The organism is Planctomycetia bacterium (genome assembly GCA_016795155.1).
Classification (GTDB): Bacteria; Planctomycetota; Planctomycetia; order Gemmatales; family HRBIN36; genus JAEUIE01.
Window position 1 is genome coordinate 1 of the sequence record JAEUIE010000012.1, and the last position, 110,254, is coordinate 110,254.

The 110,254-nt window shown below is 51.1% G+C and carries 93 protein-coding genes, 1 tRNA gene and 1 riboswitch; of the genes, 42 read left to right on the forward strand and 52 right to left on the reverse strand.

Translation table 11 applies throughout. From position 1 onward, the window contains the following. Positions 1-249: 249 nt before the first annotated feature. A complete protein-coding gene (locus JNJ77_05230) occupies positions 250-600 on the reverse strand; it encodes a DUF3467 domain-containing protein (GenBank protein ID MBL8821971.1) in 351 nt (116 codons plus the stop codon). A gap of 240 nt (positions 601-840) precedes the next feature. Between JNJ77_05230 and JNJ77_05235 the strand changes: the two genes are divergently transcribed. The 3 genes from JNJ77_05235 to JNJ77_05245 are packed head-to-tail and all read left to right on the forward strand — an operon-like array spanning position 841 to position 4,028. After that, on the forward strand, positions 841-2,853 hold the full coding sequence (locus JNJ77_05235; GenBank protein ID MBL8821972.1) for an NAD(+) synthase: 2,013 nt from the start codon (positions 841-843) through the stop codon (positions 2,851-2,853). Positions 2,854-2,907: 54 nt separating this feature from the next. Beyond that, complete coding sequence (larE, locus tag JNJ77_05240; protein MBL8821973.1) at positions 2,908-3,747, forward strand: ATP-dependent sacrificial sulfur transferase LarE; 840 nt, start codon at positions 2,908-2,910, stop codon at positions 3,745-3,747. A gap of 2 nt (positions 3,748-3,749) precedes the next feature. After that, the gene (locus JNJ77_05245; GenBank protein MBL8821974.1) at positions 3,750-4,028 is read left to right on the forward strand and encodes a hypothetical protein; all 279 of its coding nucleotides are present in this window, start codon (positions 3,750-3,752) and stop codon (positions 4,026-4,028) included. A 49-nt stretch (positions 4,029-4,077) separates the two neighbouring features. Here JNJ77_05245 and JNJ77_05250 read toward each other — a convergent pair whose 3' ends face one another. The 7 genes from JNJ77_05250 to deoC all read right to left on the reverse strand — a co-directional run bounded on the left by JNJ77_05250 (position 4,078) and on the right by deoC (position 12,266). Beyond that, positions 4,078-7,161: a serine/threonine protein kinase gene (locus JNJ77_05250; GenBank protein ID MBL8821975.1), complete on the reverse strand. Its 3,084-nt coding sequence runs from the start codon at positions 7,159-7,161 to the stop codon at positions 4,078-4,080. 127 nt (positions 7,162-7,288) lie between these two features. Next, positions 7,289-8,734 (reverse strand): MCE family protein, encoded by a 1,446-nt coding sequence (locus JNJ77_05255; protein ID MBL8821976.1) that lies wholly within the window; start codon positions 8,732-8,734, stop codon positions 7,289-7,291. Positions 8,735-8,774: 40 nt separating this feature from the next. Beyond that, positions 8,775-9,647 (reverse strand): ATP-binding cassette domain-containing protein, encoded by an 873-nt coding sequence (locus tag JNJ77_05260; GenBank protein ID MBL8821977.1) that lies wholly within the window; start codon positions 9,645-9,647, stop codon positions 8,775-8,777. A 9-nt stretch (positions 9,648-9,656) separates the two neighbouring features. Further along, positions 9,657-10,481 carry an ABC transporter permease gene (locus JNJ77_05265; GenBank protein ID MBL8821978.1) on the reverse strand — a complete coding sequence of 275 codons (825 nt, stop codon included), beginning with the start codon at positions 10,479-10,481 and terminating at the stop codon, positions 9,657-9,659. 132 nt (positions 10,482-10,613) lie between these two features. After that, positions 10,614-11,333: a tRNA (adenosine(37)-N6)-threonylcarbamoyltransferase complex dimerization subunit type 1 TsaB gene (gene tsaB / locus JNJ77_05270; GenBank protein ID MBL8821979.1), complete on the reverse strand. Its 720-nt coding sequence runs from the start codon at positions 11,331-11,333 to the stop codon at positions 10,614-10,616. Beyond that, positions 11,317-11,556 carry a hypothetical protein gene (locus tag JNJ77_05275; protein ID MBL8821980.1) on the reverse strand — a complete coding sequence of 80 codons (240 nt, stop codon included), beginning with the start codon at positions 11,554-11,556 and terminating at the stop codon, positions 11,317-11,319. The genes tsaB and JNJ77_05275 overlap by 17 nt, the downstream gene beginning before the upstream one ends. Beyond that, positions 11,553-12,266 (reverse strand): deoxyribose-phosphate aldolase, encoded by a 714-nt coding sequence (gene deoC / locus JNJ77_05280; protein MBL8821981.1) that lies wholly within the window; start codon positions 12,264-12,266, stop codon positions 11,553-11,555. Before deoC ends, JNJ77_05275 begins: the two co-directional genes overlap by 4 nt. A 160-nt stretch (positions 12,267-12,426) precedes the next feature. Here deoC and recQ point away from each other — a divergent pair, with 160 nt between their 5' ends. After that, positions 12,427-14,637, forward strand: a complete 2,211-nt coding sequence (recQ, locus tag JNJ77_05285; protein MBL8821982.1) for a DNA helicase RecQ — start codon at positions 12,427-12,429, stop codon at positions 14,635-14,637. A 15-nt stretch (positions 14,638-14,652) separates the two neighbouring features. Here recQ and JNJ77_05290 read toward each other — a convergent pair whose 3' ends face one another. The 3 genes from JNJ77_05290 to JNJ77_05300 form a co-directional block, all read right to left on the reverse strand. Then, complete coding sequence (locus tag JNJ77_05290) at positions 14,653-16,041, reverse strand: sigma-54-dependent Fis family transcriptional regulator (GenBank protein ID MBL8821983.1); 1,389 nt, start codon at positions 16,039-16,041, stop codon at positions 14,653-14,655. Continuing rightward, entirely contained in the window at positions 16,004-17,371 is a 1,368-nt protein-coding gene (locus tag JNJ77_05295) for a two-component sensor histidine kinase (GenBank protein MBL8821984.1), read from the reverse strand. Before JNJ77_05295 ends, JNJ77_05290 begins: the two co-directional genes overlap by 38 nt. A gap of 138 nt (positions 17,372-17,509) precedes the next feature. Then, positions 17,510-18,703, reverse strand: a complete 1,194-nt coding sequence (locus JNJ77_05300) for a hypothetical protein (protein ID MBL8821985.1) — start codon at positions 18,701-18,703, stop codon at positions 17,510-17,512. A gap of 533 nt (positions 18,704-19,236) precedes the next feature. Here JNJ77_05300 and JNJ77_05305 point away from each other — a divergent pair. The 5 genes from JNJ77_05305 (at position 19,237) to JNJ77_05325 (ending at position 24,515) form a co-directional block, all read left to right on the forward strand. Beyond that, positions 19,237-20,562, forward strand: coding sequence for a TolC family protein (locus tag JNJ77_05305; protein ID MBL8821986.1), 1,326 nt, complete (start codon positions 19,237-19,239; stop codon positions 20,560-20,562). Between the two features lie 156 nt (positions 20,563-20,718). After that, positions 20,719-21,630: a PhnD/SsuA/transferrin family substrate-binding protein gene (locus JNJ77_05310; protein MBL8821987.1), complete on the forward strand. Its 912-nt coding sequence runs from the start codon at positions 20,719-20,721 to the stop codon at positions 21,628-21,630. A gap of 276 nt (positions 21,631-21,906) precedes the next feature. Then, the gene (locus JNJ77_05315) at positions 21,907-22,464 is read left to right on the forward strand and encodes a PEP-CTERM sorting domain-containing protein (protein MBL8821988.1); all 558 of its coding nucleotides are present in this window, start codon (positions 21,907-21,909) and stop codon (positions 22,462-22,464) included. A gap of 312 nt (positions 22,465-22,776) precedes the next feature. Beyond that, positions 22,777-23,532 carry a PIG-L family deacetylase gene (locus tag JNJ77_05320; protein MBL8821989.1) on the forward strand — a complete coding sequence of 252 codons (756 nt, stop codon included), beginning with the start codon at positions 22,777-22,779 and terminating at the stop codon, positions 23,530-23,532. 23 nt (positions 23,533-23,555) lie between these two features. Further along, positions 23,556-24,515 carry a glucosamine-6-phosphate isomerase gene (locus tag JNJ77_05325; protein MBL8821990.1) on the forward strand — a complete coding sequence of 320 codons (960 nt, stop codon included), beginning with the start codon at positions 23,556-23,558 and terminating at the stop codon, positions 24,513-24,515. A gap of 38 nt (positions 24,516-24,553) precedes the next feature. On the opposite strand, the gene JNJ77_05330 is transcribed toward JNJ77_05325, so the two are convergent. From JNJ77_05330 to JNJ77_05340, 3 genes are read right to left on the reverse strand one after another with little or no spacing between them, the layout of a single operon-like run. Further along, positions 24,554-24,961 carry an arsenate reductase ArsC gene (locus JNJ77_05330; protein ID MBL8821991.1) on the reverse strand — a complete coding sequence of 136 codons (408 nt, stop codon included), beginning with the start codon at positions 24,959-24,961 and terminating at the stop codon, positions 24,554-24,556. 34 nt (positions 24,962-24,995) lie between these two features. Next, positions 24,996-25,859 carry an arsenite methyltransferase gene (gene arsM, locus JNJ77_05335; protein MBL8821992.1) on the reverse strand — a complete coding sequence of 288 codons (864 nt, stop codon included), beginning with the start codon at positions 25,857-25,859 and terminating at the stop codon, positions 24,996-24,998. Then, on the reverse strand, positions 25,856-26,275 hold the full coding sequence (locus JNJ77_05340) for a helix-turn-helix transcriptional regulator (protein ID MBL8821993.1): 420 nt from the start codon (positions 26,273-26,275) through the stop codon (positions 25,856-25,858). The genes arsM and JNJ77_05340 overlap by 4 nt, the downstream gene beginning before the upstream one ends. A 122-nt stretch (positions 26,276-26,397) precedes the next feature. Here JNJ77_05340 and JNJ77_05345 point away from each other — a divergent pair, with 122 nt between their 5' ends. From JNJ77_05345 to JNJ77_05355, 3 genes are all read left to right on the forward strand, one after another. Continuing rightward, a complete protein-coding gene (locus JNJ77_05345; protein MBL8821994.1) occupies positions 26,398-26,802 on the forward strand; it encodes a hypothetical protein in 405 nt (134 codons plus the stop codon). Between the two features lie 105 nt (positions 26,803-26,907). Beyond that, the gene (locus JNJ77_05350; GenBank protein MBL8821995.1) at positions 26,908-28,218 is read left to right on the forward strand and encodes an HlyC/CorC family transporter; all 1,311 of its coding nucleotides are present in this window, start codon (positions 26,908-26,910) and stop codon (positions 28,216-28,218) included. 29 nt (positions 28,219-28,247) lie between these two features. Then, entirely contained in the window at positions 28,248-28,613 is a 366-nt protein-coding gene (locus tag JNJ77_05355) for a cupin domain-containing protein (GenBank protein MBL8821996.1), read from the forward strand. Here JNJ77_05355 and JNJ77_05360 read toward each other — a convergent pair. The 4 genes from JNJ77_05360 to JNJ77_05375 all read right to left on the reverse strand — a co-directional run bounded on the left by JNJ77_05360 (position 28,582) and on the right by JNJ77_05375 (position 31,449). Beyond that, positions 28,582-29,055, reverse strand: a complete 474-nt coding sequence (locus tag JNJ77_05360; protein ID MBL8821997.1) for a thioesterase domain-containing protein — start codon at positions 29,053-29,055, stop codon at positions 28,582-28,584. The genes JNJ77_05355 and JNJ77_05360 overlap by 32 nt on opposite strands. 153 nt (positions 29,056-29,208) lie before the next feature. Further along, positions 29,209-30,279, reverse strand: a complete 1,071-nt coding sequence (locus tag JNJ77_05365; protein MBL8821998.1) for a protein arginine kinase — start codon at positions 30,277-30,279, stop codon at positions 29,209-29,211. Continuing rightward, complete coding sequence (locus tag JNJ77_05370) at positions 30,276-30,764, reverse strand: UvrB/UvrC motif-containing protein (protein MBL8821999.1); 489 nt, start codon at positions 30,762-30,764, stop codon at positions 30,276-30,278. The genes JNJ77_05365 and JNJ77_05370 overlap by 4 nt, the downstream gene beginning before the upstream one ends. 184 nt (positions 30,765-30,948) lie before the next feature. Continuing rightward, positions 30,949-31,449: a UvrB/UvrC motif-containing protein gene (locus tag JNJ77_05375; GenBank protein MBL8822000.1), complete on the reverse strand. Its 501-nt coding sequence runs from the start codon at positions 31,447-31,449 to the stop codon at positions 30,949-30,951. 172 nt (positions 31,450-31,621) lie between these two features. Here JNJ77_05375 and JNJ77_05380 point away from each other — a divergent pair, with 172 nt between their 5' ends. Together JNJ77_05380 and JNJ77_05385 are read left to right on the forward strand one after the other, a co-directional pair. Next, entirely contained in the window at positions 31,622-33,160 is a 1,539-nt protein-coding gene (locus JNJ77_05380) for a hypothetical protein (GenBank protein ID MBL8822001.1), read from the forward strand. 222 nt (positions 33,161-33,382) lie between these two features. Then, positions 33,383-35,308 carry a serine/threonine protein kinase gene (locus tag JNJ77_05385; protein ID MBL8822002.1) on the forward strand — a complete coding sequence of 642 codons (1,926 nt, stop codon included), beginning with the start codon at positions 33,383-33,385 and terminating at the stop codon, positions 35,306-35,308. Between the two features lie 18 nt (positions 35,309-35,326). Here JNJ77_05385 and JNJ77_05390 read toward each other — a convergent pair. Together JNJ77_05390 and JNJ77_05395 are read right to left on the reverse strand one after the other, a co-directional pair. Further along, positions 35,327-35,410, reverse strand: a tRNA-Leu gene (locus JNJ77_05390). 56 nt (positions 35,411-35,466) lie between these two features. Beyond that, positions 35,467-36,657 (reverse strand): DUF4190 domain-containing protein, encoded by a 1,191-nt coding sequence (locus JNJ77_05395; protein ID MBL8822003.1) that lies wholly within the window; start codon positions 36,655-36,657, stop codon positions 35,467-35,469. Between the two features lie 380 nt (positions 36,658-37,037). Here JNJ77_05395 and JNJ77_05400 point away from each other — a divergent pair, with 380 nt between their 5' ends. Then, positions 37,038-39,545, forward strand: a complete 2,508-nt coding sequence (locus tag JNJ77_05400; GenBank protein ID MBL8822004.1) for a hypothetical protein — start codon at positions 37,038-37,040, stop codon at positions 39,543-39,545. Between the two features lie 12 nt (positions 39,546-39,557). On the opposite strand, the gene JNJ77_05405 is transcribed toward JNJ77_05400, so the two are convergent. Both JNJ77_05405 and JNJ77_05410 read right to left on the reverse strand, forming a co-directional pair. Then, positions 39,558-39,995: a PaaI family thioesterase gene (locus tag JNJ77_05405; GenBank protein ID MBL8822005.1), complete on the reverse strand. Its 438-nt coding sequence runs from the start codon at positions 39,993-39,995 to the stop codon at positions 39,558-39,560. Positions 39,996-40,076: 81 nt separating this feature from the next. Then, entirely contained in the window at positions 40,077-40,565 is a 489-nt protein-coding gene (locus JNJ77_05410) for a hypothetical protein (GenBank protein ID MBL8822006.1), read from the reverse strand. A 329-nt stretch (positions 40,566-40,894) separates the two neighbouring features. Here JNJ77_05410 and JNJ77_05415 point away from each other — a divergent pair, with 329 nt between their 5' ends. Continuing rightward, positions 40,895-41,653: a PEP-CTERM sorting domain-containing protein gene (locus JNJ77_05415; GenBank protein MBL8822007.1), complete on the forward strand. Its 759-nt coding sequence runs from the start codon at positions 40,895-40,897 to the stop codon at positions 41,651-41,653. Between the two features lie 76 nt (positions 41,654-41,729). Here the strand turns inward: JNJ77_05415 and priA are convergent, their stop codons facing one another. Together priA and JNJ77_05425 are read right to left on the reverse strand one after the other, a co-directional pair. Next, a complete protein-coding gene (priA, locus tag JNJ77_05420; protein MBL8822008.1) occupies positions 41,730-44,060 on the reverse strand; it encodes a primosomal protein N' in 2,331 nt (776 codons plus the stop codon). Positions 44,061-44,129: 69 nt separating this feature from the next. Beyond that, complete coding sequence (locus JNJ77_05425; GenBank protein MBL8822009.1) at positions 44,130-44,624, reverse strand: tryptophan-rich sensory protein; 495 nt, start codon at positions 44,622-44,624, stop codon at positions 44,130-44,132. Between the two features lie 206 nt (positions 44,625-44,830). Here JNJ77_05425 and JNJ77_05430 point away from each other — a divergent pair, with 206 nt between their 5' ends. Next, a complete protein-coding gene (locus tag JNJ77_05430) occupies positions 44,831-44,995 on the forward strand; it encodes a Flp family type IVb pilin (GenBank protein ID MBL8822010.1) in 165 nt (54 codons plus the stop codon). A 51-nt stretch (positions 44,996-45,046) separates the two neighbouring features. On the opposite strand, the gene JNJ77_05435 is transcribed toward JNJ77_05430, so the two are convergent. The 3 genes from JNJ77_05435 to JNJ77_05445 are packed head-to-tail and all read right to left on the reverse strand — an operon-like array spanning position 45,047 to position 47,080. Beyond that, complete coding sequence (locus JNJ77_05435) at positions 45,047-45,712, reverse strand: DUF5329 domain-containing protein (GenBank protein ID MBL8822011.1); 666 nt, start codon at positions 45,710-45,712, stop codon at positions 45,047-45,049. A 17-nt stretch (positions 45,713-45,729) separates the two neighbouring features. Continuing rightward, positions 45,730-46,269, reverse strand: a complete 540-nt coding sequence (gene pyrE / locus JNJ77_05440; protein ID MBL8822012.1) for an orotate phosphoribosyltransferase — start codon at positions 46,267-46,269, stop codon at positions 45,730-45,732. Positions 46,270-46,324: 55 nt separating this feature from the next. Then, positions 46,325-47,080 (reverse strand): CPBP family intramembrane metalloprotease, encoded by a 756-nt coding sequence (locus tag JNJ77_05445; protein MBL8822013.1) that lies wholly within the window; start codon positions 47,078-47,080, stop codon positions 46,325-46,327. Positions 47,081-47,282: 202 nt separating this feature from the next. Here JNJ77_05445 and JNJ77_05450 point away from each other — a divergent pair, with 202 nt between their 5' ends. Together JNJ77_05450 and JNJ77_05455 are read left to right on the forward strand one after the other, a co-directional pair. Continuing rightward, positions 47,283-48,128 (forward strand): hypothetical protein, encoded by an 846-nt coding sequence (locus JNJ77_05450; GenBank protein ID MBL8822014.1) that lies wholly within the window; start codon positions 47,283-47,285, stop codon positions 48,126-48,128. 264 nt (positions 48,129-48,392) lie between these two features. Continuing rightward, entirely contained in the window at positions 48,393-49,352 is a 960-nt protein-coding gene (locus JNJ77_05455; GenBank protein MBL8822015.1) for a hypothetical protein, read from the forward strand. A 70-nt stretch (positions 49,353-49,422) separates the two neighbouring features. Here the strand turns inward: JNJ77_05455 and JNJ77_05460 are convergent, their stop codons facing one another. Continuing rightward, a complete protein-coding gene (locus JNJ77_05460; protein MBL8822016.1) occupies positions 49,423-50,421 on the reverse strand; it encodes a hypothetical protein in 999 nt (332 codons plus the stop codon). A 135-nt stretch (positions 50,422-50,556) separates the two neighbouring features. Between JNJ77_05460 and JNJ77_05465 the strand changes: the two genes are divergently transcribed. From JNJ77_05465 to JNJ77_05475, 3 genes are all read left to right on the forward strand, one after another. Further along, on the forward strand, positions 50,557-52,488 hold the full coding sequence (locus JNJ77_05465) for a glycoside hydrolase family 127 protein (protein MBL8822017.1): 1,932 nt from the start codon (positions 50,557-50,559) through the stop codon (positions 52,486-52,488). A gap of 94 nt (positions 52,489-52,582) precedes the next feature. Next, positions 52,583-54,292: a hypothetical protein gene (locus JNJ77_05470; protein ID MBL8822018.1), complete on the forward strand. Its 1,710-nt coding sequence runs from the start codon at positions 52,583-52,585 to the stop codon at positions 54,290-54,292. An 89-nt stretch (positions 54,293-54,381) separates the two neighbouring features. Next, positions 54,382-57,165, forward strand: a complete 2,784-nt coding sequence (locus JNJ77_05475; protein ID MBL8822019.1) for a hypothetical protein — start codon at positions 54,382-54,384, stop codon at positions 57,163-57,165. A gap of 2 nt (positions 57,166-57,167) precedes the next feature. Here the strand turns inward: JNJ77_05475 and JNJ77_05480 are convergent, their stop codons facing one another. From JNJ77_05480 to JNJ77_05505, 6 genes are all read right to left on the reverse strand, one after another. Continuing rightward, positions 57,168-57,380, reverse strand: a complete 213-nt coding sequence (locus tag JNJ77_05480; GenBank protein MBL8822020.1) for a type II toxin-antitoxin system RelE/ParE family toxin — start codon at positions 57,378-57,380, stop codon at positions 57,168-57,170. A gap of 73 nt (positions 57,381-57,453) precedes the next feature. After that, positions 57,454-57,678 carry an addiction module protein gene (locus JNJ77_05485; GenBank protein MBL8822021.1) on the reverse strand — a complete coding sequence of 75 codons (225 nt, stop codon included), beginning with the start codon at positions 57,676-57,678 and terminating at the stop codon, positions 57,454-57,456. Between the two features lie 95 nt (positions 57,679-57,773). Continuing rightward, positions 57,774-59,099, reverse strand: coding sequence for an ATP-dependent protease ATPase subunit HslU (gene hslU, locus JNJ77_05490; GenBank protein MBL8822022.1), 1,326 nt, complete (start codon positions 59,097-59,099; stop codon positions 57,774-57,776). A gap of 96 nt (positions 59,100-59,195) precedes the next feature. After that, positions 59,196-59,729: an ATP-dependent protease subunit HslV gene (gene hslV, locus JNJ77_05495; GenBank protein ID MBL8822023.1), complete on the reverse strand. Its 534-nt coding sequence runs from the start codon at positions 59,727-59,729 to the stop codon at positions 59,196-59,198. A 222-nt stretch (positions 59,730-59,951) separates the two neighbouring features. Continuing rightward, positions 59,952-60,728 carry a hypothetical protein gene (locus JNJ77_05500; GenBank protein ID MBL8822024.1) on the reverse strand — a complete coding sequence of 259 codons (777 nt, stop codon included), beginning with the start codon at positions 60,726-60,728 and terminating at the stop codon, positions 59,952-59,954. Beyond that, positions 60,694-61,605 carry an ABC transporter ATP-binding protein gene (locus tag JNJ77_05505; GenBank protein MBL8822025.1) on the reverse strand — a complete coding sequence of 304 codons (912 nt, stop codon included), beginning with the start codon at positions 61,603-61,605 and terminating at the stop codon, positions 60,694-60,696. Before JNJ77_05505 ends, JNJ77_05500 begins: the two co-directional genes overlap by 35 nt. A gap of 304 nt (positions 61,606-61,909) precedes the next feature. Between JNJ77_05505 and JNJ77_05510 the strand changes: the two genes are divergently transcribed. From JNJ77_05510 to JNJ77_05540, 7 genes are all read left to right on the forward strand, one after another. Next, positions 61,910-65,026: a peptidoglycan DD-metalloendopeptidase family protein gene (locus tag JNJ77_05510; GenBank protein MBL8822026.1), complete on the forward strand. Its 3,117-nt coding sequence runs from the start codon at positions 61,910-61,912 to the stop codon at positions 65,024-65,026. An 81-nt stretch (positions 65,027-65,107) separates the two neighbouring features. Beyond that, entirely contained in the window at positions 65,108-65,902 is a 795-nt protein-coding gene (locus JNJ77_05515; protein ID MBL8822027.1) for a hypothetical protein, read from the forward strand. 145 nt (positions 65,903-66,047) lie between these two features. Next, positions 66,048-66,686 (forward strand): hypothetical protein, encoded by a 639-nt coding sequence (locus JNJ77_05520; protein MBL8822028.1) that lies wholly within the window; start codon positions 66,048-66,050, stop codon positions 66,684-66,686. 44 nt (positions 66,687-66,730) lie between these two features. Continuing rightward, positions 66,731-68,305 (forward strand): PD40 domain-containing protein, encoded by a 1,575-nt coding sequence (locus tag JNJ77_05525; GenBank protein ID MBL8822029.1) that lies wholly within the window; start codon positions 66,731-66,733, stop codon positions 68,303-68,305. Between the two features lie 19 nt (positions 68,306-68,324). Further along, positions 68,325-68,825: a DinB family protein gene (locus tag JNJ77_05530; protein MBL8822030.1), complete on the forward strand. Its 501-nt coding sequence runs from the start codon at positions 68,325-68,327 to the stop codon at positions 68,823-68,825. Between the two features lie 82 nt (positions 68,826-68,907). Next, a complete protein-coding gene (locus tag JNJ77_05535) occupies positions 68,908-70,812 on the forward strand; it encodes a hypothetical protein (protein MBL8822031.1) in 1,905 nt (634 codons plus the stop codon). 6 nt (positions 70,813-70,818) lie between these two features. After that, the gene (locus tag JNJ77_05540; protein MBL8822032.1) at positions 70,819-71,535 is read left to right on the forward strand and encodes a hemolysin III family protein; all 717 of its coding nucleotides are present in this window, start codon (positions 70,819-70,821) and stop codon (positions 71,533-71,535) included. Between the two features lie 12 nt (positions 71,536-71,547). On the opposite strand, the gene JNJ77_05545 is transcribed toward JNJ77_05540, so the two are convergent. The 7 genes from JNJ77_05545 to JNJ77_05575 form a co-directional block, all read right to left on the reverse strand. Continuing rightward, on the reverse strand, positions 71,548-73,569 hold the full coding sequence (locus JNJ77_05545) for a tetratricopeptide repeat protein (GenBank protein MBL8822033.1): 2,022 nt from the start codon (positions 73,567-73,569) through the stop codon (positions 71,548-71,550). A gap of 91 nt (positions 73,570-73,660) precedes the next feature. Continuing rightward, positions 73,661-73,834, reverse strand: a complete 174-nt coding sequence (locus tag JNJ77_05550) for a hypothetical protein (protein MBL8822034.1) — start codon at positions 73,832-73,834, stop codon at positions 73,661-73,663. Positions 73,835-73,933: 99 nt separating this feature from the next. Then, positions 73,934-75,382, reverse strand: a complete 1,449-nt coding sequence (locus tag JNJ77_05555; GenBank protein MBL8822035.1) for a hypothetical protein — start codon at positions 75,380-75,382, stop codon at positions 73,934-73,936. Between the two features lie 42 nt (positions 75,383-75,424). Further along, positions 75,425-76,375, reverse strand: coding sequence for a glycosyltransferase family 2 protein (locus JNJ77_05560; protein ID MBL8822036.1), 951 nt, complete (start codon positions 76,373-76,375; stop codon positions 75,425-75,427). 133 nt (positions 76,376-76,508) lie between these two features. After that, a complete protein-coding gene (locus JNJ77_05565; protein ID MBL8822037.1) occupies positions 76,509-77,567 on the reverse strand; it encodes a hypothetical protein in 1,059 nt (352 codons plus the stop codon). A gap of 70 nt (positions 77,568-77,637) precedes the next feature. Beyond that, a complete protein-coding gene (gene selD, locus JNJ77_05570) occupies positions 77,638-78,630 on the reverse strand; it encodes a selenide, water dikinase SelD (GenBank protein MBL8822038.1) in 993 nt (330 codons plus the stop codon). Between the two features lie 193 nt (positions 78,631-78,823). Next, positions 78,824-80,122, reverse strand: a complete 1,299-nt coding sequence (locus JNJ77_05575; protein MBL8822039.1) for a matrixin family metalloprotease — start codon at positions 80,120-80,122, stop codon at positions 78,824-78,826. Positions 80,123-80,371: 249 nt separating this feature from the next. Beyond that, positions 80,372-80,490, forward strand: a riboswitch (SAM riboswitch). An 84-nt stretch (positions 80,491-80,574) separates the two neighbouring features. Here JNJ77_05575 and JNJ77_05580 point away from each other — a divergent pair. From JNJ77_05580 to JNJ77_05605, 6 genes are all read left to right on the forward strand, one after another. Continuing rightward, positions 80,575-81,861, forward strand: coding sequence for a threonine synthase (locus JNJ77_05580; GenBank protein ID MBL8822040.1), 1,287 nt, complete (start codon positions 80,575-80,577; stop codon positions 81,859-81,861). Between the two features lie 115 nt (positions 81,862-81,976). Then, positions 81,977-82,252 carry a MoaD family protein gene (locus tag JNJ77_05585; protein MBL8822041.1) on the forward strand — a complete coding sequence of 92 codons (276 nt, stop codon included), beginning with the start codon at positions 81,977-81,979 and terminating at the stop codon, positions 82,250-82,252. A gap of 24 nt (positions 82,253-82,276) precedes the next feature. Further along, a complete protein-coding gene (locus JNJ77_05590) occupies positions 82,277-83,284 on the forward strand; it encodes a ThiF family adenylyltransferase (GenBank protein ID MBL8822042.1) in 1,008 nt (335 codons plus the stop codon). Positions 83,285-83,377: 93 nt separating this feature from the next. Continuing rightward, a complete protein-coding gene (locus JNJ77_05595) occupies positions 83,378-84,139 on the forward strand; it encodes a hypothetical protein (protein ID MBL8822043.1) in 762 nt (253 codons plus the stop codon). Between the two features lie 59 nt (positions 84,140-84,198). Next, the gene (locus JNJ77_05600) at positions 84,199-85,344 is read left to right on the forward strand and encodes an aminotransferase class V-fold PLP-dependent enzyme (protein ID MBL8822044.1); all 1,146 of its coding nucleotides are present in this window, start codon (positions 84,199-84,201) and stop codon (positions 85,342-85,344) included. 32 nt (positions 85,345-85,376) lie between these two features. Continuing rightward, positions 85,377-86,297 (forward strand): diacylglycerol kinase family lipid kinase, encoded by a 921-nt coding sequence (locus JNJ77_05605; GenBank protein ID MBL8822045.1) that lies wholly within the window; start codon positions 85,377-85,379, stop codon positions 86,295-86,297. Positions 86,298-86,301: 4 nt separating this feature from the next. On the opposite strand, the gene JNJ77_05610 is transcribed toward JNJ77_05605, so the two are convergent. The 8 genes from JNJ77_05610 to JNJ77_05645 form a co-directional block, all read right to left on the reverse strand. After that, positions 86,302-87,969, reverse strand: coding sequence for a sigma-70 family RNA polymerase sigma factor (locus JNJ77_05610; protein ID MBL8822046.1), 1,668 nt, complete (start codon positions 87,967-87,969; stop codon positions 86,302-86,304). Between the two features lie 156 nt (positions 87,970-88,125). Beyond that, the gene (gltX, locus tag JNJ77_05615; protein ID MBL8822047.1) at positions 88,126-89,688 is read right to left on the reverse strand and encodes a glutamate--tRNA ligase; all 1,563 of its coding nucleotides are present in this window, start codon (positions 89,686-89,688) and stop codon (positions 88,126-88,128) included. Positions 89,689-89,802: 114 nt separating this feature from the next. Further along, the gene (locus JNJ77_05620) at positions 89,803-90,264 is read right to left on the reverse strand and encodes an Rrf2 family transcriptional regulator (protein MBL8822048.1); all 462 of its coding nucleotides are present in this window, start codon (positions 90,262-90,264) and stop codon (positions 89,803-89,805) included. Positions 90,265-90,438: 174 nt separating this feature from the next. Beyond that, positions 90,439-90,729: a hypothetical protein gene (locus tag JNJ77_05625; GenBank protein MBL8822049.1), complete on the reverse strand. Its 291-nt coding sequence runs from the start codon at positions 90,727-90,729 to the stop codon at positions 90,439-90,441. Next, the gene (locus tag JNJ77_05630; GenBank protein MBL8822050.1) at positions 90,722-92,572 is read right to left on the reverse strand and encodes a glycosyltransferase; all 1,851 of its coding nucleotides are present in this window, start codon (positions 92,570-92,572) and stop codon (positions 90,722-90,724) included. Before JNJ77_05630 ends, JNJ77_05625 begins: the two co-directional genes overlap by 8 nt. Continuing rightward, entirely contained in the window at positions 92,566-95,685 is a 3,120-nt protein-coding gene (locus JNJ77_05635) for a glycosyltransferase (GenBank protein MBL8822051.1), read from the reverse strand. Before JNJ77_05635 ends, JNJ77_05630 begins: the two co-directional genes overlap by 7 nt. Positions 95,686-95,719: 34 nt before the next feature. Further along, positions 95,720-97,036, reverse strand: coding sequence for an ABC transporter ATP-binding protein (locus tag JNJ77_05640; GenBank protein ID MBL8822052.1), 1,317 nt, complete (start codon positions 97,034-97,036; stop codon positions 95,720-95,722). 2 nt (positions 97,037-97,038) lie between these two features. Beyond that, positions 97,039-97,875, reverse strand: a complete 837-nt coding sequence (locus JNJ77_05645; protein MBL8822053.1) for an ABC transporter permease — start codon at positions 97,873-97,875, stop codon at positions 97,039-97,041. 164 nt (positions 97,876-98,039) lie between these two features. Between JNJ77_05645 and JNJ77_05650 the strand changes: the two genes are divergently transcribed. After that, positions 98,040-98,621 carry an HYExAFE family protein gene (locus JNJ77_05650; GenBank protein MBL8822054.1) on the forward strand — a complete coding sequence of 194 codons (582 nt, stop codon included), beginning with the start codon at positions 98,040-98,042 and terminating at the stop codon, positions 98,619-98,621. Between the two features lie 22 nt (positions 98,622-98,643). After that, on the forward strand, positions 98,644-99,444 hold the full coding sequence (panB, locus tag JNJ77_05655; protein ID MBL8822055.1) for a 3-methyl-2-oxobutanoate hydroxymethyltransferase: 801 nt from the start codon (positions 98,644-98,646) through the stop codon (positions 99,442-99,444). Positions 99,445-99,450: 6 nt separating this feature from the next. On the opposite strand, the gene JNJ77_05660 is transcribed toward panB, so the two are convergent. The 3 genes from JNJ77_05660 to JNJ77_05670 form a co-directional block, all read right to left on the reverse strand. Continuing rightward, the gene (locus JNJ77_05660; protein MBL8822056.1) at positions 99,451-100,104 is read right to left on the reverse strand and encodes a hypothetical protein; all 654 of its coding nucleotides are present in this window, start codon (positions 100,102-100,104) and stop codon (positions 99,451-99,453) included. 138 nt (positions 100,105-100,242) lie between these two features. After that, a complete protein-coding gene (locus JNJ77_05665; protein MBL8822057.1) occupies positions 100,243-103,761 on the reverse strand; it encodes a PD40 domain-containing protein in 3,519 nt (1,172 codons plus the stop codon). Positions 103,762-103,869: 108 nt separating this feature from the next. Continuing rightward, a complete protein-coding gene (locus JNJ77_05670) occupies positions 103,870-104,763 on the reverse strand; it encodes a YihY/virulence factor BrkB family protein (protein MBL8822058.1) in 894 nt (297 codons plus the stop codon). Between the two features lie 133 nt (positions 104,764-104,896). Between JNJ77_05670 and JNJ77_05675 the strand changes: the two genes are divergently transcribed. The 5 genes from JNJ77_05675 to JNJ77_05695 all read left to right on the forward strand — a co-directional run. Further along, the gene (locus JNJ77_05675; protein ID MBL8822059.1) at positions 104,897-105,385 is read left to right on the forward strand and encodes a transcriptional repressor; all 489 of its coding nucleotides are present in this window, start codon (positions 104,897-104,899) and stop codon (positions 105,383-105,385) included. Between the two features lie 557 nt (positions 105,386-105,942). Then, positions 105,943-106,962 (forward strand): MoxR family ATPase, encoded by a 1,020-nt coding sequence (locus JNJ77_05680; GenBank protein ID MBL8822060.1) that lies wholly within the window; start codon positions 105,943-105,945, stop codon positions 106,960-106,962. Between the two features lie 2 nt (positions 106,963-106,964). After that, positions 106,965-107,855: a DUF58 domain-containing protein gene (locus JNJ77_05685; protein ID MBL8822061.1), complete on the forward strand. Its 891-nt coding sequence runs from the start codon at positions 106,965-106,967 to the stop codon at positions 107,853-107,855. Between the two features lie 3 nt (positions 107,856-107,858). Continuing rightward, positions 107,859-110,042: a BatA domain-containing protein gene (locus tag JNJ77_05690; protein MBL8822062.1), complete on the forward strand. Its 2,184-nt coding sequence runs from the start codon at positions 107,859-107,861 to the stop codon at positions 110,040-110,042. 96 nt (positions 110,043-110,138) lie between these two features. Further along, a partial coding sequence (locus tag JNJ77_05695; protein MBL8822063.1) for an IS5/IS1182 family transposase occupies positions 110,139-110,254 on the forward strand: 116 nt, incomplete at its 3' end.

A 110,254-nucleotide genomic window follows, 5' to 3' on the forward strand; every position in this document is an offset into this window, starting at 1 on the left:
GCAAACGCAAGCCACGCACCAAGGAAGCATGTGATCAACTCTGCGGCCAGTGCCTCGACTGGTTCTCGCCTAATGAATGCGCCAACTACCTCCGACATGCAGGATATGCGCCGCAAGAATGGAACTGAAAATGCTCTAGATTACGTGATTCAGCATTCTGTCAAGGGGTTATGAATAACAGCTTTGAAGATCAATTCGAAAAAAGAACCCACGACATATGTCGTGGGTTTTTCTTATGCGAAAGATAGCTTAACTCGTCGCGCCGCCAGCAGCCGGGCGGGGTCGAACGCGTTTGTTCACATCGATCTCCAGCACGCCGTAGGTGGTTTCATACTGCTGGATGGTAGCGCCCAGAAGCTGGAACAGACGTTTGGCAGTGAAGTAGTTCACCACGATGCGGTGGGTCAGCTTGACCGGTTCACTGGGATTGGGAGCCATCTGGGTGTTAAGGCCGAAGTCAAGAATGAGTTCTTCGGGCATGAAAGTTACGCGAGCAAAGTTCGCGTAAGTTGCAGAAAGGTGGCTGGTATCAGTCGGGTATTCCATGCGAGCTGGTTGCTGACCCTGCGGGTTTCCAGTAGCGGGTGCTTCGGCGCCCATCGAGTATCTCCTGTGTGAGTGTTAGCCTTGAAAATCCTAGCCAGTCGCTTCTCAGAGTGTTCCCTTCCGACGAAGTTCAGCTAGACCGTGTGAGTATAAGTAGCATATTCACAACTGACAACCCTAACCTATCGCGGTTCAGGCGAATTCTAAGGTGTGACAAAAGAGGCGGTGTCGTAAGATACATTTAGCCACACGGTCATTGACCGGGGCAAAATGAAACCATTGGCTTCTCAACACATGCCCTTTTATCACCATGGTCTGTTACGAGTTGCAGTTGCTACGCCCAGGGTAGCAGTGGCTGATCCCAACGCCAACATGGCTCAGATCATCGAGCTGCTCCGCGAGGCCCAGACTGCATCGGTGGCAGTGACTGTCTTCCCCGAACTGTGTATCACCGGTTATACCTGTGGCGACCTGTTTGGGAATGCAACATTACTCAATGCTGCACAAGATGCTTTGAATGAATTGCTTGCCTTCACAGGAACTCAATATCAGGGCGTTGCCATCGTTGGCTTGCCCTGGGCAGTTGATGGCGCACTCTACAACGTGGCGGCGGTGTTGCATCGAGGCAAGCTGCTGGGCGTGGTGCCTAAATCGTACCTGCCCAACTACAAGGAGTTTTACGAACACCGCTGGTTTGGCACGGCATCCAAGGCGCACACGCTGGAGATACCTTTTAAGAACGAAGGGAGCATTCCCTTCGGCCCCGATCTGCTTTTCCGCATTGCCGATGTGCCGGGCTGTGTGCTGGGCGTTGAAATCTGCGAAGACCTCTGGATGCCTGTGCCTCCCAGTTCGCTGCAGGCTGTTCATGGCGCAACGGTATTGTGCAATCTCTCAGCCAGTACGGAAATTGTTGGCAAGATGACCTACCGTAAAAACCTGGTAACACAGCAATCAGGGCGATGCCTGGCGGCTTACCTTTATGCTGCCAGCGGCGTGACGGAATCAACGACCGATGTCATCTTCAGCGGTCATGGCCTGGTTGCTGAAAATGGTTCTCTATTGACTGAATCTACTCGCTTTGAACGGAACAACACGCTCACTATTACCGAGATTGATCTCGACCGCATCAATGGAGACAGGCAACGTCAGCCTAGCTTTTCCGATGCAGCCCACTATGGCTTCACTTCGCCACATCAGTACCGCATAGTTGAACTGCAATTGAAACAGAGCCAGCAGGCTGCATCGGCTAAGCTGTATCGACGCATTGATCCGCATCCCTTTGTGCCTGGCAGCGGGCCAGATCGTGATGAACGTTGTGCGGAGGTGTTTCATCTGCAGACAGCCGGGCTGGCCAAGCGGCTTGAAACCGTGGGAAATGTTCCATTAACTCTCGGTGTTTCCGGCGGGCTAGACTCCACCTTAGCTTTGCTGGTGGCCTGTCAGACGCTCGATCTGCTTCAGCGCGATCGTACACAACTGACCGGCTTCATCATGCCTGGGTTTGGTTCCACTGACAAAACGAAAACGTTGGCGCATCAACTGATTGAACAGATGGGTGTGAAGGTGCGGGAAACCGATATCCGTAGTCTGTGCCTGGAACAGATGAAACAACTGGGGCATGCGCCGTTCGGCATCCAACTTGATGGTTTGGATGTGGCGGCCCTAACCGAGAAATTGAAAGCGGTGCCTCGCGAGAAACGGCACGACCTGGTGTTTGAGAACGTGCAGGCCCGAATGCGTACCAGCATGCTGATGAATGCCGGGTTTGTCATCGGCACAGGCGACTTGTCGGAACTGGCCCTGGGCTGGTGTACTTACAATGGCGACCAGATCAGCATGTATAACCCCAATGTGGGTGTGCCGAAGACACTGGTGCGATATCTCATTCGCTGGGTGGCGGGGCATCATTATGCAGGTAAACCGCTCGAGAAGCTGCTGCACGAGATTGCTGACCAGGTGATTTCGCCGGAACTGTTGCCTACCAGCGGGAAAGCCGACGAGGTGCAATCGACCGAAGCGAGCGTGGGGCCTTACGAATTGCAGGATTTCTACCTGTATCATTTCCTGCGGTTTGGTTTCACTCCGGCGAAGTTGCTCTATCTGAGCAGCCAGGCTGTGTTTGATATGAACTACAGCGAAGCGGAAAGACAACAGTGGCTACGCGTCTTTTTGAAACGGTTCTTCGCCAACCAGTTCAAACGAAGCTGCTTACCTGACGGGCCCAAGATAGGTTCGGTGAGTTTATCGCCAAGAGGCGATTGGCGGATGCCGAGCGATGCGAGTGCGGTGGCGTGGTTGGAGTGAGATTCTATCAAGCCCATGGACTGCAGTCCATGGGCTTGTGCATACAATACCCCCATGACCATCGAAGAGAAACAAGACAAACTGATCAGCATCCTCCGCGAGATGTCGAGCGTGGCGGTGGCGTTCAGTGGCGGCGTGGACAGCGCTGTGGTAGCCCAGGCAGCTAAGCTGGCGCTGGGCGTTAACGCAGTAGCCATCACTGCACATAGCCCCAGTGTGGCTCAGCGTGAGCGTGAGGATGCTGAGCGGATTGCTCAACAGATTGGCATTCGCCATGTCGTTATCGAAACGCAGGAGTTCAGCATCCCGGCTTATCTCGTTAATGATGGCAGCCGATGTTATCACTGCAAGACCGAACTGTATGAACAGGTGTTGAAGCAGGCCCCAGTTCTGAACATTCAACAGGTGGTCAGCGGGGCCAACCTCGATGACCTGGGCGATTATCGCCCGGGTTTGCAGGCTGCCCAGGAACATGGAGTACGCCATCCGTTGCAGGAAGCGGGATGCACCAAGGCCGATGTGCGTGAAATGGCGAAGCACTGGAAGTTGCCCATCTGGGATAAACCTGCTTCGCCTTGCCTGTCGAGCCGACTGGTGCCTGGCCTGCCTGTGACGACGGAACGGTTGCAGCGCATCGAGGCAGCAGAAAGCTATCTACGTTCACTGGGACTGGTTGAATTCCGAGTCAGACTGCATGAAGGGGAACTGGCCCGCATCGAAGTCTCTGCCGAGGATATCGCAACTCTGAGTGAGCCGGCGCATCGGCAAGCTTTGACTGATCACTTGCTGCAACTTGGCTTTCGATTTGTTACACTCGATCTGCAGGGCTTTCGCACCGGCAGCATGAATCAATTGATCACGCTGGAAACCAAACAACGCTTTCAAAGAACCTGACCATGCCAACGCTTACCCCACTCACCAGCAGCGAAGTCCTGAACCAGTTTTATCTCGAAGCCCGTGCTCGGCTGCTGGAAGTAGCAGCCACGTTTGATCGCATCAACCGTGGTGATGGCTTCGATACCAATGATCCACGTTTGGGACTCCTTCGTCAGGCGCTGCATGTGCTGAATCAATCCACGGAACAGACGACGCCAAACCGGGCGGAACAGTTGCAATTGCTCTTCTCGCGGAAGTATGATCCCAACTGGCTGAAAGAGTTTACGCCGACACGGTGAAATCTTCTGCCTACATGAGGAGCGAACAAGACCATTTTTTGAATGAACATTAATTCTTGATCTTGAGGCTATCTTTTTCTGTCTGCCATTTCTTGAGTTCTTCCGGTTTTTTCCATTGCTCATACAAGTAGGTCAGACGGCTGCAAAATGTGGTACGCCATTCTTTGGGTGCTGTACTTGATCTGGTTAAATTCTGATAGCTGTTCAATAAGTGTTTTTCAGCTTCAGAGAACTTGCCATCCTTCGCCATAGTCCAGCCCAACAGGTTTTCAGCAAGGATGATTTGATCATGATTCTCGGGTAGAGATCGTTTGCGGGCTTCCCATAGTGTTTGATATAGCTCGATGGCTTTCGTGAATTGCCTGGTTTCACGTAAGGCTTGTGCCAGGGATTGCATGGTGGAGAGAGTATTAGGGTGATTTGTTCGCAAGTTCTTTTGCCGATATTTCAGGATTTCCTCGAAGTGTGGCAGCGCGCGGGCGTATTGCTTGTTTTTCTGTAATGATCTAGCCAGGTTCTCCAAGAGAGTCATCGTGTCCGTGTGCTCGTTGCCGAACCTCTTCCGGGCCAGTTGCAGTGTTTCTTCATAGAGAACAATTGCCTGGTCGAGTCGACCGGATTTTTCGTAGACTTTTGCTTTGAGATTCATGCAAGCTAGGGTTTCAAGGTGATCGACTCCAAACATGGCTTGCGTGGGTGTTAAAGCATTATCCAAGAGTGTCAATGCCTGATCATATTTTCCTATATCCAGAGAACACTCGGCCAGTTCTTTCATGACAACCAGCGTATTGGCATGATGCGGGCCAAATGTAGCACAGTAATCGGCAAAGAGTTTCTTGGCATGCTGGTAGATGAAATCCGGCTTTCGTTCCTGGACACGATATGCTTTGAGCAGCAACTGGCGAACACCCAGGATGAGTTTAGTATCCCTTTCCTTTTTTGCCTCTGCCGTTTGCAATAGCTGTTCGTAGATGTCAATGGCTTGGGTTATCTGGTTGCGTGCATGATATACAATACCCTGCATCAACCGAATAAACATCGTGCGGCGGTGTTCGGCGCCGAATTGCCTCACAGCAAGCGCGCTGATCTGATCCACATTGTCTTTAATCGTAAGCAGGGTGATGCCTGCCTGGAATAGGGAAAGCGGTTCTACTTTCAGGCTGCCACTGAATGCGGGAAGAGGCTGTTGTCTGCCATCGAGCCTCTGGTCAAACAGCTTGATGGTACGGTCGAGACATTTACCTGGTTGATCCTCCATGGTGTGTGAACTTTGATCCAGCATCATTCTCAGCAGTTGGGCAACCATTTTTCCCACGATACTGATGGAATTGATGTGCTTCCCAGCCTCCGTTTCAAACAGCGCCAGATGTGCCATGAGTTCGAATGTGTCGGGGTGCCCAAACCCCAGACTTTTCTCACTGATTTCAATGGCGGCTTTCAGGTATTCGATGCCTTTGCGATTGTTACCCGTATCGTTGAGCGCAATGGCTATGGTTTGGAGTAATTCTCTCTGAACTTCAGGCTGATGAGGAAACTTCTCATTGATTTTCTGCGGTGAAAATTCCAGTGCTGCTTTTTCCAGCAATTCACGAACGGTAATGTCGTGGCGTACACTCCCTGGCTGCTGGGATGCCAGGGCAGATTGATCCCAGACGCTGGCTTTGCTGATGAGCTGATGGCGGAGAAAATCTCGCACGGCCAAAGCGATGTCGCGCTGTTCTTCCGCCTGCTTTTTGTTTTTTTCAGCAATTATGCGTTGTTCTTCGGTCAGATCTTTGGCAATCATTGCCTGTCGTTCGCGTGTTTTGGCTATCGATTCTGCATCAATAGCACGGTTCATCTGCCAGATGCTGGCTACGAGACCGGTGATCAGCGAAGCCAATACCAGACCAGCAGCAGCAACCTGCACTTTATGGCGTTTGACGAACTTTTTCGCCAGATAACTCTTACTGGGAGGATGAGCCAGTACCGGTTCGCTCTTCAGATATCGCTGGATATCGGCAGCCAGGCTATTGGCAGTATCGTAGCGGCGAGTGCGATCTTTTTCCAGCGCCTTCAAAACAATCCATTCAAGGTCGCCACGAAGTGTTTTTTCCAATTGTGAGGGTTCAGTGTCACGAGTTGCTGCCAGACTGGTCAGATTGTTTGACTGGCTGATCTTGGTAGCCAACCTGGGAGGGTCAACGTCACGCACCTGTCTGTACATATCGTACATCAACATTTGATGTAGTTGATCGCTGCTGAACGGAGTGGATCCAGCCAGCAATTCATAAAGGATAACACCCAGGGAATAAATATCAGTGCGGGTGTCGATGTTGGAATCACCAGCTTCAGCCTGTTCGGGACTCATGTATGCCAGCGTTCCAACGATACCATTGTCGATCAGGGTTCCCTCGGTCAGTTGCTGATCGGTAGCTTTGGCAACGCCGAAGTCGATCACTTTCGCAAGCGGGACGCCATCGATATTGGCGACCAGAATATTGCCGGGCTTAAGGTCGCGGTGAATAATTCCTTTCTGATGTGCATGTTGCACGGCCTGACAGATGGTGATGAATAGTTCTAGTCGACCTTTAACATTCAGCCTTTGCTTATCGCAGAATTGGGTGAGAGGCATGCCCTGCACGAGTTCCATTACGAAATAGGGTTCACCCCACTCGGTGATGCCGCCATCATAGATGCGGGCAATGTTGGGATGATCCATGAGCGCCAGAGCTTGGCGCTCGGCTTCAAAACGGCGGATAACTTGTTGTGGTATATAGCTGGAAGATCGGATGAGTTTGAGTGCCACTTGTCGTTTGACTGGTTCAGTTTGCTCAGCACACCAAACGCTACCCATTCCCCCTTCGCCGATAAGCGCAAGAAGTGTGTAACGGCCAGCCACTACGGAACCAGAGTTGAGCTTCTTTATTTCCCGGTGCTGTACATGGGTGTCCGAGGCGTTCTGCTCGGTTGATCCCGTGTCAATCAGTTGGCTTGGAAAGTCCTGGAGAAGTTTCAATTGCGATTTCACTTGATCAAGCAGTTCAGGCGATGTCCTGCACAATTCTTCGGGAGTGAGCAGATTCCCTGCCACCTTCTGTTCTTCCCAATAGGCAAGAAGCGAAATCACATGCGAAGTTTTCGTGTTAGACAAGGCAACAGTCTCATGGTATAAAATCAGACATGTTGATAAGTTTAATATAATACAGTGAAAAAGTCGCCAGGAATATCAAGGTCGAGAAGTGATACTCCTCGACTCTCAGATTTGAACCTACATAAGCTTACCGCTTGATCCCTGAACTGGGTGCTACAGCGCCGCTGACACCGAGTAGTTCCGGATGCCTGGCGAGTTTGTCTGCGAAGATGGCAAAATCATAGAGGATGCGATCAAGTCGAGATACACTCTTGGTGGCGACGGCTGCAGCTTCGTTTAGAGAATTGTAAAGCTGTGGATCCATCACCAGTCGGCGAATGGTCCCATTGCCCTCAGCAAGCGATCGACTAAAGGTTCCTATGTCAATCACGACCTGGCTGATTCTGCCTGAGGCATCTTCCAAGTTCTTGAGCAGTGCCGGGCCGCGGGCACCCAGATCTTTGGTAAATGCCTGCACATCAGTCAGAACCTGATCCACCTTGTCAGCAGAGGAGGTCAGCCTCTTCATGGCAGAGCTGGCATCTTTTGCCGCAGTTTCCAGGTGTGGGCCGAGTGTATCCACTCGGCTGTTCACATTCTTTACGAGAGTACGGGTTTCCGTGACACCCTCATTCAGGTTGGTCAGCAACTTCTCTGCTTTGTCCATACTGCGATCCATAGTCTTGAGTGTGTTGGATGCATTGGTGGAGATATCCTGCAAGCTCTTGAGCGTGGCATTGATGTTCTTCACGTTCTCATCGTTCATCACGAGGGCAAACCGATCCATTGCTGAGCGAGCTGATTTTAGTGCTTCAGTAGCAGTTCGGCGATTTTCGTCATTCAGCAGTGCAGCCATCTCGGCGCTCACCGTTTCCGTGTTCAGCAAGATGGTTTCGATACGGCGGGTCATATTGGGCGTTACCATGTTTCCGATGCGTTCTGAAACGAGGCTGATATTGTCGAGTGTTTTGGTAATACGTTCCTGATTGGATCGCATCAGATTGTCTGCACTTTCTGCAGCATTGCCTACTTTATTCATGGCAAGCTGTGCTTCCTGCATGGTGCGTTTGGCCTCAGGAAGTAATTCACTGATCTTCTTGGATACTTCGCGGAGTTCATCCAGCGTTGCTTGCGAGGCAGGAACCAGATCTTGTGCCACGGCGCCAATGCGGGTGAGAATATCGCCCGATTTACCATCGTAGGTAAAGCCTGGTGGTGCCACTTCCTTGTCACTCACCAACTTGATTTCGGTTGCGGGTACAAAGTTGATATTGGAATCGCCCAGAATGCCTCGGCCCAGCATCGGAACATCGCCTTTACGAAGCTGGTATTTGCGTTCGACAATAATCTGAACAGTAACCGCACCCGTTTCGGGGTCGAGATTGAAATCGGTGACTTCACCGATGCGGATGCCTGACTTACGGACCGGTGTGCCTGTCTCGATGCCTGGTGCCTGGGCAAAACGCACCGTATACGTCTGCTGAGTGCGGAACACATTTGGTAGATCGCCAAAGAGAACGATGAGCACAGCCAGCAGAATACCCGCACCTAGCACAAAAATGCCTAGACGGAATTTCATGGATTGGTCGTTCATGCCTTTTCCTCATCAAGCCCACCAATTGCGGTCCGTAGGCTTAGATCACATTATCCGCTCCGTGTATGTCTTCTGCAGCCAGGTCGATCCGGTTGCTTCCAATGAACGCTTCACCCCTGATAAACTGCTGCACACGTCGATCAGAACAGATCGCCAGATCATTTGGTCCCTGGTTGAAGATGATTTGTCCTTCACCCTCTTCGAGTTTGCTGACCGGATAAAGCATGAGCACTCGATCCGCCACCTTGCGAACGGTTTTCATATCATGTGTTACCACAATGCTGGTGACGTGGCGGCTTTGATGCGTCTGCTGAATAAGGTTATTGATGACATCCGTCATGATGGGATCGAGCCCGGTGGTCGGCTCATCATAGAGCATGATTTCGGGATCGAGCATTAATGCACGGGCTACACCCACCCGCTTCTTCATGCCTCCGGAAAGTTCTGCCGGACGCTTGCGTTCCACCCCGCGTGGTAACCCCACTTCTTGTAAACGGCTTTTCACTGCCTGATCAATTTCATGGGGCTTCATCGTCGTATGTTCACGCAAGGCAAAGGCAACATTGTCGAATACTGTCATGCTGTCGAAAAGAGCAGCACCTTGAAAGACATAGCCGATTTTCAGCCGTTCTTTCACTTGTTCCTTTTCATGTAGACCGGCAATCTGCTTACCATCCACCAGTACACTGCCGATCGTAGGCTTGAGCAGGCCGATGATCAGCTTGAGCAATACCGTTTTGCCGCAGCCACTTTCACCCACGATGACATGCGTGCGCCCCTTTTCAAAGAACAGATTTAATTCGCGCAACACCACCTGCTCGCCAAACTGCAAGGAAACGTTTTCGAACTGGATGATCGGTTGCGGCAGGGCAGGGAGCCTGAACGATGAGGAAGCAGGCTTGTTGGGGTGCATGCTTCCTCCTTATCGAATGGGCCAGATCTGGCGGTATAGCGTGTTGAAGAACATGGCCAGGAAGAAATCAAGTATCAAAATGGCAACAAACGAACGCACAAATGCTGTCGTGGCGGCTTTGCCTACGCCTTCCGCTCCGCCGGTACTGTGAAATCCCTTATGACAGCTGATGATAGCAATGGCAGCGCCGAACACACATGATTTAAACAAGCCTACGAATATATCCCACATGTCAATTTTCTGTTTGGACATGGACCAGTACTGATATGGCTCAATTCCAAAATGTTGCGTGCTGATAAACGCTCCACCTATTACACCCATGAAATCGGCAAGGATGGTGAGCATCGGGATAAGCAGCACGCAAGCCAACAGACGAGGCACCACCAGGTGATGAATCGGGTTCACACCCAGGCATACTAGAGCGTCAATTTGTTCTGTTACCCGCATCGTACCCAGTTCAGCCGCAATGGCCGAGCCAACACGCCCAGCCAGCATGGTAGCTGCCAGCACCGGGCCTAGTTCGCAAATGACGCTGCGGTTGATGACAGCTCCCATCCATCCCTTCATGTTCGGAAAGAGGATGAATTCGCCATAACTCTGTACAGCCAGCACCATCCCAATGAACAATCCAGTAATGCCAACGACGGGCACGCTGCGTACGCCGATCTGGAAAAAGATAAGGACGAGATTGCTGGATGAGGAACGCTTGCGTAACATCCAGCCGAGGGATCTCAGGCCAAAGTCGGTGACATCGCCCCAGGCAACAACGAGTTGATAGATCGCATTGCCCAGCCCGGCAAGCAACCCGTACCGTGGTGGCGCCACACTCGACATGCAGATTTCCCCCAAAGCCACGGATTGCAGTCCGTGGTCTTGACATAAAGTCCCCTATCATTCTTCGGCAATCCCACCGTAGGGGGTATAATCGTTATGGAAAGAAGCTACAGAATTGTTTAACTATTTTGCCTATTTGCCCATCGCTGCCCATTGTTCCTCAGCCGAACTGGCACGCAGATAAAGGGGTTCCAGCGAGAAAGTGTCTTCAAACTGTTTCGCTTGCCAACGAATCAGTCCCATATGCTGTAAGCCAGGTACTGTAGGGTGCCAGTAGGATTCGTCCAGTATTTCAACAGTTGCAGGCAAGAGTTGTCGCTGCTGTACCAATCCCGGACCTGTGATGACTGTCCCCGCGGTCAAACTGCTTCGCCAAGCTTCACCCGGCACAATGGCGAGAGGTGATGTAGTCTGAAACAGTTCAGGCACATCGCCCGACTGATGCTCAATCGATTGCACATAAACCTTATCCTGCTGACCATCTGCTATGACGGTCAAGGAAGTGAGCGAGGGGTTTGCTTGAAATGTAGTCCACGCCAGACTCTCAAACGTAGGAACACCAATCAACGGAATGTTCAGTGCATAGGCCAGCGTCTTAGCAGTCATGATGCCGACACGTAAGCCGGTATAGCTGCCAGGGCCAGCACTCACCACAATGGCTTGCAGGTCTGCAGGCTTCCAACCCTGTTGTTGACACAGTTGCTGACACTGAGGCATGAGATCACGGATATGCTGCCTGCCGGTGGCGAGCGTTGCCTGCTGTGCGAGTTGATTGCCCACAGCCAGGCCGACGTAGCCCGTGTTGCCACTGGTTTCAATCAGAAGTGTGCGAAGATCAGAAACGCTGGTCATCAGGTTGGGTATGTTGTTGAATACGTGCCTGGGCTTTTCGTAGGCGGACAATACGCATGACATTGAACAGGGCCATCAGCGTGCAGATGCCGATAGCAAGGTATCGCCGCCAGTTTTCTGCTTCGCCACCTACAAACTGATTAAGCCAGCCTAGCGGGATGGCAACGGCCAGTCCCAGCCAGATCAATGCGAGTATCGTATAGAGCATGATGCGGGAATTCATGCTGAGGCCTCCACCAGAATCGCAGGCAGGCCCAGCGTCTGTCGACACTCATCGAGAATAGCTGGGCTTACGGTGGCTCCCACGCGCGAGACACCAAGTTGTCGCACCAGTAATACTCGCTCGAACGTGCGAACACCCCCCGCTGCTTTCACCTGTACCGATGCAGGCGAATGCTTTCGCATCAGCTTCAGGTCTTCAATAGTCGCTCCACTTTCGCCGTAGCCGGTGGAAGTCTTGACCCAGTCGGCACTGACTTCGCCGCAAATTTCACAGAGCTTGATTTTCTCTTCGTTGAAAAGCAGGCTGTTCTCGAAAATGACTTTGACCTTAGCTTTGCCCCGATGTGCTGCATCAACCACATCGCTGATGTCCTTGGTGACATATTTCCAGTCGCCCGATTTCACCTTGCCGATGTTGACGACCATGTCGAGTTCGGTGGCCCCATCAGCCATTGCCGCCTGGGCTTCCAGCACCTTGATGCTGGTAAGATGAGAGCCATGTGGAAACCCGATCACGGTACACACGCCAACATCGCTGCCTTGCAGAATATCCTTAGCCAGGGTAACAGCATAGGGTTTGATGCAGACCGAAGCGACATCATAAGCCTTGGCAATCTTACAGCCCTTTGCCAACTCTGCATCCGTCAACTGAGGCTGCAACAACGAATGATCCAGCATCTTGGCAATGTCACGATAAGAATAGTCAGGCACCACTTAGCTCCCGAGCAGGTAGGTAGTGGTATGATATGCGGGGTGCGGGATGAAGCGAGCAATTGGCGGCCCCTCTAATTATAAAAAGTGATTTCGTTTCCCTCTCTCGCGGCACATAAACTATTATTTCATGACTCACGATTTTCGGCCGGGAGCCAGTATGTCCGTGGTGACCTATGCCCAGGTGCAGGATACTATTGCCAGGCACTGGGGCTTTACTGCACTGCGTCCGATGCAGCAGGAAGCTATTCAGGCTAACCTGAAAGGTCGCAACCTGCTTCTGGTATTGCCTACCGGCGGCGGGAAATCGCTCTGTTACCAGGCGCCTGCTGCTTGTCGATCTGATCAACTCACGCTGGTGGTTTCTCCGCTTATCGCCCTGATGAAAGACCAGGTGGACAGTCTGAATGCCAATGGCGTGCCTGCAGTTTACATCAATTCGTCCCTGAGCATGGAAGAGAGGGAGGAAAACCTGTTTGCCATGAAGCAGGGGCGAGTTCGACTAGCCTATGTTGCACCGGAACGACTGGTGATGGAAGAATTCATCAGTTTTCTGCAGACGCTTCCACTCGCCAGCATCGCTATTGATGAAGCGCACTGCATCAGTCACTGGGGGCACGATTTTCGTCCAGAGTACCGACAGCTATCATTCCTTGCTGAGCGTTTTCCGCAGGTTCCGGTGCATGCCTTTACTGCGACTGCCACGGAAAAAGTGCGTGCTGATATTGTTGCTCAACTCAAACTTGCCGATCCGTGCGTTATGGTTGGCGATTTCCACCGTGCCAATCTGCACTACCGTGTGGTGCCTCGCGAAAGCGAATGGTCGCAGGCCAAACAGTTTCTGGAAGATCATCGAGGCCAGGCGGGCATCATTTACTGCATGCGGCGGCGGGATGTGGATGATCTGGTTTCTCTTATCAATTCATGGGGTTTTTCGGCACGAGGATATCATGCCGGAATGGATCAATCCTTGCGTAAGAAAGCACAGGATGCCTTTCGGCAGGAGGAGTGCAATCTTGTCGTAGCAACGGTAGCCTTCGGCATGGGCATTGATCGTCCCGATGTCCGCTTCGTGCTGCACATGGCCATGCCCAAGTCGCTGGAGCATTATCAGCAGGAATCTGGTCGTGCCGGTCGCGATGGCCTGGAGGCTGAATGTGTTCTGCTCCACCATCGGCAGGATCTGGTGGCCTGGAGCAAGCTGATGCAGAAATCAGCGGAGGAAAGCGAAGGCGATTCGAGTTGGCTGCCTGTTGCTTTGTCGCATCTCAACGAGATGGATCGCTACTGCAGAGTCACCATTTGCAGGCATCGGCAACTGGTTAATCACTTTGGTCAGCAGTTCAGCATAGCCAACTGTCGAGCTTGCGATGTCTGTCTCGGCGATGCAGAACCGGTACCCGACAGTTTGCTCACTGCACAAAAATTGCTTTCAGCCATCGCCCGTTGTGAAGAACGATTTGGTGCCACACATCTGATTTCGGTTCTACGTGGTGAACGGACTGAGAATGTTATCAAGCATGGCCACGATCAGCTTTCCGTATTTGGTTTGATGGCAGATAACACGAAGGATCAGTTACGCGACTGGTACGATCAACTGGCCAGCCAGGGATTGTTGGAAAAAGAAGAGTTTACGGGAGCCAAGGGCGTTGGCTTCATTTTGAAACTCAATGCGGAATCGTGGAAAGTATTTCGCAAGGAGCGAACAGCGGTTCAACTCTGGAAACAGAAGAGAGTCGAGAAACTGCGAAAGGCAAGGACACGAAACAAGTTGCCTGCGCTGCCTGTTGAGGAAGGACTGTTCACGGAATTGCAATCACTCCGCCGAAAACTTGCTGGCCAGAATGGGGTTGCCCCCTATGTCATCTGTCATGACACAACCTTGAACGCACTAGCCTCGCATCGACCTTCAACACGTGAAGGATTATTTCTCATCCCTGGATTGGGTCAGGCCAAGATTAATAAGTTTGGCAACAATATGCTGAGAATTATCAAACAGTACAGTCACATACGGGGATTGAGCATGGATGTGGGCTTGATTGAAAACGCCCCGACTAAAGTAGTCAGTCAATCAAGCAGACCCACTACCCATCATGAATCATGGAAAATGTTTGAGCAGGGGCATTCGGTAGATCTGACTGCCAGTCTTCTGAAACGAGCTCCTTCGACAGTGATGAAATACCTGGAAGAGTATTTACTGGCAAATCCGAGGCCATCACCTGAGCCATGGATGAATCAAACAGATGCTCATCGGATTAAGGAATATGCAGCGACGCTTACCGATGGCAGATTGAAACCCATCCATGAACATTTTGCTGGCGAATTTACCTTCGACCAGATACGGATTGCGTTGTCATGGATACCTGTTTGAAAGACTGATCGGTACTTACGAACTCACAATTCCCAACTCTTCAATCTTGCGATAAAGCGAACTGAGTGCCAGGCCCATGCGTCGGGCTGCTTCGCGCTTGTCGGGATATTGTTTAAGTAGCTTTTCAATATGCAGTTTCTCGTAATGTGCCACGGCCATGCGTAGGTCTTCATCCAGACAGACTTCGGGATCGGTCATCAGGTCGGCAGGTAGATCGTGAACGGTAATCAACGGTCCTTCACTGAGGATGACTGCACGCTGGAGCACATTTTCGAGCTCGCGTACGTTTCCTTTCCAGATGGCGCTTTGCAGCAGTCGCATGGCAGCATGATCGACTCCAGCTACCTGTTTGCCCAGCAGTTTCACCTGCTTTGCCAGCAGGTAATCCACGAGTTCGGGGATGTCCTCCCGACGTTCACGTAAAGCAGGCAGCTTCACTGAGACGACGTTGAGCCGGTAAAACAAGTCCTCACGAAATTTCCCTTCCTCCACACTTTTTGCTAGGTCTTTATTGGTGGCAGCCAGGATGCGCGTGGTGACCGTGATTGGTTCTGAAGCACCGACAGGCAGAATTTCTTTCTGTTCAATAGCTCGAAGAATCTTGGCTTGAGTATGCAGGCTCATCTCGCCAATTTCGTCGAGAAAGAGTGTGCCGTTGCCAGCCCGTTGAAACAACCCTTCACTTTCCTTGTCTGCCCCGGTGAAAGCGCCTTTGCGGTGGCCAAAAAGCTGACTTTCGAGCAGTTCATTGGGAATGGCAGCACAGTTGATCGCCAGAAAACGCTCGTCACGATCCGGTCCCTGGCGATGCAACTCTCGCGCTATCAGTTCCTTGCCGGTGCCACTCTCGCCGAGGATGAGCACGGTCGCTCGTGTGGTCGCCACTTTGGCAACCGTAGAGAAAACAGCCTGCATGGCTGGGCACCTGCCGATTATCTTGTCCGATTCAACAGGTCGATTGATTTCTTTGAGAAGCCACTGGTTTTCAAGTTTGTACTTGCGGAATTGAAGCAGATGTCTGATCCGGGCTGCAACCTCAGCAAAACGGAGTGGCTTGAGAAGATAATCCTGAGCACCCCGCTTGAAGGCTTCCACTGCGGTTTCCACGGTGCCATAAGCTGTAATGAGAATGACAAACGTTTCGGGGTTGAGTTGTAACAGTCTTTCAGCAACTTCAATGCCATCCATACCGGGCATTTGAATATCCGTGAAAGCGATATCGAAGGGCGTGGTCTCAGCGAGTTTCAATCCTTCCAGCCCGTTGGCAGCAGTGCGAACTTCGTACCCTTCCTGTTCAAGAAACTCAGCGAGCGAAGCTCGGATGAGCGGCTCGTCTTCAATAATGAGCAGCCTGGCTGCCGGCTGGTTATCGCTGTTGTTGATGCTCTTGGGCGTGATCGCCATGACGATCGGCTTTCAGGGGAAAGTGAAGTCGGAAGGTGGAGCCTTGGCCTGGCTGGGATTCCACGCTGACGGTACCACCCTGTTGTTCTACAAGGCGGCGCGTCATGAACAGCCCCAAACCGGTGCCATGAGGCTTGGTAGTAAAATAAGGCTGAAAGAGCTTGTCGTTGATTTCCTGCGGAATGCCACATCCATCGTCGTGCACTTCAACACAAACTTCGGAAGGAGTAACCAGGCCTTTGATTTGCACCGTACCTCCTTTTTCGGTGGCATCGATCGCATTCAGAATCAAGTTGAGCAAGGCCTGGGTAAGCAGGTCACGGGCGACATTTAACCTTGGCATTTCTGCCGGCATCTGGCTGACGACCGTTTTGCCTCGATTGGATTGATAATACTTGGCGATGCTGAGAGCTTCCTGGACGACACTGGCCAGGTCAGTCATCACTTTCTCTGCGGTAGCGGGTCGGCTGAAATTCATCAGTTCCCGCAATGTTCCTGAGATGCGATCAAGTTGCCCACCAACAAGCTTGAGTCTTTCCTGTACATACGGATCATCAACTCGGCGTTGCACCAGTTGCACCAGGGAACTGATGGAGGTGAGCGGATTGCCGACTTCGTGGGCGATGCCGGCAGCCAGCAGACCGAAAGCAGCCATCTTTTCCTGATGCATCAACAAAGCCTGGGCTTCCTGCAGTTCCTTGGTACGCTGTGTAATGCGGTTTTCCAGTTGGCCCTGGTAATCATGCAGTTGCTTGTTTACTTCAATGAATCGATCACTGGTACGGTGCAGATACCAGGCCAGGGTAGAGGCAGCCCAGGTAACCCAGCACATTACCACAATGTTAAGCATGACGCTGGGCACATCCTGCTGATCGCTGGGCACCATGAAAAAGAGCAGAGTGAAACTGACACAGTGCATGAAACAACTGATATAAGGAACGATTCGAGGATACCGGATGGCAACCACCAGCAGCGAAAGGAGGTAAAAGAAACGGTACGGACTGTCCAGGCCATGATCGTATCGGCAAAGCAGGGTGATGAAAATGGTTTCCAGAAACGAGACGATCAACGGAAATCGGGCAAGCAGAAAAACCTCGCCTCGAAAATAGTACCAGGTAACAATGGAAGTATAAACCAGGCCAACCGAGAGCAGGATGTTCAACAGCAACGGTGAATCGGGCTGTCGGCCTGGCACGTTAGCCAGGAAAAAGCCGACCAGCAGGCCGAACCATTGAATTTTAACGAGCAGGCCGGCGGCATCGCGATCCCACTCGCTGGCCGGACGGGATGTCCATTCCCGCATCGGGGTGATGAAATGTTGCCAGGGCATAGAGGTATGATAGGTGCTGGCGGGTATATTGTGGCAAGTAGTCAACCTAGAAGAGTGCGGCATAAGATGCCAAAGAAGCAAGTAAGCACATCAAGGAAATAAGGCCGAGAATAATCCCGGCCTTACATTGCATGGAAGTTAAGCTATCGATAGGTAACGCATGGATGATTGAAATTCCTTCCAGGTCAGCGTGATGTAGCCATCGTTGACATTTCCGGAACCTGAGCCGCCATCGACACCCCAGGGATTACGAACCACTACAAATCGAGAATCGATGAACGGAGTTTCGAACCCGAATGCTGCAATCACGGTATAGGAGTGATTCGTTACCAGTTTTGTCGTGGAGGTTTTTTTGACGTTCGTTGCAGACACGACGAGTTGATTTCCAGCAAGTGCATTCTGGATCGCATAGAAGTCTTTGTTGGCCACGGAATACTGGCTCTTGGCCGTTTTCCCGGTTAGTGCCAGGATAGCTTCGTGTGGGAAGCAACTGCCAGTGCCCCCTTTTTGCTGTATCCAGGCTCGTTGCAGGAGGATGACCCAGGATTCACCTTCCGAAGAAACTCCCGGATCATTGGATGTAACCGTGCCATCGAAATTGACAGTTCTCCATTGCCATGCATTGTTCTGCCAGAGCTTAACCTGGTAGGTTGGTGTGCCATCAGCACGATAACCGTTGTAGCGAATCTGTTGGGAGAAGTTGTAGCCATCGCCAGCTAACCCTGCAATCGAAGCAAGCAGGCTACAAGTGGGCGATGCCTGTTGATCAATGTCTTCCATAGACATTCCTGAAACGAACATTACATCAGCGTTCCAATCTTTGCCTGATCCTCCATCAGCTATTTCCTGGAACAGGCGGTTACCATCATCCAGAAAGTCGTTGTCTGATTCGCCAAACAGAAAGTCGAGATCACCATCGCCAAAGAGCAGGTCATTTCCGCTGCCCCCGTAAATAATGTCGCTTCCACCCTTCCCAAAAATGCGGTCGTTCCCCTCCTCACCAAAGAGCGTGTCGGTAACGGATGAACCCACGATCCTGTCGTTGTTAAGTCCGCCATGAATTTCACAGTGTTTCGATACCGCACTGGCATCAATCGTATCGTTGCCTGCCAACCCATTGATGCGAATGGCCTGAACTTTGTTAACATCAAACGTGGCTTTTACCCCTGAGACAGAAATTTTCGTAGCTGTCTGTTTGAGAATGATATTATCAGCAGCCTTGGTACCGATTACTTCCAGTATGCCGTTGTTCAATATGGCTGTCGTGGGAACAGTTCGGTCTTCCAATGCGTCGAAAGAAGGGCGAAACAGGTTTTTGTTGACGTGTGACATGGCAGTTCCTTTGAGTTTGAGAAGTAAGTTGCGTCTCATCCTTCTCTGCGGAAGTACCAAGCCATTCTGCTACGATATTTTTTCAGTTTGTTTCAAAATTCGAGCAAGCGTCGTAGGCAGGTGAGCAGCCTGAATCCAAAAACTAGAGAAAACCGCAGCAGAAATGGTTCCTGTTGCCGGTGAATCAGTAACGATAACGACACCAAGTCGGAAATCATTTCATCCACGCTTTCTGTGTAGTACAAGGAGATTGTTGTGGTTTCAGCTCAGCAGATTCTTGAATGAAAATCTTCAGTTTTTCTAACTTGCTGACAGGTAGTATCGAATACAAACTCCCCTGCTACAACCCATCCAGTCGCTACGTGTAGATTCCCAGGCACGATGCGTCATGATGCGGAAATATCTGGGATTTCATGCAGTAAGTTCGCTGGCTTTTTTCTGCTCATTCAGACGAAAGTAGACTTGAACACAGACCATCGGCACATGGATCGTGCCAGGTCGCCCAGCGACCCGTTGCCAGGAGGGCATTCGACATGGCTCGCAGTATTTTGACATCCCGAATCTTCCACAGCCTATTACTCGGTACTGCCACGGTCGGCCTGTGCCTGGTAAGTGTAGCGCCTGGCGCTGCCCAGGATAAAGGCAAAGCACCAGCTGTGCTGCAGCAGGCACCAGCGGCCAGCAATCTGGTGATCACACTGGATGATGCCATCAATCAGGCACTGGACAAGCAGCCTGCCATCCGTGCAGCACGTCATTCGTATGAATCGAGTGTCGTTGCCAAAAGCGTGACCGACAGTCCATTCATCAATTTCGTTCCTGAAGGCCCCGTCCGTAAACAACAGGCCAATCGTGGTCTCAATGCTGCTGCCGCCAATGTGCAGCAGGTGGAAATGGAAACCAAGAATGCTGTGAACCGCACATACCTGAGTGTGATTTACGCTCGCGAACAGCTCAAACTCGCCAAGGATGCTGTGGAAACTCTCAAAGCAACTTACAAAGTTGCTGAACAGTTGCTCGCTTCTGGCGATTCCAAGAACGTCACCAAGGACGATCTGGATAAGCTCGATATCTACGTAAAACTGGCTGAATCCAAGGTTGGTGAAGCCGAAGTGGGTATGGCACGAGCCAAGGCTGCTTTGCGTGAAGCCATCGGACTGGAGTACAACACTCAATTTGAAGTGGATGATGGCAAGCTGACACGGTTCTACGATACCGCTCAGGAATACACCAAGTCGAATAAGGTTCGCCTCTGCTGCGTAACCGCTACCGACATGGCTGTGAAATATCGCCCAGAACTGGCCCAGGCATCCATCCTGGCTGATGTCAGTTGTCTGGAAGCTCAGGCCCAGAGCCGCATTCTGTGCCATTTCTATTCACGCACCTTTGCAGCTTCCTCAGATATTCATGCCAAAATACTGCCTTCCCAGGTAATCAATGGTGAATATAAGCCTGGTCCTGTTGGCCCAGAAATGCCTACATACCTGGTAGGCAACCGCAATCAGCGTGTGGAACGCGCCAATGCACTCTACTACCGGGCTTTGGCAGTGAGCGACAAGGCACGTGGTTTGGTTGCCTTGGAAGCTGAAGAGGGTTGTGCCCGGCTCAACCGCGCTTCTGAGCTGATTGAACTTCAGAAGATTGCTGTCGGCAAATCAGCCACTCTTTATAAGAATGCTGAGAAATTCTTCCGCCAGGATCAGCTCAAAACCGATGCCTTGCTTACCGCCTATGGGCTGGATGTGAAAAACAAATCTGACCTGAATGAGGCTTATTATCAGTTCGGCATGACACTGGCTTACCTGCAGCGGGCTACCGCGGGCCATCTCTGGGAATGCTTCATTTCAGAGAACAAGTAACGAGTATGACGCTTGTGAGTTGAGCGAGACCTTAATTCTGCCTCAGATTCCTCTTGCCACCCAGACTGCCAGAACTTACAGGTGGTAAGTTTAAGAAGTAGCCTTTCGCTCAACTCACTGACTCACTCCCCTACCACCCTTGGACCCGCGAGCACCATGATGCATCATAGGCGTAGCTTCCTTTTTTTAGTTGCAGCACTTCCGCTTGCTGCAACTGTTCTGCTGGCTGGTGATAACACTGCCCCTGCAAAAACCTTCAAAATCACCATTTCCGATTCAGTCATACGAGGGCAGACCACACCGGCAGCAGCCATGATTCAGGTGCAGCCTTTGTCGGAATTGTTTGCCATGGTTGGTGGTGTTCGTCCGCAGTTCAGTTTTGAAAGTCCGGAACAACTCGCACAGAACATTCAGGAAGGCAAAGCTCAATTAGGTGTTGTAGCGGGCATTGAACTTGGCTGGCTGGGTGACAAGGCCAAGGGTCTTACCCCATTAGCTATTGCATATACCTCCGACATCAAAATGAAGGCATATGTACTGATGCGTAAAGATACGCATCATCGTTCCATGCGGGAATTACAAGGCAAGAAACTGGCTTTGCCTCGCCGCACCCAGCATCATGCCCAGGTTTTCCTGCACGACAGCATTAACCGGTTAGGCTGTCAACCCAATGGCTTCTTTGCCAATTGCCAAACTCCGCCTGATACGGACGCAGCAATCGAAGCAGTGTTGGATCGCGATATGGATGCCGTGGTGGTAGATGGAAGTGCCTGGGATGTTTTCCAGGAACGTAAACCAGGGCGAGCCAAGCGACTGATGGTGGTAGCTGAATCCCCCAACTTCCCGACTGCAGCATTGATCTACAAGCCAGGTAACATTCCCGAATCTGATCTGAAGAAACTGCGTGATGGGTTGTTCACTGCTCATCAGCAACCATTCTGCCGACAGATTCTGAACTTCTGGCGTATCAGCCAGTTTATTCCCTCGACTCCTGAGTACGATCAGTTAGTGAAGAACATCGTGAAGGACTTCCCTGAACCAATCATCCCTGCGACCTTCACGAAGTAACACCGTGGTTTGACATCACAAGCAGGGTCGGTCGAATGGATTTCGACCGGCCCTGTTGAGTTATTATTGTTGCGACTATCTGCAATTGCATTGAAATTCCTTTCCTGCTAAAATAATTACTATTAGCCGCTGCGCTTGTATCAGACGACATGGAGGTCGTGCATGAGACTGTCAAAGAATTTATCCCTATTTATTTACTGCCTGTTTGTCAGTCAACTCTGTGCTCAGGTCGTGCCCTACACAGCGAAGCCATCCAGTAGTAGTTCGAGTAGTAGCATGAGCAGTGCGAATCCATCCCAGTCGTTGATCAATTTTTCGATGTTGAGTTGGCGTATCGGTCAATTGTCGCCCGCGAACGCTTCCATAACCACATCTAGCACTTCGTCATTGCCACAAGCGCCACTGGCTGTTACCGCCCCTCAAGACCCCTTTGTTGCACCAGCCATCAGCTTGCAGGGTGGGCTTTCCAATTCGTCTATCATTACGACAACAGATACTCCGTCGACCATTCAAACTACACCTATGGGTCGTTGGTCCTTCGCTCCCTATTTCCTCCGCTTCAACTCCCTGGCGCCTGATCATGGGATCAGTACTACGGTGAACACGCCGAATGTACAGGAAAGCAGCAGCGTGGGGTTATTTGATGTCAACAAATACGATACCAGCGTACAGCCTTTAGCCATGTCGGTTCCCGAACCGGGCACTCTTGTGTTGTGTGGCAGCATGGCACTAGCTGCAGGTTACTTCTGGTTACGCCGGAAGCCGACCTCGCCTGCTGGATGTTCAGAGCAGGAGCCAACGAAGGATAATGCGGAGTTGTGTTTGTCGAAGTAGTTGTAACACACTACCCCTGGCCGAAAGTCAGGGGTTTTTCGTTTTCAGTATTCCAATATGTTGTTCTGCTTCTGACGGTATCACCGAACTCGGTGAACATTGGCCGCTGACTCAGGTTCCTCCGTTGCGAGGCGATATGGTACGCAGACCGCCTACCACCACGATGCTTAGCAGAAAAATCCAGAACACCCACGGAGAGCGGGATTGTTCGGTTGCTTCATTAGGTGCGTTCATATGCATACTATTCCTGCTGGCATCATCGTGTCGGCAATTCTATCATATCCCAAGCCCACGTGTTGAACGAGAAATCTCATGCGACGAGTCGCCCTCTGCCTGATGGCACACCCTGATGATTGTGAATTTCTGGCAGCAGGAACGCTAGCCTTGCTGGCAGAACGGGGCTGGGAAATTCACATTGCCAGCAGCACTCCGGGCGATGGGGGCAGCGCGACGCTGAATCCAATTGAGATTACACGCATCCGTAGGGAAGAAAATGTGCGGTCTGCAGCGATGATCGGGGCACAATATCATTGTTTGGAGTTGCGGGATATTCATGTGACTTTTGATGCAGATTCCATCAGGCGGGCGGTAAGTCTGGTCCGGGCGATTGCACCCACCCTGATGTTCACCCATGCCCAACAGGATTACATGCTCGACCATGAAGTAACTGCACAGTTGGCCCGGGCAGCTAGTAATGGCTGCATCGTACCTAACTGTGGCAACGGCCCAATACTCTCAGGCTCGACCATTCCTCATCTTTATTATGCAGACCCGGTGGGCATCGTGGATCACGATGGCAAACTGGCTCAATGCAGTGTAGGCATCAATATCACATCAGTGTATGCGAAGAAGATGGATATGATCTGTGCTCATGCTTCGCAGCGAGATTGGCTTAAGGCCCATTACGGCGTGGATGAATATACGCGCATGTTAGATGAATGGTCAAACCGTCGAGGCAAGGCAATTGGTGTTGAACGTGCTGAAGGTTTTCGCCAGCACAGGGGATATGGTTATCCTACGAATTGTTTGTTGAAGGAAGTGCTCGGAGAATTTACAAAGAGCGAATAACGATAAGCAAACGTGGAGCTAACATGAATTTTCTATCTACAGTTGCCGATTCTTATGCCGGAACGTTTTATCCATCTGGTTGGGACTATCCAAAAATTGACAGATTAACTGCGATGTCACTGGAACAGATGCAGAAACGTCAGCCTTACTGGCATCGTGATTTCCAGTGGGATATATGTCGTGATAGTTCTGGCGGTGTGGAAGCCATGAATGCGAAAATGGGTTATGAGATTTTTTGTCAGATACAGGAAACAGCTCAGGCGAAGCGGGAGCTTGCACTAATTCTGCCTGTCGGTCCAATGGGCATGTATGACTGGGTGGTTTACTTTTGCCAGAAGCACAACATTTCCTGCAGGCACGTGCATGGCTTCAATATGGATGAGTGGTCCGATGAACTGGGGAACAGCGCGCCGAGCAATGCACCGGGCAGTTTTCAGGGTGCAATGGAAGCGGCCTTCTATGGGCCATTAGGAAAACTGACGTTTCCGAAATCGCAGCGGTTCTTTGCGACACGGAAACTGTTGCCCACTTATCCAGACCGTATCAGCAGGCTTCGTAAAGATGGAGCAAAACTGGTGGTGGTCTATGGCATAGGCCGTGCCTGCCACATTGCTTTCTGGGAGCCTCACTTTGCCACTGAGTTTACAAGTGTGGAAGCATGGCGGAAAGAACCCTATCGACTGGGTGCCCAGTTGCATCCGCTGACGATTGAACAAAACTCATTGCACAGCTTTGCGAGTAGGCTTACCCTGATTCCACTCCGAGCCAATACCATTGGCCCGGGGCTGTTCACACAAGCTGATTACGGAATTGGCGGAGCTGATGGCTGCCAAGGCAACTTCAACTGGCAAGGCCAATCGGTACGCATGACGCTGCACTATGGTCCTGATCCTTGGGTACCGAGTTCATGGATGCCCACCATGCCTGGCCGGTTGTTTGTGATACAGTCGGTCGCAGGTCCATTGACGGCGGAAGCGCATTGATTGAACTTTTTATCAGAGCAAACCATATCATCTTGACATCACGATTTCGGACACGTGTAATTCAAAGTTGCAAGAAGCCCTCTCACCTTTTCAGCGATCAAGTCACGTACCTTCCGGAATTCATCATCAGACAGATGCTTGGGATCAGGAATGCCCCAATCCTCGCGAAGTTTCGCCTTCACCCAGGGACATGAATCGCCACAACCCATAGTTATTACCGCATCAAACTCAACCTCTGGTAAATGGTTTAATGGTTTAGAATGATGTGTGGACAAGTCATATCCCAATTCCTTCATGAATTCAATGGCCCGTGGGTTGACCTGGCCTGAAGGCTTTGAGCCAGAGCTATATGCTTCAAAGTGATCCTTCCCATACATGCGAGCGAAGGCTTCAGCCATCTGACTACGATTGCTGTTCTCGATGCAGACAAACAGAATTCGTTTCATATTCGCTCCAGATGGCTGTTCGCCTTGCAACGATTTACTTGACCGCGTAAACCTGCACGCTGGCAGCATAGTCGTTCACGTTATATCGTTGCAGCAACTCTGCGAGGCTACTGTGTACTTCGCTGGTTGATCCGCAACACCCTTCATCAATTATCGCAAGCGGATTATTGGGGCTGGTAGAAGGGGAACAGCACGCCGACTGACCTTCAACCTGCGAGTAGGCATTTAAATCCTTCCCGGTATCAACAACCTCAACTGCCTTGAATCCTGCAGCGTTCAATCCCTGGCGATACTCATCGAAGGAAATAGCTCCGGCTATGCAGCCGACATAGGCGAGCAGATCTTTTCCGATCTCTGCAGGTAGTGCATTCTTCAACGCAATATCAGAAACGGCCAGCCGACCGCCAGGCTTCAGAACTCGATGGATTTCACGGAATACATCCTGTTTGTCAGGGGCCAGGTTGATAACGCAATTACTGATGACACAATCCACGCTGTTATCGGGCAGTGGAATTCGATCAATCGTGGACTGATAAAACTCAACATTGGTGAAGCCTTGCCTGGCAGCGTTGGTTCTCGCACGATCAAGCATCTCTGGAGTCATATCGATACCGATAGCTTTCCCCGTGGGTCCAACTTTGTTGGCGGCTAGAAAAACATCAAGTCCGCCTCCGGAACCAAGGTCAACTACCACCTCGCCTGGCTTGAGATGTGCTGTTGCAGTCGGGTTGCCACACGAGAGTCCCATATTGGCTTCTGCCGGTATGCTGGCGAGTTCTTCAGCAGAATAGCCGAAAGCCTTGGCAACCGCATGAACACCGGCATGTTCACTGGAAAGAGAACTGCTGGCTACGGAACCGTATTTTTCCTTGATGGCTTTTTCGATGGTCGTACTCATGACAACGCCTGCTTTCGTAATGGAGATGGTGAAGAATTTTGCGATACATCGGACATCAGGCAGAGCGCCAGGTCGAGTAGCGGAGCAACGCATGCATTCATCACCCGATACAAAATGTGGTTCCCGACACGACGTGATGTGACCATCCGGGTGTCGTGCAGTTTCTGTAGCTGATTGGAAACCGCCTGTGGTTTCATGCCCAGCGTTCTGGCAATATCGGAAACTGATGCTTCACCAGACCTTATGAGATGATGCAACAGCCGGATGCGTGTATCATTGGCCAGCACTTTGAAGAGTGCCATGATTTTTACAGCATCCAGGAAGCTCAAAAGGGGTTTGGTCTGGAGTGCAGCAATAATTGGACAGCACTCAGTAGAGTTACTGAAACAGCGATCAGTTTTGGATTTCGAAGCCATAGGACAACCTTCAATCTACTATTACATGATATAGTGTAATAGTTTCATGTCAAGGTGCTCCCTTGAATTCGTATGGATGCAGAAAGCGAGCATTTTGTGGCCCAGCAGGTGTATAATGCGGCATGCTGCGATTTTTTCTTGCACTTGCTGGTTATCTCTGGGCGTTACCTTTAACACTGCTCGGCCTGTTCTTGGGGATTTTGACACTACTGACTGGTGGGCGTGTGCAAATCGTTCGTGGTGTGATCGAATTCTGGGGCGGGGTGATGAAATGGTTCCTGAAACACCATCTGCTGGCAAAGGGCGCTGCAGCGATGACGCTCGGCCATGTCATCTTCGGCCAGGCTAGAGACGATCTTGATTTTGCCCGCGAGCACGAACATGTACATGTCAGGCAATTCAGTCGCTGGGGCATCTTCATGGCACCGGCTTACCTGGGATGCAGTCTGTATCTCTGGCTGGTAGGCAAGAATCCCTATCTTGATAATCCATTCGAGAAGGAAGCGTATCGGGTCAGTGGAAGTTAGATGACAGATGTAGATTGAGCTATCACAGCTCATTCCTTCATATCGCAAGTCTCCTTTCAGTATCATCCGTAAGATGATGGTGTCTCGCCACTATATTGCGAAGATATGGAAATCATAATTATCCTTACCTTGATTGTGCTCAACGGCGTTCTGTCGATGACGGAACTGGCCATGGTGTCAGCACGGAAATCGAGACTGCGAAAAGATGCTGATGAAGGGCATCGGTCAGCTCAACTGGCACTGCAACTCGCGGAGAAGCCAGGCAGTTTTCTGGCAACAGTGCAGGTCGGTATTACCCTGATAGGCATCATAGCAGGCGTGTTTGGAGGAGCAACCTTGGCTGGCTCGCTGGCAACAGTGTTGTCCAAAGTAAGCTGGCTTGCTCCTTATGCTCAGACGATCAGCCTCGTCCTCGTTATTCTGCTCATTACCTACCTGTCTCTGGTGATTGGGGAACTGTTGCCCAAACGATTGGCGCTCAGTTACCCGGAAGCCATTGCCCGCGGAAGTGCACGTTTTCTGCAGATTTTCTCAACATTATGCAGGCCCATTGTCTGGTTCCTCGATCGCTCGACTGATGCCCTGGTCTTTCTATTTGGCATTAAAGAACGCCATGAGCCGGATGTCTCGCAGGAAGACATTGCTTCCATGGTAGTAGAAGGTACGAGAACAGGTGCTATCGATCCGGAAGAGAAGGAGATTATCGAACGACTCTTTCAGATGGGTGACAGAACCCTGTCTTCCATCATGACGCCTCGCAACGAGATCATTCACTTGAAAAAGGGAATGACCACACCCGATGCCTGGGAACTCGTGATGTCGGAGCCGCACCAGCATTTCCCGGTGTTCGAAGAATTCAAGGATGAGCCGGTAGGTATCATCTCTGCCAAGGAACTCGCCGCATATCAATTGGAAGGTCTGGGTGGTAACTGGGAATCGATTATTCAGCCGCCTTTGATTGTTCCTGTTTCTGCCTCGCCCTTCAGAACGCTTGATCAGTTCAAGCAACACAAAGTGGCGATGGCACTAGTTGTGGATGAGTTCGGCAGCTTTGTCGGTATCGTAACCCTGCATGACATTATCGAAGCATTGGTAGGTGATATCGACGATGTGGATGAAGAGCCTGCAGGTGTCACACAAAGAGAGGATGGCAGCTATCTAGTTGATGCATCATTAGCTGTAGAAGATGCATTCAGACACATTGGCTTGGATGCTGAAATTGAGGAAGAGAAAGGGCAGTATCATTCTGTGGGTGGTTTCGTTTTCAAGCGTCTTGGACACATGCCAAGACTGGGAGAGCACTTCGACTGGAGAGCTTGGCGGTTTGAAGTGATCGACCTCGATCGCACGAGGTTGGATAAGATTTTGGTGAGTAAACTTTCAGGCAATCCTGTCGATTCTCCACAGAATGAATGATAACTGAATCGTTAGCAGTGAGATGTATCATGCATTCAGCCTTCGCTATCACACTGGAACAAGCACTCAAACTGGGGCCACCTCCTGCAGGAAACCTGGCGGTGCCGGTGTTCGAACACGGCACTCTCAATGCCGAGTTATATTCTCCCAGAGGGCATGATCCGCAACAACCTCATACCCGTGATGAAATCTACGTGGTTGCTCGAGGGAAGGGATTGTTCTTTAATGGCGGTGAGCGCGTTCTGGTGCAGCCAGGCTCATTTCTTTTTGTTGCAGCAGGGCAGGAACATCGCTTTGAACAGTTCAGCGACGACTTTGCAGTCTGGGTATTTTTCTATGGGCCCGAAGGCGGCGAACAGAGCGCTACTCTGGAAGCAGGACAAACTTGCCGGTAAAGCCAACACAGGGTTGTGATCGTTCGTAAATCTCGCTCTGCATTTCAATACGGCCTCGGCCCATATTGTCGTACATCTGTAAGAGACGATCAAGGGCGGCTTCACTCGGGTAATAGCATTGAGCGATGAAGTCGCGAGTGACAGGACGCACAAACGAAATATTGCTTTCCTGCACCATGATGCAGGCGGAACGGTCTCGCTGTTTGAGCATCAGCCAGAGCATTCCCCAACAGGCCAGGGTAGCGGCTGAACTCAGGCTGCCTCCAAAGGCGGTGGCGGCATGGTTGATATTGGGTTCCAGGGGCGCGCTCAACAGCAGCCCTTTACCATTGCATTCCATCACCTTCAGACCCATGCAACGGGTCAGCGGGATGTTCTCATGCAAAATGGATTGAAGCTCGGCAAGCAGGGTATCGCTGATAGTCTGCACCATATCGGTCATTAATCGAATGTTCTGGATGATAAACTTTACTGATTTTAGTTTCTTTAATGTCATCAAGGCGAGAGCATTTGACAGGAGAAAACAAAAGAACCGCGCCTGCCAGATGTTATAAACGGACAACAGGCGGAAAGTTGCATTTAGCTTCCTGAATGATTAATTCCTGCTCGTTAATTCACTCAGCTTCTGCCTTAAATAAGTCGCCCGCTCAACGTTATGTTCTTCGTTAGTCAGATCTTTACCAGTCAGCTTGATGAGGTGTGAAGGCTGGGTTTGCAGGAAGAGCATATTTAGATGAGGAATCGTCAAATCCTCAACCATTTCAAGCGTGATGCCCAATCGGACGGTGGAAAGCAGGTCCATCATTTCATCGGCGGACATCATGGTGGCAGCTTTCAAGGTGCCATAAGCACGGGAAACCTTGTCCTGTACCAGAGGCTGGTACTGCTGCATCAGTGCTTTGCGTGCTTCTCGTTCGTAGGTGATGATCTGAGGAATCACTTCGCGGATTTCTTTCAGAATGGTGCCTTCATCCTTGCCCAAAGTGACCTGGTTGCTGATCTGATAGAAATCGCCTGAGGCGCGAGTGCCTTCGCCATAGAGTCCACGAACTGCGAGGTTAATCTTTTGCAATGCCCGGAAGACTTTCTCCAGTTGCTTGGTGAACTGCAGAGCAGGCAGGTGCAGCATCACGCTGGCCCGCATGCCCGTGCCGACATTGGTGGGACAGGCAGTCAGATACCCAAACTCTTCACTGAATGCATAGGAAATGCGTTCTTCCACTTTGTCGTCGAGTTGATCGATATCCTGCCAAGCTTCATCGAGTTGAAAACCGCTGCGTAATACTTGCAGACGCAGATGATCTTCTTCATTGACCATGACTGAACGCGTTTCGTGTGCTTCAAAAGCAACTCCACGTGGCCCTTCAGTTCCTGCCAGTTCCCGGCTCAGGAGCTGTCTTTCGCGAAGAAATTCTCGGTCCACCGGAGAAAGTGTATGTACGGTCAGGTACTTGAACTCAAATCCCCAGTCTTTGGAGGAAAACCGGTCGCGAATAAGTGATTCAAGTTCGCCACGCTGCATTGCCGAGGCACGGTTGGTGAAAGGAAAGTTGACAATGTTACGGGCCAGACGGATGCGTGATGAAACGACGACATCCGATTCGGGACCTGTACCACGCAGCCATTCACCTGAGGTGCGAGCCAGTTCTTCAAAATCAAAAGTCATCCGTGGTGTTCCTTATGTCGAATCAGGTCGCGTAGCTCGGCGGCCCGCTCATAGGCTTCCAATTTGACTGCTTCGCTCAATTGCAGGCGAAGTTCCTGCAACTCAACGGGTGATATTTGTGATCGTTGCCTGGGGCGCTTTCCAGTGTGCACCGTTTTGCGATGAATCCGTTCAAGTAAAGGCAACAGGCCTGGGCGAAAGGCCTCATAATCATGTGCACAACCCAGTCTACCTTGAGAACGGAATTCAGTGTAGTGCATTCCGCAGGAAGGACAGATTAATTGACCAGGTTTATCAATACCTTCTGTGCCATACTTGGTGATGATTTTTTGGACAATGGCGGAAATCTGCAGTTCCTTGCCTACCAGCAGGTTTTCCTTTTCCGCACAACTGATGCATAAATGAATTTCAACTGGCTCCTGACCTGCCACGGGATGACCGAGATGAACCGATGCAGGCTCACCACATTTTTCACAAGGCTTCATGGGTTCCATCCGAATACGATATCGTTTCGAGCATCCCTGCATAGGTAGCGATCATGAATCAACAACAGGAGTTCTCGTATTTTCCACCCACTTTTCCATAGAGGAAAATGCATGAACTATCATTCTGGTGTTTACTTACGCTCTTTCAATAGGCTTGTTGGGAAGCCGGTTGCATGCGAGTTCATCATCGAAACTCCTCTGTTTCCAAATTTCTAATCTGGTCGCGGATCTGAGCAGCCTGCTCATAATCTTCCCTGCCAATGGCACCTTGCAACTGTTTTCGTAGAGCACTGAGTTGTGTGCTAGCTGCGCTCTGGGGGTATTTACGCCGGGGTGATTTACCCAAGTGCCTGATTTCTCCATGTATGTTTTCCAGCAGAGGAAGAAGTTCCTTCTTGAAGACTTCGTAATCGTGCGGACAACCAAGCCTGCCCGTAGAACGAAAATCTTTGAAGGTGATGCCACACTGAGTACATTCGAGCCGGTTGAGTGCTTCGAATTCATCAGTGTCTGCAACTTTTTCCACTGGCTTGGGTTCAGGCAGCTTTTCACCTGATACCAACGCTGGTTCGTACAGATGCTTCTGTGCACATTCTTCGCAGAAATGCAACTCTTCAATCATTTTCGGACCGACAATTTCTGTCAGATGCAGGGTCGCAGGTTTGGGGCACCGTTGGCAGCGCACGCTGAATGATCCTCCATAATGACAAATCAATTCTAACCGGCGGAGGGATTAGTAGCAATGGCGAGGTTGTGGAGAAAGAACATTCGGTTGGCCGTGCTGGATGATCCCGGAAAATGTATCAATAAAAAGAGCGAACGACTTTTCATCTAACTGTTCAGACCATGTGCATTTCATGATGAACCAATTAATCTGCATCCTGATGTTCATGGCTAACACAACACATGATACTGTGGTTGGTTTCAAATCCTACTGGCTGAGTGACCCGGCTCGGACGTATCGCACTGCTTTTGATGACGGCAAAACCTATGGCCACCAAAAAAGTGCCAGGCCAGTTTTGGTCAATCTGTGGTATCCGGCCAAGCCAGGCGGTACAGCGATGACGCATCGTCAATACCTGGAAATCACTCCAGACGATGCTTTGCTGAAACCACTCGCAAAAGCCTTGGTGGAATACAATCGCAATGTAATCTGCCAGGAATTATTGGGGGTTGAGATAAAGCAAGCCAGTGAAGCTCAAAAGCAATCCTTGGACAAGGTATTGCAACGACAGACAGGTTGCTTTCGGCATGCACCACTTGCTACAGGAAAATTTCCACTGTTGATCTATCACAGCGGGGCAGGGTCGTCGTTCGAAGATAATGCAAAGCACTGCGAAGAACTGGCCAGGCATGGTTATGTGGTGATGGGCAGCGCCTTTCAACATGCGGATGGTTCGTCGTTTAATGTCGATCCGGAAAATGCAGGGCGCGATTTTGAGTTTTTGCTTCGCCATGCCGCCAGTCTGGACATGGTTGATATGAAGCACGTCGGGTTGATAGGCCACAGTGCTGGTGCCCATGCATCCTTGATCTATGCGGCACATGCTGGCGTGGCGGTTGACGCAATTGTCTCCCTGGACACGACACAGGACTATGTCACACTGGCAGATCCTCGTTGGCATCTGCTGGTTGATGAACTGACCAAAGGTCAAAAGCAACTCAAGACGCCGGTTCTGTTTGCTGCTGGTCCAACGGCGCTGTTTGAATTAGCTGATACTCTCGATCAGAGTGAGCGTGTCTATTTCACTATCCCGGGACTTGATCATAACGATTACATTTCGCAGGGCGTTTGGGCTGCAACTATTGTCAGTGAACAGGATACAGGAAATGCCAGCAAACGCGAGAAAGCCGCTGAGGTTCGAAAACAGAATCGAGAACTGCAGCGCGTCGTGGAACTATACTTGGCTGCCAAATTGAAAGGCGATGAAGGGGCATGGAAGCAGTTGCAGGCATTGCAACAGAATTTGCCTGGCAAACAACCCTATGTGGAACTGATGCCTGCAGGCAGCAAAACAGGCTGGGCTGCAATAACTACACTGACTCCGCGAAAGCTATTACTGGTTTTGAAAGAGCAGGGTGTAGCAAAAGCCGTTGAACACTTGAAACAGGCAGACAAAAAGGAAGTCATGCTGAACAATCCTTACATGGCATTCAATCTGCTTTACTATCTCTCCTTTCATCAGCAGCCTGAAGCAACGAAACAACTCTTCGAAGCGTTTCTGGCACGAGGTGTCGATTGCAGATCAACATTGGTGGCACAGGCAGAGATGTTTGCGAGCATGAAAAGACATCCGAGTTTCCTTGAAAACTGCGTTTGTTTGGGGCAGATGATTGGTGGCAAAGATAAGAAAGTCGCTGAAATGGTGCGAAAGCTATCCAGCAAAAATAAATAGTTATCGGGTAAATAATTGGTATAGCTTCGAGAAACGGTGATTATACTGCACAGATACCCGGTGCCTTTTGAGGTATCGATTGTGCCTGCCGTCCCGTGTAAGAAGTGTGGTCAACCATTTGAACCCCTTTCATCAGAAGGGCTATGTTCCGGTTGTTGTGCAAAGCACTCTAACCGCACACTTAACGCTACCCTTGCTTATCAGGGAATATCAGACACCACGGTGCATGATACCCCATCGTTTTCGCAGGGAGTGGTTGGCGATTACGAACTGATCTCTCAGATTGCCCAAGGCGGTATGGGGATCGTTTACAAAGCCAGGCAGATCAGCCTTAATCGCGAAGTAGCTTTGAAGATGGTGCCTGCCAGCAATTATGCCAATGAAGTTGCGATAGATAGATTCCGTGTCGAAGCAGAGGCGGTGGCTGCTCTCGATCATTCGAACATCATACCCATTTATGAAGTTGGTGAATTCCAGGGCCAGCCTTTCTACAGCATGAAGCTGGTAGGCAAAGGCAACCTGGCTGATCGGCTGAAGTCTCATGATCCTCGAGAGGGTGTGGAATCGTTAATCCAGATACTGGAAAAAGTGTGCAGAGCCGTTCAGCATGCACACGAACGGGGAGTGATTCATCGTGATTTGAAGCCATCGAACATCCTGTTGGAAAAACCGGATCAGCCGATGCTGGCGGACTTCGGGCTGGCAAAACGTTCCGGGCAGGATGCTACCTTGACAGGGATGATTCTCGGCACACCGCGTTACATGGCGCCAGAGCAGGCAGCCGGCCAAGCGAAATCAGCCACCACACGCACCGATGTCTACAGCCTGGGTGTGATTCTTTACGAGATACTGACAGGTCGCCCGCCTTACCTGGGCGATGATCCAATAGCGGTTGCCATGCAGGTTGTGGAAGCCAAGCCTGAACCACCCAGTCAGCTGCAACCTGGTACTGACCGCGGGCTGGAAGCAATCTGCCTGAAGTGTCTGGCGAAAGACCCGGATGATCGTTACACCAGTGCCGCTGTCCTTGCGGATGACCTTGCGCATTGGCTGGCTGGCGAACCGATTTCAGTGCGTCCACCGAATACCAGCCGACAGGTACTGGAGTGGTTACGAAAGCACAGCAGCGGTGCGATTCGGCTGATCACCATAGGAATGATTTCCGGGTTAATCATGTCGATCGCCATGATGATCGTCTTTATTCCGCAGGTAATGACCAGTAGTGAGCAATCATTGGAAAAATTTCCCTCCGTTGCGAAACCCTTGTTCTTACGTTGGCTGGATTGGAAATCGCTACGAGAAATCCCGGAATACGTCGTATGGTTGATGCCCATTATTGCCTTGTTTTCCTGGATAATGCAAGGACCTCTGATTATGCTGCTGCTCCGTCCTCGTGCTAGCAATGGTGCATTGGCATTGGGCCTGGGATGTGGCACAATTTCTGGTATTACTGCCTGCTTTAGTGGTGTGGCACAGACGATAGTTCTTGCAAACGCTATTGTTCCACAGATCGAAAATATGCGTTGTATTTCATTGATGGGGTTTGACAATTCGGAAATCCGGGCCAATGCTCGGAAAGAACTGTTGGAACGATTACCCGATTTGCAGAAGATTCCAGACATGGAACAGAGTGGAGCTTTTTTGGGATATCTGGTTTCCATGCAGGTGCTGGGTATTTTTGAAGGTGTAATGCTGGCGCTGCTTTTTGTATTCGTACTTGGCATGACATCGGTGGTATGTCAAACGCTGGTTGCCTACTACCTGAGCAGGAGAGAGAAATCCTCTTGGTACGCGCTCATGTATTATGTTGAATTCGTCACGGCATTTTTGTTTTTGATTGCCTATCCCATCCATTTCGAGACCAACCTGTTGAACAATATAAGTTGGTTGTGGTGTATTCTGGCTTGTGCAGTGGCTATTGTGGGTGCCATCCACCGATGGGGATTGATCTTGCGGCTGGGTCTTTATGTTCTCTGTTTACTGGGACTCATACTTTTCCCAGTTGGAGAAGCAGTTAACACAAAACCCGCATGGACTGTATATCTACTGTTCATGCTGTATTTCGCATGGCAGGTGATTCGCTCCTGGAGGCAGTTTCGGAAAACTGAAAAGAGTACTTTCAATGACAAGGCACTTACCCTCGCTTGAAGTAAATGCTGAAATGAGTGCCGAAGACAGGAGTTGAACCTGCACCTGGTTTCCCAGACTAGAACCTGAATCTAGCGCGTCTGCCAATTCCGCCACTTCGGCTCGGATTGCTGATTTATTCAAGCGGATAAGAATGTCAACTGCTCCGCGATGAGTTCTTATTTAGCAGGAGCTTTTGGTGCCGCAGGGGCCGCATCAATTGGAGTAATCAACTGCATTCCGGACTCGCTGGAAAGGCGTTTCATGCCCAGGAAACGGATATCATTCATGATCCATTTGTTGCTGTTGATGTCATCTGTGGTGCAGATTACCGAGAAATCCACCCCTCGTGAATTTTCAACTACTGTTGTACAGTCAAAATTCAAAGTCCACCGTTTTCCATCCAGTTTGTCAGAACGTAAGCGCATGGGTTTCTGCAGACTCAAAAAAACAGGGCCTGTCTTATCTTGTGGACGGATATATCCCAGAACAGTCGAAAAATCACCGCGGTTATTTGTCGACAGCATCGGTTCATAAATTTCTTTTTCATCGTTTGCAATGGCGAACACAAATCGTTCTAATATCAGTTGCGCTCGATTGGATGCTGTCATCAGTTGTTCGCCATAGGAAGTATGCTGGAATTGTGTTGCATTGTTATCGATGCTCATAAACCAGTCACGTCGTACTCCTGCATCCGTCAGATAGTCTTCAGAAACTGCTGAAATTACACAACTACCATTGCCAATAGGTGAATTCAACAGATATCGAAACTTGTAACTGGTCGAGTTGTTCAGCGTTTTTGTTTCAAGAAGCATGTCGTAAGTCAAGGATGCCTGGTCGCGATATCGCATCAGGATTCCACAGATCGGATCAATCAGAAAGTTGTCAAATTGGCTTACATGCTTGGATGTTGGAAACTGTCTACGCAATCTTCCGTAATCTTCTGGATTGTAAGTGATCTCTCGTTTGCGAGGCGACATCATCAGTAGGAACGCAGCACCTGGTTCATTATGTTGCATTTTGTAAATCCATTGATCAACCGCAGACTTGGCTTCATTCTCCGTGATGTACTTAGTTACCGTCACCATGGTAATCCAGCCCAGGCCGCATCCCACGCTGATCACGATTGCCAGCATTGCAACGGCTTCGCCTGCAAGGTTGCCCTCCGATTGCCTGATCTGTCTGAGTGCCATGATGCTGATAATTGCAGCGGGCAAACAGACCAGAATCAGCAGCCACCAGAGACTGCTCATGGCGAAAATCAACATCGATGGTATTGCCAGGATAAGCCCGGCTACTGCCATGCGGCTGATCGGGCGATATTCAGTATCGGTTTGAACGGGAAGAGGCGTAATGATCGGCGAAGCCATAGCTATTCTCAATTGCAGCGAAACAACCAACTAACGATTGATATTGTGCAAACCTAGAGGGTTATACGCCAGTGGTGCCAGGGTAGTTCAGCTGTAAATCACTGCTAAGTTGCATGGAAATTACGAATTAAGATCTTGCTTTTGTTGTCGATCTTTCGGCCAGTTGCTGATTCATGATCGAAGAAGTATGTGGGACTCGCTGATATTAATGAAAGCTAGTCATCAGCTTTGAAGTAGGTATGTACCCTAGGGGTAAATGTTCTACTCACTGAATTTTACCCCAACAATATGCTACAGTACCTATAGCTGGGCAGGGTAGCCTTCTTGTTTCATGGATGAGATAGATAACTAGTCCTGATCTGTACATCGCCCGAGGTACCATGAAGCAAGCATATTTTGCCTCGCTGGATCGCTCGTCTGTTATGGTCAATGGTTCGACCTCCAGGCATGACAGCACGACGCATTCCATTTCACATGAATTCCGACCTTGTGCCGCCTCCAGTGGTGTGACGAATGAACAGCTATCCGCCTTGACGCCGCTGGTGCGCTACCAACCTCCCAGCCATGCCAATGGCAGTGCTCCAGTAAGTCTGGCCCTGCTGCATACGCCTGGAGTTGGTCGCGTACTGAGTCATGGTACCCTGGCACCTGCAGTTGATGGACTTCCCAGCCATAGTTTTACGCATGTTCTACTCGATGTACCTCCCACTCTTGATGCTCATCAGGCCATTCAGACATGGGGTAGTGACCAGTGGCAGAAGTCGGCCGCGGATGGTCTCGGTGAACTCAGCGATGCTCTCATTCCACCTGTATCGGTGGAACTCGATGATGCCAGTCTGACCAGTTTCCTCGGTGATGAAAAACATCGGGAATGTTTTCAGTTTATGCTCGCGGCGATTCTCAGCACTTCACATGAAAGCCATATCTTTGTGGCGGCACCTTCAAAACTGGTGGCCTTGTGTGTTTATGGTCTGACGAGGACATTGCCTGCCAGCATGCTCGAAACACTCACGTTCTCTACGTATGAACATGCACCACTGGAATCGCCCGCCCGCATTGTGGGAACGGTGCCTGATACGGAAGACCACGAACTGCCACCCACCTGTTACGATGGTGCAGGTGTAGGCATCAACTATTACACGGGAACCAAGACCAGTCTCGATCAGAATATCCCCTTCGTCGATTTTGCCATGCAGGTTCTTTCATCAGGCAACTTCGGTCCGCTCGATGATTTCCGCGCCACATGGCAACGGCTGGGTCTGCGTGACAATTCACTGATTGATGTCGTCTATCGGCTTGGCCGCGGGCCAGATGCTATCACCAAGGATGAAGCCATCAAGGCTTTGCAGGACAGTGCCCTCGCCTCCTGGGTATGTACGCGAACAGAATATCAACAGTTATTTCTCAACTGGGCGCTCGAGGATGTGGAATTTGCAACAGGCACCTTCCCCCGCGTTGTCAATGCCCTCAGGCAGAAGCCAGATCATCTCAACCAGATCGCCAAAACCATTCATGAAGCTGGATTAAAGGCACTACAAGAAGGCGACATTACTAGAACCCGCTGTGCGCTGGAAGTGATGTTGCCGGTCGCATCACCAGCGAGTGGACAGGGTATCTGGAATGAATTGCTGAACCGGAAGCTTGACCCTGAATCATTGACCTGGGACATGCGCTCGTACCTCATTCCCAAGTTCACCCGCTTGCGTCCGCTAAGCAATGGACAATCGCTCGATACGGAGATGAGCCGCTGGCTGAAGATACCAGCAGAAAAGCTGCGGATGCTGCTCGGCATGAGCCTGTCGCAGGGTTATCAGGTGGCAACCTGCATGGAACTGCTCAAGAGTACCGAGAATCTTGGTGCAGTAGCCCAGGCACTGTCGGCTAACAGGCCGTTGGCAATGGTTGTATTGCAGCAGTTGATTACGACACCTGAAGGCAAAACCGTTGCACCAGAGTTGTTTGCACAGATACTGAAAGAAGAGCCACAGCCGGGCTGGCTGCATGAGTTGTTCAATCTCGATCCACCAGTTCCTGCCAGCATTCTCAACCGCTGCATTGGCGCAGCACTCGATGTAGGTCCTTCGACACTTGATCCTGTACCCTTTGTCAAGGAACATGGTGCCGCCATTCTGGAAAGGCTCGATGGCCAGAGCAATCTGGATCGACTGGCTGGGCATCTGCTCAACGGCCAGGCGGGCGACTTGCTGGAAAACCCAGCTATTTATTCCTTCTTCCTTGGACTGGAAAGCCGATCCGGCATCAGCGGTCCGGTAGAAGAGCGTTTGAAGGCGATGCTCCTGGTAAATCGGTACTTCGAAATGCCTACGGTACGGCCCGATCAACTCAACATGATTTCGCTTGCCATGCAATTAGAGCCTAAATTGTTTGGCCCTGCAACCAACGCCCGGTTGTTACAAGCAGCTTTGTCGAGCATGGGAACTATTACTTTCCAAGATGAACTGGTCGCGTTGCTTTTGAGTTGGGGGCCGTTGTTTAATGGCCCATCGGCACTCTATCGAGAGTGTTTGAAGCAATGTCAGGAAAGTAAATATTTCTGGAAGCAGCCGGACCAGATACAGGCATTTCTGGCTGTAGCACTGGATGGAACCACCTCGGAAGCGTTGAATGCACAGACGGAAGGTCTGGAAGCCGAGGCCTACTCACTCGTCGAAAACATGGTACGGCGTGGAGGCCGTAAGGCGTGGGATGATATGAATGCCCGTCTGGCTGACTGGCCCCGAGCTGCCCGAAGGCAATGGCAGTTTCTCAGCCAGGCAGTATTGCCTGCCAATGGTCGGGGAGTCTCTCGCGATATAATTGCAGGTCTGGTTGGTGGAGGGGTCGTGGCTGTGATTGCAATCGTACTGAAAGTACTGGGGGTAATTTGATCGAGAATTAACCTAAACATGGGTGAGAGGTTTATTCTTCTCTTCTGCCAATTTCACAATGGTTCCCTGGGCGGTGGCGCACAGTTTTTCGATGCCATCGTTTACCACATAGATGTCGCAACGACAGACAGATTGTGTTCGGCCAGTGTAGATAGATTCTGCACGAGCCAGAAGATAGTCTCCCAATGCAGGTCGCACGAAGTTGATCTTGTATTCAGACGACACGCAAGGCACGCCGAGAGATGAGGCACCAGCAAAAGTCAAGGCATTGTCAGCAGCGTAACCAAGTACCCCGCCGTGTACAAATCCGTATTGCTGTTTCACTTCATCCGTGATAGGCGTTTTCAATTCGACCTTGCCCGGTTCAATGCTGATGAGTTCCGATTTCATCAGGATACTGAAAGGCTGGGCAGCCAGAATTTTCTTGCCGATGGACAGGTTATCGCTCATGTGCGGTCTTCTACGTAGTGAGAGTTGTATTATTCTACGGGAAGTTGCACTCTTGAATGACGATGCCCTTCGTTACATTCTCTACTTACTCTGATCCAGGTGATCGTACCACACATCTGCACCCTGTTCATTGTTTTCAATACCCGAAAAGAACGCAGCGACGATCGCATCAAAATCTGGATTTTCCGGCCCCTGGTAATCCATGATCTTGATTCGATATACCTTGAATTTCGAAGGGTCTTTGGCTCGTTTAAAAGGGGTGGCAATTTTGAATCTGATCAGTTCTGGATCAAATTGAACCGACTGGCAGATAATCGCATCCACATCTTTATCGTCTATAACTACTGATCCCTGAAAAACCACGACAGCATGAGATGCCTTCTCTGGATTTTCCCGTAACCATTCACTGGCTTGCGACAATCCTACATGAAGCGGTTCGGGGAGTTTCAGAATGTCGTGCGAACCATCTGCCTTTTCGTAAGCAAGGATGGGAACAATGTCTTCGCCCTGAAACACGCGATCAATATTATGAGCAGCTAGAAATCCGGAATACTGCGAGACGGCTTCCATATCAACGCTCCTTCGGAAGGATGCTTCAGGCTAAAGCCTGATTTGATCCAGTGCAAGAAAGAACTCGCAACAAAACTGACTACGTTCGATTTAATCCAGATTGATTGGTGGCAATTAGTGAGCTGGGAAGAATAGGAGCTTCGCGTAAATTTTGAAAGGTTTTTGTCTATTTTTATTGACGACTGATAAATCCCGGCTTAAGGTACGCTATCGGAATGGTTTTACTAAGTGACATGGATTAGTCTCGAAATCATGGAAAGGTGTTCTTCATGAGAAATTATTTGAGGCTGATGTCATGCTTTGCATGTATGTTCATCGTTTCGCCAGTCATGGCTCAGACCTTAATTCTTGCAGATGGCGATTCACTAAGCTTACAGTCATACAATTTGCAAACGGGAGCACAAAACTGGTCAGTCACGAGCTTTAGTTTAGGATATCCACTTTCGGTTCGGGATACCATCTGGTTGGGGCATCGGGATAATCTTGACTCAGCCATCGAATATAGTGTTGCTACTGGTGCGCCAACAGGGAACTCAGCAGCATTGAGTGGTGACAACCAGAGTCAACTCCTTGATGGCACTACTGACGGAACTTTCAATTACTCTGTTCGATTCCCAAACAGTGCCGTTTTCCGAGCAAATGGAGACTGGACCAACTCCACGTTTCTCTTTAATGCACCGGTGGGTGGTAACACTGCATTTGGAATCACTTACGATACAAGTTCAAGTCGATTGTGGCTGAATGCCGGCGGGAACTTGTATCGATATTCTCTGGCTGGTGTGGAGGAGTTTTCCTTTCCGCATACAGGTGGTAACGGTGGTATTGCGTTCGATAACTCCAATAACACATTGTGGATTGTCCCCAATGATCCGAGCGCTGATTTGCTCCAGTATGATACCAACGGTAATTTCCTCAGTTCTTTGACGGCACTTGGCCGTTCAAGCAATGTCTGGGGTGCAGAAATTCAGTTTGCAGCGATACCCGAACCCGGCACAATCGCACTGATTGCTGGTTTGGCAGTTACAGGTGGTGTTGGTGCCTGGTGGCGAAAACGCAAAAATAACAAATACTCAGCAAGCAAACGATAATCTGTGATCAACCCATGCTCAGAGCCACTGTAAGTTGCAAAGCTTACAGTGGTTTTTTCTTGGCATATTCAGATTTCTACATCATCCCTACCGGGTCAATATCAATGGTAACTTCAACTCCATCAATAGGCTGATACGCTGATTGAACAGTCTTGAGTGCAGCATGCAGCGTATGCGAGGTGCCGGTAAGAACTAGTAAATGATGACGATACCAGCCTTCCAGTTTCTTGAGGGGAGCAGCAGCGGGGCCGAGCACTTTCAACCCCTTACCAACATGAGGCTCCAATAGTTTGGTCCATTGTTCTGATTCTCGTTCCACCTGTATGGCATCACGGCTGCGGAAGATAATGCGTGCCAGGCGTGTGCTGGGTGGAAAGTGATGCAAGGTGCGTGCAGCTAATTCAGCTTCGGCAAAGGTAACGTAGTCATGTCTTGTTGCCAGCCGGATGCTGGGATGATCCGGGTGAAAGGTCTGAACGAGCACTTTACCACCATGATCGCCGCGGCCGGCACGTCCAGCCACCTGGGCCAGCAATTGAAAAGTGCGTTCACTCGCACGGAAGTCTGGTAGATGCAGAGCCTGGTCGGCATACACTACACCAACCAATGTCACAGAGGGTACATCCAGTCCCTTGGCAATCATCTGGGTGCCGAACAGAATACGAATCTCCCCGCTTTGAAAGGCTTTGAAGATCTTGGCATGGCTGCCTGTCTTCTTTGTGGCGTCAGCATCCATGCGTGCTGCGGCAACACCAGGGAATTTGACCCCCAGTTCTTCTTCCAGTTTTTCAGTACCAAATCCGTAATAACGTAAACTGCCCACGCCACAGGTAGTGCACCTTCGGGGTGGGGCCATCTCGAAGCCGCAATAGTGACACAAGGCGGTACCTGCCATATCCCTCTGCTCGCCACGATACCCCTGTACCCCATGTGCAACCTCGTTGCTAACTTTGTTTTTGCCATAGCGGTGGTAGGTCATGGCAACATCGCAGAATTTGCACTTGACCGTCTGACCGCAGTCAGGGCAAAACAGGCAGGTATCAAAGCCACGACGGTTGAGAAGGAGAATGACCTGTCCGCCTTCTTTCAATGCCTGCTGAATGGCAGACTCCAAGCTGGGGCCAATGGCCTTATAGGGGCCAGGTGGGATCTTCTCATGTCGCATGTCAATGACGCCAACTGGTGGCAACGGTCTGCCGCTGACTCGCACTGGAAGATCAAGTTGAGTATAGATTCCCTTTTTGGCATTGTTCCATGATTCCAGTGAAGGGGTAGCTGAGCCAAGAATGATGGGTATGCCTTCACGATGAGCTCTAACGATAGCGAGGTCACGACCATGATAACGAGGCGTTGCTTCCTGCTTGAAACTCTGTTCATGCTCTTCGTCAACAATGATGAGTCCAAGGTTGGCTGTGGGGGCAAAGACGGCACTGCGGGCGCCGACAATCACCGGCACTTTGCCTAGGGCGATGCGTCGCCAATGGCTGCCTCGATCGGCATCGGTCAAATGACTATGAAGGACTGCTACTGAACCGAACCGTGCTTCGAATCGCTGTACCGCCTGGGGCGTCAGACTGATTTCTGGGACCATCACCAGCGCCTGCTTGCCTGCCCGCACTACCTTGTCGATAGCCTGCAGATACACTTCGGTTTTACCTGAACCAGTAACGCCATAGAGCAGGAAAGCATGATACCCGCCTGCGTCAAGTTGTTTTTCGATGACGTTAAGAGCCTTTTGCTGATCGGCATTCAGTACCAGATGTTCCTGAGTTGGAAGTGGTGTGGCAGGCAGCAGGTGCGTCTCAACACGTCGCTTCTCTCGTGTAATGTAGCCACGTTCTACCAGTGCCCAAAGTATGGGGAGCGAGCAGCCGGTCTCATCGATCACTGTTTTGGTATCGTGTGCACCAGGATGAGCACGGAGGTATTCCAGTGCGATTGCCTGCTTCTTACTGAGTCGTGGAGGTGCGATTGGCAGCAGGGGTTCCGGAATAGCTGCAACAAAATCACGTTCACGAGAACCTGCCTGAGCCTTGGCAGCAGCGGGAATCACAGCATCCAGCGCCTGGCCCCATCCGCAAAAATAATAATCTGAGAGCCAATGTGTCAGCTTGAGTAACTGTGGTGTAAAGAGTGGATCGCTGTCGATAACGCGCGTTATCAGTTTGACTGCTCTTTCAGGTTTCGTCTGGTTCACATCGACGCAGTAACAGATCGCTTGAGCATTGCCCCGGCCAAAGGGGACAATAAGCCGTTTGCCTGGGTCTACCTGCCCTTGCAGTTCATCAGGTATGCCGTAGGTAAAAACTGTGGTGATAGGTCTGTTGAAAATAACCTGAGCATACCCCACCGGCTCTGGTTGTTCAGGAGGCAGATGGGCATCGGGAAATAGCATCTCGCTAGGCATGGGGGACATTGTAGCATCTGACAACCTGCAGCAAGGAAGGAGCAGTTGTTTCCATGCAACTGAATCAAATCAGTTCATATCCCAGATGGTATAGTTCAGGTAGCCTGCAAATGTCACCCATAGAATGTAGGGAACAAGCAGCAGCGCACCGATGCGCGAGATCGGCCAGAAAAAGTAAATGGTGATGGCGATGGACAGCCAGAGTGCGCAGAGTTCATAGTAAGCAAATTCTGGGCATTGCATGACAAAGAAAGCATAGGACCAGCCCAGATTGAGCACTAATTGCAGAATAAAGCATGCAATGGCAAGGTGAAAGACTCCCACTTTCCGCCAGACCAGCCATGCTGCAATCGCCATGAGGGTATAGAGTACCTGCCAGATGGTACCAATGACGTAACCTGGTGGCGTCCAGGAAGGCTTCCGCAACGATGGATAGTACAACGACAATCCCTGGCTGGTGGCGTATCCACCCAGTGCAGCTACACCAAAGCAGATGCCAAGCCAGATCAGCAAGGCACCAAAGGTTTTCCATTTACTTTCAGCAAATAAAATTGTTTGATCCATACTGTCATCTTTCGCAATAGTGCTGATTGACGATTCAGGTTAATGCTGGTTGGTTGTCAGTTGGCGATTATGCATCATTTGAAAAATATGAGATTATTTCAAAATATGCTTGCATACCGTGAATATTGTGTTTACAACGTAACGTATGGGCGTCTCCTGCCCATTTGCCCGTTTCCAACCCCACACTTAGTTTTGGAGTAGATGTCATGTTTGCAGCCATCAAGAGATTCATCAACAATGAAGACGGCCCAACAGCAGTGGAATACGCTGTGATGCTGGCACTGATCATCGTGCTGTGCATTGTGGTTATCCGCCAGGTCGGTACCAGTTCTTCCCGAACTTTCAGCACCGCCGATTCCGCTATTTCCTAGTGATACACACACTTGGGGAAGGTCTGGCTCTTCATCGGGCCAGACCTTTTTCTATTCCAGTTTTGCCAATTCCTGTTCGAAGAAATCACGAGCAGTTAACGTACTCCCATCAGACAGTCGAATCAGATAGACTTCCCCGCTCAATGAAGATTTGGAAGCCACGTGTTCGATAAACTGCGAAGCAGTTTGGATGCTGTCTCCTGCGTTCTTAAGTTTCAATCGTAAATGCTCTGCAGCTTCCTGCGCTGAATACTCCGTGCCGTTACGAATAAACCGGGCATCCTTGAGGCTTTCTACACTCGAAATGAGTTTGTCAATCTTCTGGGATTCTGAAAGTCCTCCAATTTCAAATGTTGCAAAGTCTTCGCCAACCAGGGCATTGCTCAACTCAGTCAAGCGGATGGTATAGCTGGCCTTGTAGATTTTCAGTTCCGTGGCTTCTCCTGGTTTCAGTGAAACCAACCCTGTGGTAGCACGCTCCATGTCATCAGAAAAATGTGTGCTGACCATGACCTGACCGCGTGTAATATCCCCTACCGTCAGGCTGCAATCTTTCTCAAGTCCTGGTATGCGTGTCGTTGAGCGCTGCTTTACCGTCATCGTGATGGGGAACGGAGATTTGACGCTGGTTGATTCTAACTTGGAAGCGGTAGCAGGTGCATCGCTGCAACCTGCAAGACCGATCAGCATGATCATGGAGAAACGAGTGATGTGCATGGAAACTCCCTCTGCTGCTACACCCCCAGGTCGCGGATGGTGCAGATGGTACGAAACTGAATACCCAGCGCTTCAAACCGTTCACGTGCTCCCTGCAGACGGTCCACGATACCTACCACAGCGATCACCTTCGCGCCGGCTTCCTGCACTGCTTCGATAGCAGTCATCACCGAACCACCTGTCGTGAACACATCTTCCACAATAACCACTTTGCCGCCAACAGGCAAAACCCCTTCCACGGTTTTTTGCAAGCCATGCGTTTTGGCTTCTTTGCGGATGAAGAAGCCTTCCATTTCTTTGCCCATTTTGTCGTAATGCATGGTGACTGCAACAGTAAGTGGCAATGCACCAACCGCAGGTCCACCAATAGCCTGCATCGGCAGGTCTTTGGTGAGTTCATACAGGGCTTCACCAATCAGTGTTGCCGAGGGCCCATGCAGAAACAAAGACCGGGCATCGATGTAATAACTCGATTTCTGTCCCGAAGCCAGTGTAACTTCTTGGTGTATCACTGCCCGTTGTTTGATGAGTTCCAGCAATCTTTCACGTGATGTCATTTTCATTGTCTCTTGATCTCGTTTGCCTCAAGCCCAAGGACTGCAGTCCGCGGGTTTACATTCCCAGGCTGGCTTTACACAAATCATACCCACAGATCATGATACCCAGATCAGCACATAAGTGGGCCACCCAGGCGCCCCACAATGAACCGGTGTATTGGTAAATACAGCACCAGACAAACCCGCCAAAACCAATGCAGAAGCTGAAGGCAATCACCAATATCAGACCCAGATCGCCCGGCAGATACGCGTACAGCACCAGAATATGATGCAGCATGAAACCAATGGAACTGATGATGGCAGCTTTCAACCAGGGCATGGTGAACCGAAGATGCCCGAAAATAAACCATCGCCAGTAATACTCTTCATAGGCTGAGTGCACTATCGTCAGGAAAATGGCCAGAAACAGGAATGTGGTAGCTGAATCAACCCCAGCATCATCCAGTTTCTTCTGTACAAGCATTGCAGTTTCCGACATGATCGGCATATGCTTGAGCCAGAGAAAATAGAGCAGCAGCATGGCGGTTAGTGTCAATAAGCCGAAATCCAGCCCGAGTTTCCAGGAAAGTTGCCGCCTTGGTTTAGGCAAGCCGTTAACTTCATAAGTATTGGCCCGCATGGCTCGATGCCGTCGGTACAAATACCAGACAACAGGCAGCAGGCCGAGCACGACTTTGGAACTGCCATAAAGTACGCGTGTGAACATTCCCTGCCCGGCCAACACATAAAAGTAAAGCCAGGTCATCAGCGTTGGTGCCAAAAGGGCAACGCCAATCACCAAGCCATCAGATTTCCAGGAAAAGGAACGCATACGGTATCTGCAATCAATTGATACTCTTTCACAATACAGAAATGTCAGGGCAGGGCATGTAACACTCGATCAACAATGCAAAGCTAATGTAGTAATGTTAATTGAGGTAAGGTCCACGTTTTGTGATTTGACATCATGACGGAGTGACCTATGTTCCATTAGCTTGTATTTTTTGATTTGCACCACACTCGGCAGATTGATAATGAAGTTTTTACTTTGTGGTCTGTTGTTACTGACAGCAGGTATTTCGTACAGTTTTGCTCAAGCCATCGTGGTTTTTTCCTTTGCCGGCCGAAACTGGGCACCCAATGGTACGCTCAGTGAGTCATTTAACAATGTTGGTGGAGGGACCATCAACTTTAATGTGACTGGATCTACAGGCAGCATGATTGATTTTAGTGGTGGCCCAACGCCCGACATATTCACTGATACATTTGGTGGCTTAGGTGTGAACAACAGCGCGCTGGTACTTGCAATGAACCAGGGCAGTAGTGCCAACACGGTTACTACAAGTATTACTTTCAGCCATTCCAATGGTGTTCGAAATGTGAATTTTTCTGTCTTCGATATTGATCGGGGCAATACCACGGGCTCAAACTACCAGGATCAAATCACGGTTCGTGCATACCGGTTTGGTAATCTCATCAATTCCAGCCTGGTTACCGTACCCTCACACGGCTCATCCAACTCGGTTGCAGGTAACGTGGTAACTGGCAACCTCTCGGTAAACGATACCGGCACAGGCAGCGGTCTCGGCAACGCAACTTTCCAGATTGAATCTTCCACTGTAATTGATCGTATCGACATCATTTATGGCAACGGCCCACTGGCTCCCAGCAATCCGACCCAGCAGTGGATCATGCTCAGTGACATCACGTTTACGGTTGCCATCCCTGAACCTTCTACCTGGTTCCTTCTGATCGGCACGCCATTGTGTTTGGGATCGATATGGTTTCTACGCTATCGAAATAAGCTTGAAGCAGATAACCAACAAGCTGCTGAAGCGAAACCAGAAGATGCAATGCCAGTTTCCAGTTGCAAGATCTAAGAGTTTGTTTCGTTCTGAAGACTTGAACTAAATTTGAATAATCCCAAACTCATTGCAACGATTGATTCGCATTTTTGTCATCATCTGAAGTGATGTTATGTGTGGAATCCTAAGAACCAACAAGACAAATACATCCACTTCTCGGTTATAAATTACATTTTTTACGCTGTTTTCCTGCCGAAGTGATATGCATGCTGTAAAGCCACTGAGTATTCAGTTTTTCCACAGCAAACAGAAACACGGAAGTTTACTGGAGTCACCGCGATGAATCTCCTGGTTTTGGGACTATTAGTCTGCGTCGGTTATGGGGAATCTGAATCTCTGTTACCGACAGATTCTATACCGCAGGCAAGCAACGGCAATATCACCTTTGCGCCCGATGCAAATCAACGCTTGTTTGATGGAGGGACTAACAGGCTGCCTTTCCAGAGTGATGGAGAATTTGAATCATTCATCGGACCTATCACTAACCCAATCCTGAGTAAGGATCCCCGTTCCAACACTTATCTGCGTGGCTTGTTTATCAACAATCAATTCCCGGGTGACCATGCTCTGGGTGGTGGTAGTGCCCAGATTTATGCGATTCAGGCCAATGTAGCCTTGACCGAGAGACTGAGCATTATCGCTGATAAGGATGGATTGGCACGCGTTGATACCAGTGGTGGTATTCATGAAACAGGTTGGCTCAACCTGGCTGCTGGTTTGAAATACACCTTCTGGCGCGATGTGGAGAATCAGACCCTGGGTGCCATCGGCTTCATGTACGAAATTCCCACAGGAGGCGCTAACGTTTTCCAGAATCACGGTTCTGGCGTGTTCACGGCCTTCTTGACTGGTGGTCAGCGCATTGGCGATTCGATCCATGTCCTCAATACGGTCGGCTGGCAGTTCCCTGTTGATAGCTTCTACAACAGTGGTTTCATCTACAACAGCTTCCATATCGACAAAGCCATTAACGAATGGCTCTATCCGCTGATGGAAGTCAACTTGTACCACTACACCGGCAGTGGCCAATACCTCCCCGGCGTAGTGGGCGAAGGTGACGGTCTTCTCAATCTCGGCACTGCTGATGTCACCGGCAACACCATTGTCACGATGGCATTTGGCATGAAAGCCAAGATCAACTGCAACCTGGAATGCGGTGCTGCTTATGAGTTCCCGATCAGTGACCGCAAAGACCTGCTCGAAAACCGCATCGTAACGGAACTCATCCTGCGCTACTAATACGCACCATGTATCAGGATGAGGCATGCATCAGGGTATGATCCTTCAGCGGCTCATACCCTGATTGTCTTTAATTTCCATCGCTTTCGCCCCATTCAAACTTCTGTGTGTAGATGATGTCGAATATTTCTTGAAGAGGTGCGTTGCTTCTTTCAGACAGCCCAATTTCATGAAGCAGCATCTGAGCTGTATGGCATGCCGATTGGCCTGATGCATCACCGATGTGATAGACAAGTCGATGAATTCCTGACAAATGAGCAGCCAGCCATTGCAGGATGGTCATTACTGTGCGGTTACCTCCATAAGCACCGCAACCCCAGAATCCGGTATGTATAACAATTTCATCTGGATTGTTTTTCCAGAACGATGCAGTTTTTGCAGCAGTGAATCCTGAGTAAGCGGTTTGCAGAATGAAACGAAGGTCCTGCATGGTGTAGCGTCCATAGCCGTGGCTGGGCGCTTCGATAGCCAGGATGTTAGTGATCGTAGGCGGATGAAGTACGTGGGTGGCTAATCGAATCGCTTCATCGCTGGCCTGGGAAAATCGGTTGCCATACAAGCCTTCAGGTCGATACTGATCCTGGTTACGATCAATGGCGATCCCGCATCGCCTTTCCACATTCTGTACCAGGATGGGTGTAGGCTGGTTGTTTTCTACCGTGGCGGTTTCCAGGTTCAACGTAACCAGTGCTTCGCGTAGCGACGCCAGAGCAGGATGCTCTGCCACCTGCATTTCATCCTGTGCCATCAGCCTGCTGCCATAAAAAGCAAAGACATCGGAATGAGCAAAGTTCAGATACCAGTCAACTATTCGATGGGCTGATGGTTCGTAGCCGAAGTAGTCCTCCCGTATTTCGATTAAGCAAAGTTGCCTGCCATCGAAATGCTCTGGCAGTGTGCATGCAGGCCAGCGTGAAAAGACGAGCTCACCCTGATGCATGGAACCAGGCGGGCAGGCAATATCATACACCAGTTGCTTGCAGGGATGTTCAAACCGGGGAGGATGTTTATTTACCAGTTGCTGCGTGTTGAAAGTTTGTCGTTCGAGGGGCTGCAATTCGACTGCCATTGCGAAGCTCCAGACAGAATATTGGTTCTGCTTACTGTGATCGATGCGTAGTCACCTGTCAACTGTCGGCAAAACATGGTGGAGATTGGTCTCCCTTCCGGTTAGGATGATGCGACATCAATGCAGGAACTTACCATGCTTTATCAGATCTTTATCTTGATCGGTCTGATCATTGTTACGGGGTTAACCGGGAACAAAGTGAAGGAATCGCCGCCGACCATTCATCTGTACCGTCATGCACGAACGGAGTATCAACTCCAAGGCCCGGTAGGCACGTATCTCACACGGATCAGCGAGAACTGGCTCAAGCTGGTGCCTGCCGCCAACCCTGCTATTCTTGAAATGTTTCGCGACCGCGATCGTAAACCCCTGCGCCGAATGGAACCCTGGGCCGGAGAGTTTGCCGGGAAATACCTCACCGGAGCAGTGGAGGTCTATCGACTCACCCGTGATGAAGAATTGAAAAAAGTGCTGAGCAAATTCGTGGCTGAGTTAATCTCACTGCAGGGGCCAGATGGGTATCTCGGTCCCTGGCCCAAAGGTTCACATCTCACCGGTCATGCTCCCAACATGACCGACAAAGGCGGTCCGACCTGGGATGCTTGGGGACATTACCACATCATGCAGGGGTTGCTGCACTGGTATCTTGAAACGAATGATACCGCCGCGCTGCAGGCAGCCAGAAAAATCGGCATGCTATTTTGCGATAAATTCCTCGGCGAGAAGATGCCTCGCCTGGTGGATACAGGCAGCACCGAAATGAATCTCGCTCCGGTGGATGTCTTGTGTCAACTCTCTGTCTACTGCAAGGAAAAACGATTTCTAGATCTCGCAGAGCAGATCGTAAAGGAGTACGCTGCTCTCGATGGCGCCGGCAAACCGTTGGCAGGAGATTATCTGCAGTCAGCCCTCAACGGAAAAGAATTCTTTCAATCCCCCAAGCCTCGTTGGGAAAGCCTGCATCCAATCATGGGCCTGGCACGGATGTACTACCTCACCAGTGACAACCAATATTACCGAGCTTATCAACACTGGTGGTGGAGTATCGTGAAACTCGACCGTCATAACAATGGCGGGTTCTCTTCAGGTGAACAGGCCCAGGGTAATCCGTACCACCGCGGTGCTATCGAAACCTGTTGTACCATTGCCTGGCTGGCCATGAGTGTCGAAATGCTCAAGCTCACAGGCAATTCCATTGTGGCTGACGAACTGGAACTCTCGACACTCAATTCGGGCCTGGGAATGCATTCTCCCAGTGGCAGATGGTGTACCTACAACACACCGATGGATGGCGTGCGCAAAGCCAGCGCGCATGATATTGTCTTCCAGTCGCGGGAAGGTGCGCCAGAACTGAACTGCTGTAGTGTAAATAGCGCCCGCAGTTTGGGGCTGATCAGTGAGTGGGCGCTGCTTCACGGAGAGAATGGGGTGTATCTGAACTGGTATGGACCATGCATCCTCAGTACGCCACTGTTACAGGATAACAAGCTGACGCTGACGCAAGAGACCGACTATCCTCGTGAAGGCAACGTGAACATCAAAGTGCAACTGAGCAAACCCGCAACATTTGAACTGTGGCTGCGTATTCCCCATTGGTCAAAAAACACCGTGGTCAAGGTGAATGGCGAAGCGGTCAAAAATGTTCGCCCCGGGGCCTACGCGAGCGTGGATCGTCTCTGGCAGACCGGCGATACCATCCAGATCGAGTTCGATTTCTCCCTGCACTACTGGGTGGGTGAAAAGGAATGCAAGGATACCGTCTCTATCTATCGCGGCCCCATCCTGCTCACGTATGATCGACGATTCAACGAGAGCATCGATCCACCCGATCTGCCCACACTGGACGCCGTCGGCCTGCAAGGCAAAATGGTTGATTGGAAAGGTCGAAGCCAACCGATTATGCTGCTCGAATTTCCCACGACTGATGGCAAAAAACTCAGGCTGTGCGACTTCGCCAGTGCCGGCAACGCTGGTTCGCCCTATCTGTCGTGGCTCAAAGTGAAGGGCGTCCAACCAGTTGAATTCTCTACACAGAATCCACTACGTTCAGGAGCGGAGCGACGTTAGTCCGCCGGTACACCATGCGACAACCGATAACACACCGGCTTGTGCATAACTTTCCACACGCTACACTGGTGGAACGCGTCTCACACAGTCCATTATGAATACCAAACCACCACCTTTGAAAAAACCTCGCCTGCGCTGGTGGCGTTTGTTGGGTTGCCTGTTTCTCTCCCTGTTCCTTTGGTGGGGTGTCGGCCAATTGTTGGAACCCAGGCCGGTATGGTCGATTGATTCCAGAGAAGGAAAAAGTCTGCTACCACTTGTTGAACAGGAGAATGGACATTACCTGCTTGCTGTCGAGGTATTTCACAAGGCAGGAACCTACAGCAGGAACCCGCTGGCACTGGTGGTTATTGATAAAAACTCAGGTAAAGTGTTGCATCGTCTGGATACAGGTGATTCAAGCTTACTGAAATACGATCAAATAAACTGCATTCCACGAATTCATGGTGATGTGATTTGGTGGCTTGCCATCACAGAGATTTTAAGTGGATTTGAGTATCGATTATGTGCCTGGAGGTACAAGAAAGAAAACATGGTGAGAACCGTGCATATCTGGCAGGATTCCATTCTCCAGCAAATGCGGTTGCAATGGCCTGCCATGAGTAAGGTCATTGCGATTCACCATAAGCAAAATAGTCTGGAATCGAAAGTATGGAACCGCTTGATGAATTCTTTACTCTCACTTTCCCTGGGCATGGAATGCAACGTCCTTTTTCCTGAAATACCACCGTTGTTTGAAACCTGGCAACTTCCTGAAACACCTGATCACAAACTGCAGAGAATATGCCAATGGCCGGTGCCAGCTGATCGCATCGATGCAGCTTGGGAAATGTCAGAGGATGGCAATCGCCTGGTCGTGTTGGAGCCTCCAGGCAACTCAAGTTTGGCTCGGCAACGTGCCTTGGCTTCTGGAAAGGAGAAATTTCAAGGTAAGGAACTGTATGATTTGTATCGTTCTGAAGCCCGGGGAATGCAGGTTTATGATACCTCGTCGGGTCGATGCCTGCACCATTATCAGGATGAATATGTGCCCTACGTGTCGTGGGGCTGGCGTGGTTCCTATCTCATTACTGGTGTTGTGAATACAAATCATATCACAGAAGAACTTACACTGACCGATCTGCTTCGCCGCGACATCGAGTGGATACCAACTCGAGTGGATTTACTCAAACCGTTTCAGCGCTATGTGTATCGGATTAATGAGCAGTGCATTCAACCGGTGAAAATGACTACCGCCTTCCGGGATACGGGAGTGCAATTCGCTTTTGTTGGGAAGATTTTTCATGGATCGATAAGAACATGGAATTCAGGCATCTCCTATCTTTTAGGAATCGACGAGGATCATTTAAATCTGCTGCAACAACTACATTTTTCTGAAAGCAACTCTTCGATTCGTTACACTTCATTTGCATGGTTGCCGGGTTGGCATGGACAATACATCACGAGCAGCACAAATTCCTGGCTGAAATATATCAGTTCTTGGAAATACAAATGGAAATGGTTCGAGCGATTGTATGATAAACTCGAAGAACAATCTTGGATCAAGCACTCTGTCACAACAGTTTGCGATGCTACTCGACAACAACCGTTCAGTTATGCTGTAGTAGCTACTGCGCCTCAATGTTTCTCGATGCTGTTCTTACACAAGTTTCGCATGCAGGATGTCAAGACTGTTCTCGGTAGTACACTTCATTCCTATGAATTGCCCATGCATATACATTCCCCCTGGTGGGCACGAGTTGCAGCACTGATCCCCTGGCTGTGGCTGATCTGGATACGCTTTCGGTCATCTCATCAAAAGTGAACAAGTCAATTGCGTATATCATTTGACTTCTCGCTGACTACCTGACAAACTGATACGCTGCCTGTTTCCCAACTACGGAGCGTCGGGTAATGATTGCGCCACGAAAGCTGACATTTGCGTTTGTTCTTTGTCTTTTCAGTGTCATGTTGATCGGCACACTTCCAGGGCAGACACCTGCGCCAGCCCTCGCTGTGCTGCATACTCTCGAAGGCCACAAGGAACTGGTCTACACGGTTGCATTCTCCCCCGATGGGAAGCATCTCGTCAGCGGGGCGTTCGACAAGGAACTGAAATTGTGGGATCTGGCGACAGGCAAAGTAGTTAAAACCTACGCTGGCCCTAGTGGCCACACTGATCTGGTGTTGACGACAGCCATCAGTCCCGATGGCCGCATCATTGCCAGCGGAGCGAAGGACAACAGCATCAAACTCTGGGATATGCCCATCAGTGGCGAACTCAAGAATTACCCTGGCTCGACGGCTGGGCTGATATCCCAAGCGATCACACCCGATGGCAGCAAGCTGGCCACTGGTCAGGTTGATGGCATCATTCGTGTCTGGAACACCAGCGATGGCAAACAAGTGGGGCAACTTGCTGATGCCAAAGCGCCCGTCATGTCGCTGGCGATCTCCGCTGATGCCAAGTGGCTGGCTGCGGGCACTGAGCAGGGCAAGGTGTTTCTTTACGATCTGACAACGTTAAAACTCAGCAGCCAATGGCAGAGTCACAGCAAGGAAGTACGCAGCCTGGCATTTCATCCCAATAACCAACTGCTCTTCACCACCGGGCTCGATGGATTGCTGAAAAGCTGGACAGTACCACCGGCAGTTGCCACTTCCACCAACGGAGTGGATAAGACGACGGTGGCTTGTGCAACACAAGCTCAAGATGGCCGCTGGGCGGTTGGCTGTGCCGACAAAACCATTCACATCCTGAAAGCCGATGGCACACTTGAGAAAGCACTACCTGCAGCGGAAGCAGACATCAAGTGCGTTGCCTTGCAGGGTAACGTGGTGATTGCCGGCCTGGTAAACAACAAGGTAGCCTGGTGGGATATCACCGCTGGCACTTTGACCCATCAGGTTGATTTAGGCAAATCGGCACGCAGTATCAGTCTGCGGAATGATGCTGCCGAGTTTGCAGCAGCCCTGGAAGATGGCTCGATCAAGATTGGAGAGGTAACCAAGGATAAAGCCAAGGGAGCGGACAAAGTTATTACCAAAACTATCCCTGATGCTGGGAAAGCTGTGGCCTATCACCCTTCCAATCCCAATCAGCTTGCCATCGCTGATGACAAGAAGGTCCTCAAAACCTGGCTCGTTAAGGAAGGCAAAGCCGAACAAACGATTACTCTCGATTCACCCGCAACACATATTGTCTGGAACAAGGATGCCAGCCGAGTCCTTGCAACAGAAGGTAACCAGGCCATTCTGATCAACCCCAAAGATGGCAAGATCATCAACAAGCTGACACACAGCGGGCCAGTAGTGCACGCCAGTTTCACGACTGATACGAGCCGGGTCATTACTGTGACACAGGATGGCCACACCCACCTCATGGATGTGGGGAATAGTAAAGAAGTACAGGCTTTCACCGGAAAGGGTGCAGTGGCAGCGGGTGCACACAGTGATGCGAAGAAGATCATCGTCTGCGGCAAAGACGCCGTGGTAGTTGAGACGATTGCTATGAATCGAGCGATTGCTGCCAGCGCTACTCCGGTGCGGGGCATCTCGATGATGGATGGAGGTAACCGGGCTGTGGCCGCCGCTGAGGATGGCATCGCGAAAATTTTCAACCTGACCAACGGTAACATGGACAAGGAACTGAAAGGCCACCAGGGCGTCATCGAAGTGGTGGCTGCCACACCGAACAGTCAGTTGATATTCACCAGTGGCGCGGATCAGTCACTGCGTTGTTTCCAGGCAAGTGATGGCAAGGAGCTCAAGTCCATCAAGCAGAATAGCCGGGTGTTGTCGCTGGCAGTGCAGGGTAACCTGCTCGTTGTCAGCATGGCTGATGGCACACTGCAGTTTCTTGATGTGACGTTTACACCAGGTCAGCCAGCACCGGCAACATTCTGCAAAGTGCTGCACAGCTTCAAGCAACCCAACATGATCACGAGTGTCGTCATGCCTGCTGCGGGAGTGATCGCCTACACCGCCAGTCCCGATAAATCTGTACGGTCTTGGAAAATCGCAGGCGACTTGCCTACCCGCAACCTGGCGGGGCATGGCAACCTGGTAGATGCTGTGGTTTTCAGTCCTGATGGATTATCGCTTGCTTCATGCAGCCATGATGGCACTACCCGGTTCTGGAATCTGGGTGATGGTAAACAGACAGGTGAGGTGAAACTGAGTCCACAACCTTTGTACTGCCTGGCCTGGCGTGGCGACGGCAAGCAGCTTGCTATGGGCAGCTTTGATCGTTCGATTCGTCTGATTGATGTCGCAGGCAAAAAAGTGGAACGGGAGATCAAAGGTTTTGATGAAAAGTCGTCTCCCAACGGCCACAGCGATGCGGTCTATACGGTAGCTTATGCCGGCAACGATCAACTCTACTCGGCTGGGGCCGATGGAAAGATCAAGCTGTGGAATCTGAAGGATGGTATGCAGGTGAAAACCTTCATCGACCCGGTACTGAAGGACAAAGCCCAGTGCGATTTTATCAACAACATCCGTTTGACGAAAGAAAATCAGAGACTGGTCGCGGTAGGCAACGGCGGTTGGATTACCATCTGGAACTCTGCTGATGGCAAGATGCTTCACAGCCAGCGTATGCCGGTTGGATTGTACGGTTTGGCGATCTCGCCCGATGATAAACTCATTGCGACAGGCAATATGAATGGAACGGTATCGGTGTTGAAGATGCCGTGATTTCAATTCCTGGATTGCCAGCGATCCGGATTTCGTGAGGCATGGAACACAGCTAACACGCGAATATGATCGATTTTATTGCGGTAAAACACTACATAAGGAAATCGCTTGAGCAGTCCTGCGTGTATGTCATGGAACTCTTTTGCATATCGATCTGGATTGGAGGCAATCTCTGTAAAAACATCTTCCAGTTCATTGAGGAACTCGCCACCCAGACCAGGAGACTTTTTTCATACCAGTCGTGTGCTTGCTTGATTTCTTTTTTTACAGAACGGTGAAATGTCAATTTCACAGTGGTTTCTCAACAAAGTCGCGAATTTCCTGCCAGGAACAAGAACTGGATACATCATTCTCCATTTCAGCGTCTCGTTGAATCAGTTCCGCCTGTTGTTCAGCCGACAGCATAGGTTTCCAGGTTGCATCACCCAGACTTTCCCATATTTCAAGAGCCAGGTGTATACGCTGTTCCGTAGTTAATTTGTCTAATCCAAGTTCTTTCATGTTTTGAATCATGAACCCAACCTCTTTGCATAAATCTAATGCATCATAGCAACAGCTTGCAGTGTGGGTCAAGAAGATCAGCGTCGAGATTTACTGAGTCTAGACGCCTACAGAATAAACTTGCTCACATCTTCCTTCTTGAATAGATGCCCCAGCTGTTTCACAACATAGGCCTTGTCAATCGAGAATTTCTTCGGCTTCCAGTCGGGACCAGCAAAGCTGATGTCTTCAACCAGCCTTTCGATGATGGTATGCAGTCGGCGGGCTCCGATGTTCTGGGTTGCACGATTGGCTTCATAGGCGAGTTCCGCCATCTCAGACAATGCATCGTCAGTAAAGCTGAGCTTAATGCCTTCAGTCGCCAGCAGTTCACTGTACTGTTTGGTCAGGGCATGCTGCGGTTCGGTAAGGATGCGGAGGAAGTCTGCCTTGTCCAGATCTTCCAGTTCTACTCGAATCGGGAACCGGCCCTGTAGTTCAGGCATCAGGTCGGACGGTTTGGATACATGAAATGCACCTGCCGCAATGAAGAGAATATGATCGGTGCTCACCGGGCCATAACGCGTACTGACCGTGGTACCTTCTACAATAGGCAGCAGATCACGCTGTACTCCCTGGCGGGATACATCGGGCCCACTGGAAGACTGCGGCCCGCACACCTTGTCAATCTCATCGATAAAGAGAATCCCCTGGTTCTCTGCCAGCTTGATAGCCTTTTCAATCACCACCTGCTTGTCGATCAAGGCTTCCGATTCCTGTTCCAACAGCGCCTTGCGGGCTTCCTTCACTGGCAGCTTGCGCGTGGTGGAATTCTTAGGCATCATCTTTTCGATGACGGTCTGCAAATCCGATTCCATCTGCCCCAGCCCGAGCATGGTGACTTGCGGCTGTTTCTGTTCGACTTGTATTTCGACTTCACTTTCTTCGAGATCACCAGCCAGCAAGCGGGTATTGATTTTTTCACGGGTGCGGGCGTTGCGTTCAGCTTGTTCCGGCGTAATGTCAGAATCCCAGCCTGTTGATGGTACAAGCAGATCGAGCAACTTTTCATTGACTCGAGCAAGAGCCTGGAATTCTACCAGCTTGCGTTGCTCGGTGCGAACCATACCGATAGCTACCTCGGTGAGATCACGCACCATGCTGTCGACATCGCGGCCATGGTAGCCCACTTCGGTGTATTTGCTCGCTTCCACTTTGATGAAGGGAGCACCTGTGAGTTGAGCCAGGCGGCGGGCGATTTCGGTTTTACCCACGCCGGTCGGCCCGATCATCAGGATGTTTTTGGGAGTGACATCGTTCTGCAATTCTTCGGGCAGTTGCTGCCGGCGCCAGCGATTACGTAGAGCGATGGCAACTGCCTTCTTGGCAGCTGCCTGGCCAACAATGTGTTTATCAAGAGCAGCGACGATTTCTTTGGGTGTCAGAGGCTTCATGGGTTCTCGGAGGAATAGCTATCAGCTTCAGAATATGTTGTATGAATCTACTCGATTTTCACAAAAGCTATATGCCGACTGGCTGAAAGCTAACTGCTAAACCACTTCTTCCACCACAATATTCCGATTCGTGTAAATGCACATTTCGCCGGCGATTTCGAGCGACGCTTTGACGATATCCTTAGCGCTCAGCTTGGAATGACTGACAAGGGCACGGGCTGCAGCCAAGGCAAAGGAACCACCCGATCCTATTCCCAGGATGCCATCAGTAGGCTGAATGACATCGCCGGTGCCCGAAACCAGCAGCAGGTTCTCTTTATCAGCAGCAATCATCATGGCTTCGAGCCGTCGCATGGAGCGGTCGGTGCGCCAGTCTTTGGCGAGTTCCACCGCAGCGCGGGGAACGTTGCCTGCAAAATCTTTGAGTTTGGCTTCAAATCGTTCCATCAGGGCAAAGGCATCAGCAGCGCCGCCGGCAAAGCCTACTACCACGCGGCCACCATCGAGCTTACGGATTTTCTGGGCATCCTGCTTCATCACGGTGTTGCCGAGTGTCACCTGGCCATCGCCGCCAATGGCAGTCTTTCCATGATGTCGAACTGCAAGGATAGTTGTGGCGTGAATCTGCATGCGATATCCCCAGCTATGCTCAACGATGTTTCCGAAGAAGCACTTTGAAGTAACTATGCGGTGACTTGGCACGGTTAGCGTGAGTACACGCAAACCGTGGCACCCGACCCGCATGACTTCATAAGCGGAAATGACAACCCAAGTTCTTATGCTTCATTGTCAATACTTCATGTTATACAGTGTTTGCAGAACGAAACATTCCTGATGTGAAATACCAACGACTCAAACATCTTTCCGCATGAAATAGATCATGCCGGTAAATGCAGCAATACAGCCTGTTAATGCTACGTAACCGGAGAACTTTAAGTAAGGTACCATAGGTAGCGTGGTGTCAGTGCGAATTAGCATGGGAAACACATCGAGAAAGCGTACCAGGGTAAAGTTGCCCATAGGTACTTTCCACAATAATGCCATCAATCCGTAGAGGACTGCCAGCACAATCCCCAGGCTGAGCATGGTATTGTTCACCGTGGCACTGACAGCCATGGTGATGGAAACCATCAGCCAGAGCACCGAGCCGACCAGGATAATTGCGACGAGGCAGTGATCAAAATCAAGATCGCTCTTGAGAACGAATACAGATGCGACCATAAAGATAAGGCCGACGAAGAGGAACCCACCGAGCACTGCAACGGAACGAGCGGCCCATTTGCCGACGAAGAAGTGCCAGCGGCCTACGCCACGGCACAAGGTGCTGTCAATCAGATTGCCTCGTTCCCCAGCAATGGCGTTGGCGGTGAACAGGGCACTGAGTGCAGCCCCGAAGATGATGGTGTAATGCAGAAAATCGCCTACATGCACCGAGGCATATTGGGTAAAGCCTGTCTCGCGATGAACGGAAGCACGATTGAGCAGAACGCCCACACTGACGATGAGCGCCAACAGTAATCCCAGGCGATAAAGCCAGCCTTTGACCGTCTGCTTCAAATCCATTTCCAGAATGGACCAGAGTGGCAACCAGCGGCTAGGCGGCATGACGGTAGACGCGGACGAGGGCATTCGATTCCTCCTTCTCGACCAGATCGAGGAAGGCTGCTTCTGTTCCCTGGCCCAGCCCCCGCACATCCACCACGTTCACTTTCAGATCCGACAGGGATTGGAACACCTGAGCCAGCACCAGTGTATTAGGTTGATCTTCAGGCAAGTGCACCGTCAGGCGGCGCTGTTGCGATTCAATCGATTCACAGATTTTCTGATCGCGCAATGCCTGTGCAGTTCGCGAAGTAGTCTTGGCATCGCAATCAAGTTCGAGTTCGAACGCAAAGCAACCTCCGCCATTGCCCTTCATGTCAGCAAGGTCGCCATAAAAGAGTAGCTGTCCGCGACTGAGTACGGCAGCATGGCTGCAAACCTCATCGATATCAGAGAGATTGTGACTGGATACGATAAGTGTTTTCTCACTGGATAGCTGCTTGATAAGTTCCAGCATGCTCCGCCGTGCTTCAGGATCGAGACCATGCGTTGGTTCGTCCCAGATCAGCAGTTCGGGCTCGTTGATCAGACTTGCCGCCACGCTGAGCCGAGCGGTCATCCCGCTGGAAAAGCCGGTGATGACCATACCGGCAACGTCCTGCAGGCCCACAGCCCGCAGCATCTGCGCACAGCGAGGCTTGCGGACCGGGGCGCGTAAACCAAAGAGTTTGCCACAGTAATCGAGATATTCCAGAGGGGTGAGCCCTGGTGGAAATTCGGAATGCGTTGGGATGTAGCCGATCCGCCGTCGCACGCTGGATGCATTAGGCCCCATGCGACTACCAAAGACCTTGATGACGCCGGAAGAAGGACGTTGCAAGCCGAGAACGATGCGGAGAAACGTGGTTTTTCCCGCGCCGTTGGGGCCCAGCAAGCCGAGCACACAGCCTCGCGGCACGGTCATTGTCACATTGTTGAGGGCGATCTGCCTGCGCTGATAGACTTTCGTCAGCGCCTGGGCTTCAACCACCGGCTCGACATACTCCACGGACGGTCCCCCACCGGGATAGATGGTGTCCTACCATCATGCGAGGCGGGAGATACCCGCAAGTATGAAAAGGGTCAAGGGGAGTTTTCAAACTCTTCTAATTAACCATCTATTTCATGCAATTGCGTGAAAAGGTCCAATTGACAGCATTCTGTCAATTTTTCGTTTGCATCTGTAATTAGCTTGTGGTCTATTTTCGGTTATCGCAGAGGAGCCAGTTGTGAAACAAGATATTCCTGCAACTAAGGGCACCAGGTCTATTTGGTATCGAGCCAGGACAAACGACAAATCTGTTAAAAGAAACTTCGTGCGGTTAAGACTCGAACTGGAAGTTCTTGAGGATCGCTGTACCCCCGATGTGTCGCTGCTCAACTCAGGCTTCGATACAGGCTTTGGCACATTTCCTGGCCAGACTTCATCGCAGGCCGGGATCTACGACTTACTGTTGCGTGGTGGTAAACCCCAACCCGATGCGATAGTCAACCTGCAAATCACCTCTGCCTTCATCTGCGATGCATTTGGCATTGCACAGACTGCGCCGGTGATGGGCCAGATGCTCTTTCTTCGGTCACACTGGCAGGTGACTGGCAGTGCCTTTGAACAATATATCGTGCGCTACACCGTGGATGGTGTTGCCCTGGATTCCAGCTTGATTACCAACAATGGAGATGGTGGCTATTCGTGGTATCGTGGAGGCTGGTATGCCTCTCCGGGCACCCATTCGGTGGTTGTCACAATTGATGGGTTGAACCAGGTGGCGGAATCGAATGAGTTTGACAACCAGATGAGTTTTAACTTTACCACGGTATTCCCCACCGATCTTCCCTCGCTGTCCACGCTGTATACCAGCGATGACTTGAATCAGGAATGGTTCATCAACAACTATGCGGATGTGAATCCATTCTCGGGAGTAGCGGCTGACTACCTGGGAGGAATTTTTCAATACGATGGTCACGATGCTCATGATTCAGGACCGCAGGCACAGTTCTTCCACAAACAGGATCTGGGCATACCGCTGATTGCCACCAACGATGGTACAGTAACCCAGGTGGCTGATGGTCAGTTTGATCGTGAAAATTCTTCCAACAATAACTCCGGCAATTACATCCTCGTGAATCATGGCAACAACTGGGAGACGCTCTACTACCATGCTGCTGCCAATACGATTACGGTCAAAGTGGGAGATCAGGTAAAACGCGGGCAACTGCTGGGGTTCATGGGCAGTTCCGGTAACAGCACCGGTACGCATATACACTTCAATCATCGCTACCGCGGCGCTGTCGTGGAGACTGGTTATGCTCCTTCCTCGTACTGGCAAACGCCTCCACCATACAGTGGCAGTGTACCCACCACACTCTTCGATGCTGGAATTACCAATTTTACTCCTTCTTACAACGAGTTAACAGAACGACTTTCACCTATCTCCAGTTTTTCCACGACGGAATCTGGAACGCTCTTTGCCTGGACCTCGTTGTGGAACTTCAAGACCACTGATCAGTTGACTTGGCGCTGGACGCGACCGAACGGCACATTCTTCGATTCAAATTTCACACCCACTCAGAATTACCTGCGCATGTCGTGGTGGTACTGGAGTTTGCCACTAAGCAACTTCCAGTCAAGTCCCGGCACCTGGCAGGTGGTGATGCGACTTAACGGCACCCCCATCAAGAGCACCAGTTTCAACATCGGTGGAGGCAGTGTACCATCCATCAAGATGCTCAGGGGCACCACTCCCTTAATCGATGAACGGTCAACACCTATTGAGTTCGGATCAGTTTCACTCGGTGGATCACCAGTTCAGCAAACGTTTAGCATTCAGAACCATGGTAACGGCGTACTGAATCTTTCCAACTTGTCTCTGCCTGCTGGCTTTTCAGTAGTTGGAAGCTTGCCATCCTCGGTGGCTGCGAACGGTTCAGCATCGCTGGTCCTTCGACTGGATACCACGCGTGCCGGCAGCAAATTTGGCACAGTGAAATTCGACACGAATGATCCTGATACTCCCGTCTACGATTTCAATATCAGCGGTACTGTAACCGGTGCAGCGCCAGTTGGAGCGCCGGTAGTGACTTTGCCTGGTTCAGCAGTTGCCTATAACTTGCAATCCCTGCCACGGTTCCTGTTCCCGTTGGGCACCATCACTGACAGTAATTCCGCCAACTTCAACGGCGGTTCACTGACCGTTACCCCAGGTATGGGGGCTCACGTTGATGATCGATTGACGATCAACTCGCAGGGAACTGGTGCAGGTCAGATTTCCGTAACTGGCAGCACGGTCTCTTATGAAGGCACCCCAATTGGAACTTTCAGTGGCGGAAGCGGGAGCGTTCCTCTGGTAATCAATTTCAACAGCAGTGCCACGCCAGTTGCGGCTCAGGCTCTGCTGCGACAGATCACCTATGCCAGCCTGCTGGCCATAGAGCCAGTTCAAAAGCGGCGATACTACTCAGTCAGGCTGGTAGACGATACTTTGTTGACCAGTACCGACCCCTGGAAGATGGTGGCACATTCGGGAGTAAAGCGGGCTCCTACTGTTTCGACGCTGAATAACCAGAGCATTACACGTGGCACAACGATGTCGCAGGTAGGCAGCTTTGCCGATCTATTTGGATTCTCCTGGTCAGCCACGGTCGATTATGGTGATGGCTCAGGCGTGCAACCTCTGAGCCTGAACCCGGACAAGACCTTCCAGTTGGGCCGCCAATACGTATCAGTACCAGGCAATTACACCGTTACAGTTTCTGTCTGGAATGATCAGGGTGGAATCGAAATCAAAACATTCCAAACTGCGGTGCTGGCGCCAATTCAAGTCAACTCTGTTCAGGTTAATGATGGCAGCATGCAACGATCGCAAGTCACGCAATTGCTGCTAACCTTCAGCCGGGCAGTGGACACCGTTGATGCCGGAGCCTTTTCGCTGTCCATTGTCAATTCAGTGGGCATCATACCGTCATTGAATGTAGCTTGGAGCGTCGGCAACACTGTAGCCACCATAACCTTCAGCGGAACGGGAGTAATTGCCGGTTCGATTGCAGATGGCCGTTATCGCCTCGAGCTTGACGCCACTAAACTACACGACAACACCGGTGGCATCCTGGATGGAAATGGCGATGGACTATCAGGTGGAGGCTATTCAGGCAGCGAGTTTCATCGGCTTTTTGGAGATTTCAATGGCAACGGCACCGTGGATACCAGCGACCGTGATCTCTTCTTTGCAGCCTTGGGAAGCAGCACGGGTGATGCAGGATACAACACCATGTTCGATTTCAATGGTGATGGCAGAATCGACTTCATCGATTACGCTCATTTCCGTCGTCGCAATGGCATGAGTGTATAGACAACCAATCAGGCCAGGAAATTTTATGTTCCTTCTGAACTGCATCCATCTTGATGTGAACAACTTGTGTGAAGGAATGCCATGACTCGCTCTTTCAAATGGTTCGTATCGTGTTTGGTACTGGGAATTGCACCGCTGTGTGCCCACGCTCAGTACATCCTGACATTTGAACCATCGATCGTTTCCATTACTCCTGGAAGCACCGCCACTTTAAACCTGTACCTCAATCAGTCGGGTGTTGGGACAACTGGTTCCTATCTGTCATCTCCCGGAATCATTAGCACTGGCGCAATGCTCGGCTATTCCGTAACATCAGGCACGCCTTCTCGGGTCAATTCGGTCAACGATATTATTCCCAACAGTGCCTTTGATCAGGTAATTGAAAAAAGCCTTGCTAATGCCCGCGATGGTGATGTTGCACGCTTGCAATTGGCTGTTTTCGATAACCCTGTCGTAGTAGCACCCACATCCGGAGAGGATGCCAATCGCATTCTGGTGGGAAGTTTTACGTTCACCGCTGGAAGCCTGGGTTCGGTCACCACGGTTCGACTGTTTGACCCTAACAATCCCCCAAGCGCAGCGATGAATTCCCTTTTTGCCAACACCGTGACAGATGTATTGCCCGATAATATTACCACCGTAACGCTCGATCAATTCAATGCAATTACACCCCTCTACCCACTTTCAACGGCAGGTCTCAATTACTATGAAGTGGCGACTATTTCAGTAACCATTCCGGAGCCGGCATCCCTCGGGTTGTGCATGCTGGTATTATGTTCCATTGGCATCATGTATGCCAGACGCAAAGGTAGTTTTACTGATCCAGAATCACAGAGTGATAAGGCTCATAGTGCCGAAAAAATTCGGGATGTGTAACCAATCTGACTATACTGTATCCGCCGGTACGAAGTACATTTGGCAGTCCTGCAGATGAACTCAACTAAACTTGTTCATTACACACTTTCGCTACCGTCAAACACTGGTACAGTGTTGAAGTTCGTTACATGTATTTGAGGTATCTATGCCCCCTGCGCGAATGGTATCGTTGTTTGGCTTTCTTGCCGGCCTGATGGCGGTCTTCATGGCAACGATCTCGTTCAGCACCGGTGTAACGCAGGAGTATTTTGAGCACTCGCATCCGGTGAAAGAGTATGTGGCAAAGTTGCACAGCCAGTCTGATATGCTGAAGACACTGCTCACCCTCGATAATTTCTTTCTCCTCTTCTACGGAGGCTTTTTCCTCTGGTACATCGTCGAACGCCAAGGCAAGGCAGATAGCTGGCTGCTGGCAGCGATGGGATTATGCATGTTCCTTACGATGACGCTCGATGCGGCGGAGAATTTCCACATCCTCGGCATGCTCAAAGGTGCTGAGAACATGATCATGCCCAGCGATGGGCAGATTGGCCTGCAATACATTCTCAGTGCTGTAAAATTCATGCTGGCCTATTTTGGGGTGATCATTCTGGGGGTAACCTATCCGCGTGATACTGCACTGGCCCGGTTGGTCGGCACCAGCACAGCCATCGTGTTTCCGATTCTGGGAGTCCTGGGTTTCACCGTTCCTGCCCCCTGGTCCCTGATCTGCGGCATTGGCAGATCATTGTTCTTCGTGCTTGGCTTTATTCTCAGCGGCGTGGTCTACTTGAATCGCAGATAGTGGTATGATGGGGAAGATAAGGCTGAACAGAATCGGAGACTGACATGCCAGGCGGAGTAAACTACTCAAGAATACCTTGGCTGACAGGCTTGCTGTTAATGACCATTGGCTGGCTCATCTGGTGGGCTATACCAATACTGCCTAACGTAACCATACGTGGTGATGGTCCAATTAGATTCCTCGGCTTCTCCCCCGATAGTCGAATGGTGGCGACTATACATGTGGAAGACAAAGTACGCCCTGCAGCTCAGCGTGCTTTTGCGTTCGGTCCAGTGACACTATGGGATGCCAGATCTGGTCGAGAAATTCGCAAACTCGGCAAAGACTTGCTTCAAACCAAAAGTGTGGTTTTCTCGCCGGATAACCAGATCATGCTGACTGTCAGCAAGGATCCAGGATCGACGAACAGTTTGATTCATGCATGGAGTATGGAGGAAAGAGAGAGCCTTTGGAATATGATCGTTGCGAGTGAATATGAAATTCACGGAAGAGGGCTAATCTATCGGTTTACGCCCGACAGTAAGACATTGGTCGTTTTATGCCCGGATGATCAGCTCAAGGTTTTAGATGCACAGGATGGGAATGTACGAGCGACAGTGAAAGGTGCGGATCGTTTCGTTATCTCGCCGGATGGCGGTTACGTGGCATATACCAATTATGGGACACCCTGGGTTGGTGATAAAAAAGTAGTATCCCCAGTGCAGCTATTGAATCTTGTATCGGGACAACCGGAACCGGGGCCGGTGGATTTGACAGATTGCATACAGTCATTGGCGTTTTCGCCAGACAGCCAGCTTCTGGCGCTGGCGACGCCTGGCATCAACAGTCTACAGAAAATCCGAATTACCATGTGGAACTGCAGGAAGAAAACGATTGATACCACGATGGAAGGCGACCCGGGGAACTCTTTACACAGTGTTGGATTTTCAAACCAGGGACAAATATTCTTCGTCAAAGAAGCGCTGCTGGGGGTGATGACTTATTGGGACATGAGCAGCAAACCCGAAAAACTGAAAATAGACTGCTACGATGCGGCGATATCACCTGATGGAAAATATATAGCGTTTTCCAATGCGATGCAGGTACTCAATAAACACTGGGCTATGCTGGGAGGGGCACCATCCCCTACTGCCATTGAACGCCAACCTTTGATTTATATTTGGGATGTAAAGGCAAAGAAACTGGCACATACTCATTCCGGGCTGGCCAATATCGGCTCAACGAGCGTTCTCGATTATGTGCCTGGCACTTCGACATTAGCTGTAAAGAATACGTGGATCAAGGTTGATGCAGGTCCCGTAAGTATACTGAGAAGAATGTTGCAAATGCGATTCAATGAGAAATGGATTGATGAATCCAATATCAGTCTCCTTGATACGAATACTGGCAAAGTACTTGGCGTTCTAGAGCATTATGACCGCCTTGCCATTTCTCCTGATGGCCTGTTGCTTTATGCCTCCAACTACGATCGTGAATCGAGAATCGATCTGTTTGCTATTCCACTTCGCACGCCCTGGCTCTGGATAGCTGGATGCTGGTTATTTCTTGTATTGTTGTTCTTGCTTGCTTTCTGGCGGAAACAAAAGAAAATCACCAGGTTAACTGCAACCAACCAATGACTTTACAAGGAGCTTCTCCATGAAAACACTCGCAGATCGTTTTCGACAATGGTATGCCCATGAGAGGGATTGCAATGCCAAGGTGCTGGGCATGCTGCAATCGGTGCCTGCTGAAAAGCAGTCGCTGCCCTCGTTCCAACGTGCGGTCGACAAGATGGCTCACCTGGTGGCAGCCAGGCAACGCTGGCTGTTTCGATTGGGAGTATGGACGGAACAGCCTGCCATTTTTCCCAAGGATACCAAGGTAAGCGACTTGCCGGAAAAAGTATCCAAAACCGAAGAAGCCTGGGTAGAGTTCCTGAACACGCTGGATGATGCTGCATTGAACCGCGAAATCGAGTGGCAGATTCCGGATGGCAAACGATATCGTTGGAACATCGAAGGTATTCTGACACAAACCAATGGCCACGCCTGGTACCATCGCGGCCAGATTGCCATGCTGGTCGCTGACCTGGGCGGAGCTTTTGTCGATACCGATTATATTTTCTTCTGCAAGTTGCAACCGATTGAAAACAAGTAAGCTATCTTCATTTATCCTACTTGACATGACTGGTAACGGGTCTGATAGAATAGTTGACATCATACATGCGGAGTATGGAAAGATGTTTCGTGTCCTTATCGCATCGCTTTGTATTGCCATTCTTCTGTCTACTAATGTTGTTGCTGATGATCTTCGTACCTGGACCGATGCAACAGGGAAATTCAAGATTGAAGCCAAGTTTGTCGCTATCGAAAATAATATGGTGGTGCTGGAAAAGGCTGATGGTTCACGAATCAATATTGAATTAGTGAAACTCAGCGGAGCAGATCAGAAAGAAGCTCGCCGACTGCAGACGACAAAGATGGAAGATAATCCGTTCAAAAAGGCGGATGAGAATCCATTCAAGAATTCCAGCACAACTCGAGGCAAAACTGCTTCGACCAGTGGTACTGCCAATACGGTGAACGTCGACTGGTCTGATAACAAGACACTGAGTGTTTTTGGATCAGAATGGAAAGCACCGGCGATAGCAACCAGTGAACTCAAGCTCGATTGGCAGCCCAAACCCCTGGCTCTTCCCAGTCGGGATTTCTTCGACAAGGTCATGGGCATTGTGGCGATTCCTTCACTGAAACAGGCTATCGTTTTCAAAGTTGTTGACAAACCCGGCAATCGAGATCAGCCTCAGGGTATCTGCTTTGTCTGCGACTTGGCGAAAGGACAGATTGTCAAGCAATATCCCTTCACCGGCAAGATGGTGCCGCTGGCTGTTTCACCTGATGGCAGTACCATCATCGTACGCGAAGAAGTGTTCGGTCACGATAAAAGCAACATGGTGGAACTCTGGAAAATTAGCGACGGCAAGCTTGCTCGCGTGCAGCGCTGGGATGCAGTTCAGGATGACAAAGCACATGGCAGAGACGTTGCAGGGGCTGAGTTTCTTCCCGATGGGACACTCATCACCTGGCTCAGTGGCGGCATACTGACCTGGTGGAAACTTGATCCACTCAAGCCCATGCAATCGCTACAGCTGCAGGGTGGATGTCCAGGGTTCTCTGCTGACCGCAAATATATCGCAGGCAGAAATAACAACGATCTGGTCATTCTCGATGCTGCCAGCGGTGAAACGGTTGCGGTTAAGCAGATTCCTCATGGCATCTACCAGCGATTTGCCTTCAGCCCGGATGGTAAAAAACTGGCATGCCTGAAACATGACAAAGCAGATATTTATGATGTGGCAGAGGGGCAGTTAGCTACTTCCATGAGTACCGTTGCTGCATCGCAGGAGGCACCCTGCTTCTGGTCATCGAACAACGCTCTGCTTTGCGGTACACCATTGTGTTACCTCTCGCCGGATATGAATCTGAATGTATGGGCTTACGATGGGGTGGAGAAAGTAGTCCCCTTGGGCGATGTAGCTTTGTTGATTGTGCAGGCTCAACAGCGACAAGGACATGCTCTATTGCCGATCAAATTGCCGCACCAGGCAGCAGTTCAGGCCGTGGAGCAGGCGAAAAATGATCCAACATTCTTTGTGCTGAAACCCGGCACACCCGTGCAGGTTGATGTCAGCGGCATTGGCGATCCGGCATTGCTGGATCAGGTGCAATCGACACTCAGCAAACGACTCAAAGAAAAAGGACACCCTGTTGGTTCAGGCAAGGTAACACTCATGGCCAGCATGGCACCCGGGAAGGCTCACGAAGTTTCCTACCGTACCTTTGGCGAACCTCCTTTCGGCAGACCCGCTAAAACCTACACGGTACCCGGCTGGACCTATGAATTGAAACTGGTCAGCGACGGACGTACCCACTGGGTAACTGGCGGTGGCAATCATCCTCCGCCCATCATTCATCTGAAACAGGATGAAACCATTGAGAACCATTTGAAACAATATGGCGTGGCCAGCACCCGATTCTTTGAACATGTTGAACTTCCCTCGTATGTTGCTCGAGCGCAAAACAACCAGACGACGGGTTCCGCCAGTTTGCGGCGATCCCAGGTCACTTCAGGTGGGATACGATAACCAACCATGCAGCCCACCTCGATTCCAGGATTCAGTGATCCAGTCAGTTCGTTTACCCACCTTTTTGTGGGTGTTCCATTTTTTGTCGTAATGACGGTAATTCTGGTCTGGCGGGGCCGGGGTGATCGTGGCCGAATGGTGACGCTCGGTATTTACGGCTTTACAAACATCCTGCTGTTCACCTTGAGTGGTGTGTATCACATGCTGGATCGCACCTCGACAGCACGCATGGTGCTGCAGCGACTCGATCATGCAGCGATCTTTTTGCTGATTGCTGGTACCTTTACCCCGGCACATTACATCTTGTTTCGCGGCTGGAAACGCTGGGGACCACTCGCAGTTGTTTGGGGGGCAGCCATCGCGGGCATCACTCTCAAGAGCATTTACTTCAACGATCTGTCTGAATTTCTGGGTTTATCGCTCTACCTCGGACTTGGCTGGCTGGGCATGTTGTCAGGTTATTTCATTTGGTTCTACTACGGCGGCTGGCTGTTTCGCCCGCTGTTCTGGGGTGGGATTTCCTACACAGTTGGTGCGGTTCTCGATTTCCTGCAGGGACCGGTGCTGATCCCCGGCGTGTTGAGTGCCCATGAACTGTTCCATATTGCAGTACTGGCTGGCGCCGGGTGGTTTTGCTATTTCATTTACCTCATTGCACCGGGTAATCTGCAGATGATTGAACGTAAGCCCAGACCAGAAGTAATGGAGGAACTTAGCCACTGAGTTGAAGGCTTCTCAGGAAGGCGGGTTGACTTGATCCAACCGGTAAGGCTGTCCATTTTGATACAGCTTGAGCCTGGCCTGACGATCACGCCTTGATTCAGTTGGTTCCTTAGTCATCATGTCCAGAACCTGTTGTTGATATCGTTTGGCTTCTTCAAACTGACCGGCTTCAGCGTACGCTGCGGCCAGCGTGTCTATCATATAGTCCAGCTTCCATTCGGTAGCGATGCAGGCTTGTTCAGCCAGGCCAACAGCGCGTGTGCCATCTCGCAGTTCAGGAATCGGCGTGGTGGCAAGTGCCCATGCCAGTAAGTTTGCTGTCATTGGCTGAGGAGCCTGTAGATGAGCGTCTTCACGATCTTTCAATGATCTCAGATATTCTCCTCGCTTTATGGTGAGCGAAGAACGGTTCACCAGAGCATTGACATCGTTGGGATGTATAGCAAGATGCTGGTTGTAATCCGCTAGGGCTTCTTCATCACGCTTCAGATATTGATAAGCCTGTGCTCGAAGAGAGTAGGCAAAAACATCAGGCTGAAGGTGGATGGCTTTGGTCAGTTTCTCAATCGCTTGTTCGTATTGCTCGAGCATAATATGCACGGTCGCACAGGCTGCGTAGCCTCGTGCATCCTGCGGTGCTAACGGAATCATGCTGGAGAATGCTTCGAGTGCACGGGGCCTATCGCCGCGTCGCAACAAGAGTTCTCCAAGCTTACCCGCAATGGCGGGAAATATGCTCTGAGCCTGCTTGAAATCTTCCAGGGCCTGTTCTTCCTGGAAAAGGTCCCATCTAATGTCGCCACGCAGCAGATAGATATTCGCTGTTGCCTCTGGGATAGATTGCATTTCCACAAGGTGGAGGGCACGGTTGATGTCCTTCATCGCAAGGTCGAGCTTGCCCTGTTGATGAAGCAATTGTGCGCGAAGCTGGTAAGGAGTAAACCAGTCAGGTGCTTTCTGAATAGTGGATTCCCAGTCTTTCAATGCTTCATCAGGTTGATTCGACAATGAATAGGCCAAGGCACGCATATTCAAGGCATCTACATAATCAGGTTGATACAACAAGGCATGAGACGTATCTGCGATGACACCGTCCGAGTCGTGATGCGGATTGCTGCAGCGTGCCCGCATGAAAAAGATGGCTGCAGTGCGCAACCCACGATCTATTGCAGCCTGGCAGTCTGCTGACATCTGCTCGAATTGTTGCAGCGTATCGTAAATATCTGCCCGAAGGGAGTAAGGTTCAGGGCGATGAGGATACTGTGCAATCAACTCACTTACTTTGGGAAGCATGGAGGCTTGTTGACCCAGTTGAAACAATACTCTGGTACGCTCACCTAATTGATTCAGTGCTTTCCAGAATTCCATATCAGGCGGATCGCCCAACAGATGATTATTGCCCCGTTCATAGAGTGTTTTCAATTTATCGGAGGCAATGCCCTGGTTTTGCAGCCAGCGAGTCAGTTGATCGCCATCCACCAGATCGGCGTCGGGGTGCCAGCGTTTCCAGCGTATGGCTTTACCATGCTGCAAGCCGATCACTGCAATCAGATGTTTGTCGTGGTACAACTCCAGCGTCGGTCCACCCAGGCAATGACAATGCTTGTTCGAATCAGCTTCTTTCTCAATGCGGAGCGATTGTTGAAGTTCTGCAATAGCAGATGGGTCAGAAACATCAGCTATTACCAGGCTCGACATGGGCTTGCCCTGGTATAGCGAACCATCCAGAACGCAGACGCGAGTAACCTGGGGGAATAGTTCGTCAATATCCTGCTGTCGAGGCTGTGAACCAACTACCGGGCCAAACGAGAAATCGTAAGCATCGCGATCCATCACCATCATGGAGCCGTTATGTTCAAAGACCATCAAGGGAGAGTTGTCTCCCATCGCTCTTGCCTGATCAAGCTTTTGCCGAGGCAGGTCAATGGCCCCTGCGGGTGCAATAGTTTGAGTAGTGGAAGTGGCTACTAGTTTTTCTCGTACTATTGGTGTCGGCTTTTTGAATAATCGAACAAGCCAATTAATCCAACGCATCAGATGCATCTCGCAGTTAACAGGTTGATAACATCGTATCAACCTGTTTTGGAAATGCATAAGAAATCATGATCCTTAGTCAAACACCGGATCAATCACTTTCTTTTTTCTTTCCCGTGCTCCATCGGCCATAATCCATGCCCGCATCATGAGCATTTTCCGGGTCTTCACGAATATATCGTTTGGCAGTGCGTCGGGCGTGCTTCTGGCCGGCCCGTTTGATAATACGTTTCTCTTCCCGCAGACGGCGCTTGTCGTCTTGCATCATTCACTCCTGAATGAGACACGTGCGGCAATGAATGGCACGAGCATAACGGTCGGATTCAAAGTTGCAAGGGGTGTTTTGCTATTTTCCTTTTGATCATTAATGCGACTCGTAATCAATCGCACCCCAGTGTTCGAGAATGCGGTAGAGCCAAGGGTGTCGCCAGGGGGTGTACATGGGGAATGCTACGCTCATTGCTGACCAGCCCAAGGCTATCATAGTGGTGATACGGCCCCAACGTGCAGTCGACAAAACATCCAGCATGGGCAATGCCCCCAGTATCCACAGAGGTGTCAGCCAGATGAACCAGCGTGGGCCGGCAGTCCAGCCGCCGTAATTGTAGCTTTCCGTTTTGGTGAGGTAGAAGCCGAGCACTACCAGCGAGAGAAGCAGTGTCAGCCAGCCAACAGATTTGCGAATCTGCCCCAGACGTGTTTCCGCCTGGCTGATTCCAGGCAACACGAAACTGATCAGGCTGATGAGCAGGATGGGTGTCAGTGAGAATAAACCATGATGGCCGAAGGTGAGATGGAACAGATAGATCAGAGTCGAATCTTTCGGCTTGTCAATTCCTTTGATGTTTTCAGGATTCCAGAAACTGCCTGGGTAATTGTACCACTCGGTGCCGAATTTATCGTAAGCGGGTACCATGGTGCCGATGGCAAGATAGTTGGTGAGCAGAAAGCCGGCTAGAGGCAAGGCGGCACCAATCATAAACGGGATCAGAGCACGAGGCTGACGGAAAACCAGCCACAAAAATAAAAGGCCCGCAAAAGCAAGTGCAGGCAATTCGTTGGCAACTGTCCAGCCGGTAAATAATCCGGAGAGCAGGGCACCCCAGAACGATACAGGCCGTTGCTGCAGTACTGCATTGAGTACAGGATAAAGTGCAAAGATGACAGACCATGCTGCAATGGTGTGATTGTTCAACGTGTTGGCAAAGGCATTGACAAATGTGCAGAAGCAGGCGGCGGCCACCGCAGCCAGCCTTCCAAAGTCTCTGGTACCGAGTTGATCAATCAGTTTTGCCATCAGAATGAGTGCAATTAGCCATGGTAGACCGTTGATGCTGAAAAGAATAATGCGGACAACGGGAAATCGCCCATCGTTGGTCATGTTCCAGCCAAATAGTTTGTTCATTACCCAGTATTCGCCTGCCAGTATGGTAGGGAGCAATGGTGGCTTGCTCGAGTAATAAAACCTGGCTTTCAGAGGCTCTCCAGGTTGTGGGTTGGGATTTATCCAGGCAATGTCAGGCTTCAGTACCTTGTCGATCGTGCCCCAGCCGTTTTCCTTCAATTGTCCGATATCGACGCAGTCTTTCTCTTCCTCATCAAGATAAACTCGCACTCCGATGGCATAGGTGTGCTCTTCCACCAGAGCCCGAACCGTGGCCCAGCGGGAACGGTCATTATCGCTATGTGTCGGCTGAGCTGTGGTTTTGGAACCTGTCTCAACACCAATGATGTGCCCGGTGATGATGCCGAAGGCAATGGCAATCAGCAGACCGTATACAGAATGTCGCAGCGATGCGTTGGAATCTTGCATGAAAGATTGTCTCCGCAAGCCCACGAACTTCAATCCGAGTGCTTATAGCTTATGTTCAGTCCGTTCAGCAATGCTGAAGCTGTCTTCATTCCGTTGTCGTTGAGCGGTGATAAGTTCTGCCAGCAGGCCAATGGAGAAAAGCTGCACGCCCAGCAGCAGGCTCGCCACACTGTACGTGAGCAGTGGCCTCTGGTGAAGAGGAGTTTGACCGGGCTGGAACCAGATGATGGTGAGATACACAATGCCGATGATGCCAAGCACACTGAAGATCATCCCGAGGATGCCCATCAGATGCTGCGGACGATGTTCATAGGAGGTAAGAAACCGGATGGTGAACAGATCGAGAAATCCCTTGAACATGCGGCCAACGCCATACTTGGAACGTCCATGCTGGCGCGGGCGATGCTGCACTACTTTCTCGCCTACTTTGAACCCGCGGGCAGCAGCCAGCACAGGGATAAACCGGTGCCGCTCGCCGTATAGTTGAATCTCCTCTGCAACCTGGCGACGGAGGATTTTCAACCCACAATTGTGATCGTGCAGTTTCACACCGGTGATCAGGCTGACCATGGCATTGAAAATGCGGCTGGGCCAGACCTTGTGCCACGGATCAAACCGTTGTTTTTTCCAGCCTGAAACGAGATCAAGTTTACGTGATTCGAGTTCGTCGATGAGCGCTGGAATCTCAGCAGGGTTATCCTGCAGGTCGCCATCGAGTGTAACGATGAAATCCGATGAGACATTAGCAAATCCAGCCGCCAGTGCAGCAGCCTTGCCAAAGGTGCGGCGAAGCCGGATTCCTTTTACCTGTGCATGCTGTGCTGCCAGGTCCTGAATGACGTTCCAGGTTTGATCGGAGCTGCCATCATCGACAAGGACAACATTCCACGGCGAGTCATACTGAACCAGAGCCGTTTGAATCTCGGAGAAGAGTGTTGGCAAACTACCCTCTTCATTCAAAACCGGAATGACGAGGGTGAGCGAGCGGGCCAAGACGACACTCCAGTTCTACAAATCAATGGGATTTGAATCCGGCTTTGTCCTTTGAAGATTGTACATAAGCCAATCAAGGCAAGGGAGACATACCCTTGCCTTGGTCAGAGAATCGTACTTTATCTGTCTGGCCTTATGACTTCTTCGGTGGTGGATCATCATCATATTTCAGGTTGGGGTCAGTCCATGTACGAATCACACGTACTTCCCAGCCTGAACCCGTTCGCTGCACGTCGAACTGAGTCATGATCTTGCGTTTCTTGATCTCAGCTTCCTTAAGACCATGATATGCTTCTTCCCTGGCCAGGATAGCGTTCTCCATATCCTGTGGAATGAAGATGAAGATAGTAGTGGGCCGTTCGCTCATATTAGCGCCAATGCCAAAGTTCTCACATACATCGCGAACGCTGTTCAAAACCCACAATCGCTGTAGCTTGGTGGCATAGGGTTGGAATTGCTCAATCGTCATTTCCTTGAACTTGTTCCCGCCAGTAGGGGAAAGTTCTTCAAAGATGTAATACCGGCCATTGTTGAGCCTCGCACCAACGACAACTTTCAGATTCCCCAGCTTTTCGATGAAGCCTTCGGGATCCTCGTATTTGAAATTAATACGCCATCGCTTCGTTCGACTCAGTCGCGCACCCGATGCCTTTCCTGGACCTGCTCCATCACCTTCACCAGTGCCAATACCTGCACCCTTGCCTCCTCCCGAACCGGGGCCACCTTTTCCTTTATCACCAGGTCGTTTCTTGTTGGCTTCGATTTCGAACAGATTCTTGTCAGGAATAATCTTATCGGGAATAACATCAGGTGGAATGACGTCCTTGATGTCCTGTAAATCAATCTTGATCTCTTCGTTGACCTCAGGTTTGAATTCTTCTACCGAGCCATCGCCTTCACCACCACCACCGGCAAACACAATGGTTTCCATGTCAGGTGGTTTGGGTTCGCCAAAGTAAAAAGCAATAGCCATGTAAGCAATGACCAGCAGCACAGCGAAGACATGCAGCAGTACAGCCAGCAGAATGGAAATCGGAAATTCGTAATGGGAAGAGTACTTACGCCAGATGCTCTCTTCAGGAGCAATGGGAACGTCTCCCGGAGCAACAGGCTGATTCAAAGCAGGCTGACCAGCCATCTGGTTGCGCCCGTCGTGATAAGGGCCTTGTGATTGATTGATGTCGTACGACATGGCAATTCCTGTTACATTCAGATTCTACAGTAGTTTAGTCTTATTCCAGATGAATTGCCAGCGAAAGCCATCAGTTCTTGAGAATCAGTGCCTTGTGCTGACGGACTGTAACGCTGCCGATGTGGGCCTGGGCCAGCGTACCGTACTGCCGGGCTTTTTCCAGAAATGCAGATAACTGTTCATGGGCGATGCTGACCAGGAATCCGCCTGATGTCTGGGCATCCAGGAAAATTTCCATGAGATCAGGATCAGCATTTTCTGCCCCTTCCAGTTCATCCTGAACATAGTTGCGATTACTGATTCGGGCACGGGTGAAGAACTTGCCACGAACCAGGTCGAGTACTCCGGGTAGCAGAGGCAGATTGGTCAGATTGATTTCCAGAGTCACGTGACTGCCGAGTGCCATTTCCAGGCTGTGCCCGGCTAGGCCGAAGCCGGTGATATCGGTGACAGCATGTACGCCGGAAAAGTGTCGGCATAAATCTGCGCTGGCTTTATTTAGAGTTGACATACTTTGCAGGGCTGCATCAAGCGTATCCTGCGGGCATTTCTGTTTCTTAGCAGCCGTCGTGACAAAACCGGTGCCCAGAGGTTTGAGAAGTACCAGAGCATCACCTGGTTTAGCTGCGGCATTGGTCCAGATCTGTTTGGGATGTACGATTCCGGTGACGGACAGACCGAACTTGATCTCCTTGTCGCGTACGGTGTGTCCACCAATAACGCTGCAACCTGCTTCGATGCATTTACTTGCTCCACCCTGCAAGATGGTGCCCAGCAGTGATAAGGGTAACTCATTATCAGGGAAGCCGGCAAGATTAAGCGCGGTGATGGGAGTGCCGCCCATGGCATAAACATCTGACAAGGCGTTCGCAGCTGCAATCTGTCCATACAGGTACGGATCATCGACGACCGGCGGGAAAAAGTCGAGTGTCTGCACCAGAGCGAGAGTTTCGCTGATCTGGTAGACACCGGCATCATCAGCCGTTTCGGTTCCCACCAGCACTCTTGGATCGGTGGGTTTAGGTAGATTCCGCAGTACCTGCGAGAGCTCCCCGGGAGCCATCTTGCCGGCTCAACCGGCGCAGGAGGCGTAGTCTGTCAGTCGTCTGGTCAGTTCAGACAGGCTCATCAGCTCATTCCTTTCACGGTAAGCAAGATAAAATCAAGATAGAATTCTTCAGTGCGCTTGCCAATGCGCAGTAAAACACCCGCAGGGAGAGCGCTGCGGGTGTAAGGCAATTAAGACTGCCAGGACATCAGATTCTATCCACACTTTGGTTCATCAGTAACTGCCGCTGCCTTCGTCGATACCACCAGGAACCCGCACCGCCCAGACCGGCGATACCCACAAGGGCGACAGCCATCGGCTCAGGAATCGCGGAGATGGAAACGGTCAATCCGTAGAACTGTGTATCGAGTGCTGAAGCGTCTGGATTGTCAGTTCCCGTGACACGAACGAAATAAGTACCCGCTGCATTGAGAATAAAGAACAGTGATTCATTGCCACCCAAACCAGTAAGATTCGCGGAAGCGAGTAGTGTGATACCATCTGTATCGAATAATGCCAAAGCCAGGTTACTTCGATCCAAAGTACTCCACGCTACATTACCACCTCCATTTTGCGGAGTTGCATTGTAATTAAAGCCCAGTGCTTCCAGCAAAACATCCACACGCGAAGCGGAAGTTACTGAGAAGGAATAGAAGTCGGTATCGCTGCTGCCATCAATACTGACGAAATCAACGGCGGTAGGTGCAACGACCAGTGTACGGGCTGAGTTACCTACCGAAGCTGAATTGCCGACAGCAATGTTTCCCATCGCAGTAGCGCGACCAAAGACGTCATTACCCTGGCCAGCGAAACTCTTCTCGTTGAAATCGCCGTAACTGCGATGCGCTGCGAGAATATCGTGATGTTGTGGGCCATCGAAACCAAGATTGATAAAGGGCTCCATCAGGAATGAAGCGTTGTTACTTTCAAGATGGGGCATACCCAGACCGTGGCCATGTTCATGGGCAACAACATTCCTTAACGCACGCGAATTGTTTGCCAGATTATTTGAATAAAAATTATCACCGGTATCGATCACCATATCGCCATGATTGGGGCCATAATTGTAAGCCAGAACATTACTGTTGCCATCGATGAGTTTGCCACCTATGCGAATATCGGGTCGAATTCCCAGTGATCCGGCGGGGCTGCCAGATGTATTGGTCATTGCCTGACCATCATCATTAGCTTCGAAAACGTAACTCACACCGCTCACAGCACTCCAGCGATCAAAAACCGATTGAAACAGTGGTTGCCACTGTGCCTGCCCACCTCCATAAATCCCGTTGAGGAAAGTCTGAAGATTGTTAGGCGCATTGTTGCCATCGTTGATCGGGGTATTGAGCTGCATGAACCCCCAGGTGATAACCGCAGGAGAACCCTGTGAATATCCTTGTGGCTGAGGTGATGCCAAGTCGTTGGTCCAGCGACCGACATTAGGCGGTTGAGCTACTGATACTGAAGTTAATAACAATGCACTAGCAGACGTGAGCAACAGACGCTTCATAACAGATAAACCCATGGTGTGAATCAAAGAAGATGGCACTAAGTTAATTTGCCCATCATCACTGTCAATCAAAAAGCAGATAAATTATGGAATCTTTATATGTGTAGTTGGTTCATGGATGAAATTTCTCGACATGCCGTGAATCATTGCGTGTATTCCAACTTCTGGAGAACTACTTGCCATCATGAATAGTCTTGCTTATGCTGAATGAACCGGTCTCAATCGGTGTTCTTTGACATATGGCACGGTATCTCATCAAGAGTGGCTGAGGGACAGGCCCTGCGACGCCACAGCAACCGATGGATCACAACAGTGATCCATGTCAGGTGCTAACTCCTGACCTGGCAAAGCACCAGGTGAGATGAGCGAAGCAGTTTCTGCATTTCCTATCTCACCGTAGCTGTACCTACAATCCAAAGCTTGTTGATTGCGTGCCAACTGGAGAGTATTTCGTGACGACTGCATCGACTGGTAATCGCATACTCGGGCTGGCTTGCCGTTCGTGTGGCAAACTCTATCCGCTGCAGGCCAACAATTTCTGTACCGAAGATTTCGGACCGCTCGAAGTTTCATATGACTATGAAGTCATTGCCAAACAGTTGCGCAAGGAAGATTTGCAGAAGCGGCCCTGGAACATGTGGCGCTATCGTGAACTTTTGCCACTCGATGGCGAGCCTACCGTCGGTCTGCATGTAGGTGGCACACCGCTGGTTCATGCCCGACGTCTGGGTGCAGCATTAGGTGTTAAACAGTTGTATGTCAAAAATGATGCTGTCAACTTTCCCACGCTATCCTTCAAAGATCGCGTAGTAGCAGTGGCGCTTTCGAAAGCAAAAGAACTAGGTTTCACCACGGTAGGCTGTGCCAGTACAGGCAACCTGGCCAACAGCGTTGCGGCCAATGCCGCCTCGGCCGGGCTGGAGACATTCATTCTGGTGCCGCACGATCTGGAGAAAGCCAAACTACTGGGTACCAGTGTTTATGGATCGAACCTGGTCAAGGTGAAAGGCACTTATGATCAGGTCAATCGGCTCTGCACCCAGATAGCCTTCAAATACGGCTGGGGGCTGGTGAATATCAATCTTCGTCCTTTTTATGCTGAAGGCTCCAAGAGTATGGGCTATGAAATAGCTGAACAACTTGATTGGAAGTTGCCAAAGCATGTTGTCTGCCCGATGGCTGGTGGAAGTCTCATTGGCAAGATCAGCAAAGCTTTCAAGGAACTGACCAGTCTAGGTTGGGTGAATAATACACCAACGAAGTTTTATGGTGCCCAGGCAAGTGGTTGCGCGCCCATTACTACTGCGGTCAAGCAAGGGAAGGATTCACACAAACCGGTGAAGACCCCCAATACCATCGCCAAGAGCCTGGCCATTGGCGACCCGGCAGATGGATACTTTGCCGCCAAGCTGATCACCAACAGCGGAGGATGGGCTGAAGATGCCACCGATGAAGAGATCATTGAAGGCATGCAACTGCTCAGCCAGACCGAAGGCATTTTTGCAGAGACTGCTGGCGGTGTGACAGTCGCAGTTGCCCGCAAACTCATCGAACAGAAACGATTGCCGGTCGATGAACCGATTGTCATCTGCATTACTGGCAACGGTCTGAAAACACAGGATGTTCTGGAACAGATGCTGGAATCAGTACCACTCATCGGACCGACCTTGAATGAGTTTGATCAGGTGGTAACTGGACCCAGGGAAACTGTTAGAAAACCAAGCACGGCAACTGTTTAGCCGTGTCTATTGGTGTGGGTGCCACGGTTTGCTTGTACTCACGCTAACCGTGCCAATTTACTGCATAGTTACTTTTTCATCGCTTACCTAATACGAAACACAAAAAGAGAACCCCATGCCCATCGAAGTTCAGATACCAACACCCTTGCGAGCGCAGACAGAAGGCCAGGATTCACTGCAGGCCAATGGCACCACGGTTCATGCCGTTCTGCAGGATGTTGTCAGCCGGTTCCCTGCACTGAAAGATCGGCTCTTTGACAATGCAGGCCAGCCTCGCCGTTTCGTCAATTTCTTCATCAACGATGAAGATATCCGTTTTCTGGATGGAATGGAAACAGCCGTCAAGGATGGTGATAGCCTAGCGATCATTCCCGCCGTGGCAGGGGGGTAATCCATGGAACGGTACAGCAGACAGATGCGGTTTCATGGTGTCGGCGAAGCTGGGCAGAAAAAACTACTCGCTAGCAGAGTAACACTGTGTGGATGCGGTGCTCTTGGCACTGTTCTAGCCAATGTGCTGGTGCGAGCCGGCATCGGCTTTGTTCGAATCATCGATCGCGATTTTATCGAAACGCATAACCTGCAGCGGCAGGTATTATTCGATGAAGATGATGTGACCGCCAACCTGCCCAAGGCGGAAGCTGCTGCCCGCAAGTTGCGGCGCATCAACTCAGAAATCACCATACAACCCATCGTCACCGATATTGATCACACGAACATCATCGACTTTGTGAACGACGTTGATCTGGTGCTTGATGGAACCGATAACTTTGAAGTTCGCTACCTGGTCAACGATGCTGCTATCAAGCTGAACAAGCCGTGGGTATACGGTGGAGCGATTGGAAGCGTCGGCCAAACCATGACTATCATCCCAGGGCAAACGCCTTGTCTGCGTTGTGTTGTGGAAACCAGTCCGCCACCAGGCATGGCTGCAACCTGCGAAACCGCGGGCGTACTCTCACCCACTATCAATGTCATTGCCAGTCTTCAGGCAACCGAAGCGATCAAGATACTTACTGGACACATTGAAGCGATTAACCGGGAACTGGTATACATCGATGTCTGGGATAATGAGTTCCGTAGGTTCAAGATTAGCAAGCTGAAGGACAAGGTGGATTGCCCCTGTTGCAAACAGAAGAACTTTGAATGGCTTGAAGGCAAAATGGGGGCTCACACTACTTCCCTATGTGGCCGTAATGCTGTCCAAGTGGCTCATCGCACGGCAAGTCAGTTGAATTTTGCCACCCTGGTTGAAGTTCTTCATGGCGTTGCTCAGGGTGAAGTAACTCACAATAAATTCATGCTGCGGTTTACCGCAGATGGCCATGAATTCACGGTGTTCCCGGATGGCCGGGCAATCATCAAGGGTACAAACGATATTGATCGTGCTAAAACCTTATATGCCAAGTACATAGGACATTAATCCGGGGAGGAATGAAGAAGTTGAGAATTTCTGTTCAGATTAGCCTGGTTTTTGAGCTATCCTAGACAGACCTCTCACACTCGGAAAACTGCGATGAGCTACGGCACATTGTCTTCCCTTGGTTCGCACCCAGGCTTTACACCTGATGAACAGGCTGTCAGCATGGCTCAGCCTACGCTGCTCCGTTCGAAGAGTGAATACCAGCCAAACCTGGTTGATATTCCTGTTGAACCCGTTTTGCGAGCTAACGAAAGTCAGGCTCCGCGTCAGGTCAGACTGGAGATTCTATCTGACGAAGTTCTAAGTCTGTTTGCGGTAGCCTCACGGCCAGCATGGATCAGTCGTTTGACTTACCTGTGTCTGATCGGGTGCCTGTTTTACATGATCTATGGTGGCATACAGGGAATGTTATTGGGGCTGGAACGGAACAAGAACAGCATGGTGGTGATGTGGGGAGTCTTTGCCGGCGTGCCTGCATTGTTTCTATTGGGAACTTTGATCTATCCCTTTTTCAAAGCTGGCCCCATGCAGTACCGCTTTGATCGTTCAGCTCGTCTAATGACTATGCAGCGATGTTACGGCTTCAGCAAAACTCCCCGACTGCTGGCTACCTACAGTCTGGATGATGTCGTTGCACTGCAGTTGCTGTATCGATACTTTGCAGCATTCCAGGCAGGAGTTCATCCACCATCGGAACACAAGCATAGCTATGAAATGAACCTGGTGTTTCGCAACACTCTGCCACCGCGAGTGAATCTGGCTGTTCATTCCGACTGGAAATGGATGAGGCAGGCAGGGCCTCGACTGGCCGAGTTCCTCGATATTCCTGTCATTGATCAGTTGTGCCAAACCTGAGGTTGCCTGGCGACAATATTGCACGGGCGCCTCTTCCTTACGGAGAAGTTGGTTATCTCATGCCCGTTACCTATCTCGACAATGCCGCCACCAGTTTTCCCAAGCCAGAATCGGTCTATCAGAAACTCGATCAGTTTGCCCGGCAGACGCTGGCTAACCCTGGTCGCACATCACATAAGATGGCTTTGACCGCTGAGCAGGAAATTCATCAAACTCGCCACCTGCTCAATCAATTGTTTCGCGGTGAAAATTCAGATCATTTCGTCTTCACGTTGAACTGTACCGATTCGCTCAACATGGCCATGAAGGGCGTGTTGAAAAAGGGCGATCATGTCATAACCACCAATCTAGAGCACAACAGTATCAGCAGGCCGCTGGAAGCACTCAAGGATCAAGGGTTGATCACCTTGACGAGGGTGACAGCCGATGCCGAGGGCACGGTCTCCGTGGAAGCTGTACGGCAAGCATTTACACCACAGACATCCCTGGTTGCCATGACCCATGCCAGCAACGTACTCGGTACCATTCAGCCAGTTGGCGAAGTGGGAGCGCTGGTGCGGGAAAAGAATGCTTTGCTTCTGGTGGATGCTGCCCAGACAGCAGGAGTGATTCCCATTGATGTGCGTGAGATGAACATTGACCTGCTGGCATTGCCTGGCCACAAAGCGCTGCTGGGTCCGACGGGAACCGGAGTACTCTATTCGGGGCCAAGAGTAAACCTTCACGCCTGGCGGGAGGGTGGCACCGGCGGCGATTCCATGAGTCGGCTGCAACCTGAAGAATATCCATTCCACATGGAAGGTGGAACGCCCAATGTTCTGGGCTTGGCCGGGCTGCGGGCCGGTATTGAATTTGTCATGGAGAAAGGGTTGTCGAAAATAGCCAGCCACGAAAACGCACTGGTTGAAAAGCTGATTGATTATCTGCAAAAGCGGGGTGATTGTACGCTGTATGGTCATCTCGATGCATCGCGACGTGTGGGCACGCTGAGTTTCAGTCATCCTGCTTTTGATTCACCCGACCTGGCGGCTATGCTCGATACCAGTTTTGATATCGCAGTCCGTCCTGGAATGCATTGTTCTCCATACATCCATCAGTCGCTGGGCACCGCACCACACGGAACCGTCCGTGTCAGCCCGGGCATATTCAATACCGAGCAGGATATTGATCGATTGACGGAAGCACTCTCGCAGATTCTGGGTTAAGCCATTTACAGGCCGTGTCATACCTTAAAGACATGGCCGATGTCAAATCCGCATTAATATTGATGAACCCGGCTGCAGGCAGCGCTGAGCCTGATCTGGTCCGTGCTATACTTTCGAATGCACTGCGGCAACACGGCTGGGAGTTTTCCTTTTACATCCTCGAAAAAGGCGTTGTAGCAGCGAGTATTGTTCCGGTGATTCAACAGGCAACTGAGCAGGGCACAACGCTGATTATTGCCAGCGGTGGCGATGGTACAGTTTCTTTGGTTGCCACCGCAGTCATTCTGTCAGGTTTGAAAGAGCAACTCAGGCTGGGATTATTCCCTGCAGGTACAGCGAATTCTCTCGCTAAGGAATTGGGCATGCCAGCAGAATGGACCGAAGCTGCACAGTTTCTGGCATCGTTGGAGGCATTTAGTTATCTTGATGCCATGAAAATGGGAGAGCGATATTGTTTTCTGCGGATCGGCATTGGGCTGGATGCTGCTACAATCGAAGCAACAACCCCCGAGGCTAAACGCTGGCTAGGCCGATGGGCCTATCTCCGCACATTTCTAAGCCGGTTTTTCAACCCGCAGCGGGTGAAATATCATTGTGTGATTGATGGCAGGCATCGCCGGTTCTGGGCCGTGCAGGTTTTCATTGCCAACGGCGGGCGCATTGCCCTGGCACCGTTTCGAATAGGCCCGGACATTGCCTACGATGATGGTCTCTTGAACCTGTGTGCCTACGATGCACTCAGCGGGTGGGATTATTTCACCGTCGGCTGGCGACTGTTCAGAAAACGGTATGATGAAAACCCGCTTTTGAAATTCTGGACCATTCGAAACAGCATCACCGTCAGTGCCAAGCGGGCGTTACCAGTTCAGGGAGATGGCGAACCCTGCGGCACCACACCAGTCACTATCACGGTGTTACCGCAGGCTTTGCGAGTGGTAGCTACAAAGGTCTAAAGGATCATTTCTTGTGGCTGAGCAAACGTATCTCGTAGGACAGTCGTGCTTGCTGAGCCAACTTGTATTCCAGTAAGGTCACGACCTGAGCATCATATTTTGCCTTGGCCATACGTTCAGCATCTGTGGCAAGTTTGATGGTTTCTTCCAGTTCCTTCTGCAGATCACCTTGTTCAAATTGTATCAATTGAGTCAGAGCAGCGAATCGATCCCGGAGTGATTCCAGCAGGAAATTGATATTCTCTTTGCCAGCCTTGTAAGCCTTCATTCGTAATTGATATACGGTATCGCTGGTTTCTGCTTGCGCTTTGAGCAGTTCAAGTTTGCGCAGGTTTTCCGTCGCCTGAGTTTTCTCAACAACTGGCGTTTCACGGCGGTACACATGAACAACCTGTTTCTGCTCGCCTTGCTTAGGAAATTGTGCCAATGGACTTTTTCTGTCAGCAATCACTTTGCCATCTGCAGTTTTGACGAAAGGGACTTGGCCACCGTAAGTGATGGTCAGAGTATCCTTCTGTAATTCATAAAGACACAAGGCTCTTTCCATAACGGAAGGGAACACTAGCACATCTTCATTAACCAAGGCAGGGTCAGTAATCTGCAGTTCGAGTTGCTTAGGTTTCTTTTCAGGATCAAGCACGAATTCAAGAGCACCTGTTTCATGCGCTTCGCCAGTGTGTTTTCCATCCTTGACTGCATACTGCGTTTGGGCATACTTCCTCCCTTTGAAAGTCAGATCAGTTACGCCCATTAACGTGCCGGTGACCTCATGACGAATTTCACGTCGCCAAGTACCTTGAATGGCCTGATAATCGGAATGCTCACTTTGGTTGGCAGGCAACGCACTAATGAGCGAGGTCACGTCCCCGTTAACCGGGTTGGTTGTATCTGCTCTATACCAGGCTGCATAGCCAGCACTGACAGTCAACCCTATGCCCGCGACACAGAGCAATACCCATTTGGCTGAATGCATCATCGAAACTCCGCATTGTGCAAGTAAGGCCAGGGCAGGGGTTCCGCCTTGCGTTACTGTCGACATGGTTTTAGCAATCAGATGTTCGGGAACTTGAGCCATTCCCCATTCGCTCAGCAGCGTGGCTGCTAGAGATGGAGCAATGCCTCGCCGCAACAGACGGGAATGGAGCAGTTTCCTGGCACGCGACAATCGGCCTGCAACAGTACCCAGCGGCCAGCCTAAGAGTTCTGCCGCCCGCGATTGCGACATTCCCTGAATGTAACAAAGCAGCACTGGTTCACGATACATGGCAGGCAGCCTGGCAAGCTCAGCATCGACGATCTGCTGCTCAGTCGAATCGAACGAAACGCGAGGCTGCTGCAGTTTGTTGATACCCATGATGCGTTGCCGATGCTGTTGTCGCTGGCTGGTGCGTTTCAATTTGCCTGCAATCCGCAACGCCACACCATGCAACCAGCTTGCTAGCGATGCAGGTTTGCGGATATGTGGCGAGTATTGATACAAGGCGAGAAAGGTTGCCTGAAAGACATCCTCCGCATCGGCTCCGTGCAGGTGTTGCCTGCGACAAACACCCCACACCAGTGGTGCAAATTGATTCAACAACACTTCAAAAGCACTGTGATCCCTGGATCGGAGAAACTGATGAAAGGCAGAAACATGCTCCTGCTCACCCGTTTCCCGTGCAGAAATTTGCATTGTAAAAGGCCTGACAGACACAACCTACTCCTCATCGCACCACCAACACATAGTACCCGCGCGATGGGTGCCACTTACACTTTTTTTGTGGAAAATATTTCTGTGTCTTAAATCCAATGGAGTTGCAATATAAGTTCAAAGGCTTTCTTTGATGAATTACTGTGCCATTTGCAGTGCTGTATCTACCCTTGCCAGTGTTTCATCCTTGCCCAGAATCACCAGACAATCAAACAGGCCTGGCCCCACCGGTACACCAGTCGCAGCGACGCGCAGGGCATGGTTCATGTCTGCCAGTTTTAATCCCTTGCTTTCGCAGAACTGGTGCAGGCTCTGTTCTAATGTGGATTTGTCGAAAGCTGGCAGTGCTTTAAGTGTATCAGCAAATTCGCTTAGTAGTGCTGGCACGCCTTCCTTTTTCACCCGTTTGTTAAATGCAGACATATCGTAGTCAGGCTTCTTAAAGAAAAACGCACCGTATGCAATGACATCGGAAAAGAGCTTGATACGATCGCCGCATGCCTCGATAACCTGTGTGAGTTTGGCCCGCTCAGCTTCGCTGACCGTGTTGCTGAACAGCCCGGCTTTTTGCAGGTACGGAATGACGCCGTTGACTTTCTCCTCCAAAGGCAGCAATTTCATGTACTCGCTGGCGAGCCAGAAAAGCTTGTCCTGATCGAAGTTGCCTGGGGCATTGTTGACTCGATCTAGCCCGAAATGCTTGATCATTTCAGGCAGCGGGATGAACTCGGTTTTGTCATCAAGAGACCAGCCCAGCCTGCCCAGGTAATTGACCAGAGCAGCAGGCAGGTAACCCAGTTCCCGGTAGTAGGCAACTGTTGCGATGTTAAGATCTGTGCGGCTGGCGATCTTCTCGTCAGTCCAGCCCATGCTTCTGAGCTTAGCGAGTTCATCCTTGGTGAGAGGCGGTAGCTTGCGTTTGCTCATCTTGTCGCCTTTGTAATTGACGACCGGGACGTGAGCAAACTGAGGCACCTTAGCGCCAAGCGCCTGGTAGGCAAGCACTTGTACAGGCGTGTTAGAAAGATGTTCCGCAGCCCGGATGACATGGGTGATGTCCATAGCCACATCATCAACGACGGTGGCAAAGTTGTACAAAGCCCGGCAGGTTCCATCAGGATCGGGGGCACGCAGGATTACCGGGTCGCCGATCAGATCAGTCTGAAATTCAACCCGTCCACGGATGAGGTCTTCAATAACCACGGTCTGGCCGAGGGGTACCTTCAATCGCAATGCCTTGGGAGTTGCCTGGTATTGTTTGACATTCTCAGCAGCAGGCAGATCGCGGTTGGGCCCTCGATGGACGTAAGCTTTCTTGGCTGCTTCAGCCGCTTTTCGATCGGCATCGAGTTGTTCCTTGGTCATAATGTCGGGATAGGCATGGCCAGCATGCAGTAACTTCATTGCTGCTTCAACATACAGATGATTGCGTTGCCCCTGAAAATATGGTGCATGCGGGCCAATGCTGCCGGTGCCATCAGGAGTGGGGCCTTCATCCCAGTTCAGGCCAAGCCAGCGGAATCCATCAAGAATGGGAAGAAGTGCTTCAGCCTGATTTCGATCAGCATCGGTATCATCAATGCGGAGAATGAACTTCCCGCCATGATGGCGGGTAAACAGCCAGTTGAACAATGCAGTTCGCACGCCACCAATGTGCAGGTAACCTGTTGGTGATGGTGCGAAGCGTGTGCGAATGGACATGGTGTACTTTTGATAAAAGAAGATGATCTATGGACTGACAGTTATGATCTGTTAGTCATGAAATTTTATGGAAACGGGTTCAGTTGTCGTTGTGGCTGTTTGATCAGAAGTGCTTCACACCAACTGCTTCTGCCTTTTGACTTTCAGTACATGTGGCATTTCGCACAGAGGTGTTACCGGAGCTGGTTCGGTAAGGATGTCGTGCAGTGTAGTTTCCCTGAAAGATTTTTCGATTGCAGCCAGGGCATCATCGAGCCGGCGGTGCAGGGCACACAAGCGAAAACCGTGTGTTTGCAGTTTCAGCGGGCAGGACGTGATGCGCTCCAGTGGATCAACCGCGTTGAGAATTTCCAGCATCGTGAGTTCAGTAGTATCTTTGAGCAACGAGATGCCACCGCCAATACCACGCTGGGTACTGACAATACCGGCCCGGCTGAGACTTTGCAGCACCTTGGCAAGGTATGCACGGGGCACCTTGGTCATGCTGGCAATCTGGTCTGTTGTTTGTGCTACGGGCATATGGTGAGCCAGGCAAACTACCGCTCGCATGGCATAATCAACGGTCTGAGAGATCATAAAACACTACCTGTTACAATTGACAGTTCTATTCTATCAAGCCAGTTCTCTGGAAGGATTGAATATTTGGGCTTATTGCATCAGGAGAACTAACTGCACCAGTATAGCGTACGGTTTAGACAAAGCGGGTTTTGACGGGAGAAGGATACGTGGATTAATATCAAAAATGATCAATCAACTCTTCATGGAAGTAAACTGCTTCCAGTGGCGGCCCTGGCTGACCAGTTGTGAAAGCTGGGTCTGAATACTCGCCAGTTCCTGATCGACGTCTCCAGTCAGTTCTTCGATTTGTGCAAGCAGTTGATTCCAACCATCTTCTTGAGCAGGTATTTCGCGGGAAGGAGGAACTGCTTGCCAGCCAGCCAGTTGACGTTGCACGTTCGTCATGTGTTCCTCGGAACGCTTCAACGCCTCGGCAATGGAGGTCTGCAGATCAGAAAAAATATCAGACGGATCACTATGCATGACTGGTGCATACCACCACGGTTGATTTTTGTGAAGAGCAAATCGCCGTGGCGCGTGTTGTTTTACTGTGTGGTTCGTCCTCGAGCATGGAACGGAACTTATCTTGGGAACCAATCCAAGAACGATATAAAGGAACGGCATCGGTCAATGTGCTGAGCGTGCGCCGCAAAGCGATAGCACGTTGTTCAGGCCGAACAGCCTGGCATGCATATTCGTGTGATAAACCAAGGAAACGAGAGTAGTAAGGATCGTTGCTCAACCAGTGACCATATTCAACGAGAAAACGGTACCTGTCTGATTCGTTAATCAGACGGGTTTCATGACTGTTTTCGAGCAGACATGGGGCATGTGGAGTAAATACAATCCGATGTTGTTGTTCGCGTGCCAGGGCAGCACACCAGGCTGGCAGCAATGGATCCGCAAGATCGCTGTCAGAATGAGTTAATACGGAACGAAGAAATCCTGCCTGGATCATGCAGAATCGTTGATCAACCGATGCGACGCTTCGCTGGAAGCAGAGCATGCCTAATCCTATTGCGTAGTCATTGATGGGATATCCGCAAAGTGGCGATGCTATGAATCCATCCATGCCCCAGGCAAGTCCGGCACTGACTACTTTTCCTTTGCCATCGCGAATTATTCCGCCTGCCATCACTGCGTCGGGTACTGCCTGTCGTACGGCAGTCAATTCGCCTATCCAATCGGTAGTCATTGGAAGGCATTCGGGTGAGAGGAGAGCCAGCCACTGATCGTCAGGCCAGCGCTCAACGCATTGACGCCAGGTGGAGGTGCGTAGCCAGTGTACCGATTCAAGATGTGGCGTTAGCTTTAACCTATCGCACAAGGTACGACGTGTCGCACGTTGGCCACCCGGCAAAATGAGTAGAGTTACAGGTTCAGTTGCAGCATCGACTTTCCAACTTCCCGCCAGGCCGGGCAATGGGTTGGTACGTATCGTAATTGTGCCCTGCAGCCCCTGCTTGCGGAGATAGCTGGTCAGTACATGTTTCTGATTGGCAGTGACGTAGGGTTTGGCTTCCACACCTCGCAATGCTGTTGATTGCTCATGCATTCGCCAGCTGTATACAATTTCAGGTATGTGTAGGGGTGTATGGCCAGCAGCAACAAAACGGCAAAACGCGTCCCCATCCGGCGTGCCTTCTGCATCTGGATCAGTATAAGCACCGAGTTCAAGTGCCAGTTTCCGATCCATCACTCCCAGGTGAGCGATGTAACAGGCGTTAAGAAACAGGAGCGAGTCCCAGTCAGGCTTGAACTGAGGCAGCCCAGTTGTTCCATCGGGAAGGATTTTATCTTCATCAGTATAGGCCAGCATGGGCCACAGTTTATGATGCAAGCAGGCTGCTACTACGCGTAACGCATCAGGATAGAGTCGATCATCATGATCGACCGGACAGACATAACGTCCGGAACTGTTCTCCAGTGCCAGACGCATACCGCCGATGATGCCTTGTGGCTTGGCAGCACGTACCAGTTTCACACGAGGATCGCGGGCAAAGTGCTCCATTAGGTACAGCACATCGCTATGGGTGGTGCCATTATTCACGATAACCCATTCCCACTCCGGATAATCCTGAGCCAGGATACTCTTACCCAGCAGACGGAAAAAACCGGTAGGTGGATTGAACACCGGTGTCATCAAAGAGAACAGGCATGATGACTGAATACGGGGGTAGGCCGACTTTCGATCCTTGAGTCTCCGTTCCATCCAGAGCGGGTGTGGTAGTACAACAGGTTCCGGCGATGCCGTACGGGGTGTAAGCAACCGTCGTTTAAGCCATGCTGCTCCACGTCGACTGACGTAGCGGAGGGATTTCAGCATATCTCCTCCCCGGGTGACAGCCTGAGGAACGGATCATGAGGATAGATAGGGTTCCAGCGTTGTTGAAAACGTCGCAGCTCATCCGGTCGGTATGCAGCCCGGCCATCACGCCGCATCGCTTCATAGTGATACAACTCAACGCGTGGGTTTATCACCACGCGATAACCGGCTTGCCAGAGTCGCAGGCAGTAATCAACATCGTTGTAATTCAGCTCGAACGATTCATCGAATCCCTGCAACTTTTCAAACGCTGTCCAGTTCGTCAACATGCAGGCAGCAGTAACTGCCAGGCAATTACGTGGAGAATGACAGCAATCGAAGTATCCATCCTCCTGTGACCTACCATAATAGGGATGCATCGGAATGCCGTTCGAGAGGCTGATGCCAACATGCTGTAATTGCCCGGTGGGGAAAAGGAGCTTGCTGCCAATAGCTCCGACTTCATAATGTGCAAATCGCATCATCTGCTGCAGCCAGTCGGGAGTGATGATCTCAATATCATCATTAAGCAACAGCAGATATTCCCCCTGTGCCACCCGGGCAGCATGGTTGATATTGCGCGAGTAGCTGAATGGCCCGGGTACAACGACAGGCCTGGCATCGTACTGCTTCATGGCCTGCTTGGCCTGATCGTGCAAGACATCCTGATGTACCACGAGCAGTTCCAGTCGGGACCAGGTCGATTTCTCACGCAGACTGGCTAGGCAACGTTGCAAGTGCGATGCACCATCGGAAGCGATCCGTTTGCCGGCACTGGGAATAATAATGCTGATCAGATCCTGGGAAGTGGATTCTGGCGCAGGCAGCATCCGCGAAGCGGCATCCTGCACAACAATGCGGGCTGTATCAATCTGGTAAGCGGCGGGGTGATAATCATCTGCCAGGCGTTCGTGAACGAGTTGAATCGACGGGGTGACAACCGAACGTTGCTTCTGGTGCAACAGAACACGAGGCACCTGGGTAAGTTGATGTCCGGAAGTCAGCACTCGCAGCATGTATTCTGCAACGAGTGCACCGTCATAACTGGGGTTGAAGCCGCCAAGCTTTTGCAGAGTGGGTCCATGGATTGCCACTGCCTGACCAATTAACTCAGGTTGCTGGCAGAGTGTTTCCAGATGAAACATTGGCTTGAACAGAGGTTGTTTCAGAAGTGTATGATTCGCCTGTATATCCTCATCGGCATAGAGCACCGCACTGGGTGGCGTGATCCTGGCTGCTTCAAGATATTGTAGGCAGGTATCCGGCTCTAAAAGATCGCCCGGCTGCAAAGGAACTATCCAGTCTGCACTGGTTTCCTGAACACACTGGTTAAGCAGCCCCGCCAGGCCACGATCAGGACGAGTCGCCATGCCAGTGATTCGTTCTCGATGAGGCTGCCATTCGGAATGATTCAGCCAGCGATCAAGGATGGAAGATGGAGCTGCCAGGTACAGATGCCAGGGACTTTCATACTGTGCGAGGAGGCTTTGCCAGGTTGACAGGATATCTTCCTGGTCATGTTCCTCATTCAGTTTGATAAAGTAAACCAGTTTCTCGCTACCTGTACGATGCTGCAGTATGAGTTGCTGCAGTCCATTCCTATCCGGTCTTTGGCTACATAGCCATTCTAGGTACGGGGTCTGAATTCTCTCATGTTGCCTGATTGTTCTATCCAGACACCAGCGTGAGATCGAAGATGCGGCCCAGACTTCGCCGAGCGTTTTCAGTGGTTGATGCAGCAGGTCACGCAAAAGCAGCCCAAGCCCCCTGCCTGCAACTTGTACAGGATGGCGGGGGAGAATGGAGAAATGTTCGATAACCACTTCTTTGCCTGGCGGTATTATCGTCAGTTGACATCGCCGAACAGGATGATGGAAATAGGCATGGAGTGACAGGCTTTGCCAGCCAGATATCGGGAAGCCCAGTTTGACAACATGTTGATCACAGAATCCATGTCCGTAATCAAGTGACAGGATGGCATATTGTCCTTGTTGCATTTGCCCCGTCACAGAAACGACATGCCAGCCGGCAGAAAATGTGGCTGCCCATTCAAATGCAGGTGCGGGACCGTTGACTTTCCAATGGAATGGACCAAATGGCTCGACATCCTGTTTCTGGCTATTCAATAGCAGATTGCATGATGGAGAGGAACGCAGGGAACGACCTGGATTTTCCCGCTGCCACCTTTCCCAGCGTAATGCCAATTGCTGGTGATGAAGCAGTTGTTTCTGCTCTGTTGCCTGTCTTTGAGCCTGTTCAAGTGCTTGCCTGTCGACCGCACGCTGATGGTGTTCCTTGACAAACTGTGACAATTGTTTGGCCAGAACTCGTGTTGCATCATAAGTGGAGTTGCCACGGCTTAACTGATTCTCTTTTTTCCACAATTGCATTGCCTGGTTCTTGTCGGCATTTGACTTGAATGCTGCAAAAATGTTGCGATAGGGTGGTTCCTGGATAAAAGCCCGGAAGGGACGCAGGTTAAGCATCTCATTGAAACGACGTGTCAGTTCCTGGTCACCCCGTTCGAAAATCTGCTCTGTCGCCAGTAAGAGTGGAAGCCACTCTGCTAGGGGGGAATTCTGAAATCGATGACAGGTCAGTCCCAGTGTATCGCACAATGATTCGACTTCCTGACGAGTCGGCCAGCCAAACCGGGCATGTTCTTCGAGCCATGGATGAACCCGGCCATGGCGAGCCTGAAAATCGGCATCAGCCCGGGCTTCTCGCGATTGCACACGATTGCCAGCCGGACAGGAAAAGAGAATGCCTTGCGAAGCGACACGGGCCCATTCGCCCATCGCAAACGTTCTGTCTTCCGACGGAATGTGTTCCAACACTTCCATCGCCACGGTAAAGTCAAAGGAATCATCTTCGAACGGGAAGGCGGCATCCTTTTCGAGCGTGATGTATGTTCCCAGATCGCCAGCGAGCATCGGCTCCAGGTCAGCCCGGACAATTTCTACTGGTAATGGTGCCAGGAATGCAGGTAGCAGATGCAGGGAATGGCTACCTACTTCAAGCAATCGAACTGGTCGATTCAATTCCGCAATCAGCGGACGCAGCAGCAATGTGACGGCAGCATAACGATGAAACTGGTCAAAATCGATCTGTAACAATTGGCGGGGCAGCGGCATTCGGTGCGTCCTTGCACGGTTCTCTGGCGAGTCATCAGGATGCCAGTGTACGCACCGAAACAGGCTCGGCAAACAGACCATGGATGACACGACCAGGCTTCGGATCGTGTACATGCAGAAACATGGCCTGATCTATCCAGTCGAGACAGACCGGCTGCGCAGGATCATCCACCAGACCCAGACACAGCGTATAGGTTCCGGGGCGAAGATGCAAGCCGAAGCGGAACTCTATCGTCGTCTCATTTCCTGCTGTGCCTGTCAGAGAGATCCCTGCGTTGTAAGTGTTTTCACCCATGAGTTCCGTGCCAAATTGATCGCGGAGATAAAACCCCAAAACCGGTTTTCGCATCGACTGATGAAACTTCACCTTAACGCATAGTGTCTGTTCACTGTCCAGCCATAGCTGTTGATGCCGTGTGGTTTTTTCCGGGCAGGAGAATTTATTACTGTCTGACCAGTGCCAGGAAAGAATTTCTGCCTGCCGGTTGCCATGACGATAAATCGAACCAGAGGTGGGGATGGGCAATGCCTCTTTCTGGCCGCGATCCGCAAGCAGATGGGCGACATACCAGTTGCAAACAGGCTCGGCGGGACCGGACTGCACCAGCCTGCCCTGATCAAGAACATGCACGGTTTCGCAAAGCCGTTTGGTGGTTCCCAGGTCGTGCGTCACAAGAAGGATCGTAACCCCCTGTTCCCGCAGTTGCTGAATGCGTCGCATGCATTTCTGCTGAAAGTGCAGATCGCCGACAGCCAATGCTTCATCCACCAGCAGGATGTCAGGATCTATGCTGATGGCAATGCTGAATCCCAGACGCAAGATCATGCCACTGGAATAGGTACGCAGAGGTCGATCAAGAGCCTCGGCCAGTTCGCTGAATCGGGCAATCTGCTCCGATTTATCAAGAATCTCTTCTTCGGAGAGTCCCAGAATGGAAGCCTGCAGGCGTACATTTTCCCATCCGCTGAATTCGGGATGAAAGCCACTGCCTAGCTCCAACAGGGCTGCAACCCGGCCATGTACTGCCAAGCTGCCTGTGCTGGGATTCAGGGTGCCGGCGATCAACTGCAGCAGTGTTGATTTACCTGATCCGTTCGCGCCGAGGATGCCTGTCGTCTGGCCTCTCGGAATATGCAGGTTGAGAGGTTGCAGTGCCCAGTGTTCGGAATAGTATTTTCTCCTTCCGCCTCTGAACCATTGCCTGATCCGATCCCATTGGCGGGTGTAACGGTGATAGCATTTGCCCAGCTGGTGCGCACGAATCGCAGTCTGGTCTATCATTAAGACCTCAGCGGGTTGAGCCTGGATGCTCTTGTTGAGAATTCGTGTTGTTGGATTTGCCAGCTTCATGCTTAAACCACATCTGCCATATCAGGTCGGGTACGTGTAAAGACGAAACTGCCCAGGTTCCAGGCTATCAGGCAATTTACCAGGCAGAGAACCCAGGCCCAGAGCGGTGGACTGGCCGTGTGCAACAGGGCAGAGCGCATTCCCTCCACCAGCACGGTGAGAGGATTCAGCCAGAACAGTGTCTGCCAGGCTGTGGGCACAACGTCCAGTGGATACAGAATCGGAGACAGAAACAAGAGCAGCGGACAAAGCGCCTGCATCATGGGCTGCAGATCGCGCAGGAAGGTTCCAATTCCTGCCAGCAGCCAGGCTGTTCCCTGCAGGAAAAGCATCAGCAGAAACAGGTTGATGATCAAGACTGGCACATGGGGTAGTTCCCCCGTAATCCAGACGGCGCCAACACCAACTGCAGACAAGGAGATGCCCAAGGGAACCAGGCTGGTGCCAACCAGCATGACGGGCAGAACCTCCAGTGGGAAGACTACTTTCTTCACCAGGTTGGGTTGAGCGAGTATCACGGAGGGGGCACGTTGCAGGATTTCAGCGAGTGTGTTAAAGACAGCTAGTCCAGTCCAGACGAGGAGAGGAAATTCGATGCCTTCGCGACCAGGCCAGCGCTGTTTCAGGATTAAGCCAAATACCAGAGTATAGACAGCTACTGCAAATAAGGGCAGGCAGACAGCCCACAAGGTGCCCAGCAGCGAACCCCGATAACGTCCCACCACTTCACGACGGATCAGTTGCTGAATCAGATTACGACGATGCCAGAGTCGCATACGCCAAGGCAGGGCGTCCTGCCATCGGGGCGGGCGTTCTGCAGTCCGAATTTGCACAACCATACAGATTCCATTCTGCATTGTTCTCAGAAATGATCCTGCTCCATGCTACTTGCTACTGGTTAGCGAAAACCCTGTCAAGATCGATAGGCCCTCTGAAAGCTCCGTCATGTATTGTCACGCAGACAATAAGCGGGTATCGTATCAGCAGGCATTGATGAGATCTGATGATGGATCGCCACAATCATTATGAAGCGGCTTTTGCAGCGTTTCTTCGGGAAAGGCGAGTCAGTTTTCTGGCTATAGACGAATCACGACGCAGCTACGAAGGCCAATCTACCGTCAAAAGCATGGATTTCATCGTGCATGGTCAATCGGCTCAGTTCGTGGTGGATATCAAGGGTCGACGATTTCCAGGTGGCACACTCGAAAAACCGCGTCGCACGTGGGAATGCTGGGCCACCCAAGACGACGTTCAGGATGCCGTGCAGTGGGCATCTCGGTTTGGCAACAGCTACCGGGCTTTGTTTGTTTTCATGTACCACCTGGTCGGTGAGCAAGTAACCTTGCAGCACGGCGAAACTCTCTGGAACTGGCAGGACAGACGTTATCTGCTTCGGGCCATCGCAGTCGATGAGTATGCCCGTTCCATGAAAGTCCGCAGTCCGAAATGGCGTACGGTCTATCTTCCTACAGCTGCATTCCATCAGTTGGTCAGACCACTCGGATACATGCTACCCGAAGTCTGCGACGAACCTGAGAGGATTTCAGCTGGTTATCAGCTGTCAATATCCTCTCAACCGTATTGAGAAATTCATGTCGACCTACACCATGACGAGCACCAAGCCATTTACTGTGCCAGATTGTATCCAGGCTAAAGTCCAGTCACGCAAGATCGTGGTGGTGACCGCCTATGATTTCCCGACAGCCCAGATGCTGGATCAGGCAGGGGTCGACATCCTCCTGGTGGGTGATTCACTTGGCATGGTGGTACAGGGACATCCCCATTCACTGACGGTCACTCTGGAAGACATGATCTATCACAGCTCTCTCGTCGCGCGAGGCGCACGCCGCAGCCTGGTGGTCACCGATATGCCCTTTATGAGTTATCAGATCAGCCCGGAGCAGGCCCTGGAAAATGCGGGCCGCCTGGTGCAGGAAGGTGGGGCCCATGCGGTCAAACTCGAAGGCGGAGTCCGCACCGCCGCAGCCATCGAAACAGTTACGCAGGCACATATTCCCGTCATGGGGCACATCGGCCTGACTCCTCAATCCATTCATCAGTTCGGAGGTTTCCGCGTTCAGCGCGACGAAGCACAGTTGCTCGATGACGCCCAGGCGGTGCAGGAAGCCGGCGCCTTTGCCCTGGTGCTGGAAGGCATGCCATCGGCACTGGGTGAAAAAATTACGAAGTCTCTCTCGATTCCCACCATTGGCATCGGAGCTGGAGCTGGCTGCGATGGCCAGGTGCTGGTGTTTCATGACCTGTTTCAGTATGGCGTGGGGCATCGGCCCAAGTTTGTCAAATCATATGCGAACCTCAATCAAGTCATCACCGAAGGAACCAGGCATTTCATCGATGAAGTACGCAGTGGCGCTTTCCCCGGCGAAGCCCAGCAGTATTCCAGTTAAAAACGATCACCGCTGAGCCAGATATTCCTGCAGAGATTCATTCCAAGGCACGTCATTGAAATGTTGCACAGGGAACGTATCTGCACCTTCGAACAACTCTGAAATGTGCTGATGATGCCGATAACGGCCATGATAATCGAGGCCGTAGCCCACGACATAGGCATTGGGGATGGTGAATCCGACATAATCAGGTTCGAGGAAGCAGTCGCCATACTGCTTGTCACGCTTGCGAAGCAGCACTGCTGTCTTCAGAGTTGCGGGTTCCAGTGCCTTGAGCTGTTGATACGTGGTATGGAGCGTGACGCCGGTATCGAGCACGTCATCCACCAGAATAACAATATTCCCGGTGATCTTGCGAGGATCGAGTAGTTGGAAATCGATGGTTATCTTGTCGCTTCGTTCAGTGCCATGATAGCTGGCAGCCCGGACAAATTCGAGCTGGGTGGATAGTTCCAGGCCAGTGGAAGTTTCATCCGAGAGGTGCTTCATGAGGTCAGCGGTGAAGAGTACTGCTCCTTTGAGAATGCAGACAAAGGTAACCGCCTTGGCCTGATGCTGCTCCAGCAATTGCAGGGAATCTTTTTTGATCTGATGGCCCAACTGGCGAACGCGGGCCCGCACCAGTTCCCGGGGGATGCGTGTCTTGATGACATGCTTCATTCGACACCTCATGATGTGAAACGGGATGCACATTCAGGGTAACGTGAAGTGAGGCATCTGTCCAGCAACAAGCACAAGCGAAAACAAAAAGCCCACGGACCGCAGTCCGTGGGCATGATTGAATACGATAAACTCTGTCTAGTTCCCGTCTTTCTTCGCCGCACGGCGAGGATAAGCAGGGCGCTGGTCAATCTTCTTCGGATTCTTTTCAAGAGCCTCCATCACCAGGGCGACAGCTTTCTCAAGCTGCGGATCGCGACCGGCAATGACATCCTTCGGCCACATCTCGACATCGTGGTCGGGTGCCACACCTTCGTTCTCGACCGTGAACCCTTCTTCCGGCGTCCAGATAGCAAAGCCGGGTGCGGTCACGTTACCGCCGTCCATCAGGGTGGGGTATCCACTAATGCCGACGAGTCCACCCCAGGTGCGTTTGCCGACCAGCGGCCCGACCTGGTACTTGCGGAACATCCACGGCAGCATATCGCCACCCGAACCAGCGCCTTCATCAATGATCATGGCTTTGGGACCATGAATCGCAGCGCTGGGGGATCGCCAATCTGCACCGTGACGGGGCGCCCAGTAGGAAGTAAATGGACGACGCAGAATGTCAATGTAGTAATCAGCAATCTGACCGCCTGAGTTGAACCGTTCATCCACCACCAGGCCTTCTTTGTCAATCTGGGGGAAGAAGTAGCGCTTGAAGTATGCTACACCCTGACCAGCCGTATCGGGCACATAAACGTAGCCAACGCGGTTATTGGTCATCTTGGCTACTTTCCGCAGGTTGCCTTCCATCCACTCACGATTCCGCAGAGCGGTTTCGCTGGTGAGAGGTACCACGTTCACCGTACGGCTCCCCTTGCCATCAGCATTGGGGCCAACGGTCAATTCGATGCTCTTGCCGGCTGTGTTCTCGAAGAGAGAATAAACTTCCGTAGGAGCTTTGAGGTCTACTCCACGAACCGCCAGAAGGAAATCACCTTCCTTGACATCTACTCCCGGAGCAGTGAGCGGTGATCGCAGATCGGGAGTCCAGTTCAGGCCACCGTAAATTTTCTTGAACTTATAGCGGCCATCCACAACCTCGAAATCGGTGCCAAGCAAGCCACCGGGAACTGTTTTGCGATCATACAGCCTTTCACCGGGAGTGGTGTAGCTGTGACCGACTGCCAGTTCGCTGAGCATCCAGCGGATGACTTTGTACAGGTCTCCCGAGTTGGTCAAATGTGGCAGGAATACTTCGTACTTCTTCTCCATAGCGGGCCAGTCAGCGCCGTGCATGTAAGGATCATAGAAATAGTCGCGGTTGATGCGCCACGCTTCATGGAAGATCTGTTTCCATTCTGCACGCGGATCAATGCGGACTTCAATGGCATCGAGGTTGAGTTTCCCAGAACCACCCTCCGATGTTTCGCCACCACTAGGTGGAGCGCCGCCACCACCCGGACGACCGCGACCACTGCCGCCTCCCAGCATGGCAGCCATACCGCCGCCTGCTCCACCACCACCTGCGGTATTGGCGATGAACCAGCTGTCTGGTGAAGTAGCGTAAAGCACTTTCTTGGCATCGGGAGTCAGTTCATAGCTCATGCAGACAGCCTGTACAGTGTCTTCCTTCTTCTTGTCGACGTCGTATCGCTTGAGTGAAGCGCCGCCGCCTGGGCCGCCTCGTCCACCACGACCACCACCTTCATCACCACCGCTGCGTGCAAGGTAATAAATCTGGTTGGCTGCACCCGCTGAAAGTGCCACATAATTGCCTGAACTGATCGGAATTGCCACAATGCGCTGATCGATGCCTGCAAAATCAATCTTGAATGGTTCTTTCTTTTCCGTTGCGCCACCCCGGCGTGCACCTTCACCCCGCTTGGCTGGTGCAGCTTCATCGGTCTTCTTTTCTTCTTTCTTCTCATCTCCCTTTTCGTCACCTTCTTCGTCCGATTTCTTTTCGGGTGCAGGTCGGCGAGCTGGTGTCGAGGCTTCCGTGGTGCCCTTTTCTTCATCGCTTTCCTTCAGGAAAGGAGAAGGAGTATCCTTACGGAGCGTTACCAGGTTAATAGCCCAGCGGGGCTGACGGGTATCGGAAGCCGACTGGGAAAACCCATGCTTGCTCATCGCCGTATCGCTGGAGGAAAGGAAATACAGATACTTGCCTGCAGAATCGAAGGCAGGTTCTGTTGCTTCGCTGAGTCCATCGGTAATCGGATAGGCTTTGTTCTCTTCGAGAGAGTAAACAAAGACCTGGGCAATGCGTGCCGGGGTGTCGATCGAGTAGGTGATCCATTTGGAATCGGGGGACCAACTGCTCAGTTTCACACCACGGGAGAAACCATACTTGGGTTCTACAATCTTGGTCTGTTTGCCTGATTCAATGTCTAGGCAATAGAGCGACTGGGAGTTGTCGTTGAAGAGAATCTTCTTCGAATCGCGCGACCAGACAGGGTTACTGTAGAAACCGCTGCCATTGATCTTGATCTTCTTCACTTCACCTTTGCCGTTCTGTGGTGCAAGGTGCAGTTCATATTCGCCGCTGGCATCGGAGAAGTAGGCAATGGTCTTGCCATCAGGCGACCAGGAAGGGTCGCGTTCATGGTTGCCAACCGTATTGGTCAGGTTGCGAGGATCGCCTTTTTCTGCTGGTACCGTGACAATTTCACCACGGAACTCGATGGCGGCACGTGCGCCGCTGGGGGAAATGGAAGCGCCGCGAACATATTTGGTCCCCTTGGCAAAGCGGGCGCGGGCTTCCACTGCATCGGTAGCTATGCCCACTGGCAGGCGAGCCGTGGTGGTCTGCCCAGGAATCAGTGTGTGCAGGTAACCAGCTTGTTCGAAGATGATCTTGCCGCCACCCACACTCAGGTCAAGCACGGGAAAATCAGTGAATTTCGTTACTTGTTTGAGTTCCTTCGAGGATGGTTCGTAAGTGAAGATGTTGTATTCGCCGTTGCGATCAGAACGGAAGTAGATCGTATTGCCTACCCAGTTGGGGTCGAGATCGTTACATCGTTCCTTGGGCTGGGCAATTTCAACAACTTCGTGATCCTTGACGCGATAAATCCAGATACGGGAATGTGTGCCGCCACGATAGTGCTTCCACTGCGCAGTAGCATCACGAACCGGAGTATAGGCGATGTATTCACCATCGGAAGAATAGCTGGCTTCAAAACCCCAGGGAATAGGCAACTGGTTGGGCATGCCACCTTTCAGGTCAACCGTAAAGAGCTGCATGTGGCGGTTGCTGTAAACATGGCGATTGGATGCAAACAATACTTTGCCATCTGGCGTGAAGCCACGGACGATGTCGGGGCCGGGATGCCAGGTGAGCCGAGTGGGTGTGCCGCCGGTCACCGGGATGGTATAGACATCAGTGTTTCCATCGTACTGTGCACTGAAGGCGATGGTCTGGCCATCAGGGGAGAACATAGGGTTGGATTCCACGCCAGTATCGGAAGTGAGTCGGCGGGGATTCTTGCCATCCTGGTCAGCGACCCAGAGGTCTTCTGAGTAAACGAAGGCAATATTCTTGGTGCTGATGGCTGGCTGCGTGAGCAGTCGCGTATCAGTAACGTCAGGGTCGGCATACAACGTTGCTGCGGTACTGAGTACAGCCAGGCTCGTTGCAGCTAACCCCGGGCGCAGATGCTTCCACATGGTTGAGGTCTCGCTACGGGAAAAGATTTGATGTTCCGACTATCCTAAGCTGAAGAGAACATAACGAACAGCATAAACCTAGTTTCTTAGGCGTATCTCATCGGTTTTTCAGGATCGTTCTGCTCGGCGTGGGTCTCCTGACCCTGCCGTACCCACTGCGATCCGGTCCTCTTCCAGCTTTACTTTCACCACCTCAGCACCAAAGAAAATGATCTGTGCAGAGTAGTAGACCCAGATCAGGAAGATCACCACCGAACTTGCCGCACCAAACGCGGTCGCCAGCGATTTTCCCATGTAGGTCAGGTACCATACAAAAAAGAGCCGACCCAGGAAGAACAAACAAGCAGCTACCAGTGCACCAAACCAGAGCTTGCGGTATGGTATTTTATTGTGGCTGAGAAACCGGAAGGTAATCATGATCATGCCAGCAGTGAGCAGAATATAGAGTGCGTAATGCAGTGCCGACCAGTAAACCGTGCCACCAGCCCAGTTCTCCTGAAGAATCTTGAGAAAATAGGTGACGATACCATCACCAATAAACAATACCAGCCAGAATGCTCCACTGACAATCACCATGATGAGGGCGAGGAAATAATTTTTGACATATCCGTAGAGCCAATGACGGTTCTGGACAGGCTTGATGTTCCAGATCATTTCCAAGGCAGTGCCCATCTGCAGGAAGAAATTGCACGCAGTCAATAACAGTATCACCGGACCCAGAATGCTGGCCCACAAGGTTGTTTGCGGTTGCCAGACCTGTTCCACCAGTTGCTGCACCGCCTGGGCGCCTTCCTTGCCAATGTTCTCCGTAGTTATTTCGAAAATGCGCTGTTTGACTTCAGCTTCGCCGAAGAACACACCAATGCCTGCAATGGCAATGATGAGCATAGGTGCAATCGAAAAGAGAGCATAATACGCGAGGGCAGCTCCCAGGTAAGATCCTCGATCCTCGCTCCACGAAAGGCCCGCTTTCCACAGTGTTGTAATGACAGGGATACGCATGTACGAACCACAGGGGATTGATATCACTCCCTCAAACTATGACTTTCATAGGTGAAACCAGTCAAGTCGTGGTTAGAATAACGGTATATCATGATTGTTATCCATATTTGCGGGCCGCCTTCGAGGAAGAACACTGATGCTGACACCGATCAAGGTAGCACATTCTCCCGAAGAGAAGTTTCGAGAGTACCTTGCCAGTCGCCCGCGACCTCAGCGATTCACTTCGCCGCAGCGAGACCTGATTCGTTACATCTTCAAACAGCATCAGCATTTTGATGCGGAAGAACTCTGTGCTGCCGCCGACCGGGAAGGGCTGCAGGCCAGCCGGGCAACGATTTACCGCACCCTCAGCAAATTGGTGGAAGCCGGGCTCTTACGACGAGTGCCCCTCGGCGAGCGCGTCGTCTACGATCATGACTATGGCTACCCGCAGCATGCCCACCTGCACTGCACCCAGTGCAGCAGGATGATTGAAGTCACATCAAGCGAACTGGAAAACCTGGTGCCCATCCTGGCAGGCAAACAGCAATTCCATGCGAACAGTTACAACCTGGTAGTGCGAGGCATCTGCGCCGAGTGCAACAAGGCTCGCACCATGAAACGCAGGCTGGATTTGATTTGAACATTGCCACCGTGTGATGATGCTTGAAAACAGAGCTGCCCATCGCTTGCTCATGAATTGAGATATGTGGCCGGCACAAATATCAATTCAATCCTTGGAGGTTCTGGCAGACTATTGGGCTTGCAATTGAAACGAATTAGTTAACAAAACAGGGATAACTATGATTGGCATACGCCATGCACTGCAATTTGTTTCTGTGATTGCTACCGTATTGTTAAGTACGATGATCTCATGGCAATATGGATACAGTCGGCTCTATGGGGCACTATGCGGAATGGCAGTTGTATTCATCGTATATGCCATCTATTTATGTGTATTGTTCATTAAACCACATCGCCGTTGACAATTGGTGAATCAACGAACACCTCTCTACAGTTGTGAGCAGCGCTCGGCGCGGGTCTCCTGACCCCGCCGTTCCGCGACCGAAGGTCTCCCATACCCCTCACCCCTCAATTAACAACCCATGAGACTCTCCCGTTTGCCCTTGCACTCCCAAAGCTCTTCTTTAGTTTGAAGAGAAGCGTTGAGCTTCTTCACGCCGACGAAGGAATGGTTGCATGAGTATCATCAGTGTGGAACCCACGGCCAGCGATGTCACTGCCGTTGAGCGATTGCGATCGGCTTATCAGCAGCTTTGCGGCGAAGTGGGCAAGGTCATCGTGGGGCAGGATGAAGTGGTGGAACAGGTGCTGCTGGCAGTCTTTTGCCGGGGCCATGCAGTGCTCGTCGGTGTACCAGGTTTGGCCAAGACCCTGCTGGTCAGCACACTTTCCCAGGTACTTGATCTACAATTCAAACGCATTCAGTTTACGCCAGACTTGATGCCCAGCGATATTACCGGCACCGAAGTCATTCAGGATGACCCAGCTACCAGGCAGCGCGTCTTCAAGTTTCTTCCCGGGCCACTCTTCACCAACCTGGTGCTGGCCGATGAAATCAACCGCACACCCCCCAAGACCCAAGCCGCTTTGCTCGAAGCTATGCAGGAACGCAAAGTTTCGATCGGCGGACAGGATCATCTACTGCCCAATCCGTTCTTTGTACTCGCTACACAGAACCCTATTGAGCAAGAAGGTACTTATCCACTGCCTGAAGCTCAGCTTGACCGGTTCCTGTTCATGATTCAAGTCGGCTACCCGACTGCTGACGAAGAGGACAAGATCATGAGGCAGGGAACGGCAGAGCATGTGCCGCAGGTCAATAAAATTTTGAATGCTGACGATATTCTGTCGCTGCAAAGCCTGGTACGCCGGGTGCCAGTAGCAGATCAGGTCTATCACTATGCCCGGAAGCTGGTGCGTATGACTCGCCCACAGACGGAGGACGCCACGCCGTTCGTCAATCAGTGGCTGCTCTGGGGAGCTGGCCCGCGTGCATCCATGAACCTGATCCTGGCCGCCAAGGCTCGTGCCATTCTCCGAGGCCAGTTCCATGTATCGCCAGACGATGTACAGGCGATGGCCGCACCGATTCTTCGACATCGCCTGGTAGCCAACTTCGCTGCTCAGAGTGAAAACATCACCAGCGATGTCATTGTCAAAAAACTGCTCGAATCTGTTCCCAAACTGGCTTCGTAACCATGCCTCTGACCTTACCCGCTGATGCCATTGCACGAGCTGAAGCTCTGGGTATCCAAGCCAGGGAGATCGTGGAAGGACTGCGGCTGGGAGATCATCGCAGCCCCTATCGTGGATATTCCGTCGAGTTTATCCAGCATCGCGAATATGTTCCCGGCGATGATCTTCGCCACATTGACTGGAAAGTCTACGGTAGGCAGGAACGGTATACGATTAAGCAGTACCGGCAGGAAACCAATTTCATCAGCAGGCTGGTTGTCGATGTGAGCAAATCGATGGACTATGGCAATGGTCCACAGAACAAGCTTGCCTATGCCAAGTTGCTGGCAGCGACGATGAGCTATGTCATCATCAATCAGGGTGATGCATGCGGGCTTGATCTCTTTGATAGCACTTGGCGGGTGCGGTTGGCGCCCAGCAGTCAGCCTGCACAGATTCGTACCATTTTGCAGGCACTTGAATCAGTAGAGCCAGCACAGGAAACAACTATCGCCCCGCTGCTGCATGAACTGGCTGACAGCGTCAAACGGCGAGGCTTGTTTTTCCTGATCACCGATGGTTTCGATGAAGTAGCTCCACTCCTGAAAGCGTTGCAACATCTCCGTTTCAAAGGGCACGAAGTAACACTGCTCCATGTTCTTCATCCAGATGAATGTACCTTTCCTTTCGAAGGGCATATTCGTTTCGATGGCATGGAAGATAACTCACGTTATCTGACCAGGCCACATTTACTGCGCGCTGCCTATCGCCGGGCGTTTGAACAGTACCAAAGCGAGTTGCGACGGGGTTGCGAGACACAGCATGTGGATTATGTGCAGGCCCGTACCGATCAGCCTCTCAGTAGCCTGGTGACCCAGTGGCTGGCCCGCCGTTCCCGCATGAACAGGATGTGAGGCATGACATTTCTGTCACCAGCCTGGATGACTACCGCCTTCATGGGATTGGCTGCATTAAGCATCCCTATCATCATTCACTATCTGTTCCGCAGCCGCTACCGTGTGGTGCCCTGGGCAGCGATGGAGTTTCTGAAAAAGAGCCTGGAAGAAGCCACCCGTCGTATCCGCTTTCGTGAATTAATCTTGTTGTTGATGCGGATGGCCCTCCTGGGGATGCTGGCATTTGCCCTGATGAGACCATCTTCACTTCGGCAGCGAGGCGATGCCAATTCGCCCGTCGATGCTGTGTTCATCATGGATGTCTCCAGTTCGATGGCGATTCAGGATGGCCAGCAGACCAGACTGGAAGATGCCAGAAAGGCCGCCTTAGCCTTGCTGGAAACTCTGCCTGCACAATCGACCCTCCACATACTGCAAACAGGCAGGAACGTGGTGGACCTGGGGCCACGATCGCCGGTCAATCGCGATCAGGCCAGGATTATCCTTTCTCAATTGAGTCAGAATCATGAAACAGCGCCCTTGATACCTGCGTTGAGGCAGGCTTCTGAAATTCTGACGCGAGGTTCGCTGGCGAATAAGGAAGTCTATCTCTTCAGTGACATGCAACGCAGCAACTGGACCCAGTCGGGGAGCGAACTGGCCCATGTCTGGTCGTCGCTGCAACAGATGGGGCAGGTAATTCTGGTGCAGACGCATCACGAAACGCAACCCGCGAATGCCTCCATTTCCAATCTGCGTGCACAAGTCGCATTGCCTTTGCCTGGCGATCGTGTTCCGTTCCTTGTTGAAGTCAGGAATACCGGTTCCCGAACTCTGGAAGGCCTGACCATCACGCTGCAAGGCAGCGATGCGGAGAAAGATGTTGATGTGCAACCTGTCCCAACGCTGAAGCCGGGCGAAATGATTCCCATGACGCTGACCACCAGGCTGGAGCAACGTGGCAGGAATATCGTCACCGCAACACTGCAAGGCGACGAACTGACTATTGACAACAAGCTGGAAACCGTGATTGAAACGCGAGACAGGCTGAAAGTGCTTATTATCGATGGGCGTGTTCACCCGAACGATCCGGCACAATCGTCCAGTTACTTTCTGGCCCATGCCTTGGGGTCGTTGCGTAGCCAGAACATGGGTGAATCTGGCTTGAATCTGGAAGTAGTCTCTGCCATAGATGTTTACCCGGCACAACTAGCCGACGTGCAGGTTTGTTTTCTGACCGGAATGGGAACAGGTACAGGCAGTAAACTCACTGCGGAAATGGCTGAGCGGTTGGGCCGCTTCGTCCGTGAGGGTGGCGGTTTGATTCTCTTTGCTGGTGGAAGTGTAAGTGATATGGGTTTGGAAAGCCTATCTTCACTGCTGCCTGCCCGTTGGGGCAGTATTGTGACAGCGTCAGATCCACTCAAGCTGGATATGACAACGATCCCTGCCGGTTCTTTTCTATCCCCCTTTCGGTATCCGCCACTGGATCGCCTGGGGCAGGCAGATATCTTCCGCTTACGCAGCCTGGTCGATTTACAGAGTGATGGCATGGTGCTGCTGAAAACCCGGCAGGATCAGCCAGTGCTGACCATGCGTTCGCAGGGAAGTGGCACCGTCATCATGGTGGGTATCGACGCAGATCTGCAGAGCAACGATGCCGTTTTGCGTCCCGGTTATCTTCCCTGGATTCAATCGATGATTGGTCAGGTGCTGAATCAGCAGGCAGGCAGAAAGAACCTGGTCGCTGGCGAAACACTGGTCTTTACTCCCGATGCCCAGTTGCAACAGAAAAAAATGTCGCTGATGATACCAGGCAGTCAGCAGTTGATTCCATTCCAGCAGTCTGAATCGAGCCAGTCCTCACCCCGCCTGGTGTCGCAGGATATCCACCAAGCCGGGCTTTACCGCATGGTGCTCGAAGGAACCCAGGCAGAAGAAACCTCCACCGATACAGGTCTGGTAGATATGTTTGCCGTGGTACCCGATGCTGCTGAAACCGCCAGCCTGAGTACAATGTCGGAGGAAGAACTGAGTAGCCTGTTTGCCGAGAAGCCGGTGATCCTGCAGACGAAATCTCTTCAGGGAACTGGGCCAGATCGTTCGCGGTTATTGCAGGAATGGACGCCGTCACTCTGGTGGTGGCTGTTCGCCTGGTGCCTGTTGGAACTGGCATTTGGGTGGTATTGCAATCGGGAAGTATAAACGAAATTGAATGTCATTAAATAAGAGCATCTAACAAAATGAGCTAGTGCTTCTCGTCCAGTCAGGCTATAAGTTTGGCGAGCAAGGAGCACTGCTATGGCCAAACCGATTTTGGATGATCAACTCTGGGCATTGATTGAACCATTGTTACCGGTTCCCAAGAAGCGTCGAAAGCGTTATCCGGGCCGTAAGCCGATCAGCAACCGGCAAGC

Coding starts and splice junctions, on each gene's coding strand:
- JNJ77_05230 (MBL8821971.1), bottom strand. CDS start 600: ATGGGCGCCGAAGCACCCGCTACTGGAAACCCGCAGGGTCAGCAACCA.
- JNJ77_05235 (MBL8821972.1), top strand. CDS start 841: ATGCCCTTTTATCACCATGGTCTGTTACGAGTTGCAGTTGCTACGCCC.
- larE (MBL8821973.1), top strand. CDS start 2,908: ATGACCATCGAAGAGAAACAAGACAAACTGATCAGCATCCTCCGCGAG.
- JNJ77_05245 (MBL8821974.1), top strand. CDS start 3,750: ATGCCAACGCTTACCCCACTCACCAGCAGCGAAGTCCTGAACCAGTTT.
- JNJ77_05255 (MBL8821976.1), bottom strand. CDS start 8,734: ATGAACGACCAATCCATGAAATTCCGTCTAGGCATTTTTGTGCTAGGT.
- JNJ77_05260 (MBL8821977.1), bottom strand. CDS start 9,647: ATGCACCCCAACAAGCCTGCTTCCTCATCGTTCAGGCTCCCTGCCCTG.
- JNJ77_05265 (MBL8821978.1), bottom strand. CDS start 10,481: ATGTCGAGTGTGGCGCCACCACGGTACGGGTTGCTTGCCGGGCTGGGC.
- tsaB (MBL8821979.1), bottom strand. CDS start 11,333: ATGACCAGCGTTTCTGATCTTCGCACACTTCTGATTGAAACCAGTGGC.
- JNJ77_05275 (MBL8821980.1), bottom strand. CDS start 11,556: ATGAATTCCCGCATCATGCTCTATACGATACTCGCATTGATCTGGCTG.
- recQ (MBL8821982.1), top strand. CDS start 12,427: ATGTCCGTGGTGACCTATGCCCAGGTGCAGGATACTATTGCCAGGCAC.
- JNJ77_05290 (MBL8821983.1), bottom strand. CDS start 16,041: ATGGCGATCACGCCCAAGAGCATCAACAACAGCGATAACCAGCCGGCA.
- JNJ77_05295 (MBL8821984.1), bottom strand. CDS start 17,371: ATGCCCTGGCAACATTTCATCACCCCGATGCGGGAATGGACATCCCGT.
- JNJ77_05300 (MBL8821985.1), bottom strand. CDS start 18,703: ATGTCACACGTCAACAAAAACCTGTTTCGCCCTTCTTTCGACGCATTG.
- JNJ77_05305 (MBL8821986.1), top strand. CDS start 19,237: ATGGCTCGCAGTATTTTGACATCCCGAATCTTCCACAGCCTATTACTC.
- JNJ77_05310 (MBL8821987.1), top strand. CDS start 20,719: ATGATGCATCATAGGCGTAGCTTCCTTTTTTTAGTTGCAGCACTTCCG.
- JNJ77_05315 (MBL8821988.1), top strand. CDS start 21,907: ATGAGCAGTGCGAATCCATCCCAGTCGTTGATCAATTTTTCGATGTTG.
- JNJ77_05320 (MBL8821989.1), top strand. CDS start 22,777: ATGCGACGAGTCGCCCTCTGCCTGATGGCACACCCTGATGATTGTGAA.
- JNJ77_05325 (MBL8821990.1), top strand. CDS start 23,556: ATGAATTTTCTATCTACAGTTGCCGATTCTTATGCCGGAACGTTTTAT.
- JNJ77_05330 (MBL8821991.1), bottom strand. CDS start 24,961: ATGAAACGAATTCTGTTTGTCTGCATCGAGAACAGCAATCGTAGTCAG.
- arsM (MBL8821992.1), bottom strand. CDS start 25,859: ATGAGTACGACCATCGAAAAAGCCATCAAGGAAAAATACGGTTCCGTA.
- JNJ77_05340 (MBL8821993.1), bottom strand. CDS start 26,275: ATGGCTTCGAAATCCAAAACTGATCGCTGTTTCAGTAACTCTACTGAG.
- JNJ77_05345 (MBL8821994.1), top strand. CDS start 26,398: ATGCTGCGATTTTTTCTTGCACTTGCTGGTTATCTCTGGGCGTTACCT.
- JNJ77_05350 (MBL8821995.1), top strand. CDS start 26,908: ATGGAAATCATAATTATCCTTACCTTGATTGTGCTCAACGGCGTTCTG.
- JNJ77_05355 (MBL8821996.1), top strand. CDS start 28,248: ATGCATTCAGCCTTCGCTATCACACTGGAACAAGCACTCAAACTGGGG.
- JNJ77_05360 (MBL8821997.1), bottom strand. CDS start 29,055: ATGACCGATATGGTGCAGACTATCAGCGATACCCTGCTTGCCGAGCTT.
- JNJ77_05365 (MBL8821998.1), bottom strand. CDS start 30,279: ATGACTTTTGATTTTGAAGAACTGGCTCGCACCTCAGGTGAATGGCTG.
- JNJ77_05370 (MBL8821999.1), bottom strand. CDS start 30,764: ATGAAGCCTTGTGAAAAATGTGGTGAGCCTGCATCGGTTCATCTCGGT.
- JNJ77_05380 (MBL8822001.1), top strand. CDS start 31,622: ATGATGAACCAATTAATCTGCATCCTGATGTTCATGGCTAACACAACA.
- JNJ77_05395 (MBL8822003.1), bottom strand. CDS start 36,657: ATGGCTTCGCCGATCATTACGCCTCTTCCCGTTCAAACCGATACTGAA.
- JNJ77_05400 (MBL8822004.1), top strand. CDS start 37,038: ATGAAGCAAGCATATTTTGCCTCGCTGGATCGCTCGTCTGTTATGGTC.
- JNJ77_05405 (MBL8822005.1), bottom strand. CDS start 39,995: ATGAGCGATAACCTGTCCATCGGCAAGAAAATTCTGGCTGCCCAGCCT.
- JNJ77_05410 (MBL8822006.1), bottom strand. CDS start 40,565: ATGGAAGCCGTCTCGCAGTATTCCGGATTTCTAGCTGCTCATAATATT.
- JNJ77_05415 (MBL8822007.1), top strand. CDS start 40,895: ATGGCTCAGACCTTAATTCTTGCAGATGGCGATTCACTAAGCTTACAG.
- priA (MBL8822008.1), bottom strand. CDS start 44,060: ATGCCTAGCGAGATGCTATTTCCCGATGCCCATCTGCCTCCTGAACAA.
- JNJ77_05425 (MBL8822009.1), bottom strand. CDS start 44,624: ATGGATCAAACAATTTTATTTGCTGAAAGTAAATGGAAAACCTTTGGT.
- JNJ77_05430 (MBL8822010.1), top strand. CDS start 44,831: ATGTTTGCAGCCATCAAGAGATTCATCAACAATGAAGACGGCCCAACA.
- JNJ77_05435 (MBL8822011.1), bottom strand. CDS start 45,712: ATGCACATCACTCGTTTCTCCATGATCATGCTGATCGGTCTTGCAGGT.
- pyrE (MBL8822012.1), bottom strand. CDS start 46,269: ATGACATCACGTGAAAGATTGCTGGAACTCATCAAACAACGGGCAGTG.
- JNJ77_05445 (MBL8822013.1), bottom strand. CDS start 47,080: ATGCGTTCCTTTTCCTGGAAATCTGATGGCTTGGTGATTGGCGTTGCC.
- JNJ77_05450 (MBL8822014.1), top strand. CDS start 47,283: ATGAAGTTTTTACTTTGTGGTCTGTTGTTACTGACAGCAGGTATTTCG.
- JNJ77_05455 (MBL8822015.1), top strand. CDS start 48,393: ATGAATCTCCTGGTTTTGGGACTATTAGTCTGCGTCGGTTATGGGGAA.
- JNJ77_05460 (MBL8822016.1), bottom strand. CDS start 50,421: ATGGCAGTCGAATTGCAGCCCCTCGAACGACAAACTTTCAACACGCAG.
- JNJ77_05465 (MBL8822017.1), top strand. CDS start 50,557: ATGCTTTATCAGATCTTTATCTTGATCGGTCTGATCATTGTTACGGGG.
- JNJ77_05470 (MBL8822018.1), top strand. CDS start 52,583: ATGAATACCAAACCACCACCTTTGAAAAAACCTCGCCTGCGCTGGTGG.
- JNJ77_05475 (MBL8822019.1), top strand. CDS start 54,382: ATGATTGCGCCACGAAAGCTGACATTTGCGTTTGTTCTTTGTCTTTTC.
- JNJ77_05485 (MBL8822021.1), bottom strand. CDS start 57,678: ATGATTCAAAACATGAAAGAACTTGGATTAGACAAATTAACTACGGAA.
- hslU (MBL8822022.1), bottom strand. CDS start 59,099: ATGAAGCCTCTGACACCCAAAGAAATCGTCGCTGCTCTTGATAAACAC.
- hslV (MBL8822023.1), bottom strand. CDS start 59,729: ATGCAGATTCACGCCACAACTATCCTTGCAGTTCGACATCATGGAAAG.
- JNJ77_05500 (MBL8822024.1), bottom strand. CDS start 60,728: ATGCCCTCGTCCGCGTCTACCGTCATGCCGCCTAGCCGCTGGTTGCCA.
- JNJ77_05505 (MBL8822025.1), bottom strand. CDS start 61,605: ATGACCGTGCCGCGAGGCTGTGTGCTCGGCTTGCTGGGCCCCAACGGC.
- JNJ77_05515 (MBL8822027.1), top strand. CDS start 65,108: ATGACTCGCTCTTTCAAATGGTTCGTATCGTGTTTGGTACTGGGAATT.
- JNJ77_05520 (MBL8822028.1), top strand. CDS start 66,048: ATGCCCCCTGCGCGAATGGTATCGTTGTTTGGCTTTCTTGCCGGCCTG.
- JNJ77_05525 (MBL8822029.1), top strand. CDS start 66,731: ATGCCAGGCGGAGTAAACTACTCAAGAATACCTTGGCTGACAGGCTTG.
- JNJ77_05530 (MBL8822030.1), top strand. CDS start 68,325: ATGAAAACACTCGCAGATCGTTTTCGACAATGGTATGCCCATGAGAGG.
- JNJ77_05535 (MBL8822031.1), top strand. CDS start 68,908: ATGTTTCGTGTCCTTATCGCATCGCTTTGTATTGCCATTCTTCTGTCT.
- JNJ77_05540 (MBL8822032.1), top strand. CDS start 70,819: ATGCAGCCCACCTCGATTCCAGGATTCAGTGATCCAGTCAGTTCGTTT.
- JNJ77_05545 (MBL8822033.1), bottom strand. CDS start 73,569: ATGCGTTGGATTAATTGGCTTGTTCGATTATTCAAAAAGCCGACACCA.
- JNJ77_05550 (MBL8822034.1), bottom strand. CDS start 73,834: ATGCAAGACGACAAGCGCCGTCTGCGGGAAGAGAAACGTATTATCAAA.
- JNJ77_05555 (MBL8822035.1), bottom strand. CDS start 75,382: ATGCAAGATTCCAACGCATCGCTGCGACATTCTGTATACGGTCTGCTG.
- JNJ77_05565 (MBL8822037.1), bottom strand. CDS start 77,567: ATGTCGTACGACATCAATCAATCACAAGGCCCTTATCACGACGGGCGC.
- selD (MBL8822038.1), bottom strand. CDS start 78,630: ATGGCTCCCGGGGAGCTCTCGCAGGTACTGCGGAATCTACCTAAACCC.
- JNJ77_05575 (MBL8822039.1), bottom strand. CDS start 80,122: ATGAAGCGTCTGTTGCTCACGTCTGCTAGTGCATTGTTATTAACTTCA.
- JNJ77_05585 (MBL8822041.1), top strand. CDS start 81,977: ATGCCCATCGAAGTTCAGATACCAACACCCTTGCGAGCGCAGACAGAA.
- JNJ77_05590 (MBL8822042.1), top strand. CDS start 82,277: ATGCGGTTTCATGGTGTCGGCGAAGCTGGGCAGAAAAAACTACTCGCT.
- JNJ77_05595 (MBL8822043.1), top strand. CDS start 83,378: ATGAGCTACGGCACATTGTCTTCCCTTGGTTCGCACCCAGGCTTTACA.
- JNJ77_05600 (MBL8822044.1), top strand. CDS start 84,199: ATGCCCGTTACCTATCTCGACAATGCCGCCACCAGTTTTCCCAAGCCA.
- JNJ77_05605 (MBL8822045.1), top strand. CDS start 85,377: ATGGCCGATGTCAAATCCGCATTAATATTGATGAACCCGGCTGCAGGC.
- JNJ77_05610 (MBL8822046.1), bottom strand. CDS start 87,969: ATGCAAATTTCTGCACGGGAAACGGGTGAGCAGGAGCATGTTTCTGCC.
- gltX (MBL8822047.1), bottom strand. CDS start 89,688: ATGTCCATTCGCACACGCTTCGCACCATCACCAACAGGTTACCTGCAC.
- JNJ77_05620 (MBL8822048.1), bottom strand. CDS start 90,264: ATGATCTCTCAGACCGTTGATTATGCCATGCGAGCGGTAGTTTGCCTG.
- JNJ77_05625 (MBL8822049.1), bottom strand. CDS start 90,729: ATGCATAGTGATCCGTCTGATATTTTTTCTGATCTGCAGACCTCCATT.
- JNJ77_05630 (MBL8822050.1), bottom strand. CDS start 92,572: ATGCTGAAATCCCTCCGCTACGTCAGTCGACGTGGAGCAGCATGGCTT.
- JNJ77_05635 (MBL8822051.1), bottom strand. CDS start 95,685: ATGCCGCTGCCCCGCCAATTGTTACAGATCGATTTTGACCAGTTTCAT.
- JNJ77_05640 (MBL8822052.1), bottom strand. CDS start 97,036: ATGAAGCTGGCAAATCCAACAACACGAATTCTCAACAAGAGCATCCAG.
- JNJ77_05645 (MBL8822053.1), bottom strand. CDS start 97,875: ATGGTTGTGCAAATTCGGACTGCAGAACGCCCGCCCCGATGGCAGGAC.
- JNJ77_05650 (MBL8822054.1), top strand. CDS start 98,040: ATGATGGATCGCCACAATCATTATGAAGCGGCTTTTGCAGCGTTTCTT.
- panB (MBL8822055.1), top strand. CDS start 98,644: ATGACGAGCACCAAGCCATTTACTGTGCCAGATTGTATCCAGGCTAAA.
- JNJ77_05660 (MBL8822056.1), bottom strand. CDS start 100,104: ATGAAGCATGTCATCAAGACACGCATCCCCCGGGAACTGGTGCGGGCC.
- JNJ77_05665 (MBL8822057.1), bottom strand. CDS start 103,761: ATGTGGAAGCATCTGCGCCCGGGGTTAGCTGCAACGAGCCTGGCTGTA.
- JNJ77_05670 (MBL8822058.1), bottom strand. CDS start 104,763: ATGCGTATCCCTGTCATTACAACACTGTGGAAAGCGGGCCTTTCGTGG.
- JNJ77_05680 (MBL8822060.1), top strand. CDS start 105,943: ATGAGTATCATCAGTGTGGAACCCACGGCCAGCGATGTCACTGCCGTT.
- JNJ77_05685 (MBL8822061.1), top strand. CDS start 106,965: ATGCCTCTGACCTTACCCGCTGATGCCATTGCACGAGCTGAAGCTCTG.
- JNJ77_05690 (MBL8822062.1), top strand. CDS start 107,859: ATGACATTTCTGTCACCAGCCTGGATGACTACCGCCTTCATGGGATTG.